Origin of the sequence: Luteimonas viscosa (assembly GCF_008244685.1) — a bacterium.
Lineage (GTDB): Bacteria > Pseudomonadota > Gammaproteobacteria > Xanthomonadales > Xanthomonadaceae > Luteimonas > Luteimonas viscosa.
The window spans coordinates 111,414-226,756 of the sequence record NZ_VTFT01000002.1 but is presented as its reverse complement, the minus strand read 5'-3'; the positions used below and the strand labels follow the sequence as shown (position 1 = coordinate 226,756).

Sequence of the window (115,343 nt, the reverse complement as noted above, 5' to 3'; positions counted from 1 at the left end):
AAGTTATCCCAGTACGAGTGCATCGGCTTGGCCGAATAGCCTTCATGGCTGATCGAGGCCGGCATCATTCCGTAGAAGGCACGATTGATCCGCCGGTTCGCGGCCGTGCGCTCCGACAGGCGCAGCTCCTCCATGTAGCGGTACGCGCCCTCGACGTGCGGCCACATCCGCTCCAGGAACGCGAGGTCGCCGGTATGGCGCCAGTATTCGGCGATGTTGAAGATCAGCTCGCCGTGGCTGTCGTTCTCCGGCACCGGATCGCTGCCGCGATCGTCCACGCAGCACGGCACCTTGCCGTTCTCGAACTGGTAGGGCGCGTACCACTCGACGTACTCGCGCACCACGTCGGGACGGTCCAGACGCAGCAACCCCTCGGAGATCATGGCGCCGTCGCGGATCCAGCTGCGCGCGTACGATCTTGTCCCCGGCTGCAGGCGCGGACCGATCCGCGAGATCAGCATGTGCGCCAGCGAGGTGCGCAATGTGTCGACCAGCGCCTGTCCCTGCGGCGGCACGATCAGCGTCACGCGGTCGAGCTTGCCGCGCCACATCGCTGCGGTCTCGGCCTGCAACGCCCCCGCATCCCACCAGCGGCGCGCGAGCGCGGCGGTGCCGGTCATCGGCACCATCAGCTCGATGGTGCGGGTTTCCCACGGCGCCAGGCGCATGCGGTACAGCAGGGCGCCGGAGGCGAGGCCGGTCGGGTCCACCACGCTCGTCGTCGCCGGCCTGCGCGACGCGGCGAGGTGCGATACCGCCATGCCCGCATCGAAAGCCGTGGCGAACGCACTGCCCGGCAACTGCTTGGCGAACACCCGCGGCCTGCCGTCGACGGACACGGTGCCGCCGTCGATCGACATCGACCCGACCGGACTGACCCCGCCACGCGTGTTGAGGAACTGGCTCGGCGGATTCACCTGGAACGGGCGCAGCGCCAGCGCCAGGGTGTAGTCGCGTGCCTTGCCGCCCGGGTTCGACAGCCGGTAGCGCGCGACCAGGCGCGATTCGCGCGGGGTGCCGTGCGCGAACGCGGTGATGTCGAGCGCCAGGTCGTCGCGCTTCCAGTGCACCGACGGGATCGGCAGGTAGCCGTCCTGCAGCGACTGCGTGGTCGCCACGTCGGCCCAGCTGGCCAGCGCGCCGTCCACCAGCACGAACGGCTCGATGCTGAAGCCGCCCTTGGCTACCTCCAGCGCGCCGTCCTCGCCGATCAGACCCTGCTGGGTGCCGCCATCGAGCCCGAGGATGGTCCAGTAGGGTTGCTCGCCGCTGAAGCCGCGCGGAAACCAACCCCTGGGCGCCTGCCCGGCCATCGACCGGACGAAGTCATTCGATGTCGCCGCGAAGGCCAGCGGTTCGATGACCGCCTCGAACAGGGCGAAGCGCCGCGTCGGTCCGTCCATCAGGTCGAAGGCGATGTAGCGCGCCTCGGATTCGGGCAGCGCGATCCAGTCGTCGCCGCCGTTGCCAAGGGTCACCGCACGCACCTCGCGCCATGCCGCGCCATCACCGGACACGCTGATCCGGTAGCGCGACGGATAATCCTTCCGGTCCCAGCGCAGGCGCAGGCCGCCGAACTCGCGCACCTTGCCCAGGTCGAGCACCAGCCGCTGCGGCAGCGTGGATTTCTCCACCCGCCACGCCGTGCCCATCCTGCCGTCGACCGCGAGCGTCGCGTCGCCGGCGGTGGCGATGGCGTCGGCGCGCAGCGGGCTGTCGTCGTCGGCCGGCAGCGGCTCGAGCTCCAGCGTGTCGAAGCACACGCTGCCGCGTCCACCGACATTGTTGTAGATGGTGAACTCGAGCTTCGCGCTCCGGCGCAACACCGGGTCCGGGTCCGGTCCCCAGGCCTTGTCGATGTGCCGGCGCTTGTAACGCACCGGGGTCCATTTTCGCGGATAGTCGTACTTCGGCCGGTTCACCCACCACACGTTGTCGCCGTTGGCGTCGACCAGCTTGAACTGCAGGTCGTTGTCCGGCGAGTCCCCGCGCAGGCGGAACGAGAAGGCGAAGTTGTCAGGATACTCGAGCGGCAGGTCGCGCTGGATGCCGACATGGCCGGAGACCCCGTTGAAGTCGTAGTCCAGGCACAGCGCGCCGCCATCGTCGCCTTCGACCAGGCGTACGCTGCCGCTGACCTGGTCAGAGGTGACGACGCTCCACGGCGCGGGATCGTCGAAGCCGTCGAGCAGGCGGGGCGGTTCGGGCGGGAGTTCGAGCGCGGGCAACGACGCCTGCGCGAATGCGGGTGCCGGCCCGAACAGCCAGGCGGCAACCAGTATCGCGAACGCGAAGGCGCGGGGGCAGGCGCGGCTGGAAACAGGCACGTTTCGCTGGGTGTCCATCATGTTCCTGGTCTGCATCTGGATCTCATGTGTTGTCGCTGCCCGCGCTGGCGGGACGCCATTGGCCGAGGCGCCGCCGGCCCGCCCCCGCGCAGCGCGCGGGGCGTTCCGCCATGGCGCGAGGCAATGCCTCGCAAGCGCGCGTTGCGCAATCATTTCCTTGTCGCCATCCATGGCGCGACATCACAGGCTCCGGAGCCGCCGGCCCGGCCGTTCTTGGCCGGGCGTTCGGGCGAGGCAGTGCCTCGCAAGCACGCGTTGCGCAATCGCTTTCTCGCGGCCATCCATGGCGGAACATCACAGGCTCCGGAGCCGCCGGCCCGGCCGTTCCGGCCCCGCGCAGCGCGCGGGGCGTTCCGCCATGGCGCGAGGCAATGCCTCGCAAGCGCCATGGCGTCACCCATGGCCGGGCGTTCGGGCGGGCGCGAGGCAGTGCCTCGCAAGCGCGCGTTGCGCAATCACTTTCTCGCGGCCATCCATGGCGGAACATCACAGGCTCCGGAGCCGCCGGCCCGGCCGTTCCGGCCCCGCGCAGCGCGCGGGGCGTTCCGCCATGGCGCGAGGCAATGCCTCGCAAGCGCCATGGCGTCACCCATGGCCGGGCGTTCGGGCGGGCGCGAGGCAGTGCCTCGCAAGCGCGCACCGCGCAATCGCTTTCTCGCGGCCATCCATGGCGGAACATCACAGGCTCCGGAGCCGCCGGCCCGGCCATCCCTGGCCGGGCGTTCGCGGGCGCGCGAGCCAGTGGCTCGCAGGCGCGCCCGCTCACCCTTTCACGCTCCCGAGCAGGAGGCCCTGGATGTAGTAGCGCTGCAGCACCAGGAACAGCAGCAGCACCGGCAACACGGTGACCATCGCGCCCGCCATCATCAGTTCCACGTCCATGATGTGCTCGCGCGAGAGTGCGGCCAGCGCCACCGGCAGGGTGTAGCGTTCCTGGTCGGTCAGCACGATCAGCGGCCACATGAAATCGTTCCATGCGGCCATGAAGGTGAAGGTGGCGAGCGTGACCAGCACCGGCTTGAGCATGGGCAGTACGACCTGGAAGAAGATCCGCAGCTCGCCGGCGCCGTCGATCCGCGCCGCTTCGATCAGGTCGTCGGGGATGCTGCGCGCGTACTGCCGCACCAGGAAGATGCCGAACACCGTCGCCATGCCGGGGACGATCACGCCCCAGTAGCTGTTCACCAGCCCCAGCTGCTTCATCATCAGGAACAGCGGCAGCATCGCCACCTGCGCCGGCACCACCAGCGCCGCCAGCAGCAGCTGGAAGATCCGTTCACGGCCGCGGAAGCGCAGCTTGGCGAACGCATAGCCGGCCATGGTGTTGACCAGCAGCGACACCAGCGTGATCGCGATCGAGACCAGCAGGCTGTTGCCGAAATTGCGGGCGACACCGGTGCGGGCGAACAGCTCGCGGTAATTGTCCAGGGTGAACGCGGACGGCAGGAACGGCGGCGGGAAGTGGCTGGCCTCGCCGCGCGGCATGAACGACACCGACGCCATCCACAACAGTGGCGCCAGGCTCAGCAACGCCAGTACCAGCAGCGCGCCGTTGACGCGCGTGGCATGCCCCCACGAATGGCCGACGCCGCTCATACCAGTTCCTTCCGGCGACCGCCGCGCAGCAGCAGTGCGGTCGCGGCGAGGATGATCAGGAACAGCAGGAACGCCACCGCCGACGCACGCCCGAGGTTCCACCACTTGAAGCCTTCCTCGAACATGTAGTACAGCACGCTCACCGTGCTCTGCAGCGGATCGCCGCGGGTCATCACGTAGGGTTCGGCGAACAGCTGGAAATAGCCCGAAACGGTGATCACGCCGACCACCAGCAGCACCGGTCCGAGCTGCGGCAGGGTGACGTGCAGGAACTGGCGCCAGCGCGATGCGCCATCGATGCGCGCGGCCTCGTACAGGTCCTGCGGGATCGCCTGCAGCCCGGCGAGCAGGATCACCATGTTGTAGCCGAAGTTCTTCCACACCGCGAACAGCATGATCGTGGGCATCGCCCAGCGCGGATCCCCCAGCCAGTCCACCGGCGCGACGCCGGCCTGGGCCAGCGCCCAGTTCACCATGCCGTAGCCGGTGTGGAACAGGTAGCGCCAGATCACCGCCACCGCCACCAGCGTGGTCACCACCGGCGCGAACAGCGCGGTGCGAAACAGCGCGCGCATCCGCGTGACCGGCGAATTCAGCAGCAGCGCCGCGCCCAGCGACACCGCGATCGACAGCGGCACGCCGACCACCACGAAGTACAGGGTGTTGCCCAGCGCCTTCCAGAACAGGGGCGTCCGCAGCAGGTCGATGTAGTTGCCGAGGGCGACGAAGCGCAGGTGGCCGGGGTCGGCGAGCGCGTACAGGTCGAAATCGGTCAGGCTCAGCAGCAGCGCCGCCAGCACGGGCAGGCCGAAGAACACCCCGAGCACGATCAGCGCCGGCGCGGCGAACATCCAGCCGGCGAGGCCGGTGCGCATCACCGCGCCTCCTGTTCGCGCACCCAGCGCCGCTTTTCCAGGATCGCATCCACCCGCGCATCCAGTTCGGCCACCGCCCGCTCCTGCGACTGTCCACCACGCACCACGCGTTCGGTCGCCAGCCGCATCTCCTGGCCGATGCGCTCCCATTCCAGCACCTGCGGCGTCGGCCGCACCCGCTCGAGCTGGTCCCGGAAGGCGCGCGCGAGTTCATCCTGCGCAAGCGCCGGATGCTCCCAGGTGCTGCGACGCGGCGGCAGGTTTCCGGTCTGCGCATGGAAGCGTTGCTGGTTGCCGGGCCGCGACAGGAACTCGACCAGCTTCCAGGCCGCCTGCTTGCGTTCGGACGTGCGGAACAGCACCAGGCTGGTGCCGCCCGCGATCCCCGCGCCCGGGCCATCGGGGCCGGGCAGCGGCATCGTGCCCCACGTCCCGGCCATCCCCTCCGGCTCGCGCCGGCGGAATTCGCGGATGTTCCAGGGCCCGGACAGGTAGAACGCGAACGATCCCCTGAAGAACTCGTCCCACACGTTCGAGATCTGCGTATCCGACATGCGCGGCGCCCAGCCTTGCTCGAAGGTGTTGGCATAGAACGCCAGCGCCTTGCGGAAGCCGGGGCCGCGAAAATTGCCGTAGCCGTCGTCTTCGCGCAGCAGCGGATCGCCGGTCTGCAACGCGAACGAGAGTTGCGGCTCGAATTCATTGACCGGCATCAGCACCGCGTGCCGGCCGGGGCCGGCGTCGCGCACGATCGCCGCCATCGCCCGCTCCCACTCGTCCCAGGTGGCGGGCGGCGCGTCGAAGCCCGCTTTCGCGAGCAGGTCCTTGCGGTAGAACAGCAGGCGCGTGTCGACGTACCACGGTACGCCGACCAGGGTGCCGTCGACCACGTTGGTGGCCCAGATGCCGGGGAAGTAGTCGTCGGCATCGACGACCCGCGAGGCGTCCACCCTGCCCTGCAACGGCTCGAGCGTGTCGAGCATCGCGAACTCCGCGATCCAGGTGTTGCCGAGCTGGCAGATGTCGGGAAGCCCATCGGCCGCGAACGCGGTGAGCAGCTTCTCGTGCGCGGCCGTCCACGGGATCTGCTGCAGCTCGACGCGGATGCCCGGGTGCTCGCGCTCGAACTCCGCGAGCAGTCCGGCCACCACCTCGGCCTCGCGTCCCATCGCCCAGAACCGGATCGTGGTGGCATCGTCTTCGCGGGCACAACCCGCGAGCGCGAGGCACAGCAGCAAGGGCAGCAGTATGGAAAGCCGGGGGGACATGCTGCGGATGTTAGAGGTTTCCTTCATTCCGGGCGCACGCACCGGCACGAGCTCGCGGTCCGCCGGCGTGCGCTCGCGGAACCCGCGCCAAACGGGGCCGGCATCCGCGACACGCTATTGCGGCGGATCCGATGCCCTCGGCTCAGCCGGCGGCTTGTCGTCCTCGCGCGACGACGAGCGCGACTGCGCCTTGCCGATGTCGCTGGCGTCGGCGGCTTCCGGATCGGGTTCGCCCGAGGTCTGCGGCCCGTCCGGCGGCGCCAGCCAGCCCCCGGTGAAGCCGGCGCGTTCGAGCCCCTTGCGGATGTAGGGGTTCTGGCGCATCACCTTCCACACGAACTCGCTGCGGTAGTTCGCGATCATGGTCAGGATCGGACCCTGGTCGATGCCGATGTAGTCGCTCGCCACCCAGCCCCGATCGGGGATCAGGCGTCCGGTCTTGAGCGGCACGTCGTACTTGAAGCTGGGATTGACCGCGTCGAGGAAGCCGTAGCTCGAGTACAGGTACTCGCCGTAGCGCTCGTAGAGTTCCTCGGTGGCGGGGATCGCGATTTCCGGCGCGAATGCGATCGAGGCGATCGCCGCGGTGGGCGCGATCGTACCGTCGTCGAACTCGTCCGACAGGCCCGCGCCACGCGCGCTGTAGTGGCGGAACTCGCGCTGTTCGCCCTTGAACTCCTGGGTCGTGCGCTGCGGCCCGTCGCTTGCGGTCAGGCCCCAGACGTTCTCGCCGTAGTCGTCCCACTTCATGGGATTCTCGATTGCGTAGGCCCGCTGGGCATAGGTCGCGCGCCGGCTGTTCTCGAAGTAGTCGATGCCGCGACTGCTCATGTACGCGTCGCGGATGCCGCGGAAATCGATCCACACGTGCGAGTACTGGTGGCCGAAGTGTGGTCCGAAACTGAGGTATTCCTGCCCCTGGAACACGCCCCAGTCGCGCTCGTAGGTTTCGGTCCAGACCTGCCACGCCTCCGGGTCCACCGGATGCGTCGGCGATCCCAGGGCGAGGATGTAGACCAGCATCGCCTCGTTGTAGCCTTTCCAGTCGTGGCTGATGAAGCCGCGCTCTGGATACCAGCCCATCGAGATCAGCGGCGGCCGCTGCTGCAGCCACGGCCACTCGACGCGGCGGTAGATCTCGTCGGCGAGTTCACGGATCTCGACCTCGCGCGGATCGTCGCCGGTGTAGTACGACTGCGCGAACAGCACCCCCATCAGCAGCAGGCCGGTATCGACGCTCGACAGCTCCACCCAGCTGTCGTAGCGCGCGCCGGTGCGCATGTCGAGGAAGTGGTAGAAGAAGCCCTTGTGGCCGCTGCGCCCCTCGGCCTGCGGCCCCATCCTCGCCTCGCGCAGGAACGTCAGCGTCGCCAGTGTGCGGTCGACCGCCTGGGTGCGGCTGACCCAGCCGTTCTCGATCCCGATCGGATACGCGGTCAGCGAGAACCCGACCGAGGCGATGCTCGCGAACGGCCGCGACGGGAAGCGGTCCGGCGTCAGGCCGTTGACTTCGTTGCTGGTATCCCAGAAGAACTGGAACGTACGCCGCTCGATGTCGCGGAACAGCGGCGGCAGCTCGGGAGGCCCCTCCGGCTCTTCCTGTTTCGGCTCCGGCTCCTCGTCCACGTCCGGCAGCACGATCTGCGGGATCGGACCGGGCCTGGGAGGCGCCACGGCCGGCTCGTCGGGCTGCGGGGTTTCACGTTGGCACGAGACGAGCAGACATGACAGCAGGAGCGGGAGCGCAAGCAGTCGGGCCAAGGTCGATGTCTTGCTCGAGGGGACGCGCATGCGATTTTCCTGTCGACAGCCTAGCGACCTCCCCCTAGACGGGACCTGGAAGCTCATAGCTGGCATGAACTCATGTAAACGATTACAACAGATTGTTAAACGGATGTGATCGTGCAGTGCAGCATGCTGCGGATGGGGTTCAGCCGGCTGGCGAGTCGCGCATGTTCAAGGGCGGACGGCGGCGCTACCGGCGGCGCCGGTTCGGGTCCGACTGTCGGCAGGTGCCAGGCAGAACCGGTCGATGAACTGCTGATGGGTGGGCATCACGTCCACACAGTTGGAGATCGTCTTGCCAACGCCTTCGACGAATCGGAACACATCCGCTTCCGGCACCAGATCGACCAACGGGTGATAGCCGGCCGGCATCACTCCCTGGCCCAGCATCACCTCGATCCAGCTAACGTCGCCGAACATCTCCTCGCCGTTGCGGTAGACCTGTCCGCTGTCCTGGAACAGTTCGAGTTTCTCACGCAGTTCCGGCGTGATCGCGATATGGCGGCACTCTTTCCAGAACGGTTCGTCGCGTCGGTTGGCGTAGTAGTGCAGTACCAGAAAATCACGGATCCTGTCGAACTCGAACGCCAGCCGCGCATTGTACTTGCGCGCCAGAACAGGGTTGAACCCTTCGCGGGGAAACATTTCCAGAAGTTTGGAGATGCCGGATTGGATCAGGTGGATGCTGGTTGACTCCAGCGGCTCCATGAACCCACTCGATAGCCCCAGCGCGATCACATTGCGTTGCCAGCAGGAAGATCTTCGACCGGTATTGAAGCGCAGTGGTCGCGGATCGCCCAGCGCCGGTCCATCAAGGTTGGCCAGCAGGGTCGCCGCCGCTTCGTCGTCGCTGACATGGCGGCTGCAATACACGTAGCCGTTGCCGGTGCGGTTCTGCAGCGGAATCCTCCACTGCCATCCGGCGGCACGCGCGGTGGATCGCGTGTAGGGCGTGGGCGACCCGACGTTCCCGCTCGGCACCGCCCACGCGCGATCGCACGGAAGCCAATGCGAGAAGTCTTCGTAAGACGTGCCCAGCGCTTCGCCGATGAGCAAACCCCGGAAGCCGGAGCAATCGATGAAGAGGTCTCCACCGATCTCCTCGCCGGACTCCAGTCGCAACGCCGTAACGTGCCCGCTTCCGGAATCGAGCAGGACCTCCCTTACCAGACCTTCTGTCCGCCGTGCGCCCCTTCGCTCGGCGTATGCGCGCAGGTAGCGCGCATACAGCGCCGCATCGAAGTGATACGCATAGGCGATGTTGGAAAGCGGCGACCCCGCCGGCGCGTCGTCGGCCGACACCATGAACCTGCCACGTTCCGCCGCGAGTGTGTTCAGCGAATAGCAGCCGATGCTCCGGGCCCGCCCCCGCTGGTACGCCTTCGTCCAGTAGTGATGGAAAGGCAGCAGTCCGAGGTTGCGGCCGATTTCCGTGCCGAAACCGTGGACATAAGTTGTCCCCTCCCGCAGCCAGTCTACGAACTGTATGCCGAGTTTGAACGTGCCCTGGGTGTTGCGGACGAAGTCGGCCTCGTCGATCTGCAGCAGGTTGTTGAAGGCCTTGATATGCGGAACCGTGGCCTCGCCGACCCCGACGGTGCCGATCGCCTCGGATTCCACGAGCCGCACGCTGCAAGACTCGCCCAGGACACGAACGAAGGCCGCGGCGGCCATCCAGCCCGCGGTGCCGCCCCCCACGACCACGATGTCGCGCACCGCGCTTGCGGACATCCGCATCCTCCCCGTAAACGCTGTCGAAGGCCGGGACGCGACAGCCGAAACTGCCGCGCCTCCACCGCATCGGCCGTGACGTCATCGATTCAGAAACGCATCCCGAATTCCAACTTCACCGTTCGCGGGAGCCCCGTGATGTTGCCGCCTTCGAGGTACTCTGCGGAAATGCTGCCGTCCCGATTATCGGTTACGACCACGCTCGTGTAGTTGGCCCAGTTGAATACGTTCAGCAGGTCGAGGCGGCCATAGAACCGCACGCCATCCACGTCGAACTCCTTGGTTGCCTGGAGGTCCAGGCTGCGATATCCCCACGTCCCCTCCGGTTCGGTGGCAGCCGGCCTGCAGCGCGGGCCGCCATCCGGCGTCGGCACTCCGTCTGCGAGGCATGTGCTGCTGTACACCGGCGTCGGCGTGGCGAGCACGAACTTGCCGCCGAACGTGATGCCCCAGAAGCCATCCAGCGTGCCAGTCGCGACGAACCGGTGCCTGGGTACCGAGTTCGACACGAGTACGGGGTAGTCGCTCAGATCCGCGAAATCGAATGAGTAATGCTCGTTGATGTCCCGGTTCTGCTCCGCGTCGGTATAGGTATACGCGAAGCTCGTGCCCCACCCGGAATTTCGGCTGTAGGGCTTCTGCGCCGACAGCAGCAGTTGCGTGGATGTGGTTTCGATACCGTTGTCCCCGATGATCAGCGCGCCGAAACCCGGCACCCCGTTGCCCCAGGGCTGGCTGCCGTTCTGAAAGAAATCGCCGCTGGGGTAGCGGTTGCCGAGCCTGAATGCGAACCCGTCGTGGCTTTCTATCCGGGTCACTGCCGCATCCGTCAGCCATTGCCCCAGCGTGTTGCGCATGCCGAGACTGAACTGGTCGGAATACGGCGTCTTCAGGTCGTTGTTCATCAGGTCGACCTCGACGCCCTGATTGGTCGCGGACACGAGCGCCTGGAGGTTCTCGATGCCGTCGAGGTAACTCGGATCCCAGTCGAAGCACGGGTCACGATCTCGATAGCACTCACCCGTCTCGGGGTCGCGGAAGTTGATCGTCAACTGCGGAAGCGCCGACTTCGTCACCTCCAGCTGCAGGAAATCGTACAGGTTGCGGTCGTAGGAGCGGCCGGCCCCGCCGTACAGCACATGCTTCTGGTCCGCGCCGAGATCGTACGAGAAGCCCAGGCGTGGCTGCCAAGCGTCCTTGAAGGCCTCGCGGTTGTCACCGGTGCTGATGTAGTCGTTGACGTCGACGCCACCGGCACGTAGCGAGTCCGCATAGGTCTGTCCTGCGGGCGCGTTCGGATCTTGCGCACTCAGGGCGTCGATCACGTTCGAGGGCGTCACGAAGTCGAGGTATGCCGGAACCTCTTCGTAGTCCCACCGCAGACCGATGTTGAGGATCAGGTGGTCGTTGACCTGCCAGTCGTCCTGGATGTACAGGCCATACTGCTTCGAAGTCGTCTCGACGCTGGGAGCGATGCTTCCGATTCCGGTGACGGGCTTGGCGAAGATCGCCTGGTAAGGCTGGTCGGTCGGAAAACCCGAGCCGAGGATATAGGCGAACTGCGGATTGGCATTGAGCGCGTCGGCCGCGTAAAGGTCGACGCTCTTGTAGCGGGCGCCCATCTTGATGGTGTGGTAGCCCGCCGCCTCGATGTCGATGAATGTGAGATTGTCCTCGATCGACCAGCCTTCCTGGCCCTTGATCTGCCCGGCGCGCGGGTCTCCGCCGCCGACCTGGATCACTGGCTGATCGTTGACACCATCCGGGGTGCGGTACAGGAAGCCGTTGCCGAACGTGATCGGCACCGGGTTGTTGAAGGACTTCTCGCTGGTCAGCAGCACCTCGTTGAACCAGCGGTCGGCGCTATGCTCCCACCGCAGGCTGTTGCGATGATCATAGTTGTCGGTATAGATGCCGTGGGAGTAGGCGTTCTGGTTGCCTACGTTGCCCACCGTCTCTTCGTCCCTGCGCTGGGCGGAGAATGCGATGCGATCGTTGTCGGTGACGTTCCAGTCGATCTTCGCGAACACCAGGAATTCATCGAACGGCTGCGTCGTGGGGCCGAACTCCCTTTGAACGTCGGCCGGCAGCTGCGCGATGATCTCCGGAGTCCCCACCACGCCCGGTACGACCGCGGTCGGGAGGGAGAACTCCTTTTTCTCGAGTGCGACGAAGAAGTGCAGCTTGTCCTCGATCAGCGGGCCTCCCACCGCGATGCCGGACTCGGTTTCCTTGCTTTTCTCCTTGTCCTCGCCACTCACTTCCTCCGCCGGCGTCCTCTCGCGCATGCCCTCGTCGGTGAAGCGGTAGAACACTTCTCCCTCGAGCTGATTGCTGCCGGATCGCGTAACCGCAGTCACTGCGGCACTTGAAATCTGGCCGTACTCGGCCTTGTAGTTGGAGGTGATGACCTTGTACTCGCCGATCGCCATCTGCGGAAACGGGTTGCCCGCGCTGTCGAACTGCCCGGCCACCCCACCCTTCTTGACGTAGCTCTTCTGGCCGACACCATCGATGTAAAGATTGGTCGAACTGGTGTTCTGAGCACCGCCCTTGAGCGATGTGCGCCCATTTCCATCGCGCTCGAAGATCATCCCGGGCACCGCATCGGCGAATTCGAGGAAGTTGCGCGAGGTCTGCGGCACGTTCTGGATCTCCCGCAGGGAGACGAACTTCCCGACCTCGGACGTATTCACCTCCTGCAGCGCCGGTGCCGTAACGACGACGGCGTCGAGGTCTGTCGCGTCACCCGCGACCGGCGTCTCCGCCACCCCGGTGTCAGCCGACAGGTTCAGGGTGGCTGTGGAAGCCACCTGCAACCGCACGGTCTGCGGAGACGCTCCTTCCGCTTCCACGGTGTAGGTGCCTGGCGCAAGGCCGACCAGGGTGTAGCTGCCGTCGGCGTTGGTCTGCGTGCGACGGACGCTACCGTCCGCCGTATTGACCGCCGTGACGGTGGTCCCTCCATCGGCACCGGCTACGCGGCCGCGCAACGTCGAACTTGCGCTCTGCGCGTTGGCCACCGTCGCTGTCAATACAAGGCAACTTGCGAGCGCGCCCGCCAAGATGCTGCGTTCGATCCTGCGGGGTGCGAAGGTCTTGCGGTTCATGTCGATGCCCCTCCCAGGGCGATACTCGAATTTGGGAAATTTCCGAAGTCCTGCATGTGCCTCACCTCTGCGGGCGATCGCGCTTCCTGCGACTTGGTGTTCGCTTTTTTCATGAGTCGGAGTCTCTGAGCGTCTATGTGGCACCGGCATTCACGCCACTGGACCTTCTTACGACGAGTTCCGGGGTCAGCAGTTCGTGTCGCCGAGCCCCCCCCGGAGCCCCGGCGTCCGGATCGAGCAGGGTTCCGATCGCGCGCGCCCCCAGTTCGGCAATCTCCACGCGCATGGTCGTGAGCGGCGGGTGTACGTACCGCGAAAGCGGAATGTCGTCGAAACCGGCGAGCGCGATGTCGTCGGGCACGCGCAGGCCCGCCTGGCTCAGCGCGAACAGGCATCCCAGGGCCATCATGTCGTTGGCGGCGAAGACCGCATCCGGTCGTTCTGCGGCCGCCAGCAGCGCCTGCCCGGCACGGTGCCCGGAGGCCTCGTCGAAGTCGCCCGCCAGCACCCGGGGCTCGATGCCGGGCGCGCCTTCCGCAAGCGCGTCGCGATAGCCGCGCAGGCGTTCGCGGGCATCGAAATTGTCGTCGGGGCCGCCGATGAAGGCGATGCGCCGGTGCCCGGCCTGCAGCAGGTGGCGCATCATCGCCATGGCGCCGCCGTGGTTGTCGATGCCGACCGAGGCATGCACGCCGGGCGTGAGCGCCGAGTTCATCAGCACCGCCGGCATGGTCGGCGGGAGGTCGCCGGCAAGCGCGTCCGCCCCCTCGGCGAATGGCGACATCAGCAGCAGCCCGTCGACCCGCCCGCGCATCGTGCGCAGCGCCACGCCCTGCTCGCGGGGATTGCCGTGGTAGCTCGACACCAGCAGATGCAGGCCGCGTTCGCGCGCGACCTGGTCGATGCCGCGCATCAGTTCGGAAAAGAATTCCCCGTACAGGTCCGGCAACACCACGCCGATGGTCTGGGTGCGCCGGCTGCTCAGGCTGCGGGCCGCGTGATGCGGGCTGTAGCGCAGCTCGTCGGCAATGCGCAGCACCCGCTCGCGCACCGCCTCGGCGACGTTCTGATGGCCGTTCAGGGCGCGCGAAACCGTTGCCACCGAGACATTCGCGCGTCGTGCAACGTCTTTGATGGTGACGCTCACCCCGCCCTCCAAGGTTCCCGGTCGCGCGGAATGTAATCGTTTCCAGCGCAGGCTGCAAAGAATGGCCGGTTTGCGCTGCATTGCAGCAATCCGGAACGCCGCATCCATGCCTTGCAGCGGTATCGCCGCGGGGGCCGCTCCGACGCCGGCAAGGCCCGACCGCGGCCCGCGCTCACGGCGCCTCCACCTCGAACCGCGCCGACTGCGAGGCCTGCGAGTCACCACCGGCGAACACGGTGAACGTGCCCGGCTCCACCACCCGCTTCATGTCGAGGTCGTACATGGCGAAATCGTCGTGGCCGAGTTCGAACGTGACCACGCGCGATTCGCCCGGCTGCAGTTCGACACGCCGGAATCCGCGCAGCTGGCGCACCGGCCGGGTGACGCTGGCGACGTCGTCGCGTACGTACAGCTGCACCACCTCGGTGCCGGCGCGCTTGCCTGTGTTGGTGACGCGCACACTGACCTGTTGCGCCAGGTCGTCGCCCGGAAGCGTGGCGCGCGCCACGGCCGGCGGGTCGTAGCGGAACGTGGTGTAGCTCAGCCCGTGGCCGAACGGATACAGCGGCGTCCACGGCACGTCGATGTACTTGCTCGTGTACTTGTTGTCCTTGTCCGGCGGGCGGCCGGTGTTGCGATGCGCGTAGTAGATCGGGACCTGGCCCACGTTGCGCGGCACCGTCACCGGCAGCTTGCCGGAGGGATTCACGTCGCCGAACAGCACGTCGACGATCGCGTTGCCGCCCTCGATGCCAGGGAACCAGGCTTCGAGGATCGCCGGCACCTCGCCCTGCAGCGCGCCGGTCGAGAGCGGCCGGCCGTTGAGCAGCACCACGACGACGGGCTTGCCGGTGGCGGCCACCGCCAGCGCCAGTTGCTCCTGCACGCCCGGCAGGTCGAGCGAGGTGCGGTTGTTGGCTTCCGCGCTCATTTCCGGGTGCTCGCCGAGGAACATCACCACCGCATCCGCCGAGCGGGCGGCGCGCACCGCCCGCTCGAACCCCGAAGTGTCGTCGCTGTCGATGTCGGCGCCCTTGGCGACCACCAGCTTCGTGCGATCACCGAGCGCCTGTTTCAGCGCCGCGAGCGGCGTCACCGCGTCCTGCGGACGGCCGATGCCCACCCAGTTGCCGAGCATGGCCCACGGCTCGTCGGCCAGCGGACCGATCACCGCGAGCGTGCCGAGCGACTTCGACAGCGGCAGCACCTCGCCTTCGTTCTCCAGCAGCACCATCGACTTCTGCGCCATCCGGCGCGCCGCGGCGCGATGTTCGGGGGTGAGCGTCATCGCCTGCTGGCGCGCGGGATCCTTGCAGTAGCGGTACGGATCCTCGAACAGGCCGAGGCGGAACTTGGCGTTGAGCACCCGCCGCACCGAGGCATCCACCTCCGCCATCGGCACGCGGCCGGCCTCGACCGCGGCGGGCAGGTCCTTCAGGTAGATGTTGCTGACCATGTCCACGTCCACGCCGGCGGCGAGGCCGAGGCGCCCGGCCGCTTCGCGGTCGGCGGCCACGCCGTGTTCCACCAGTTCCAGCACGCCGGTGTAGTCGCTGACCAGCACGCCGTCCCAGCCCCACTGCGCGCGCAGCAGGTCCTGTATCAGCGGCTTGTGCGCGTGCATCGGCACCCCGCCCACCTCGTTGAAGGCAGCCATGATCGACTGCGCGCCGGCGTCGACGGCGGCCTCGAACGGCGGCAGGTAGACCTCGCGCAGGGTGCGCTCGGGGATCTCGGCGATGTTGTAGTCGCGCCCGCCCTCGGCCGCGCCGTAGCCGACGAAGTGCTTGGCGGTGGCGAGCAGGGTGTCCGGCGCGGCGAGGTCGTCGCCCTGGAAGCCGCGCACGCGCGCGGCGGCGAACACGGCGCCGAGGTACGGGTCCTCGCCGGCGCCTTCCACCACGCGACCCCAGCGCGGGTCGCGGGCGATGTCGACCATCGGCGCATAGGTCCAGTGCACGCCGTGCGCGGTCGCTTCCACCGCGGCCACCCGCGCGGCGTTGCGCGCCTCGTCCGGATCGAAGCTCGAGGCTTCCCCCAGCGGCACCGGGAACGTGGTGCGCATGCCGTGGATCACGTCGTAGGCGTACAGCAACGGGATGCCGAGCCGCGACTCCTCTACCGCGATGCGCTGCAGGCGACAGGTCAGCTCTGCGCCGTGGGTGCCGAGCCAGGAGCCGATCGCGCCGCTGCGCACCTGGTCCTCGCTGCCGGCCATCGCCGCGGGACCGGTGTTGTTGCCCACGGCCGGCGGCTGGTTGAGCTGGCCGAGCTTTTCCGCCAGCGTCATCCGGGCCATCAGCGCGTCGACGAAGGCGCGTTCCGCGGCGAGGTCGCCGGCGGAGGTCCCCGGCGGCGGCGGGGCGGCCCATGCGATCGGCGCGGCCAGTGCGGCGGCGAGCAGTCCGGACAGGACGGGACGGGTGCGGAGACGGGAACTGGCGCGCTTCATGGTCCTTCCGGGGTGTCGGGCCGCGGAATGTAATCGTTTTCAGCGCCGGATGCATGGCACGACGCAACATGCGATGCGGCGGGCCTTTCACCTTGTCTCGAGACGCGGCTCGGCTTTGGGGGCTGGGCTCGACGTGATCCTGGTGGCGACGCGCTCCGACCCGGGTGCGCTTCGCTTACCCGGGCTACCCCGGGCTACGGGAGGACCTGACGGAACGGTCGCACCTCGACGCGCGTGTAGACGCCGGCCTCGACATACGGATCGGCATCGGCCCAGGCGCGCGCCTCCTCCAGCGATGCGAAGTCGGCGATCACGATGCTGCCGCTGAATCCGGCCGGGCCGGGATCCTCCGCATCGATCGCAGGGCATGGGCCGGCGACCAGCAGCCTGCCCAGATCGCGCAACGTCGCCAGGCGCTCGAGATGCCGCTCGCGCGTCGCCTTGCGCCGGTCGAGCGCATGCTCGCCGTCGTAGCCCTCGATCGCGTACCACATGCGTGCGTGCTCCCGCCTGGTCGAACCGCGATTCTAGCCACCTGCGGGCCCTCGCCCGGGTCGCTGGACAGGCTGCCGGCCAGCGCTTACCCTAGGAGCCAAGTTCCGCAGCCGAACGCCGCTCCCGTCGCAGCAGGACGCAAGAGTCGCGGCCCTTCGGCCAGACCCGACGATCCCTCCAGCAGTCTTCTGCCGGCATCCGGCATGGCCTGCCCGTGGCGCCCGGTCGCAAGACGCTTTGCCAGTGCGATGTAACGGACCCGTGCACGCCGGGGATGCACGCCCGTTCCTCTTCGCAGCCCGCGACCGCCCTCGGCCCCGCGACAAGACCGACAAGCCAGACGGCCCCGGAGGGGCCGCACCGCGAATGAACCAAGCCGCCCAGGACAACGCCGCGCAGGCGCCCTCCCATCCGCAGCAGCAGGAGATGCGGCTGGCGACGGTGCATGGCCAGCCGGTGCTGCAGATCCCGCAGGACCTGTACATCCCGCCGGATGCGCTGGAGGTGATCCTCGAGGCGTTCGAAGGCCCGCTCGACCTGCTGCTGTACCTGATCCGCCGCCAGAACCTCGACATCCTCGACATCCCGGTCGCCGAGATCACCCGCCAGTACGTCGAGTACATCGGCGTGATGCAGGACCTGCGCTTCGAACTCGCCGCCGAGTACCTGGTGATGGCCGCGATCCTGGCCGAGATCAAGTCGCGGATGCTGCTGCCGCGGCCGGCCAGCGAGGAAGGCGAGGAGGACGATCCGCGCGCCGACCTGGTGCGTCGCCTGCAGGAGTACGAGCGCTTCAAGCAGGCCGCCGAGGACATCGACACCCTGCCGCGCATGGAGCGCGACACCGCACCGGTCGCCGCCTTCCTGTCCGACCGCGCCTCGGTCAGGCTGCCGCCGCCGGTGGACCTGCGCGAGATGCTGCTGGCGCTGCACGACGTGCTCAAGCGCGCCGAGCTGCTCACCAGCCACGCGATCCGGCGCGATGCGCTGAGCGTGCGCCAGCGCATGGGCGAACTGCTCACCCGTCTCGAGGACGGCGCCTTCCACCGCTTCGAGGCGCTGTTCAATCCCGGCGAAGGCAAGCTGGGCGTGGTCGTGACCTTCCTCTCTCTCCTCGAGCTGGCCAAGGAACGCCTGCTCGACATCGTCCAGGAAGCACCGCTGGCGCCGATCTACCTCAAGTCGCTCGCCACCGGGCGCGCGGCCGACGAACCGCTGGAATTCGCCAGCGAGTTCGACGACGCCCCCGCGCCCGACGACGACGCCTGAACCCACCGCCGTGCCCGCGGCCGGTCCACCACCGGCGCGAACCCCGCACGCCATCCATCCCGCCACTCCCAAGACGCATGGATCAACAACTCATCAACCGCATCGTCGAGGCCGCACTGCTGGCCTCGAGCCAGCCGCTGACCGTGGTCCAGCTCAACGGCCTGTTCCCGCTCGACGAGCCGGCACCCGAGGGCAGCCTCCAGGCCGCGCTCGAAACGCTGCAGGCCGAAGCGGCCGGGCGCGGCATCGAGCTGGTCGAGGTCGCCTCCGGCTGGCGCTACCAGGTCCAGGCCGACGTCCACCCCTGGGTGGCGCGGCTGTGGACCGAGCGCCAGACCAAGTACACCCGCGCCACGCTCGAGACCCTGGCGCTGATCGCCTACCGCCAGCCGATCACCCGCGGCGAGATCGAGCAGGTCCGCGGCGTGGCGACCAACAGCAACATCATCAAGGCGCTGGAAGAGCGCGAGTGGATCCGCGTCGTCGGCCACCGCGACATGCCAGGCCGCCCGGAACTGCTCGGCACGACCAAGGGCTTCCTCGACTACTTCGGCCTCAAGCGGCTCGACGAGCTGCCGCCGCTGTCGGAACTCAAGGATTTCGGCGAACTGGAGCCGCAGTTCGAGTTCGACGGTCCGCGCGCGGTCGGTGGCATCGCCGCGGGCGGCGATGACGATGGCGATGCAGGCAGCGAAAGCCAGGCCGCCAACGATGCCGCGGAGGACGATCCGGACGACGATCGCGTGCCTGCCGCCGACCAGGTCGACCCGCTCGAACCCGCGGCCCACGACGAGGATCGCGACGGCCAGGACGAATCCGGAGACGACGCCCCCGACGAGGCCGCCTTCGATGAAGACCCGGCTGGCGAGACGCCCGCTGCCGAGACCAGCGATCCGCATGCACCCGATTCCGACGATGGGGTCGACGAAGACCTCCAGCGCGAAGTCGAAGCCGAAACCGACACCCACGACACCGTCCGCGAATCCGCGGCGGACCCAGACGCCCTCGCCGACGACGGCGACAGCACCGGAGCACGACATGACTGAGCAACACCCCGCCGCCAGCCGCAAGCTGTCGCTCAAGCGCGGCGAAGACAAGGCCGCCGAAGCGCCGCGGCTCGAGGAGCGCCTGCACAAGGTGCTGGCGCAGGCCGGCCTGGGCTCGCGCCGCGCGCTCGAGCAGCGCATCGCCGACGGCCTGGTGAAGGTCAACGGCGAGGTCGCGCAGACCGGCATGTCGGTCAAGGGCGGCGACCGCGTCGAGATCGACGGCCGCCAGTTCGTCGCCAGCGCGCTGGCCGAACCGGCGCGCGTGCTGATGTACAACAAGCCCGAGGGCGAAGTCACCACGCGCGAGGATCCCGAAGGCCGCCCGACCATCTTCGAATCGCTGCCCGCGCTCAAGGGCGCGCGCTGGATCGCGATCGGGCGCCTGGACATCAACACCACCGGGCTGCTGCTGCTCACCACCGACGGCGAGCTGGCCAACGCGATGATGCATCCCTCCTACGAGGTCGAGCGCGAGTACGTGTGCCGCGTGCGCGCACCCGAGGGCGAGGAGACGGTGTCGGACAAGATCGTGGAACGCCTGCAGCGCGGCGTCGCGCTCGAGGACGGTCCGGCGAAGTTCGACGAGATCAAGCGCATCGGCGGCACCGATTCCAACGAATGGTTCCAGGTGCTGCTCAAGGAAGGCCGCAACCGCGAGGTACGCCGGCTGTGGGAATCCCAAGGCTGCCAGGTCAGCCGGCTCAAGCGCATCCGCTACGGCAAGGTCTCGCTGCCGCAGACGCTGTTGCGTGGGCAGTCGCAGGAACTGCCCGACGCCCAGGTAGAGGAACTGCGCAAGGAACTCAGGCTCGAGGAAGGTCCGCCGCCGGCGCTGACGCTGCTGCCGGTGATCGGACAGCGCAAGGCGGCCAAGTCCACCTTGCACCTGACCGGCGATCGTCGTCCGCAGGGCTACGTCAACGGCCACAACACCGCCGACGAGGGCCGCGAACTGCGCCGCTTCGACCACGTGCGCGAGGATCGCCGCGGCCGCGGCGGCAAGAAGCCGCATGGCGGCCTGACGGTGAGCGGCGAACAGGCGGCGAAGCAGTCGCAGAAGCCGTTCAAGCAGCGCAAGCAGAAGGGCCCGCAGGCGCTGCCCGACGGCAATCCCGCCGCATTCCGCACCTGGTACGTGCCCGAGGGCGTGGACACCGGCCCGGCCGGCCACCGCAATGCCGATGGCCGCGGACCGAAGAAGCCGTTCAACAAGAACCGCCGCGGCCCCGGGCAGGGACAGGGTCCGGGCGCCGGCAAGGGTCCCCGCAACCAGGCGGCGCGCCCCTATGGCCATCCGGACAGCGCGCCGACGTTCCCCTCGGACCATGCCTCGCCGGATGCGTTCAATCCCTACGCGCGTCCACGCGGACCGCGTCCCGGCGGAGCGCGACCGGCCGGCGGCCAGAACCGTCCCAAGGGTCCCGGCAAGGGGCCGCGCCCCGGCGGCGGCAATCGCGGGCCGCGCGGCGGCAATCGCTGAGAACGGCGAGGTCGGGCTTCCGTCCAAGTTCCGGCCACCCGCCCGCGCCTTGCCTGCACCACGGCGCGGCTTGCTTGTGACGGGCACCGCACGTCCGTCGCAGCGCGCACGCGGCCAACTCCCAACGGGGAGTGGTCCCGGGTGACGCGATTGCGCGAACGCGATCGCCGCGTGCGCTATCGTGGCTTGCAGCGCATCGATGTCCGCCATCCGACACGGAAAACCCGATCCCCATGCCTCTTCGCCGCGACTTCCTGCGCCTGCTTGGCCTGACCGCCGCCTTCCCCGCGCTTCCAGCCATGTCGGCGTCCGACCCGGCGTCCGGCCCGGCGTCCGGCGAGCGACCGGTCGTGGTGTCGACCTGGAACTTCGGCGAAGCGGCGAATGCCGCGGCATGGCGCGTGCTGGAAGGTCGCGGCAGCGCGCTCGACGCGGTCGAGGCCGGGGCGAGAATCCCCGAAGCCGATCCCGACAACCACTCGGTCGGCCTGGGCGGCTATCCGGACCGCGACGGCCACGTGACGCTCGATGCCTGCGTGATGGACCACCTCGGCAACCTCGGTTCCGTGGCCTGCCTGGAGGACATCGTGCACGCGGTGTCGGTGGCGCGCCGGGTGATGGAGAAGACTCCGCACGTGCTGCTGGTGGGCGAAGGCGCCCTGCAGTTCGCGCTGGCGGAGGGGTTCGAGCGGCAGGACCTGCTGACGCCCGAGGCGGCAGCGGCGTGGCGGCAGTGGCGCGAGACCGCCGAGTACCGCCCGCAACCGAACATCGAACGCAGCAACCGCTACCGCATGCCCGGCGAACTGCCGGGCGGCGAGACCAACCACGACACCATCGGCATCCTCGCGCTCGACGGCGCCGGGCACCTGGCCGGCGCCTGCACCACCAGCGGCATGGCGTTCAAGATGCGCGGCCGCGTCGGCGATTCGCCGATCAGCGGCGCGGGCCTGTTCGTCGACGGCGAGGTCGGCGCCGCCACCGCCACCGGCGTGGGCGAGGAATGCCTGCGGATCTGCGGCTCGCACACGGTGGTGGAACTGATGCGCCATGGGCGCTCGCCCGAGCAGGCCTGCCGCGAAGCGGTGGAACGCATCGCGCGCAGGTATCCGTCGGGGCGCGACGATCTGCAGATGGCCTTCGTCGCCTTGCGCAACGACGGGGCGGTGGGCGGCTATTCGCTGCAGCCGGGTTTCAGCTTCGCGATCCGGACCGCCACCGGTTCGCGCGTGGTGGAGGCTCCCAGCCTGCGCTGAGGTCACTTGCTGCGGGGCCGGGAAAGCCTAGGTGGCGGACACAGTGCATGGACGGCCCGCGCGGCGTCCGGGCCGCGCCGCACCCAACGCGATTCCCGCGCACCCTTCGCCCAACACGCAGGCGGAAGATCCCGGGCGCGCTCACCAGCGCAGCGTCTCCGCGTCCGTGGCGCAGGCCGCGGGCGGAAGATCGTCGGCCCGCGCGCCCCAGGCCGCCGCGGAAGCATCGCCGGTGAGCGAGAACGCGAGTTCGCCGCCCTCGCGCAGCTGCTCCCAGTCCAGCCACACCCGCGACTGCGGCTGTCCATCGAAGCTCGCGGACGCGACGAACCGCAGCTGGCCGTCGCCGGCGCCGGGGGCCTGGATGCGCAGCGTGCGGCCTTCGCCCAGGTGCAGTTCCACCCGCTCGAACCGCGGCGCGTGCAGCACGAACTGCCCCGTGCCGGGCGTCACCGGATACAACCCGATCGCGCTGAACAGGTACCACGCCGACATCGTGCCCAGGTCGTCGTTTCCGGTCACGCCGTTGGGTGCGTTGGTGAACAGCGTCTGCGCCGCATGCAGCACGGTCGAGCTCTTCCACGGCTCGCCGAGCAGCGTGTAGATCCAGGGCGCATGCAGGTCGGGCTCGTTGTTGGGGTTGTAGCGGAACTGGTTGTAGTAGCTGTACGGGCCGACCACCCAGTCCTTGCGCGCGGCCGCGGCGGGATCGGCGCGCAGCGCGTCGAGCGCGAAGAAGGCATCGAGCCGGCGCAATGCCTGGTCGCGGCCGTGCATCGCCTTCGCCAGGCCCGGCACGTCCTGCTGCACCAGCCACTGGTACTGCCAGGCGGTGCCCTCGTGGAAGCCGTGGTGCGAGCGCGGGCTGTAGTGGTCGTCGGCCGGCTGGTACCAGCTGCCGTCGTCGATGCGCGGGCGCGGGAAACCGGTGAAGCCGGTGTCCTCGTCGCGCACATCCGGATCCCACACCTTGCGCCAGTTGCCGCCGCGCCGCAGCAGTTCCCTGGCGTCGTCACCTTCGCCCAGCGCCTGGGCCATCTGCGCCAGCGAGCAGTCGGCCAGGGCGTATTCGAGCGTGGCCGAGCCGCCGTGGTGCGGGTCGACGTCCATGCCCTTCGACGGCACCGTGCGGTCGTACTGCACGAAGCCGTCGGCGAGGTAGCGCGCATTGCCCGAGCGCCCGGCATGGCGCGAGTTCAGCGGCGGCTCGCCGAAGGCGTTCTCGCGCAGGGCCGCGTACGCCTGCGCCTCGCGCCTCTCGAGCGCGCCCATGCGCCACAGGTCGACGAGGAACGGCGTGACCGGATCGCCGGTCATGATGTTGGTCTCGAAGCTGGCGTAACCCCAGCGCGGCAGCCAGCCGCCCTGTTCGTGGACCGCGAGCACCGAACGTGCGATGTCGCGCGCCTGCCGCGGACGCAGCAGCGCGAGCAACTGGTTCTGGCTGCGGTAGGTGTCCCACAGCGACAGGTACTCGTGGTAGGTCCAGCCGTCGGCGCGATGGATGCGGTTGTCGTAGCCGCGGTAGCGGCCGTCGGCATCGCTGCCGGTCATCGGCTGCAGCAGCGCGTGGTAGAGCGCGGTGTAGAACACCGCGATGTCGTCGGCACCCGCGCCCTCGACGCGAACGCTGCGCAATTCCCGGTTCCACGCCTGCGTCGCATGCGCGCGCATGGCGTCGAATCCCAGCAGGCGGCCATCGGCCATGCCGTCGGCGCGCAGGTTGGTGCGCGCACCCTCGGCGTCGACATGCGAGATCGCCGAGACGATGGTGACCGCGCGGTCCTCGCCGGTGTCGAAGCTGAGCCACGCACCGTTCGGCTTCGCCTCGCCTTCCATGTTGTGTCGCGCACCGGGCAGTCCACCCGCTTCGCCCCAGACGCCATGGGCTTCGAATGGCCGATCGAACTCGAGCCGGAACCAGGTGGTGTACTGGTGCCCGCCGCAGAAGCTCTTCGTGGTGACGCGACCTTCCACCACCCGGTCGCCGACGATCTCGATCGCGCTGCCCGTGACCGCATGGCGCTCGTTCGCCTGGCCGAGATTCACCAGCACGTGGCCCTCGCCCGCGCGCGCCGGGAACGTATAGCGCTCGGCCGCGGCGCGCACCCGCGCCGTGGCCTCGGCGTCGATGCCGCCGTAGTCGGTCAGGCGGACGCGGTAATAGCCGGCCTGCCCCACTTCACCCTCGTGCGTGTAGCGGGCACCGTACTGGCGCTGGTCGAAGGCCTTGGCGTCCTTCGTGTCGAAATCGCCGCCCGGCGCGATCGTGCCGGTGACCGGCAGCACCGATACCTGCCCGCCCTGCTCCCAGCAGCCAGCGCCGGAGATGAAGGAATGGCCGAAGCCGCGGATCTGCGGATCGTCGTAGCGCCATCCCGAGTAATGCGAACCGATCGGGCTCACCTGGATCTTGCCGAACGGCGCCGACGCGCCGGGGAAGGTGTTGCCGTCGTCCTTGGTGCCGATGAAGGTGTTGACCACCTCGGCCGGCGGGGGCGTTTGCGCGGCGACCTGTGCGGCCGGCCAAATGCAGGCCAGCACGGTCGCGGCAATGCCGCCGAGGGCGCGACGCCTGGCGCGCGCCTCCGGGAAGAAAGAAGGCCCGGCGGGGACCGGACCAAGGACGTCGCGGCAGTCGGCTGCGATCGCCATGGGAGAAGTGGAGACGGGCGCGGGAAAAGGAATGCGGCGCTGGGCGGCGGCCATGAGAGGTCTCCCGTCAGTGGTTTGGATCGATCAAATCGAAATTCATTACGATTTGGAACGATCTAAATTGACCACACTCGGCGGCGATTTTCATGCTGCCCTGCAGCATCGCTTCGCGCTTGCAGCGTGCCGGGCGATGCCGCAGGATGCGGGCCTTGGATCGATCTAAACGCGGTAGGGGGCGGTTTGGAAAAGCGTCGCAGGATCACCTTGAACGATATCGCGCGCGCCTGCGGCGTCTCGCGCGCGACCGTGTCGCTGGTGCTGCGCGGCAGTCCGCTGGTGCATACGGATACCCGCGCCCTGGTCGAGGCGGAGATGCTGCGGCAGGGCTACGTCTACAACCGGGCCGCGGCCAACCTGCGCCAGCGCGTGTCCAGCGCGGTGGCGCTGGTGATCAACGACCTGTCCAACCCGTTCTTCGCCGAGTTCGCCGCCGGCGTGGACGAGGCGCTTGGCGCCAAGGGGTTCGTCACCCTGCTCGGCAGCAGCAACGAATCCCCGGCGCGACAGCGGCAGGTCCTGGGCTCGCTGATGGAGCACCACCCGGCGGGCATCATCCTCTCGCCCGCCGAATCGAGCAGCGTGTCCGACGTGGAGTTTTCCATCGGCCGCCAGACGCCGCTGCTGGTATTCAACCGGGCGCTGACCGGCCCGGCAAGCGCAGGTTTCGAATACGATTTCCTAGGCCTGGACAACCGTGCCGGCGCACGCGCCGCCACCGGACGCCTGCTCGCGCTGGGCCACCGCCGCATCGCGTTCTTCGGCGGCCATGCCAGTTCGAGTTCCTGCCGCGAGCGCCGGCTCGGCTACCAGGACGCGTTGCGCGACGCGGGGATCGAGCCGCAGGCGTCGTGGCTGATCGAGACCGCGCCGACCCGGCTCGAGGCCAACGCGCGGGCCGATGCCCTGCTCGTACTCGATCCTGCCCCGACCGCGGCGGTCTGCTACAACGACGCCGTCGCGCTCGGCCTGATGCTCGGCCTGGTGCGGCTGGGACGCAGGCCCGGCACGGATTTCGCGATCACCGGCTTCGACGACATCCCGGAGGCGGCGGTCGGCATCCCGCCGCTGACCACGGTGAGCGCCGCACCGCGCGAACGCGGCCGCCAGGCCGCCGAACTGCTGCTGCAACGCGCCGCCACGCCGTCGCTGCCGGGGCGCTGCGTGATCGCCCCCGTCCATCTCACCGAGCGGGAGAGCACGCCTGCCGTCGCCGGCTGACGGGCGCGCGAAGGACCGGACCACGCCAACAATGCACAGGGCACACTTTTGAGCAGGGACCACACCATCGTCTGCTTCGGCGAAGCGCTGATCGATTTCCTCGCCACCCCCGCGGACGCGGGCGAGGCGCGCGTGTTCCGGCAGTTCGCAGGTGGCGCGCCGGCGAATGCCGCGGTCGCCATCGCCAGGCTCGGCGGGCGCAGCGAATTCGTGGGCATGCTCGCCAGCGACATGTTCGGCGACTTCCTCCTCGAGAGCCTGCGCGAGGCCGGCGCGGGCATCCGCTTCGTCCGCAGGACCTCGCAGGCCAACACCGCGCTGGCCTTCGTCTCTCTCGACGAACAGGGCGAGCGCAGCTTCAGCTTCTACCGCCCGCCGGCGGCCGACCTGCTGTTCCGCGCCAGCGACTTCGATCCCGCCTGCATGGCGAGCGCCAGCATCTTCCACGCCTGCAGCAACAGCCTGACCGACTCCGACATCGCGACCGCCACGCTGTCGGGCATGGCCATGGCGCGCGCCGCGGGCGCGCTGCTGAGCGTCGACCTCAACCTGCGCCCGGCGTTGTGGCCGCAGGGCGAACCGTCGCTTCCCCTCTTGTGGCAGGCGCTCGAAGCCGCGGACCTGGTGAAGCTGTCGCGCGAGGAACTCGACCACCTCAGGCGCGATGGCCACCAGGACGAGGACGCCGTCATCGCACGGCTGCTGCGGCATGCGCGCGTGGTGGTGGTGACCGACGGATCGGCGCCGATGCGCTGGTTCACGCGCGACGCCCGTGGCGAGCTGCCGGCCCTGCCGGTGCGCCCGGTCGATACCACCGCCGCCGGCGACGCCTTCACCGGCGGCCTGCTGGTCCAGTTGCAGCGCGACGGCATCGACGCCGCGAGTTTCGACGCATTCCTCTTGGACCTGCCCGGGATCGAACGATGGTTGCGCTACGCCTCAGCCTGCGGTGCTCTCGCCGTCACGCGCCACGGCGCGTTCGCCGCGTTGCCCACGCACGAGGAAGCCAGCGCCCTGCTCGCCGACACCGGGACCGCCGCGTAGGCGGGGTCCGCGAACCGCGCACGCTCACCCGGCGCGACCGCGGCGTCGGCTCTCGCTACCGAAGGTCGGGAAAGTCGCGCGCGCTGCTCAGCCGCTCGCGTTGCGCTGCAGGAACCAGCTCGCCGCACCGATCACGCCGACGTCCGGATTCTCGATCAGACGCACCGGGATCCGTTCCAGCATCGGGCGCATGACGTCCTTGTCCACCATCCGCTGCGCGAAGGCGCCGTCGAGCAGCCACCGCCGGACCTTCGACGGCACGCCGCCAGCGACGAACACGCGCGTCGCCGAGGTCACCATCGCAAGGTCGCCGACCACGCTGCCGAGCATGCCGCAGAACATCGCGACCGCCTCCCCCGCCTGCGCGTCGGTGCCCGCGTCCGCCGCCGCGACGACCTCGTCCGACGACGTCCAGCGCGGGGCCAGGCCGTCGATCGCGCAAAGCGCGCGATAGAGGTTCGCCAGCCCCGGTCCGGAGACCGCGTGACCGACGCCGACGTGGCCCGCGCCCTCGCCCATCCAGTGGGCGAGCACTGCCAGTTCGCGCAGGTTTCCCGGCGCCAGCGAAACCTGCTGCGGTTCGCACGGCAGCACCAGCGCGCGGCCGCTGCGGGTCACGCGCAGGGCGCCACCGAGCCCGGTGCCCGGGCCCAGCAGCAGGCTCGTCCCCGGCTCCGCCGGCATGGCGACGCCGGGCGTGAGCAACAGCGTGTCGGCGTCGTCCATGCACTGCCAGGCGTGCGCGACCGCGACGAAATCGTTGACCGCCGCCACCTGCGCGATGCCCGACGCGCGCAGGTCGGCCAGGTCGATCGGCCAGGGCACGTTGCGGCTGACGACCGCGTCGCCATCGACGATCCCCGCGACCGCGAGCGCCAGCGCGTCCGGAGCGGCGGCGTCGCCCATGAAATCCGCCACGATCGCGCGCAACGAGGAGTGCGCCGCGCACAGGTAATGCCGCTGCCCGATCACCTCGATGCTGCCATCGGGGCGCGGGCGCACCCACGCCAGGCGAGCATTGGTTCCGCCGATGTCGGCCGAAACGAACGGCGCGCTCATTTCGGCGCGACCTCACGCAGGGCCGCGAGCAGCGCATGGATGCGGCCTGCGTCGGCGCGCGATTCGCCGCCATCCATTCCCAGCGCCGGATCGACCGGCACGCGCATGCGCGTGGGGAGAACCTGCCTGGCGGAGGCGTGGAACTCGCGCGCTCCCGTGCGCGTCGCCAGCCAGGCGATGTTGTCCGGAGTGATGCCGGCGCCGGGCATCACCACGATGCGATCGCCGGCCTGGTCGACCAGTTGCCGCAGCATGTCCGCACCGACGATGCTGCTGGCCGCGCCCCCGGACGTGAGCACCCGGCGGAAGCCAAGCGCGATGACCGCTTCCAGGGCCGCTGGCATGTCCGGGCACAGGTCGATCGCCCGATGGAACGTGGTGTCGAGCGCGCCGGCCGCTTCGAGCAGTTCGCTGCACCTCGCCACGTCGATCTCGCCGCTTGCGGTGAGCGCGCCGACGACCACGCCGTCGCAGCCGCTCGCGGCGCAATGGGCGATGTCGGCCAGCATCGTGTCGTGCTCATCGTCGGTGTAGACGAAGTCGCCGGCGCGGGGCCGGACCAGGACATGCAGCGGCAGGGACAGGCGTTCGCGCACGCGCGCGACGACGCCGACGGAGGGCGTCAGCCCGCCGAGTTCGAGCGCCGCGCAGAGTTCGACGCGGGAAGCTCCGGCGGCACCCGCGGCCAGGGCCGAGGCCGGGGAGTTCGCGGCGATTTCCAGCGCGCGGTTCACGGCGCGCGCAGCCGCGGCGCCTGAGGCCGCCCGACGGCAGCCGCAGGAGACGGACGTGGGATATGACGGAGGACCAATCGCAGGTACATGGGGCGTCCGGGATCGCGGCAGGGGACAGCGGCGGCCAAGATCCCCAGTGGCCTGTGCGTGGTCAAGACCGATGGCTTCCCCGTGCCTGCCGGGCATCCGCGCAATACCCTGGCTTCGCCCGCACTGTTGCTTTCCAATCAATGGTTTGCAGGGGATCGCGCCCGCCCGTCTCAGGGGCCTGGGGAACGCCAGACGGGCGCATTGCTGCGGGGCAGCATGCGTCCCGTGGCGGGGCATGTTACATCTTTGCACGCCGAATTAGATCGATCCAAACCACGAACGGCCGCGCCGGCCATGGGCGCCCGTGTCGCGGGTGCCCGGCAAGGAAGCTCGAAGCCCCATCGGCGGGACCTGTGATTGGATCGATCCAAACCATCAGGGCGCATCGTCCATCAGTTCTTTGGAGAGGGAGATTGTGATGAAGTTGATGCCACACACGCAGGGACGGACCACGCTGTCCGCCGCCATCGCGTTCGCGCTGACGGCGATGGCCAGCATGCCGACGCTGGTGTTCGCCCAGGACGCCGCCAGCACCCTTCCAGACGCGGAGGAGACGCCGGCGGCCAGCACCGACGCCGCCACCCTCGACGCCGTGCGCGTGACGGGCTACCGCTACGCGATCGAACAGAGCCTGGACCAGAAGCGCAACGCCAATGCGATCGTCGAGGTGGTCACCGCCGAGGACGTGGGCAAGTTCCCCGACAAGAACGTGGCCGATGCGCTGCAGCGTGTGCCGGGCGTGATCGTCACCCGCAGCGGCGGCGAGGGAAAGAACGTCAGCGTCCGCGGCCTGTCGTCGGAGCTGACGCTGACCCAGTTGAACGGCAACTACATCGCCACCGCCGAATCCAACGGCGACCCGACCCGCTCGTTCAACTACATGCTGCTGCCTTCGAACATGCTCTCCAAGGCGGAGCTGTTCAAGACACCCGAAGCGCGCATCGACGAGGGCGGCGTCGGCGGCACGGTCATCCTGCATACCCGTCGTCCGCTGGAGATGGAATCCAACACCGGCTTCGTCTCCGTCGAAGGCACGCGTGCCGATACGACCGGCCAGAACGACGGGCAGTTCTCGGGCTCGTACTCCTGGCAGGACGAGGAAGGCCGGTTCGGCGTTTTCGTCGGCTATTCCGACCAGACACGCACCACGCGAACCATGGGGACCAGCACCGAGAGCTGGCAGTGGTACGGCCGCGACGAAGGCGGGACCGCGGTCGACGTCAACGGCCGGCCGTCAGACTTCAACTCGAACTGGTGGGGCGGCACCGGTTTCTGGGACCAGAACGGCAATTACTACACCGGCTTCATGATGCCGACTTCGGTCAACTTCAACGTGCGCGAAGAGGAACGCGAGCGCAGGGGCGGCCAGGTGACGCTGCAGTTCAAGCCGACCGACAACCTGACGTTGACCGCGAACTACTTCCGCTTCGAGCTCTCGCAGGACTCGCAGACCAGTACCCTGAAAGTGCCGGAATGGAACATCGCCCGCTACTTCGGCGACGGCAACTGGCGCGGTGGCCGACTGCTCGACGGGCTCCACTTCGACCGCAGTGGCACCATCGTCACCGGCGCGGATTACAGCCTGCATCCGGGCAAGACCTACTACTGCAGCGAGGAAGAGGCGGCCGCCGGTGGCATGGCGCCAGGCGGCTGGGGTTCGGATGACTGCACCGTCCCGACGCCGCAGATCACCGGCAGCTACAACATCGAGGAGTCGCTGTCGCAGACCGCCGATTTCGCCGCCGAGTGGCGTGGCGAATGGATCGACCTGTCCTTCAAGGCAGGCCGTACCTGGGCGGAGGGCGGGCCGGACCTGCAGTTCTCGGTGCCGATCAAGCCTCGTCGCCAGAATGCGGACGGCAGCTGGAGCCTGGGCAACTACGCGAGTGCGTGGGACCTGACCGGCACGCCGTCGATGGCGTTCTCGCCGGAGCTGATGCAGAACCTCGCCGCCGGCATCCTCCAGGTCGACCTCGGTTCGACGGGTTCTTCCTGGACCCGAAACAGCACCGAGCAGAATTACGTCCAGCTCGATGGCACCTGGTATACCGAAGGCAATTTCGTGGAGTCGTTCCAGTTCGGCTTCAAGGCTCGCGACGGCGGCATCAGCCGCAGCACCGGCAACAGTTACTGGGTGTGCCCCGGTACCGACCCGGGCGACTACGACAACCGCTTCTGGAACGGCCGCTGCAACGATGTCGCCACCCAGTTCTCGCCGGATTTCCTGTATTCCCTGGGCAACCTGGCGGGCGGGATCAATGCCAGCGCGTACCCGGCGATCGACTACCCGGCCTACATCGCCTACCTCAACAGCACCTACGGTCCGGTGCAACGACGCGACGAGGACAACTTCGTCTACAACGTCGACGAACGGATCTATTCCCAGTACTTCCAGGCCAACTTCCGCACCGACCGCCTGCGCGGCAACCTCGGCCTGCGCATAGCGCAGACCAGGCAGCACGCGGATTCGACCGACAAGGTGACCAACTACAACGACTACTTCTTCGACGGCAGCGACGGTAACCCGCTCCCATGCCAGCAGGGCGCTTCCATGCCGGACGGCGCGCCCGCTGATACCTACTGCGGAAGCGAGGGGTACTGGAGGCTCTCGGACAGCGTGGCGCGACCCGAAACGTTCGAGGTCAGCGCGCTCGACCGTACCTATACCGACGTGCTGCCCAGCTTGAACCTGGCCTACGACCTGACCGACACCCTGGTGCTGCGCGGTGCGGCGTCGAAGGTCGTTGCGCGCCCGAGCTACAGCGATATCGCCGCGCCAGGCAGCCTCGAGTACTACAGCCCCGAGTACGTCGCCGACCGCCGCCTGACAGGTGGCGCCGGCCAGCAGGGCTGGTACGGATCCGGCAGCAACAAGGGACTCGAACCGTACAAGGCTACCCAGTTCGACGTGGGGCTCGAGTGGTACTTCCAGCCAGGTTCCGTACTCGGGGCGGGCCTGTTCCGCAAGAACGTGAGCAACTTCGCGGTGCCGGTGATCTCGGACGTGGAGGTCGACATCGACGGCGAGACGGTGACCGTGCAGAACTACTCGACCGATGCCGGCGGCCGCGACGCGGTGTCGCAGGGCGTCGAGCTGTACGCGCAGCACACGCTCGACTTCGGTCTCGGCTTCCAGTTCAACTACACCTACAACGACACCAACGAGGCGGCGATCACCCTGGAGGACGGAACCGAGCTGGGCGAGTCGCCGCTGGTCGGCAGCGCGAAGAACCAGACCAACTTCACGGTGTTCTACGAGGCGCACGACCTGTTGCTGCGCGCCTCGTACAACCGTCGCGGCGAAGTCGTGCAGGGCCTGGTCAGCGGCCTGAACGTCTACGAGGAGCCGTACCAGCAGATCGATCTCAATGCCGCCTACAACATCACGCCGGACCTGAGCATCAGCGCCTCGGTGCTGAACGTGACGGAGGAAGAAACGCGCTCGCACCTTGGCAACGACACGGAGGACCGCTTCTACTCCAACGGCTACGCCGGCCGTGTGACGTACCTTGGCCTGACCTACAAGTTCTAGCGTCAATGCCCTCGCGCATCCGCGCGGGGGCCTGGTTCCACGTCGCCGGCGATGGTGGAGCATCGCCGGTGGCGACACGCCGGGCGCCCTGCGCGCCGCGTCTTCCGCCGCCACCGCTGCTTGCGATGATGCATCCCGCCCCTGCACGCCCACGCACCTGCCCTCGGATTACCGGGTGACGGATCACGACGCCCGCATCCGCCGCATCGTCGTGGTCGGCGGCGGCAGCGCCGGCTGGATGGCCGCGGCGACGCTGGCGACCTACCTGGGCCGCGGTTCGTCGGTTCGGCTGGTGGAGTCGGAGGAGATCGGCATCGTCGGCGTGGGCGAGGCCAGCGTGCCGCACCTGAAGACCTTCAACGGCGAGGTCCTCGGCATCGAGGAAGCCGAATTCCTCAAGGCCAGCCAAGGCACGTTCAAGCTCGGGATCGAGTTCCGCGACTGGGGCCGCATCGGCGACACCTACCTGCACGGCTTCGGCCGGATCGGCCGCTCGATGGGACCGCTGCCGTTCCACCAGTTCTGGCTCAAGCGCTTTCTCGCGGGACACGCGCCGGACATCGGCGCATATACGCTGCAGACGGTCGCCGCGCCGCAGGGCAGGTTCATGGTTGGCGGATCCGATGCGCCCGCCGGCTCGCCGCTGGCCGACTTCGCCTACGCCTACCATTTCGATGCAGGACGCTACGCACGATTCCTGCGGGAACTGGCGGAGCGGCGTGGGGCAACCCGGACCGAAGGCCGCATCGTCGATGTGGTGCGGCGGGCCGGGGACGGCTTCGTCGAAGCCGTGGTGCTGGAATCGGGCGAGCGCATCGAGGGCGACCTGTTCATCGACTGCTCGGGCTTCCGGGCGCTGCTGATCGGACAGGCGCTGGAGGTCGACTACGTCGATTGGCGCCAGTGGCTGCCCTGCGATCGCGCGATGGCGGTGCCCAGCGCGAACGCCGGGCCGCCGACGCCGTATACGCGGGCCACCGCGCGTGCCGCGGGCTGGCAGTGGCGCATTCCGCTGCAGCACCGCACCGGCAACGGCTACGTCTACGCCAGCGAGCACCTGAGCGACGACGAAGCCGCCGCCACGCTGCTCGCCCATCTCGACGGAGTGGCGCTGGCGGAGCCTCGCGCCCTGCGCTTCACCACCGGCATGCGGCGCGAGTTCTGGCATGCGAACGTCGTGGCGCTGGGCCTGGCGAGCGGGTTCATGGAACCGCTGGAATCGACCAGCATCTACCTGGTGCAGTCGGGGCTGCAGCGCCTGCTCGGGCTGTTCCCCGACCTCGGCTTCGAGCCGCAGCTGGTCCGGCGCTACAACGCCGAGACCACGTTCGAGTACGAGCGCATCCGCGACTTCCTCGTGCTGCACTACCACGCCACCACGCGCGACGACAGTCCGTTCTGGACCCATTGCCGCACGATGCCGGTCCCCGACGCCCTGCGCGAGACGATCACGATGTTCCAGCGCGACGGGCGCTACTTCCGCCACGGCGACGACTTCTTCGCCCTGCCGAGCTGGGTGCAGGTCATGCTGGGTCAGGGCATCGTGCCGGCGGGCTACCATCCGGTCGTGGACGAGATGCCCGAGTCACACCTGGATGCGTTCCTGTCCCGTGTGCGCGAAGACATCGCCCGCGCGGCGGCGGCCATGCCCACGCACCAGCAGTTCATCGACCGCTACTGCAAGGCGCCGCCGGCATGAGCGCTGCGCCCACCCTGTCCGATACAAGCCCACCGACCCCATGACTTTGCAGACCTCCCCGACGCCCGACGCACCCGCGCATGCCGACTTCCGCAGCGAAGCCTTCCTGCGCGAGCACATCCGCCACACCATGGCCTTCTACCATCCGCGCTGCATCGATCCGGCCGGCGGCTTCTTCCACTACTTCAAGGACGACGGGCGCGTCTACGACGCCTCGCACCGGCACCTGGTCAGCAGCACCCGCTTCGTCTTCAACTACGCCACCGCCGCGCTCGAGTTCGGGGGCGAGGATCCGGCGCTGCGCGAGGCGTACATGGCCGCGGTACGCCACGGCCTGGCGTTCCTGCGCGAGCGCCATTTCGATCCCGCCAGCGGCGGCTACGCCTGGACCCTGCGCGACGGCGTGGCCGAGGACACCACCCAGCACTGCTACGGCGCGGCCTTCGTGCTGCTCGCGTACTCGATCGCGCTCAAGGCCGGCGTCGAAGAGTGCCGCGGCTGGATGGATGCGCACTGGGACCTGCTGGAGACGCGCTACTGGGAGCCGCAGCACGGCCTGTACCGCGACGAGGCCACGCGCGACTGGCAGTTCAGCGACTATCGCGGCCAGAACGCCAACATGCACATGTGCGAGGCGATGCTGGCGGCGTTCGAGGCCAGCCGCGAGCCGCGCTACCTGCAGCGCGCCCTCACCCTCGCCGACCACATGACCCGCCGCCAGGCGGCCCAGTGCGACGGCCTGGTGTGGGAACACTACGACGCCGACTGGCAGGTGGACACCGACTACCACCGCGACGATCCGAAGCACCTGTTCCGCCCCTGGGGTTTCCAGCCGGGGCACCAGACCGAGTGGTCCAAGCTGCTGCTGATCCTCGACGGCCACCTGCGCGATGCCGGCACGCCGCAGCCGTGGCTGCTCCCACGCGCACGCGAGCTGTTCGACCGCTCGGTGGAGGCGGCGTGGGATCCGGAGTTCGGCGGCCTGATGTACGGCTTCGCGCCGGAGTCGCTGCGCAGGGACGTGCCCGGGCCGTCGCTGCCCGACGGCCGCCACTTCATCTGCGACGACGACAAGTACTTCTGGGTGCAGGCCGAGTCGCTGGCCTGCGCGGCGCGTCTGGCGTCGGCGACCGGCGACGCACGCTACTGGGACTGGTACCACCGCCTCTGGGATTACGCATGGCGACACATGGTGGACCACCGGTACGGCGCCTGGTTCCGCATCCTCGATCGGGAGAACCGCAGGCATGACGACGACAAGAGCCCGGCCGGCAAGACCGACTACCACACGATGGGCGCCTGCCACGACGTGCTCGCGGTGCTGCGCGGCCGTGGCTGAGCGCATGCGCGATCTTCCCGCCCTCCTGGCGCTGCCGCTGCTGGCGCTCGCGACCGCCGCATCGATCGCAGGCGAGCCGGCCTTCTCCACGTCGTTCGAGCGCGACGATCCCGCGCCGGCCCAGCGCGGCGACGACGGGGCGCGGGTGCGGGTCGGCACCGGGCCCGAGGCGCCCTACGCCGCCCGAGCGGGCATGGGCTACAGCGGCCTGGCCGCGCTGCGCTTCGAGGGCACGGGAGGGCGCACGCGATTGTTCGAGGTCGACATCCCGGTGCAGGCCGACACCCGCCTGTCGTGGATGGTGCTGCCGGAGATCGTCGGCGAGGACACGGTCGCCTCCACCGGTGTCTCGCTCGATCTGGTCTTCGACGACGGCCACCGCCTGTCGGAGATCGGCGCACGCGACCACCACGGCGCCGCCATCGGCGCGCAGGCGCAGGCCGACTCGGAGACGCTCTACCCGCAGCAGTGGGCGCGCAAGGAGGTCCGGTTCGGCGACGTGGCCGGCCTGTCCGGCCGCCGCATCCGCGCGATCGAGATCGAACTGGCGCCGGGCGACGGCGCCGTGGCCCGCGGCTGGATCGACGACATCGCGATCGACGCGGCAACGCCCGCCGGCGAGCTTCGGCCCAGCGATCGCGTGCCCACCACCCGCGGCACCCAGTCCAACGGCACCTTTTCGCGCGGCAACAACATCCCGGCCACGGCGATGCCGCACGGCTTCAACTTCTGGGTGCCGGCGACCGACGCCGGCACCCTGTCCTGGCTGTACCGCTGGAACGAGCACAACGGCGACGACAACCGCCCGCGCCTGCAGGCCCTGTCGATCAGCCACCAGCCCAGCCCCTGGATGGGCGACCGGCAGACGTTCCAGGTGATGCCGTCCGCGGCCACCGGCGTGCCCGACGCCGATCGCGAGCGGCGTGCGCTGTCGTTCTCGCACGATCGCGAACTGGCCCGCCCCCACACCTACCGCGTCGACTTCGACAACGGCATCCGCGCCGAACTCGCGCCCAGCGAGCGCGCGGCGATCTTCCGTTTCCGCTTTCCGCAGGGCGCCGACGCCAACCTGCTGTTCGACAACGTCGACGACCGCGGCGGGCTGACGCTCGACGCGCAGGCACAGGCGCTGCATGGCTACACCGACACCCGCAGCGGCCTGTCCAACGGCGCCACCCGCATGTTCGTCTACGCGCGCTTCGACCAGCCCTGGCGCGACAGCGGCATGCTCGACACCGGCCGGCCCACCGGCTACGTGAAGTTCGCGCCCGGGGCGGACGGCGAGGTGCGCATGCGCATCGCCACGTCGCTGGTCTCGGTCGACCAGGCGCGGCGAAACCTCGAACTGGAGATCGGCGACGACGGCTTCGAGGCCGTGCGCGACCGGGCGCAGGACGCCTGGGACGCCCTGCTCGGCCGCGTGCAGGTGCAAGGCGCCAGCGACGACGAGCTGACGACCGTCTATTCCAACCTGTACCGGCTGTTCCTGTATCCGAACGTCGCGCACGAGAACCTCGGCACGAACGAGCGCCCGGACTGGCGGCACGCCGACCAGAACAGCTGGTCGGAGGACGCGCCAGGCGGCGATGCCACGCGCACGTCCGCGCGGATCCTGCCCGGCAAGGTCTACGTCAACAACGGGTTCTGGGACACCTTCCGCACCAGCTGGCCGGCCTACGCGCTGTTCGCGCCCACCCGCGCGGGCGAGATGGTCGACGGCTTCCTGCAGCAGTACCGCGACGGCGGCTGGGTGGCGCGCTGGTCGTCCCCCGGCTATGCGGACCTGATGGTGGGCACCAGCTCCGACGTCGCCTTCGCAGACGCCTGGCACAAGGGCGTGCGCGGATTCGACCCGCACGAGGCCTACGAGGCCGCGCTGCGCAACGCCACCGTCGTGCCGCCGGTGTCGAACGTCGGTCGCAAGGGGCTCGCGCAGTCGATGTACCGCGGCTACGCCGACGCCTCGGTGCACGAGGGCATGTCGTGGACGCTGGAGGGCGCGCTCAACGACTATGGCCTCGCCACGCTGGCTGAGGCGCTGGCCGCCGAAGACGGGGATGCCGGGCGCGCCAGGCGCTACCGCGAGGAAGCCGCGTACTTCCGCGCCCGCGCCACGGACTACGTGCACGTCTACGACGCCGGCACCGGCTTCTTCCGCGGCCGCGATGCCGACGGCGACTGGCGCGAGCCGGCGTCCCGCTTCGATCCGCGGGTCTGGGGCCACGACTACACCGAATCCAATGCCTGGACCTTCGCGTTCACCGCGCCGCACGACGCCGAAGGCCTGGCGGCCCTGATGGGCGGGCGCGCGGCGCTGGCGCAGCGGCTGGACGCGTTCTTCGCCACGCCGGAAACCGCGCACGCACGGTTCGCGGGCAGCTACGGCCGCGTGATCCACGAGATGACCGAGGCGCGCGACGTGCGCATGGGCATGTACGCGCACAGCAACCAGCCCTCGCACCACATCCCGTGGATGTACGTGGCCGCCGGGCAGCCGTGGAAGGCGCAGCGGATCTCGCGCGAGGTGATGCGGCGCCTGTACCTGGGCAGCGAGATCGGCCAGGGCTATCCCGGCGACGAGGACAACGGCGAGATGTCGGCCTGGTACCTGTTCTCGATGATGGGCCTCTACCCGCTACGCATGGGCGCACCGGAATACGTGATCGGCTCGCCCGCGTTCGATCGCGTCGACCTGCGGCTCGACAACGGCCGCACGCTCAGCGTGGTCGCGCGCAACAATGGGCCGGAGAACGTCTACGTGCAGTCGCTGACGCTGAATGGCCGGCCGTGGGACCAGGCCTGGTTGCGGCACGCGGACATCGCCCAAGGCGGTACGCTCGAGTTCACCATGGGTCCCGCGCCCTCCGCGTGGGGCAGCGCTCCCGAGGCGCTCCCGCCCTCGCTGACGGAGGCCGGCCGGAAGCCGATGCTGCGCGTCGACCGCAGCGCCGCCGCCAGCGTCTCCGTGGCCGGCGCCGGGGCGAATGCCGGTGTGCTGGTCGACGACGATGCCGCCACCTCGCTGCCGCTGCCGCAAGGCGCAGCGGTCGTCCTGCGCTTCGACGCGCCGACGGCGATCGCCCACTACACGCTGACCAGCGGCGCCGGGCCCGTCTCCGATAGCGGCTGGGTGCTGGAAGGCCGTGATGCCTCCGGTGCTTGGTCCGCGCTCGACGAGCGGCAGGGCGAGGCGTTCCGCTGGGTGCGGCAGTTGCGGCCGTTCGACATCGCGACGCCGCGCGAGTATGCCGAGTACCGGCTCCGCCTCACCGGCGGGACAGCGGTGGACCTTGCCGAGCTGGAGCTTCAGCAATCCGAACGCGCCGGGGAACAGGTGCCCGCCTCCGCGCCCTGAGGCGGATGCTGGGCGACCGCCGTGCACCGGCGCATGCCGTCCGGACGGCGGCGATACCCGGCATATGCTGCGCGTGTTCGACCATCGAGGCGGTGACGCCCTTGTGGACGCTGCGCGGGTCGCCGGCGCAAACGGCGCGATGCGCCAGTCGACCAGCGCCGCAGGAACGATCAGACCGCGTCGCGCGCGAGTTCCCGCAGCTTGCCCTCGTGCAGCTCCACGACGCGGTCCAGGCGGCGCGCGAGGCGACGGTCGTGGGTCACCAGCACCAGGCTGGTACGTTGCGCGCGGTTGAGGTCGAGCATCAACGTGAATACCGTTTCCGCGGTCTTCTCGTCGAGGTTGCCGGTCGGTTCGTCACCGAGCACGCAGGCCGGCCGGTTGACCAGCGCGCGGGCCACCGCGGCGCGCTGGCGCTCGCCGCCGGAGAGCTCGCCCGGCTTGTGCTCCAGCCGGTGGCCGAGCCCGACCGACTCGAGCAGCGCCCGCGCCCGCCCGGACGCATCCTTGACGTCGCTGCCGCCCAGCAGTACCGGCAGCATCACGTTCTCCAGCGCGGTGAATTCCGGCAGCAGGTGGTGGAACTGGTACACGAAGCCGAGCGCGCGGTTGCGCAGTTGGCCACGAGCCGCGTCCGACAACGCGCTCATCTTCTGCCCGGCCACGTAGACCTCGCCCGCGCTCGGCGTGTCGAGGCCGCCGAGCAGGTGCAGCAGCGTGCTCTTGCCCGCGCCGGACGCGCCCAGGATCGCGACCGTCTCGCCCGCCTCGACCTGGAAGTCCAGTCCGTCGAACACGGGCGTGCGCATGCTGCCTTCGGCGTAGGTCTTGCCCAGCGCTTCGGCGCGGATGACGTACTCTGGCATCGCGTCGTTCCTCTCAGCCATGACGTGTCGTCCCTGGCGTGACCACGCCGGCTTCGGAGCCGCTGGCCCGGCCGTTCCGGCCCCGCGCGGCGCGCGGTGCGTTCCGCCGCGGCGCGAGGCGGTGCCTCGCGAGCGCCGCGGCGTCACCCATGGCCGGGCGTTCGGACATGCGCGAGGCAGTGCCTCGCAAATGCATGACCTCACTCATACCGCAACGCCTCCGCCGGTGCGGTGCGCGCCGCGCGCCACGCCGGGTAGATCGTGGCGAGGAAGGCCATCGCCAGCGCCACCAGCCCGATCGTCACCACGTCGCCGGCCTGCAGGTCGATCGGCAGGCCGGTCACGTAGTACACGTCCTCGGGCATGAGCACGACGTCGAACGCGCGCTCGATCGCGCGCAGGATGTGTTCGAGGTTGTAGGTCAGCAGCAGACCACCGACCACGCCCAGCACCGTGCCGATCACGCCGATCAGCGTGCCCTGCACCACGAACACCCGCATCACCCCGCCCGGGGTGAGGCCCAGCGTGCGCAGGATGGCGATGTCGGCGAGCTTGTCGGTCACCAGCATCACCTGCGAGTTCAGCAGCGAGAACGCGCCCATCAGGATGATCAGTGACAGCAGGATGCCGATCATGGTTTTCTCCAGCTTCAGCGCGCGGAACATGTTCGCGTTCTCCATGCTCCAGTCGCTGACGCGGTAGTAGCTGCGGGTCTCGCGCGCCAGTGCCTCGGCGAGGTCGCGCGCAACGTCCGACGCCTGGTTCATGTCGTGTAGCTTCAGGCGCACGCCGGTGACACCCTCGCCCATGCGCATCACGCGCTGGGCGTCGCGCATGTTGACCACCGCCAGGCGGCGGTCGAAGTCCTGGTAGCCGGCTTCGAAGATGCCGCTGACGGTGAAGCGCTTGAGCTGCGGCACCGCGCCCATCGGCGTGACCTGGAAGTCCGTGGTCACGACCACCCTGTCGCCCACCCGCGCGCCCAGCCATTGCGCCAGCTCCTTGCCGAGCACGATGTTGAACTCGCCGGGCGCGAGGTCCGACAGCTGGCCCTGGACCATCCACGCGGCCAGCTCCGACACCTGGGACTCGTCCTCCGGCATGACGCCGCGGATCGCCGCGGGTTCCTGCCGGCTCGCACGCAGCAGCGCCTGGGTGTCGATGTAGGGCGCGGCGCCGGACACGCGCGGATCCCGCTTGGCGACCTCGATGGCGTGCTGCCAGCCCTGCATCGCCTCGCCGTCGGCGGTGACCGTGGCGTGCGCGACCATCCCCAGCATGCGGTCCTTGATCTCGCGCTGGAAGCCGCTCATCACCGCCAGCGTGGTGATCAGCACCATCACGCCGATGGCGATGCCCAGGATCGAGGCGAGCGAGACGAAGGAGATGAAGCCGTTGCGGCGCTTGGCCCGCAGGTAGCGCAGGCCGATGGCGACGGGGATGGGTCTGAACATGCGGGGACGCCGATGGAGCAGGCGCTATGGTGCCATCGAAGCCCCGCGGCGCGCAGCCCGCCCGGCGGGCGCGGCCAGTCGCAGTTCACGTCGACGCGCGGGCGGCAGGGTGTCGGGCCACCAGGCGCAGCGGCATCGGCGCCCCCGTGGCCCGCGCCAGCTGGCGAACGCGAGGGGTCCTCGCCATTGCAGTTCGAAGTCCGTTGCGGGCTCGCCATCGACCCGCACCGGCGCCGCATCGCCCCTGAACACGAACGAGCGCGCGGGTCGCCGGGCTTCGCGCCGGAACAACCAGACACCATACCCCAGCGCCGCGAGTGCGGCGGCCCACGCCGCCGCGCGCGGCATTTCCGAAGCGAGGAGCGAGCACGCGGCCAGCACGCCGAGCGCGAGGATCGCGGTGAGCAGCCATCGCGAGGGTCGCCATTCGATCCGCGCCTCGGGAACGCTACCCGGGCGGGAGTGCGCGGATGCGGCGGACGAGCGCGTCGAGTTCGGCATCGCTGGCGGCCTCATGGCCCATGAACCAGTGCCAGAGCTTATCGTCCTCGCAATCCAGCAGCCGTAGGAAAACACCGCGCTCGGCGTCGGAAACAGCCGCCCATTCGCGATCGAGCCAGCGCTCGAACAACTGGTCCAGTTCGCGCATCCCGCGTCGGCAGCGCCAGCGCACGCGGCGGAGTTCGGAGGCGTCGGAAGATGTCGTCATCATGCGCGGCCTCTGCGGATCACGAACCGCACCCACCCTGTCGTTTCGAGCGCAGCGAGAAATCTTTTTCGGGTCGCGGAGCGCCCTGTGGAAAGCAGATTTCTCGCTGCGCTCGAAATGACAAGTAAGGGGATTCCGGAACGGCCGACGATCGCGCCCGAAAGCGCTCCTACCCGTGCCGCGCCAGCATCAGCTGCTTGATCGAACCGATCGCCTTTGCCGGGTTCAGGCCCTTGGGGCAGGTGCGCGCGCAGTTCATGATGGTGTGGCAGCGGTAGAGCTTGAACGGATCCTCGAGGTCGTCCAGGCGCGCGCCGGTGTCCTCATCGCGACTGTCGGCGATCCATCGATACGCCTGCAGCAGCACCGCCGGGCCGAGGTAGCGTTCGCCGTTCCACCAGTAGCTCGGGCAACTGGTGGTGCAGCAGGCGCACAGGATGCATTCGTACAGGCCGTCGAGCCGGTCGCGGTCGGCCGGCGACTGCAGCCGCTCGCGGTCGGGCGGTGGTGCGGTCTGGGTGCGGATCCACGGCTGGATCGAGGCGTACTGCGCGTAGAAGTGGGTCAGGTCCGGCACCAGGTCCTTGACCACGCTCATGTGCGGCAGCGGATACACCGGCACTTCGGCCTTGGCGCAGTCGTCGATCGCGCGGGTGCAGGCAAGGGTGTTGGTGCCGTCGATGTTCATCGCGCACGAGCCGCAGATGCCCTCGCGGCAGGAGCGGCGGAAGGCGAGCGTCGGGTCGACCTCGTTCTTGATCTTGATCAGCGCGTCCAGGACCATCGGCCCGCACTTGTCGAGGTCGACTTCGTAGGTATCGGTGCTCGGGGTCTGGCCGTCGTCCGGGTTCCAGCGATAGACCTTGAACGTGCGCACGCGCGTCGACCCGGCGGGCGCCTTGAAGTGGCGTCCCTTCCTGATCTTGGAGTTCCTGGGGAGGGTGAATTCGGCCATTTTGGGATCCGGGATTCGGAATTGGGGATTCGGGATTCGGGAGGACGGCGATCGCGGCAACCAACTGTTGCGAATCCCCAATCCCCAATCCCGGCTCCCGGCTGTCAGTACACCCGCGCCTTCGGCGGCACCACCTCGACCTCGTCGTCGAGCGTGTACATGTGCACCGGCCGGAAATCGATCCGGGTGTTGCCGGCATCGTCCAGCCAGCACAGGGTGTGCTTGTGCCAGTTGGCGTCGTCGCGGTCGGGGAAGTCCTCGCGCGCGTGCGCGCCGCGCGATTCCTTGCGGTTCTCGGCCGAGACGATGGTCACCATCGCCTGGGCCAGCAGGTTCTGCAGTTCGAGCGTCTCGACCAGGTCGGAGTTCCACACCATCGAGCGGTCGCTCACGCGCACGTCCGCGAACGATTCGCCGATCTCGCGCACCTGCTTCACGCCCTCGGCCAGGGTTTCCTGGGTGCGGAACACCGCCGCGTGGGCCTGCATCGAGCGCTGCATGCGGTCGCGGATCACCGCGGTCGGGGTGTCGCCACTCGCGTTTCGCAGGCGGTCGAGGTTGGCGACCGCCTTGTCGGTGGCGTCGCCGGCCAGGCGCTTGTGCGACTGGCCGGGGCTGATGGTCTCGGCGCAGCGGTTGGCGACCGCGCGCCCGAACACCACCAGGTCGAGCAGCGAGTTCGACCCGAGCCGGTTGGCGCCATGCACCGACACGCACGCCGCCTCGCCGATCGCGTACAGGCCCGGCACCACGGCATCCGGATTGCCGTCCTTGAGCTGCACCACCTCGCCCAGGTAGTTGGTCGGGATGCCGCCCATGTTGTAGTGCACGGTCGGGATCACCGGAATCGGCTGCTTCTCCACGTCGACGCCGGCGAAGATCCTCGCGCTCTCGGCGATGCCGGGGAGCTTCTTGTGGATGTCGGCCGGGTCGAGGTGGGTCAGGTCGAGGTGGATGTGGTCCTTGTGCTCGCCCACGCCGCGGCCTTCGCGGATCTCGATGGTCATCGATCGCGAGACCACGTCGCGCGACGCCAGGTCCTTCGCGTTCGGTGCGTAGCGCTCCATGAAGCGCTCGCCGTTGCTGTTGCGCAGGATCCCGCCCTCGCCGCGCACGCCTTCGGTGATCAGGCAGCCGGCGCCGTAGATGCCGGTGGGGTGGAACTGCACGAACTCCATGTCCTGCAGGCCCAGGCCGGCGCGCAGTGCCATGCCGCCACCGTCGCCGGTGCAGGTATGCGCCGACGTCGCCGAGAAGTACGCGCGGCCGTAGCCGCCGGTCGCCAGCACCACGCCATGGGCACGGAACAGGTGCAGGGTGCCCTCGGCCATGTCGAGCGCGAGCACGCCCTTGCAGGCGCCCTCCTCGTCCATGATCAGGTCGAGCGCGAAGTATTCGACGAAGAAGCGCGCGTCGTGCGCCAGCGACTGCTGGTACAGCGTGTGCAGGATCGCGTGGCCGGTGCGGTCGGCGGCGGCGCAGGTACGCTGGGCGATGCCCTTGCCGTAATGCGTGGTCATGCCGCCGAACGGGCGCTGGTAGATCTTGCCTTCCTCGGTGCGCGAGAACGGCACGCCCTGGTGCTCGAGTTCGATGATCGCCGGGATCGCCTCGCGGCACATGTACTGGATCGCGTCCTGGTCGCCCAGCCAGTCGGAGCCCTTGATGGTGTCGTAGAAGTGGAAGCGCCAGTCGTCCTCGCCCATGTTGCCGAGCGCGGCGGAGATGCCGCCCTGCGCCGCCACCGTGTGCGAACGGGTCGGGAACACTTTCGTCAGGCACGCGGTCTGCAGCCCCTTCTGCGCGAGCCCGAAGGTCGCGCGCAGGCCGGCGCCGCCGGCGCCGACGACGATCATGTCGTACTTGTGTTCGGTAATCGGATACGCGGACGTCATTGCGGGCTCATGCGGTGAAGGCGATGCGGGCGATCGCGTACAGCGAGGCGATGGCGCCCAGCCCGCACAGGAAGGCGACGAAAAGTTGCAGGGCCAGTTCCAGCGCGCGTGTGTGCACGTAGTCCTCGATCACCACCTGCAGGCCGAGCCGCGCATGCCAGAACATCGCCACCAGGAAGATCGCGAACAGGATCGCGTTCCACGGCCGCGCGATGGTCGCGCGCGCGGTCTCGAGGTCCGCGCCGACCAGCGACAGCAGCACCAGGATGAACCACACCACCAGCGGCACCAGGATGATCGCGGTGAGCCGCTGCACCCAGAAATGGTGGGTGCCCGACTTGCCCGAACCGATGCCGCGCGCACGCTCGAGCGGCGTGCGGTAGGGCACGGCGCGCGAGGTCTCGCCGCCGCCGCCGGGAAAGCCGCCGCTCATGCGCCACCCCGCAAGCCGAAGAACCAGATCAGGCCGGTCACCAGGAAGCCCACCACGAACACCGCGTAACCGGACTTGTAGACGGTCGGGATGTCATAGCCCCACCCGGAATCCCACAGCAGGTGGCGGATGCCGTTGAGCAGGTGGTAGACCAGCGCCAGGGTGAAACCGAACAGGAACACCAGCCCCAGCGGCGACGACCACTGCCGCGAGGCGAACGCGAAGGCTTCGCCGCCGATGGCGATCGACATCAGCCACCAGACCAGGGAGATGCCGCCCAGCGACAGCGAGATGCCGGTGATGCGGTGGAGGATGGACATCGTCGACGTGATCTGCGGCTTGTAGACCTGCAGATGCGGCGACAGGGGGCGTTCCGGATGTGCCATCGCTGGCTGGTCTCCTCGCTGGCGGCGGTGCCGCGTGGCTGGATCGTGGCCGCCGACGCGGCCCGGCCCTCGTTCAAAAGTCGATGCAGCGGCCGTTCTTTTCCCAGTCTCCGTACCGGGTGGGATCGAGGCGTTCCTCGCCGGCGGTGGGGTCCATCTTCGACGATCCGGGCCGCGTTCCGGGCACCACGACCGCAACAGGGCTTTCCATCCCCGCCGGATCCGGTCCGGCGCCCTGTTCGCCTAAGATGTCATGGTGTTTCACGAGCGAAAGTTTAGTTCCCGCGCCCATGTCCGACAAGCCAAATCCGCCACATGGCGATTTCTTCACCATTCCGGGATGGTCGGTCGTGGTGTTGCGCGGCCCGGACGCGGTGCGCTTCGCGCAGGCGCAGTTCATGAGCGACGTGGCCGCGCTGCAGGCCGGCCACTGGCAGTGGAGCGGCTGGCTGACGCCGAAAGGCCGCCTGGTCGCGCTGTTCGCGCTGGTCAGGCTCGACGACACCTCGCTGCTGCTGTTGCTGGCCGACGCGGAGCCGCAGGCCTTCGCCGCCGCGCTGTCGCGCTTCGTGTTCCGCAGCAAGGTAGTGATCGAAATCGATGACGGCTCACGCATCAGCGGGGCGTTCGGGGCGCCGGCGATCGCGCGTGGAGCCGCCGTGAACGGCGGGCAAGAAGGCGGACTGGAACTGGATTTCGGTACCGCGGAAGACGGGCGGACACTGCGGATCGGCACCGATGCCGCACTGCTGGATCCCGGGCTCGCGGCCCGCTGGCTGGCCTGGGACCTCGCCCACGGCCTGCCACGCCTGGAGGCCGACCAGGCCGGACAATGGACGCCGCAACAGCTCTCGCTCGACCGCCTTCGCGCCTACAGCGTCCGCAAGGGCTGCTATCCCGGACAGGAAATCGTCGCCCGCACCCATTTCCTCGGGCAGGCCAAGCGTGGACTGGTGCGCCTTGGCGCCGATGTCGCGATACCGGCCGGAGACGTGGTCGCGATGGATGCTCCCGATCGCGCCATCGGGCAGGTGGTGAGTACCGCAGGCCGCGAGGCACTGGCTGTGATGCCACTGGAATCCGGAGCAGGGCTGCTTGCCGTCGCCGGAGTGCCCTGCAATGCGATGCCGCTGCTGGACGGCTTGACGCGCTGAACTGCCGTCCGCGGCCTCAGTCCGCGGCCAGGGCGTCCGCCGCGGCGACGATCGCCTCGTCCGACGGGATCACCAGGAACGCGGCGCCCGCCAGTGGCGTGAAGGTGTCCGCGCCGACCACGCGCCGGAACGGTCGCGCGCGATAGCCGGCTTCCGCGATCGCGGTGACGATGCCCTCGCCGACCCCGGCGCTGCGCCTGCCCTCGTCGACCACCAGGATGCGGTCGCATTCGCCGGCATGGCGCGCGATCGCGGTTTCGTTGAGCGGCACCAGCCAGCGCAGGTCGACCACGCGCACCTTCCAGCCTTGCTTCGCCTCGATCGACCGCGCCGCACGCAGGCTCATCGGCACGCCGTTGCCGAAGGTGAAGACCACCAGGTCCTTCGCGTCCGGGTGGTATACGCGTTCCTCGCCCAGCAGCATCGCCTGGTCGGGCGGCGGATAGCCGGTCAGCCAGCCACCGTCGCCCGGCGCGTGCAGGTCCTTGGCCATGTACAGCGCGATCGGCTCCAGGAACGCGCAGACGCGGCCGTCGACCTTCGCAAGCGCCATCATCGTGCGCAGCATGGTCGCCGCATCGTCGCCGCGCGACGGACAGCCCACCACCAGCCCGGGGATGTCGCGCAGCGCGGTGATCGAATTGTCGTTGTGGAAATGCCCGCCGAATCCCCGCTGGTATCCGAGCGACGCGATCCGCATGACCATCGGGTTGCGGTACTGGCCGTTGCTGAAGAACTGCAGGCTCGCCGCCTCGCCGCGGATCTGGTCGCAGGCGTTGTGGAAGTACGCCAGGTACTGGATCTCCGGCAGCGGCAGCATGCCCATGTTGGCGTAGCCCTGGGCGAGGCCGAGGATGATGGTCTCGTCGAGCAGGGTGTTGAACACGCGGCGCGCGCCGTAGGCCTTCTGCAGCCCCTTGGTCACGGTGTAGACGCCGCCCTTCTGCGCGACGTCCTCGCCGAACAGCAGCGCCTCGGGGTACTTGGCGAACAGATCGTGCAGCGCCTGGTTGATCTGGATCGCGAGGTGCCGGGGCGGCTGGTGCTCGGGCAGTTTCGCCTCGCCGCCGAATGCCTGCATGCGGCGATCGGCGTAGTCGGCGCGCGACGCCTCTTCCCGGACGGCTGCGGGCGAGTACGGCGCCAGTGGCGCCATCACCTCGTCCAGCGTCTGCAGGCGCGGCCGGCGGTCGGCATCCTCGGCGGCGGCGAAACACTTCGCACGCGTGGCTTCGTACAGGCCGAGGATCTCCTCCTTCGACATCAGCCCCGATTCCAGCGCGATCGCGGCCGAACGCAGCAGCGGATCGCCTGCCTCCACCGCGCACAGCTCCTCGACGCTGCGCCACTCGATCTCGAAGTCGGTGCCGGCGTGACCCATGATCCGGGTGGTGCGCAGGTGCAGGAAGGTCGGGCGGCGCGTGCGCCTGCAGTGTTCGACCGCACGCTGCACGTCGCCGTAGCCCGCGGCCAGGTCGAGGCCGTCGGCATGGAAGTAATCCAGGTCCGGACGCTGGCCGAAGTTGCGCGCCACCCAGCCGCCCGGCGTCTTCACCGAGATGCCGATGCCATTGTCCTCGCACACGAACAGCACCGGCGCGGGCAGCTTCTGGTAGGCGGTCCAGGCCGCGGCATTGAACGCGGTCTGCGCGGTGGCGTGGTTGCTGGATGCATCGCCGAACGAACACACCACGATGCTGTCGTCCGGCACCGGCAGGGCATGGCCGATGCGACGCGCCTGTTCGATCGCGACCGCCGTGCCGAAGGCCTTCGGCAGGTGCGAGGCGATCGTCGAGGTCTGCGGCAGCACCCACAACGGCTTGCTGCCCCACACCTTGTGGCGACCACCGCTGGCGGGATCGTCCTTGGATGCGGCGAACGACAGTGCCGAATCCATCACCGGATCCATTCCGGGCAGCTTGCGGAAGCGCTCGGCCATGAAGCCGCCGCTGCGGTAGTGCAGGAATGCCGGATCGGTGTGGCGCGTGAGCCGCGCGACCATCGCATTGCCTTCGTGGCCGCTGGAGCCGATGGTGTAGAACACCTTGTTCTGCACGCGCAGCACGCGCGCCATCAGGTCGAGGTGGCGGCTGATGAGCTGCGACTCGAACAGCTCGCGGAAGCCGCGGGCATCGAGCGCACTGCCTTCGAGGATCGTCTCGTCGGCCGCAGGTGTCGCATCGATCTTGCCGCTCCACGACCTGACGTACTCGATGAAGTTGACGTCGCAGATCTCGGCGCGGTTGAGGCCCTTCATGCGGGCCGGGATCGGATTCGGGACGGTGGCGAACATGCAGGGTCTTCGTGTGTGGTCGTCGGATCGCGTGACCGGCGGATCACGCATTGGCGGGCGGCGCCCGGGCGGAAGCGGCGGGCTGGAGGCCGGCCTACGGGGATTGGTGGAGCAGTGCCTGTGCCTCGCTGGGTGGCGCCGGCATCGGGACGAAGCCGGGCGTCGCGCGCACGCGCGCCAGCCAGGCGCGCACTGCGGGGTACGCGGCGAGGTCGAAGCCGCCGTCGCCGGCGACGTCGGTGTAGGCGAACAGGGCGATGTCGGCAACGCCGTATTCGGGGCCGGTGAACCATGCATGGCCGCCCAGGTGCCGCTCCATCACCGCGAACGCCTCGTGGCCGCGTTCGCGCAGCCGCGGCAGGTCCGCGCGGCGGGGGGAATCGGGCGGCGTCCACCCGCGGATGAAGCGCGCCACCGCGACGTAGGGCTCGTGGCTGTACTGCTCGAAGAACATCCAGCTCAGCGCCTGCGCACGCTGCCAGGGGTCCGGCGGCAGGAACGACGTCTCCTCGGCCAGCCAGCACAGGATCGCGTTCGATTCGACCAGCACGCGGCCGTCGTCGAGCTCCAGCATCGGCACCTTGCCGTTGGGATTCTTCGCCAGGTATTCCGGCGTGCGGGTTTCGCCCCTGGAACTGTCCACCTCGACCCAGCGGTAGGGTCGGTCGAGCTGTTCCAGCAACAGGCGCAGCTTGTGGCAGTTGCCCGACGTGGAGTAGCCGTGCACCGTGGTCATGCGAAGCGCGTCCGGTTGTGCTGCCACTGCGCGCGCGTCTGCCCCCAGATGTCGACCCGTGCTTCGTCGAAAGGCGCCGGCAGCTTGCCGGGGCCGCGCAGCGTGGACCCCAACCGCCGTGCGACCTGTTGCGAGGCGAGGTTGTCCGGATCGATGCAATGGATGATTTCGTCCCACCCGAGCTGCGCGAACGCCCAGTCGATCGCCGCGACCGCCGATTCGGTCGCATAGCCCCTGCCCCAGGCATCGCGATGGAAGGCGTAGCCGATCTCCGTCCCCGGCCAGCCGAACGGCTGCCACGGCCCCATCTGCCCGACCCAGCGACCACTGTCCTTCTCGATCACGGAGAACATCGCGAAGCCCTGCAGCGCCCATGCCCCCGGCATCTGCAGGAAGCGCCGCCAGGCGCCGCCGGCGGGCTGGTGCCCGCCGATGTAGCGGCAGGCCTCCTCGTCCGCCAGCAGCTCGGCGTAGCGCGGGAAATCCCCGATCCGCGGCAGCCGCAGGATCAGGCGTTCGGTTTCCAGAACGGGACCGTGATCGGTCATGTCGAGCCCCCGGCCCTGCCCCGCCGCGCGGGGCGGGCGACAACGTTGATCAGAACGCGTTGATGCCGGTCAGTTCCCGGCCCACCACCAGCTGGTGCACGGTCTCCGTGCCCTCGTAGGTGATCACCGATTCCAGGTTCAGTGCGTGGCGGATCGGGCAGTGCTCGGTGGTGATGCCTGCGCCGCCGAGCAGGTCGCGTGCCTCGCGCGCGATGTCGATCGCCATGCGGCAGTTGTTCCACTTCGCCAGCGACACCTGGGTCGGCTGCATCCTGCCGGCGTCCTTGAGCCGGCCGAGCTGCAGCGACAGCAACTGGGCGCCGGTGATGCGCCGCGCCCAGTCGGCCATCTTGATCTGCGCGCTCTGGGTGGCCGCGACCGGGCGGTCGAACAGGATGCGTTCCTTCGAATAGTTCAGCGCCTCGTCGAGGCAGGCGACGGCGGCGCCGATCGGGCCCCAGGTGATGCCGTAGCGCGCCTGCGTGAGGCAGCCCAGCGGGCCCTTCAGGCCCTTCACGTTCGGCAGCCGGCTGGCGTCGGGTACGCGCACGTTGTCGAGGTACAGCGCGCTGGTGACCGACGCGCGCAGGCTCATCTTGTGCTTGATTTCCTGCGCACTGAAGCCGGCGAAATCCTTCTCGACCACGAACCCCTGGATACCGTCGTCGGTCTGCGCCCAGACGATGGCGATGTGGGCCAGGTTGCCGTTCGTGATCCACATCTTCGAGCCGTTGAGCACCCAGTCGTCGCCGTCGCGTTTCGCATGGGTCTTCATGTTCGCCGGATCCGAACCGCCTTGCGGCTCGGTCAGGCCGAAGCAGCCGATGACCTTGCCCGCGGCCATGTCCGGCAGCCAGCGGCGCTTCTGCTCCTCGCTGCCGTAAGCGAAGATCGGGTACATGCACAGCGAGGACTGCACGCTGGCGAAGCTGCGCAGCCCGGAGTCGCCGCGCTCGAGTTCCTGGCAGATCAGGCCATAGCTGACGGCGTTGAGGCCGGCGCAGCCGTACTCCTCGGGCAGGGTCGCACCGAGCAGGCCGAGCCCGGCCATTTCCGGGACCAGCTCGGCCGGGAAGCGACCCTCGTCGAAACAGTCGCCGATGATCGGCAACACCCGTTCGTCGGTGAAACGGGCGACGGCGTCCTGCACCGCGCGCTCCTCCTCGCTGAGCAGGGAACGGACGTCGTAGAGGTCGTAGGGATGCAGGGCCATGGGGCGGCGTCGGACGGAAAGGTTTCATATTGTACGTTCCGCCGGCCCGGTTGCCGGAGCCCGGAACGCCGACGGGCCGGCAGATGCCGGCCCGTCGGGGGAACGCCTTGCCGTTGGAGCCGGGATCAGCCGCGGTCGGGAGTCTCCGTGGCCGCCATCCGGGTCATGATCTCGCCGTCGACGACCGGCAGCCGCTCGCCCGGATCCTCGTCCATCCGCACCGTCTTCTCCACGCCTTCGTATTCATAGGTGACGTCGTAGCCGATGGTCCGATCCTCGCTGCCCAGCGCGATCCGCTCGCCAGGCTTGTCCCCGGTGCGCATCGTGCCGGTGGTGCCGTCGGGGTTGCGGTACGTCACGTTGTAGGCCACCACCCGCGAGGACTGCGAACTGTCGTGGACCGTGCGGCACTGGCGGTCGACACGTTCGACCACGCGGCCGCCCACGTGGCGCCGGTCGACCTCGCGGCCGGCGAAGCCGCCGCCTACCGCGCCGGCCACCGTCGCCAGCTTGCGGCCATTGCCGCTGCCGACCTGGTTGCCGACCAGACCGCCGATGACGGCGCCGGCCACCGCGCCACCGACGTTGCCGTCGCGCTCGGGCAGTCGCTCCTGCACCACCACGTCCTCGCAGACCTGGCGCGGGCTGGTGGACGTGGTGGTCTCGCGCACCGGTTCGGCGCCGATCACGGTGGCATACAGTTCCGCCTTCTCGGTCACCGGCGTCACCGCAAGGACGGGTGCGTAGTCGAGGCGGGCCGCGGCGTCCTCCGCGATCGTCTCCTCAGCACCGAGCGGGCCCTTGTCGCGGCTGTTGTGGTAGGCACCGACCGCCACGCCGCCCACCAGCAACGACGCCAGGGCAATGGCCAGAGTATTGCTCTTCATTACTTCCTCCTAGGGGTCTCGTGCCCACATCGAACGTGCGGAACAGATTGCAGCATTGCCAAGCTGAACGAGACCCCGAGAAGTTCCCCGCAAGCTGACGGTCGAATGAATCGCCAGCGCCCGTGGGCCGTGCTAGCGTCGCGGCATCGCCTTCCCAGGAGCCACCCGCATGGCCAACCCGCTGCTGTTGCCCCTGCTCGGCTGGGCGCGCGGACTGCGTTTCCCCACCCTGTTCAAGCTCACCGCGGTCGCGTTCGCGATCAGCATCCTGTGGCCGTTCGACCCGATCCCGTTCATCGACGAGATCGTGCTCGGGCTCGGCACCCTGCTGCTGGCGAACTGGAAGGACCGCAAGCCGCCGCCGGCATCCCCGCTCGAGGGCGAGGCCACGCGTCGATCCTGACCAGCCGCGCGCCCCGTGCCCGACATGCTGCTGATCGACAGCCATTGCCATCTCGATGCGGCGGAATTCGACCTCGACCGCAATGAAGTGGTTGCGCGGGCACGCGAGGCCGGCGTACGCGCCCAGGTCGTTCCCGCCGTGCAGGCCGATGCGTGGCCGAAGCTGCGCGACGTATGCGGGGGATCGCCGGGCCTCTACCCCGCCTACGGACTGCACCCGATGTACCTGGAGGCGCATCGATCCGTGCACCTGCAGGACCTGCGCGGGTGGATCGAGCGCGAGCGGCCGGTCGCCGTGGGCGAGTGCGGACTGGACTACTTCGTCGACGGCCTCGACCGCGAGGCGCAGCAGGCGTATTTCGAAGGCCAGCTGCGGCTCGCCCGCGAGTTCGACCTGCCGGTGATCGTGCACGCCCGCCGCGCGGTCGATGCGGTGATCGCGAGCCTGCGCCGGATCGGCGGGCTGCGGGGGGTGGTCCACAGCTGGTCCGGCAGCGAGGAGCAGGCGCGACAGCTGTGGCGGCTCGACTTCCTGCTCGGCATCGGCGGCCCGGTCACCTTCGACCGTGCCAGACGACTGCGCAGGCTGGTGGCGGACATGCCGCTCCAGCACCTGCTGCTGGAAACCGACGCGCCCGACCAGCCCGATGCCGGGATCCGCGGGCAGCGCAACGAACCCGGGCGCCTGGCGACCGTATTGCAGGCGGTCGCGGCCCTGCGCGACGCCGACCCGGACGAAATCGCCCGGACAACCAGCGCGAATGCAGCGCACCTGTTCGGCCTGCCGCTGCCGCCTGCCCGGCTCGCCGCCGGCACGCCTACGGGCGCTGCGGCCTGAGCAGGATCTCGAGCGCCTTGCCCGCGGCGGCGAAGGCGAACGCGCCGGTGATGTGGGTGGCGGCGCCCAGCCCCGTGCCGCAGTCGAGCTTCAGCGCCGCATCCGGCCCGACCTGCGGCCGCGTTCCGCACACCGAGCCATCGGCCTGCGGGTATTTCACGTTCTCGAGCGAGTACACCGCCGGCACGCCGAAGTAGCGGTCGCGGTTCTTGGGGAAGTTGAATTCGCCGCGCAGCTTCCTGCGGATCAGGGCCAGCATCGCGTCGTGTTCGGTGCGCGAGAGGTCGCGCACGCGCACCAGGGTGGGATCGGTGCGCCCGCCTGCGGCGCCGACGGTCAGCACCGGCAGCTTGCGCCGCCGGCACCACGCGATCAGTTCGACCTTGCTGCGGAAGCTGTCGCAGGCGTCGACCACGAGGTCGAAGCCGCGATCGAGCAGCTCGCCCAGGTTGCCGGAGGTGAGGAATGCCGGCACCACGTCGAGCGAGAGCGCGGGATTGATCGCGCGGCAGCGCTCGGCCATCGCCTCGGCCTTGTTGCGGCCGAACTGGCCGTCCAGCGCGGGCAACTGGCGGTTGGTGTTGGACAGGCACAGGTCGTCGGCATCGATCAGCGACAGGTGTCCGACCGCACTGCGCGCCAGCGCCTCGGCCAGCCACGACCCCACCCCGCCGAGACCGACCACCGCCACGCGCCTGCCACGCAGGCGCTCGACCGCGCCACGGCCGTACAGCCGGTCGATGCCGGAAAACCGCTCGCTCCACACCTGTTCCATCGTGCAAGTCTAGCCGGCGGCGACCGCGTGCTATCGTCGCGATGCCCTTCACGGAGCCTGCCATGTCGACCACGCCACCCCCAGCATCCGGCTCCAGCCCCGTTCGCAAACCGCCATCGGCCGCGTCGAAATACCTCTTCGTCTTCCTGCTGGGGCTGGTCATCGGCATCGTGGCGGTGGTGATGCTGCTGCGCTCGCTGGAAGCGCGCAAGACCTGGCGCGACCATTATCCCGACGCGCTGATGCACCTGCTGTCGGCCCAGGCCGCGCAGATGCGCGACAACGCGACCGCCAACCGCTGCAGCCCGACCGACACCCTGCCCCACCTGCAGGCACTGCGCAGCCTCGGCAACGATTTCGAGCGTGCGTTTCCCGACCTGCGTGACGACCAGCGCTTCGTCAACCATGCGGCACAGTTCCGCGGCGAGCTCGACGCGGCGCTGTCCTCGCCGCCCGTGGGCTGCGAAGGCGTCACCCGCGCCGCCGACCAGGTCGGAGAGGCGTGCAAGGCCTGCCACCAGGATTTCCGCTGAGCCAGGACCCTCGACGCGCGCGAAGCGGCTGAACCGCAACTGCATCGATTCGCCTGCGGTCGGCGGGTCGGGGGGAGGATTGCCGCGACGTTCACCGGGAGCCGCCTAGTGTTCGACCCGTGCCGCGCCCCGCGGCCCGTCGTCCACGAAGCCGAGGAGTTCCCGATGAGCATCCGCATGCGCATGACCTGTGTCGCCACGATCGCCACGCTGGCCGTTGCCGGCTGCGCCAGTACCTCCCCCGGCTACGGTCCGGGCTACGGCAGTGCGGGGACCGCGCCGGCATCGGGCCGCTGCTTCGACTGCGGCACGGTGGTCGCGATCGAAACGTCGGCTGCCGGCGGTGGCACCAACGTCGCCGGGCCGGTGCTCGGCGGCATCGTCGGCGCGGTCGCGGCCAAGGAGCTCGCGCGTCGCAACACGGACAGCGAGGGGCGTCGCAACGTGGCCATCGCCGCAGGCGCCGCCGGCGGCGCCGTCGCGGGCAATGCGATCCAGAACCGCGTGGAAGCGAACCGCAGCGGCTACACCGTCCACGTGCGCATGGACGATGGACGCACCACCGCGGTCCATCAGGCCGACCTGGGCGGCATCCGCGAAGGCTCGTACGTGCGCGTGCAGAACGGTCGCGCCTGGGTCTACTGAGCCCGGCCTTTCCGCATCGCCCTGGATGCCGCCGGTCGTGTACGACCGGCGGCATCCTCGTTTCCGTCCCTGGCGTCCGCCAGCCCCGGGTTCGCCGGCGCATGGATCGCCTGCGTGACGCCACCGGGTCTCCGGAGCGCCCAGGACCTGCCGGCCGCCGATCGCGTACGCCGTCCCGGCACTCCGCCTGCGGTCAGGCGTGGCTGCCGCCCCCGCCACCGTCGGACTCGTGCCACGCCGCGTCCAGGTGGACGCTGTCCGGATCCCCGGCGTCGACGAGGAAGCTGATCCGCTGGCCGACGAAGGGCGAGGGCCCGCCCAGGGCGGCGAAGTCCGCGCCGGTGAAAGCGATGTCGCCGCCGCCTCCGCTCCTGCCCACCAGCACTTGCCCTGCGCCGGCGCTGATGCTCTTGACGGTACCTGTCTGACGCTCGGATGACATGATGGTTCTCCTCCCGGACGGTCGCTTGCGTCGGACGCCCCGCGCGCCCGTATGCGCAACACACAACGCGTCCACCGGGCGCGGGCGGTCATGATCGCGCGAAGACGCAGGAAGACGGGCGCGGCCCGGACGCTTTTGCCAGAATGAGCGGGCAGACGGCTTCCGCCGTCCACGGAGTTCCCATGGAAGCGCAATCGGTCTACTACGCCATCGCGGTCCTGCTGGTGCTGGTCGGCCTGGCCGGGATCATCCTGCCGGCGCTGCCCGGTCTGCCGCTGGTATTCGCCGGCATGCTGCTGGCGGCGTGGGCGGGCGGGTTCGAGCACATCGGCGGCTGGACGCTGCTGCTGCTCGCGGTCCTGACCCTGATCTCGATCGGGGTCGACTTCCTCGCGTCCGCGGCCGGCGCCAAGCGCGTCGGCGCCAGCCGGCTGGCGGTGGTCGGTGCGCTGGTGGGCACCGTGGTCGGGCTGTTCTTCGGACTGGTGGGCGTGTTCGTCGGACCGTTCGTGGGCGCGGTGCTGGGTGAACTGGTCGCGCGCCGGGGCATCGGCCACCGCGACCTCGGGCAGGCCACCAGGGTCGGCGTCGGCACCTGGTTCGGCATCTTCGTCGGCACCGTGCTCAAGATCACCATCGCATTCGCGATGGTCGGCATCTTCGCGCTGGCCTGGTGGACCGACTGAGACGCCATCGCCAGCGGGGCGATAGACTGCCGCTTCCCCCGCCCCATCCCCGCATGCCTGTGCTCGTTCGCTTCGCCCCTGGTTCCATGGCCCGCGTGATCCTGCTGGCGTTGCTGCTCGTGTCCGGCCTGCTGGCGACGCTGCCGGTCGAGGCGATGCAGGCCGCGGATGCCGTCGCGCCCGCACAGGCGCCGACGGCGACCGAACCCGCCACCGACGCGCCACCTCCCGATGACATCCGCGGACGCTTCGACTTCACCTTCGGCCGCGTTGCCGCGCGCCTGGCCGAACTGGCGGCGAAGCTGCCCCTGCTGCTCGTCGCCCTGCTGATCGTCGCATTCGCGGCATGGCTGGGCGGCTTCGTCTCGCGGCGCCTGCACCTGCTGCGACTGCGGACCGACAATCCGTACATGGACGCGTTGATCCGCAACGTCCTGCGCGCGCTGCTGGTCCTGTCCGGCGTGCTGATCGCTCTCGAGCTGCTCCAGGCCACCGCCCTGGTCAGCGCCGTGCTGGGCTCGGCCGGCGTCATCGGCCTGGTGCTCGGCTTCGCCTTCAAGGACATCGCCGAGAACTACGTCGCCGGGGTGCTGCTCAGCCTGCGCCAGCCGTTCGCACCGGGCGACCACGTGGTGATCGACGGCAACGAGGGCAAGGTGGTCGCGCTGCACTCGCGTTCGACCCTGCTGATGACGCTCGACGGCAACGAGTTGCGGCTGCCGAACGCGCTGGTGTTCAAGGCGATCATCCTCAACTACAGCCGCAATCCGAAGCGGCGTTTCGATTTCGCCGTCACCATCGACGTCGGCCAGTCGATCCACAGGGCGCAGTCGCTGGGGCTCGAACAGGTGTGCCGGATCGAGGGCCTGCTGTCCGACCCGGGCCCGTCGTGGAGCGTGCAGGAATTCGCGCCGACCGGCATCGTGCTGCGCTTCTTCGGCTGGATCGACCAGCGCCACAGCGACCTGGGCAAGGTCCGCAGCGAGGCGATCCGCATGGTCAAGGCTGCTTACGCGCGCGCCGGCATCGAGGGGCCCCGCACCACATACCACCTGCTGACCGCGCGCGACGAAAGCCGTGGCGCCGAAGTCCGCGGCGATGCCGAACCCGTTCTCGGGACCGATGCCGATACCTCGGTGAACCGCGACATCGATGCGCAACTGGCCGAGGCGCAACAGGCTGCCGACGGCGGCGCCAACCTCCTCGAACGGGGACCCGACGCTAGATGAGCACGTTCAAGACTCCGCTTCCCCTGGCCCTGATGGCGCTCGCGTCGGCACCCCTGCTTGCGCAGCCGGCGACGGAGCCATCGCTGGCGACCTGCCTGGCCATCGAGACCGACGCCGCGCGGCTCGCCTGCTACGACGCGCTCGCCCGGCGCGATTCCGCCGGACCGATCGAGGCGGACCTTGCCGCGGCACGCGCGCGCCAGGCGCTGGAAGCCGAAGCCCTTGACCAGGCCGCGCCAGGCACCCGCACTCCGCAGGCGAACGACCTGTTCCGCCACGACGACGAGATCGGCCAGGCCCTGGCCAATGCCGGGCGTGGCTCGCTGCTCGACAGCCGCTGGGAGCTGGCCCGCGATTCCAAGCTGGGCCTGTTCAACTTCCGGGTCTACAAGCCGGTGTACCTGATGCCGGCGTTCTGGACCTCGCGGACCAACGACACGCCCTCCTCGGCGAATCCGGACAATACCGTGACCGACCCGATCGGACAGGATTCGGTCGAAACCAAGTTCCAGCTGAGCTTCAAGACCAAGGCGGTGGAGAACCTGTTCGGCGACAACGGCGACGTCTGGATGGGCTACACGCAGTCCTCCCGCTGGCAGGTCTACAACAGCGAGCAGTCGCGGCCGTTCCGCGAAACCAACTACGAACCGGAAATCCTGCTGGTGTTCCGCAACGCCTACAGTCTCGGCGACTGGAAGGGGCGCATGGCCGCGGTGGGCATCAACCACCAGTCCAACGGCCGCGGCGACCCGCTCTCGCGCAGCTGGAACCGGATCATGTTCAACATCGGCCTGGACCGCGACGACTGGGCGCTGATGCTGCGTCCCTGGATCCGCGTCTCCGACGGCGGCGACGACGACAACCCAGGCATCGAGGATTACATCGGCCGCGGCGACGTCACCCTGACCCACGTCCGCGGCCGCAACGAGTTCTCGCTGATGGCGCGGCATTCGCTGCGCGGCGGCGATCGCTCGCATGGCGCGGTGCAGTTCGACTGGGGATTTCCGATCCATCCTTCGCTGCCGATGCGCGGCCGCCTGCAGCTGTTCCATGGCTACGGCGAGAGCCTGATCGACTACAACCACAAGGCCACCTACATCGGCCTGGGCGTTTCCCTGCAGGAGTGGTTCGCGCCGCATGGCGACTGAGCCAGCGGACGTTTCGCCTTCACGTCGCCATGGCGAGGCGGCCGGCACAGTGCCGGCCCGCGCCAGCGCGTCCCACCCGCCCGCGCCACCCAGACCCGCCGCCGGAGCCATCGCCGCATGACCTGGACCATCGTGTCGACGATCGTGCTGACCATCCTGGCGGTGTTCCTGGCTCTGAACTTCGCCAGGCCCGAGAAGAAGATCGAGAAGAAGGTCGAGCACCGCCACGCTGTGTCGGATCCGCAGTTCCGGCGCGAGATGTCCGTGCTGCTCGGCCCGACGGTACTCCCGGGCAACCTCGTCGAGGATTTCCAGAACGGCGACGAGATCTTCCCGGCGATGCTCGCGGCGATCGCCGGCGCGCGCCACACCGTCACCATGGAGACCTACATCTACTGGTCGGGCGAGATCGGCAGGCAGGTCGCGCATGCCCTGGCGGCGAGCGCGCGCCGGGGCGTGACGGTGCACCTGATGCTCGACTGGGCCGGCAGCGTCAAGATGGACGCAGAACTGCTGGCGCTGATCGAGGACGCCGGTGTGCGGGTCGAGCGCTACCGGCCGCTGCGCTGGTACAACCTGCGGCGCCTGAACAACCGCACCCACCGCAAGCTGCTGGTGGTCGACGGCCGCATCGGCTTCACCGGCGGCGTCGGCATCGCCGACCAGTGGACCGGCCACGCGCAGGATCCCGACCACTGGCGCGAGACCCACTTCCGGATCGAAGGGCCGGTGGTGGCGCAGCTGCAGGCGGCCTTCAACGACAACTGGATCAAGACCACCGGCGAACTGCTCAACGGTGAGGGCTATTTCCCCGAACTCGAGCGCGCCGGCGACATGGACGCGCACCTGTTCATCGCCTCGCCGGCAGGCGGCAGCGAGAGCATGCACCTGATGTATCTCACCGCCATCGCCGCCGCGACCATCAGCATCGACCTGTGCGCGGCCTACTTCGTGCCCGACGAACTCATCAGCGATGCGCTGCTGGCCGCGCGTGGGCGCGGCGTGCGCGTGCGCGTGCTGCTGCCGGGCGAGCACATCGATTCGGAAACGGTGCGGTTCTCGTCGAAGGCTTCGTGGGGGCCCCTGCTGCAAGGCGGCGTCGAGATCCACGAGTACCGCCCCACCATGACCCACGTGAAGCTGCTGGTGGTGGACGGCGAGCTGGTCTCTGTGGGCTCGACCAACTTCGACATGCGTTCGTTCCGGCTCAACGACGAGGCCAGCCTCAACGTCTACGACCGCGGTTTCGCGGCGAAGATGACCGCGGTGTTCGAGCGCGACCTGGAGCAGGCGAAGCAGTACGACTACGCGATGTGGTCGCGCCGGCCGCTCCGGGACAGGTTCATCGAAACCGTGATGCGGCCGATCCGATCGCAGATCTGACCCGGCGGCATCACGTCCAGTCGGTGATGCCTTCGCGGCGATAGACCTCGGCGAAGGACGGCAATGCCTTCATCCGCGCCGCGTGCACGGCGAGCGGCGCCCAGTCGTCGCTGGGACGCGGCATGTTGCGCGACCAGCGCATCAGCATGGTCAGCAGGAAGTCGGCGGCGCTGCGCCGCTCGCCGAGCAGGTACGGACCGCCCGCGGCGAGGTGGTCGGCCAGCTGCTGCCAGGCCTCCTCCAGTACCGCGCGCGCCGATGCGCGCACGCGTTCCGCGTTCTGCGGGCCGGCAGGCTCGTCCGGATAGAACCAGTCGCGGTAGGCCGGCATCAGCGTGTAGGCGCAGAACAGCATCCAGCGGTAGTAGTCGCCCCGCGCGGGCGCGCCGACGCCCGGCGCCAGCCCGGCCTGCGGATGGAGGTCGGCGAGCTGCATGACGATCGCCGCCGACTCGGTCAGCACCTGCCCGTCCATCATCAGCGCGGGCACCCGCCCCTGCGGATTGATCGCGAGATAGTCCGGCGACTTCTGCTCGCGCCGGTCGAAGTCGAGCATGCGCAGTTCGTGTTCGACGCCGAGCTCGATCAGCAACCAGTGGACGACGAGGGACGCGGTGCTGGGAGAACCGTAGAGGACGATCGACATGGACTTCACGCGCATCGGGGATGCCGCGATTATCGCCTGCGCCTGCGTCGTCGAACACCGGGCGATTCCCGTGCGTTCCGGCGCGCCGGCCGGACGCGGCCAGCCTGCGATTGCCCCCGCGCCAGGAAAGTGCGCAGTGCGGGATTCCTCACCCGCTGCGCGAGTTCGGAATGACAGGCCTTTTTGCAGTCGAAATGACAGCCCTTACCAGTTGAAATGACAGCCCTTCTCAGTCGGAACGACAGGCATTTTCTTCCAGTTGGAGCGACGGGCCCTATTCGGTCGTTCTGCAGGACACCTGTCATTTCGATCGAAGGAAGAAATCCACCTACCGGCCGCGCGATGCTCAGGCGATCTCGACCACCGGGATCCTCCCGATCCTGGCCTGCCATTCCCGCGGCCCGGTGACGTGCACCGACGTGCCGTTCGAATCGACCGCTACCGTCACCGGCATGTCGCGCACCTCGAACTCGTAGACCGCCTCCATGCCCAGGTCCTCGAACGCGACCACCCGCGCCGCGCGGATCGCCTTCGACACCAGATAGGCCGAGCCGCCGACCGCCATCAGGTACACCGAGCGGTGCTTCCTGATCGCCTCCAGCGCCGCGGGGCCACGTTCTGCCTTGCCGATCATGCCCAGCAGGCCGGTCTGGGCCAGGACCTGCTCGGTGAACTTGTCCATGCGCGTGGCCGTGGTCGGGCCGGCCGGGCCGACGACTTCGCCCTGCACCGGATCGACCGGGCCGACGTAATAGATGAAGCGGCCCTTGAGGTCGACCGGCAGCGGTTCGCCCCGGTCGAGCATGTCGACCATGCGCTTGTGGGCGGCGTCGCGGCCGGTGAGCATTTTCCCGTTGAGCAGCAGCACCTCGCCGGGTTTCAAGGTGGCGATCTCCTCACGGGTGATGGTGTCGAGGTTCACCCGGCGCGCGTTCTGCGGGTTGTAGGTCAGCTTCGGCCAGTCCTCCAGCGAGGGCGGGTCGAGCGCGACCGGGCCACTGCCGTCGAGGGTGAAGTGCGCATGGCGCGTGGCCGCGCAGTTCGGGATCATCGCCACCGGGAGGTTGGCCGCGTGGGTCGGGTAGTCCCTGACCTTGATGTCCAGCACCGTGGTCAGGCCGCCCAGGCCCTGGGCGCCGATGCCCAGCGCGTTGACCTTCTCGTACAGCTCCAGGCGCAGTTCCTCGGCGCGGCTGGACGGGCCGCGCGCGATCAGGTCCTGGATGTCGATCGGCTCCATCAGCGCTTCCTTGGCCAGCAGCATCGCCTTCTCGGCGGTGCCGCCGATGCCGATGCCGAGCATGCCCGGCGGACACCAGCCCGCGCCCATGGTCGGCACCGTCCTCAGTACCCAGTCGACGATCGAGTCGGACGGGTTGAGCATCGCGAACTTCGACTTCGCCTCGGAACCGCCGCCCTTGGCCGCGACGATCACGTCGACGGTGTTGCCGGGGACGATCTTCATGTTGACCACGGCCGGCGTATTGTCCTTCGTGTTCTGGCGCCTGCCGGCCGGATCGGCCAGCACCGAGGCGCGCAGCTTGTTGTCAGGGTGGTTGTAGGCACGGCGCACGCCCTCGTTGACGGCGTCCTCGAGCGAGCCGGTGAAACCTTGCCAGCGCACGTCCATGCCGACTTCGAGGAACACTGTGACGATGCCGGTGTCCTGGCAGATCGGTCGGTGCCCTTCGGCGCACATGCGCGAGTTGATCAGGATCTGCGCCATCGCGTCCTTGGCCGCGGGCGACTCCTCGCGCTCGTACGCGGCGGCGAGGTTCCGGATGTAGTCGACCGGGTGGTAGTAGCTGATGTACTGGAGGGCGTCGGCGATCGACTGGATCAGGTCGTCCTGCTTGATCGTGCTGGTAGAAGCGAGGGTCACGGCTGGCTCGGCGGCTTGCGGGAACGCCCATTTTAGCTGCCCGGAGCGCGCTCGCCCCGTTCCTGCGGGTTCAAGGGCGCATCAATTTTTTCCGCCGGCCGGAAGGGCACGGCATCGGGCGCGCCCGCTGCTCGCCCCCGCGCTGCGGGAAAATTCTGGTTCTTCTCCCAACCGAGGGGAGCTGGATGCAATAGGGAAGAAGCGCCACGTCCGGGCTTCGGACTGACGCCACGCCCTGTCGCCCGGGGATCGCTTTTCGCTCGGTCAGGGCCGCTGCGCGGTCCGGCCCGGCACAGCGCGCCGGGCGCTCGCGTGGATGCGCGGCATGCCGCGCAAGCCATCCACGCTCTCCCTGCCCTGACTCGCGCGCAAAACATCCATGTTTTGCTTGTCGCGATCCCCAGCCGCCAGGACGCGGCTCACTGCGACTGATGCTGCGATGGCTCGATGGCGCGCATTTTTCGAAACCACGCCAGTGACTGGCCGATGGTCGTTCCGGGGCGGGGGTTGCGGAGAGCAGCGCATGGATGCGCTGCGGCGGCGAGTCAGCCATGGGTGAGCACGGACGTCTGCGCGGCACTGCCGCGCGGCCGTGCGAACGCCCGGCGCGCTGCGCCGGGCCGGACCGCGGAGCGGACTGACCGAGCCGAAGAGTAACCCCCGGCCCGGGACGACTCCCCGCCGCAGGCCTGATCCAGATCGCTTGCAACCCAGCTGAACTCCCTCGAATGGGAGAAGAAGCAAAATTCTGAGGGGCTCCGCCCGCGCCTCGCGGCCACCCTCGCACCCTCACCCTGCGTCAGACGCGCCCACGTGGCGGCGCGGCGGTGGACCCACGCAGCATCAGGCGGAAGTCCAGGGTCTGCTGGTGCGGCACCTCCACCCCCTCGATGATGGCCAGCAGGAGCCTGGCCGCGCGGACGCCGATCTCCCGCATGGGCTGGCTGATCGTGGTCAGCGGCGGGCTCAGGTAGCGCGAGGACGCCAGGTCGTCGAAACCGACCACGGAAAAATCCTGCGGCACGCGGACGTCCAGGTCCCGGCACGCCGCGAGCACGCCCAACGCCATCTGGTCGCTGAAACAGAACGCGGCGGTGGGCGCAGGCGCCTGGGCCAGGAACTTCGTCGCAGCCGCGTGGCCGGACTCCACCGAGAAGTCGCCGGGGACCGTCGTCAGCAGGTCCAGGCGGCCGTGCGCCCTGGCCGCGGCCATGGCTCCTTCCAGGCGCTGCCGGTGCAGCGGGTTGTCGGGAGGGCCACCCACCACGGCGACCCGCGCGTGCCCCAGCGCATACAGGTGCTCCATCGCCGTGCGCGCCGCGGCCGCGTTGTCGATGTGGACGCTGGGAATCCCCAGCGTCGGTTCGAACTCGCATCCGTTGACCACCGGCGCCTTCGCGCCGAGCTGCCGGACGATCTCCCGTGCGGTCGGCGGCAGCCGGTGGCCGAGGACGATCATGCCGTCGGCCTGGTTGCGCGGCAGCATCTGCGCGTAGCGCTCCTCGCGCTCCGCCTGGTGTTCGGTATCGCCGAGCAGGACCGCGTAGCCGGCCGCCTGCGCGGCCTCCTCCGCACCCTTGAGGATCTGCGCGAAGAACGGGTTGCCGATGTCCGGGACCGTGATCAGGATCTTGCCGCTGCGCTGGGTCTTGAGCGTCCGGGCCGACGCGTTGGGGACATAGCCCAGCGCGGCGGCGGCCTGCTCGATGCGCCTTCGCGTGTCCGGCAGGACCTTTTCGGGCCGCGAGAGCGCGCGGGACACGGTGCCCGCCGAGACGCCCACGTGCCTGGCGATGTCGTAGATGGTGGCCATGTCCCCGTCCCCGGATGCGCGCGATGCAGTGCACAACGCGTGCCCCGATCATCGCATGCTAGGATCGGATGCAATCGATTGCATCAGGTCATTCGGCATGCGGACACTGCAGGGCCCGGCGCTGTTCCTGGCCCAGTTCATCGGCGGCGAGCCTCCGTTCGACCGCCTGGACACCCTGGCCCAATGGGCCGCCGGACTGGGCTATCGCGGCGTGCAGGTGCCGACCAGCGCGCCGCACATCTTCGATCTCGCCCGGGCCGCGGAGAGCCAGGTCTACTGCGACGACCTCGCCGGCATGCTGGCCGGCCACGGGATCCGGATCACCGAACTGTCCACCCACCTGCAGGGCCAGCTGGTGGCCGTGCACCCGGCCTATGACGCGCTGTTCGACGGCTTCGCCCCGGAAGACCGGCGCGGCAACCCGGCCGCGCGGCAGGCCTGGGCGGTGGAACAGCTGAAGCTGGCGGCGCAGGCCAGCCAGCGCCTGGGCCTCACCGCGCACGCCACCTTCTCCGGCGCACTGGCCTGGCCGTACTTCTATCCCTGGCCGCAGCGTCCGTCCGGCCTGGTCGACGAGGCCTTCGCCGAACTCGGCCGCCGCTGGCGCCCGATCCTCGACGCCTTCGACGACTGCGGGGTGGACCTGTGCTACGAGATCCATCCGGGCGAGGACCTGCACGACGGCGCGACCTTCGAGCGGTTCCTGGACGCGGTCGACCACCATCCGCGCGCCAAGATCCTCTACGACCCCAGCCACCTGCTGCTGCAGCAGATGGACTACCTGGGCTTCATCGACCGCTACCACGCGCGCATCGGCATGTTCCACGCCAAGGACGCCGAGTACCGCGCCGACGCGCGCAGCGGCGTCTATGGCGGTTACCAGGGCTGGATCGACCGCCCGGGCCGGTTCCGCTCGCTCGGAGACGGGCAGGTCGACTTCAAGGCGATCTTCTCGAAGCTGGCCCAGTACGATTTCCCGGGCTGGGCGGTCGTGGAGTGGGAGTGCTGCCTGAAGCACCCGGAGGACGGCGCGCGCGAGGGCGCGGCCTTCGTGCGCGAGCACCTGATCCGCGTGACCGAACGCGCCTTCGACGACTTTGCCGATGGCGGCGCCGACCCGAAGGCGCTGCGCGGCATGCTGGGGCTTTGAATCCATACCGCGTGATGCGGGCAACACCCTGGGAGGGGATGCAATGACGGCCACGATGTCGCGCCTTGGCGTGATGATGTTCCTGCAGTTCTTCATCTGGGGCGCCTGGTTCGTGACCCTGGGCACGTACCTGGTCAATGGCCCCCTGCAGGCCAGCGCCAGCCAGGTGGCGACCGCGTTCCTCAGCCAGTCGGTCGGCGCGATCGTCGCGCCGTTCCTGGTCGGGCTGATCGCCGACCGCTACTTCGCCGCGCAGCGCATCCTCGCCCTGCTGCACCTGGCCGGCGCGGCGCTGATGTGGGGCGCGTCGACGGCCACCAGCTTCAACGCGTTCTCCGGGTTCGTGTTCGGCTACATGCTGCTGTTCATGCCGACCCTGGCGCTGGCCACCAGCATCGCGATGCGGCACATGCAGTCGCCGGAGAAGCAGTTCCCGCCGGTGCGCGTGGCCGGCAGCATCGGCTGGATCGTCGCCGGCGTGCTCATCGGCTGGCTGGGCTGGGAGCAGACCCAGCGCCTGGACTTCACCTTCAGGATGGCCGCGATCGCTTCGGCGGTGCTGGGCCTGTACGCGCTGACCCTGCCGCACACGCCGCCGCTGGCGCGCGAGCGGGGTGCGAAGCTGGGCGAGATCCTCGGGCTGGATGCGGCGCTGCACCTGCTCAAGTCGCGCGCCTACCTGGTGTTCTTCCTCGCCTCGATCGCGATCTGCATCCCGCTGTCGTTCTACTACAACTTCACCAACCCCTTCCTCAACGACGTCGGCGTGCGCGGCGCGGCCGGGCTGCAGTCATTGGGCCAGGTGTCCGAAGTGCTGCTGATGCTGGCCATGCCGTTCCTGTTCGTGCGCCTGGGAGTGAAGGTGATGCTGGCGGTGGGCATGGGCGCGTGGGTGCTGCGCTACGTGATGTTCGCCTTCGGCGACGCGGACGCGGGCTTCGCGCTGCTGGTGATCGGCATCGTGCTGCACGGCATCTGCTACGACTTCTTCTTCGTCACCGGTCAGATCTACACCGATGCGCACGCCGGGCAGAAATTCCGCAGCAGCGCGCAGGGTTTCATCACCCTGGCCACCTACGGCGTGGGCATGCTGATCGGCACCTTCCTGTCGGGCGCGGTCGTGGAGCACTACACCACCGACGCCGGCCCGGATTGGGAGCGGATCTGGCTGTTCCCGGCCGGGGTCGCGTTCGTGGTGCTGGTGGCCTTCCTGTTCCTGTTCCGCGAAGGGCGGACGGCGGCGCCTGCCGCTTCGCCCGCGCACTGAGGGCCGCGCCATGGGTACGCTGGGAGTCGCCATCGTCGGCACCGGCATGATCGGTGCGGTGCACCGCCGCGCGGCGGTGCTGGCCGGCGCCACCGTGCGCGGCGTGGCCGCGTCCTCGCCCGCGCGTGCGCAGGAAGTGGCGCAGGCCTGGGGCGTGGCCCGGGGCTATGGCGGAATCGAGGACGTGATCGCCGACCCGCAGGTGCAGGTCGTGCATGTGTGCACGCCCAACCACCTGCACCGGTCGATGGCGCAGGCGGCGCTGGAGGCCGGCAAGCACGTGGTCTGCGAGAAGCCGCTGGCCACCACCCTGGAAGACGCGCGCGCCCTGGCCGCGCTGGCCGCGTCCACCGGGCAGGTGGCCACGGTGCCCTTCGTCTACCGTTACCACCCGGTGGTGCGCGAGGCGCGTGCGCGCATCGCCGCGGGCGATCTGGGACCGCTGCGCCTGATCCACGGCAGCTACCTGCAGGACTGGCTGCTGGATCCGGCCAGCAACAACTGGCGCGTGGATCCGGCGCTGGGCGGCGCATCGCGCGTGTTCGCCGACATCGGCTCGCACTGGTGCGACCTGGTGGAGTGGGTGGGCGGCGAGCGCTTCGCCGAAGTCAGCGCGGTGTTCGAAACGGTGATCGCCGAGCGCGGCGTGGCGACCGGCAAGAGCTTCACCACGCCGGCCGCCGGCGGCGACACCCAGGCCGTGTCCAGCGAGGACGTGGCCGCGGCCATGTTCAGGACCGGCAACGGCACGCTGGCGACCGTCACCGTCAGCCAGGTCTCGGCCGGGCGCCGCAACCGCCTGTGGTTCGAGATCGACGGGGCGAAGGCCAGCGTGGCGTTCGACCAGGAGGACTGCGAGCGGCTGTGGATGGGCTATCCCGACCAGCGCGAGGAAGTGTTCGTGCGCGGGCCGGGCGCCGGCAGCGCTGAGCAACGGCGGCTGTCGGTGCTGCCCGCCGGCCATGCGCAGGGCTATGCCAACTGTTTCGAGGCCTTCGTCGCCGACACCTACCGGGCGATCGCGGACGAACGCCCGGAGGGCCTGCCGACTTTCGAGGACGGCCTGCGTTCGGCGCTGATCGTCGATCGCGTCATCGCTTCGTCGAGGTCGCGCGCATGGATGCCGATCGCCTGAATTCCTGCGGCGCGCCGGGACCCCTCCCTGGCCGCGCCGGTATCCTTTGCCTGCAGCGCGTCAAGGCAATGCTTAAAAGTCCGGTTTGTCGTTCCGAACGCAGTGAGAAGAGCTTCACAACGGCCAAGCCGGTCAACGTCGGAAGTGAACGGCATGGATTTCTCGCTACGCTCGAAATGACAATTTTTCAGTGTTGCCTTAAGCGCGGGGCGGATTCCATTCGCCGTTACCGCAATCTCCGGAGGACACCATGACAACCCGTACCCTGCGCACGATCGCGATCGCCGCACTCGCGCTCTGCACCGCCCTGCCCGCCTGGGCGCAACCGGGCGATGCCACCGCCAAGCCCATCGCCGTGCAGATGTACACGCTGCGCAACGCCGGCTCGCTCGAAGACCAGCTGAAGATCGTCCACGACGCCGGCGTCCGCGCGGTGGAGACGGTCGGCACGCAGAACGTCCCCGCCGCGGAGCTGAAACGGCTGCTGGACAAGTACGGGATCGAACCGATCGCGGCCCACGTGGCGCTGTCCGACCTGCGCGGCGACCTCGACGCGATGGCGGCGTCCCACCGCGCCATCGGCAACAGCATGCTGGTGGTGCCCTGGCTGCAGGAAGAGCAGCGGCCGACCGACGCGGAAGGCTGGCGCGCCCTGGGCAGGGAACTGGGCGCCCTGGCCGGACGCCTGCAGCCGCTGGGCATGCGGCTGGCGTACCACAACCACGAGTTCGAGCTGGTCGAATACGACGGCACGACGGGGCTCGAGCTGCTGTTCGAAGCCGCGGGGCCGGCGCTCGCGGTCGAACTGGACCTGGCCTGGGTGGCGCGCGCCGGCCACGACCCGGCTGAGTTCCTCGGCAGGTTCCCCGGGCGCGTGTACGCGGTCCACGCCAAGGACAACGCGCCGGAGGGCCAGGCGCAGGACGAACAGGGCTTCACCGCCCTGGGCCGGGGCGTGCTCGACTGGAATGCGATCCTTCCCGCCGCGGCCGACGCCGGCGTGCAGTGGTACATCATCGAGCACGACCTTCCGCGCGACGCCGCCGCCGTCGTGCGGACGGGCGCGGCCTTCCTCGCCGAACACCTGCCATCCGATAACCAGCTGAGCAGGCAGGAACAGGCCGACGGCTGGCAACTCCTGTTCGATGGCAAGGACCTGTCGCAGTGGCGCAACTTCAAGCAGGACGGGCTGGGCGACAAGTGGATCATCGAGGATGGCGCCATCAAGCTGACCGGCGCAGACGGCGGCGACATCCTGACCAAAGCCCGTTACCAGGATTTCGACCTCCGGCTGGACTGGAAGATCTCGGAAGTCGGCAACAGCGGCATCTTCATCCTGGCGGATGAAACCGGCGAGCACATCTACTCGCACGCGCCGGAAATCCAGATCCTTGACAACGAGCGCCATCCGGACAACAAGCTCGACACCCACCTGTCCGGCTCCCTGTACGACATGATCGCCTCGCCCAAGGCCTCGCACCGGCTCGCCGGCGAGTGGAACCGGGTGCGCATCCTGCTCGACCAGGGCCAGCTGACCATCTGGCAGAACGGCGTGCAGACCGCATCGGTGGAGATCGGCAGCGCGGAGTGGAAGCGGCTGGTGGCGGCCAGCAAGTTCGCCGACTGGGCGGGGTTCGCCGCCAACAGCAGCGGCCATATCGGCCTGCAGGACCACGGCGACGTGGTGTGGTTCAAGAACCTCAAGATCAAAGAACTGAAGCGATGAACGATTTCGCCCACACCGTGCTGGTCGTCGGCTCCGGCGCCGGCGGCGCCATGGCCGCGTACGAGTTGACCCGCCAGGGCCACAAGGTGCTGCTGCTCGAAGCCGGCCGCCACTACGATCCGACCACGGAAACGCCGATGTTCCGGCCCAATGGCGACGCACCGCTGATGGGCGCGTCCACGCCGGACAAGGACTTCGGCTTCTACGATTCCACGGTGGGCGGCGGCTGGGAGGTGCCGGACGAGCCCTACACCACCGCCGAAGGCACCGAGTTCCTGTGGTGGCGTGCACGCATGCTGGGCGGCCGCACCAACCACTGGGGCCGGTACGCGCTGCGTTTCAGCGAACACGACTTCAAGGCAAAGAGCCGGGACGGCCTCGGCGCCGACTGGCCGTTCGAGTACGACGAGATCGCGCCCTGGTACGACAAGACCGAAGCGCTGGTGGGCGTGTGCGGCACCAATACCGGCCTGGACGACATGCCGCCGTCGTCGGACGGGGTCCTGCAGCCGGCCCCCACGCCACGGATACCGGAACTGCTGATCGCCGCCGCGGCGAAGAAGCACGGCATCGAGGCAGCGCCGATGCACCGGGCCATCCTGACCCGGGCGCTGGACCAGCGCGCGCCCTGCTTCTGGGCCACTCCGTGCGGCTACGGCTGCTCGATCGGCGCCGCGTTCCAGACCACCACCTCGCTGCTGCCGATGGCGCAGGCGACCGGCCACCTGCGGGTCATCACCGATGCCATGGTCAAGACCGTGACCACCGATGCCGGCGGACAAGTCACGGGCGTGACGTATATCGACAAGAAGAGCGGCAGCGAACGGCAGGTGGACGCGAAGGTGGTGGTCCTGGCCGCCAGCGCCTGCGAGACGGCGCGCATCCTGCTCAACTCGAAAACCGAACGCCACCCGGCCGGACTCGCCAATTCCAGCGGCCAGGTCGGCCGGAACCTGATGGACTCCACCGGCGCGGGCCTGTCGGCGCTGGTGCCGGCCCTGATGGACCGGCCGCGTTACAACGAGGACGGCCACACCGCCAACCACCTGTTCATTCCCTGGTGGGGCCACCAGGCGCATGCCGACAAGGAACTGGATTTCCCGCGCGGCTACCACTTCGAACTGGGCGGACGCTTCGCCGAGCCGGGCGCCTACGTGAGCGGCGACCTGCAAGGCTACGGCACCGCGCTGAAACAGCAGGTGCGCGCGCACTACGGCGCCTACGTGCACTTCGCGCTCCGTGGCGAGATGCTGCCGAACGACGACTGCTACATGGACATCGACCCGAGCGTCACGGACAAATGGGGCATCCCGGTGCCGCGTTTCCACTGGAAATGGTCCGAGCACGAACTCAAGCAGGTCGAGCACGGCCTCAAGACCGCGAAGGCCATCCTGGAAACCATGGGCGCGACCGTCGGCGAGTTGCCTGCCGCGGAAGAGGCGATCAAGAAGGGCGGCGAGATCATCCACGAGGTCGGCACCACCCGGATGGGCGACTCGCCCGAGGACTCGGTGACCAACCAGTGGGGCCAGACCTGGGACTGTCCGAACCTGTTCGTGATGGACGGCGGCGTGTTCGCCTCCAACCCGCACAAGAACTGCACCCTGACCATCATGACGCTGGCGATGCGCAACAGCGCCTGGCTGGCCGACCAACTCAAGGCGGGGGCGCTGTGATGCGGAACCCAGACGACCAGGGCATTGCCGCCCGAACCGACAGCGACGCACCTGCGTACGCGAACAAGCTGAGCCGGCGCGATTCGCTCAAGCTGCTGGCCGCGCTGGCGGCAAGCGCCATGCTGCCTGCATTGTCCGCCTGCGGGTCGCCATCGACGGGAGATGCCCCCGACGGCCTCGCGGATGCGGGACATTGGCCCGAGCTGGACCTGCAGCCGGTGACGGCCAGCGGTTACGGCAAGGATCCGGACCTGATCACGCCGCCTGAAGCGCCCTGGCCGCTGACGTTGACGCCGGACCAGCTGTCGCTGCTGGCATTGCTGTCGGACATCATCGTCCCGGCGGAAGGCAAGTCGCCGTCGGCGTCCGCCGTGCAGGTGCCGACGGTGATCGACGAATGGGTGAGTGCGCCCTACCCCGACCAGCAGCAGGACCGGCTGACCGTGCTGTCGGCCCTCGCCTGGCTCGACGACGAAGCCGCCCTGCGCTTCTCGCAGCCGTTCGCGACGCTGGCCACGGCGCAGCAGCTGGCGATCATCGACGACATCGCCTATCGCAACGACCAGACTCCGCGGCAGTTCCAGCGCATGGCCGAGGCCTTCGCCCGGCTGCGCAACCTGGTCCTGGCCGCCTACTTTTGCACGCCGGACGGCATGGAAGACATCGGCTACATGGGCAACGTGGCGATCGCCGGGGACTACCCCGGGCCGACGCCGGAGGCCTACCGTCATCTGGAGACGGTGCTGGCGGACCTCGGGCTGAGCGAGTTCGCGTATCCCGTGGGCTGACCGTCGTGCCCGGCACCCGGGCAGCGCGCGACCGTGCCCGGGTCGCGCATGCTGCCCGGATCGTACCCGGCGCCCGCGCGCCGCTAGAGTTCCCGCACCCAGATGTTGCGGAAGCTGACCTCGGAGTCGTGGTCCTGCAGATAGATCGGGGCGCAGCCGTGCGGGGCGTAGCTGGGCGGACCGCGGTATTCGGTGGTGCCGGCGATGACGGTGTCGTCCTGCACCAGCACGCCGTTGTGCAGCACGGTGATGCGCGCGGGTGCCAGCAGGCCGCCGCCATCGGAGAAGCGCGGGGCCTTCCAGATCACTTCGTAGGACTGCCACTCGCCCGGCGGGCGCGAGGCGTTCACCAGCGGGATGGCCTGCTTGTAGATCGAGGCCGCCTGGCCGTTGGGATAGGTGGGATTGTCGTGGCTGTCGAGCACCTGCAGCTCGTACATCTCCTGCAGGAAGACGCCGCTGTTGCCGCGGTTCTGGCCGTCGACGCCGCGGGTCTGCGCCGGGCTGCGCCACTCGATGTGCAGCTGGATGTCGCAGAAGCGCTGGCGGGTGCGGATGCCCCTACTGCCGGGCACCACGGTGACGGCGCCATCGGCCACCTTCCACGGCGCATCGCCGCCCTGCTCCGACTCCCACGCCGCCAGGCCGCTGCCGTCGAACAGCACCACCGCATCCGATGGCGCCGCGCCCACGGGCGTGGCCACCACCGGCGGTACCGGGGTCCAGGCTTCGGTCTTCGCCGGATCGGCCGAGGGATCGTGGGCAAGCGCAGCGGCACTGGCCAACATGCCACCGGTGAGCAGGAGCGCGCGTGCGGCCACGCGGTCGCGCCGCGAGCGGGGGCAGCGGCCGCGCATCATCGTGTCGCCCATGCCGGCGTGCCGGGTTCGTAGGGCAGGTCGCCGTCGTAGCCCCCGGGCACCGGGTCGTAGCGCAGCACCTCGGTGGCGCCCACCTTCGAGGTGAAGAAGCTGAAGAGCACCAGCTGCTTGATCATCGTGAAGGCGTGCACCCCGCTCCCGCTGCCGGATCCGTCGGCGGCCACCCATGCCCGACGCGCCTGTTCCACCGCCTCTCGGTCCAGGGCGGTGAGCATTTCCAGGCGGGCCGCGGGCGGCAAGGCCATGAAGCTTCCGTCGGCACGACGGTCCAGGTCGGCCAGCCCAGCGCGGAAGGCGGCCTGGTCCTCGGGGGTGTAGCAGTCGGTGACGAAGCGCGCCATGAACGCCCCCACCTCCGCGTCCTTCGCGCCGGGCGTATCGGTGCGCGGGATGATCGATTCGGCGATCTCGTCCAGCAACGCGATGTCTTCGGCGGTAAAGTCCGCGCCCGCCTGCGGAACCGGCGCCTGCCCGAGCACGAAGGCCGGCATGCCGACCATCGCCACGCCGGTGGCGGACGCGATCATCTTCAGCAGTCCGCGACGATCCATCACAGGTTCCCCGCCTTGAGTTCGCGCACCGCATGGTCGGCGGCGCGCGCGGTCAGCGCCATGTAGGTCAGCGACGGATTGACGCAGCTGGCCGAGGTCATGCAGGCGCCGTCGGTCACGTACACGTTGGGCGCATCCCACACCTGGTTGTGCCCGTTGAGCACCGAACTCTTCGGGTCGCGCCCCATGCGCGCGGTGCCCATCTCGTGGATCGCCCGGCCGGGGGCGGGTTCGGCTTCGTAGGTCCGCACGTCGCGAACGCCCGCCGCCTCCAGCATCTCGGCAGCATCGGCAGCCATGTCCTTGCGCATGGCGCGTTCGTTGTCGCGGATCGACACGTCCATCGCCAGCACCGGCAGGCCCCACTTGTCCTTGGTGTCGTGGTCCAGGCGGATGGTGTTGTCGTGGTAGGGCAGCATCTCGCCGAACGCAGTCATGCCGATGCTCCAGTCGCCAGGCACGCTCGCGGCCTGCTTCAGGCCCGCGCCGATGCCCATTTCGGCGACGCTGCGCGACCAGTCCTGGCGGCTCGCGCCGCCCTGGTAGCCGAAGCCCCGCAGATAGTCGCGGCGGTCGCTGCCGACGTTGCGGAAGCGCGGGATGTAGAAGCCGCAGGGACGGCGCCCGGAGTAGTACCTGTCCTCGAAGCCGTCGACGACGCCCTGGGCGCCGGCCTCGAAATGATGGTCCATGACGTTGTGGCCCAGCTCGCCGGACGAAGACCCCAGCCCGCCCTCCCACACGTCGGTGGCCGAGTTCATCAGCACCCAGGTCGAGTTGAAGCTCGATGCGTTGAGGAAGATGACATTGGCCGTGTACCCGTAGGTCTGGCCGTTCTCCGCATCGACGACCTCCACGCCGCGTGCGCGCTTGCGATCCTTGTCGTACAGCACCTGCCGGACGATCGAAAACGGGCGCAGGGTGAGGTTGCCGGTCTGCATCGCCGCCGGCAGGGTGGCCGACTGGGTCGAGAAGTAGGCGCCATAGGGGCAGCCCAGGATGCACTTGTTGCGGTACTGGCAGTTGGCCCGGCCCTGTTCGGGTCGCGGTTCGGTGATGTTGGCGGTGCGGGAGTGGATCATGTGGCGGCTGCCGCCGAAGGCCTTGCGGATGCGCGCGGCCACGTCCTTCTCGACCACGTTCAGCGGCACCGGCGGCAGGAACTTGCCATCGGGCAGCACGTCCAGGCCCTCGACCGTGCCGGCGATGCCGGCGAACGTCTCGACGTGGTCGTACCAGGGCGCGAGGTCCTCGTAGCGGATCGGCCAGTCGATGGCGATGCCCTCGCGCGCGTTGGCCTCGAAGTCGAGCTGCGAGAGGCGGTAGCTCTGCCGGCCCCACATCAGCGAGCGCCCGCCGACGTGGTAGCCGCGGAACCAGTCGAAGCGCTTGGTTTCGGTGTACGGGCAGTCCTTCTCGTCGGCCCACATCCCGTAGGTACTCTCGGACAGCGGGTAGTCACGGCGCAGCACCGGGTGCGCCTGCTTCATCGCCTGCGTGGGCACGTTGCGATGCGGGTAGTCCCAGGCCTCCTTGTGCGCGTTGACGTAGTCCTTGATGTGCTCGATGTTGCGCCCGCGCTCGAGCATCAGCACCTTGAGTCCCTTCTCGGCCAGTTCCTTGGCGGCCCAGCCGCCGCTGATGCCCGAGCCGACGACGATCGCGTCGTAATGATTGTTCGCCATTTGAGACTGCGTTCCTGGTTGAGGCGGTGGTTACACGTCGCAGAGGCGGACCGCCTCGCGCAGCGAGGCGACCGGGTCCGGCGCCGACGGCATGAATTCCTGTGCGATGAATCCGTCGAATCCGGTGTCGCGGATCGCGCGGCAGATCGCCGGGTAGTTCAGCTCCTGATCCTCGCCGATCTCGTGCCGCCCGGGCACGCCGGCGGTGTGGTAGTGCACGAACCAGCGATGGTTGCGGCGGATGGTGGCGATGATGTCGCCTTCCATGATCTGCATGTGGTAGATGTCGTAAAGCAGGCCGAAGTGGTCCGAACCGAGCGTCTCGCACAGTTCGACGCCCCAGGCGGAGCGGTCGCACAGATAGTCGGGGTGGTCGACCCGCGAGTTCAGCAGTTCCATCACCAGCCTGACGCCCCGCTTCTCCGCATGGCCGAGGATGCGCTTGAGGCCGGCGGCCGAATTGGCCAGGCCTTCGGCCGGATCCATGCCGCCGCGGTTGCCGGAAAAGCAGATCAGGTTGCGGTAGCCGGCATCGGCCACCAGGTCGATGTGGCGGGTGTAGCGCGCCACCAGCGCGTCGTGGAAGCGGGTGTCGGCGAACCCCTGCTCCAGCCCGAGTTCGGCGCCGTTGCACATCGAGCTGTGCACGTCGTGCGCCTTCAGGGCGGGCCAGTCGTCCGGGCCGACGAGGTCGATGGCGGAAAAGCCGATCTGCTTCACGGTCCGGCACAGCTCGGCGATCGGCGTCTGCCCGAACGTCCAGCGCGCCACCGAATGTTTCAGGTTGGATTTCAGTGGCTGCGCAAGCGAATCGCCTGCGGGCACGAGTCCCGACGCCGCCAGCCCCATCCCGCCCACCATCGTGGCGCGCAGCGCGTCGCGCCGGGTGAATGTGTGCTTCAAGTCCAGCCTCCCCGGGCTTGCCCATGCGGCGGTTCCGGCAATGCGCCGGACCCGGCCAACCATCCGCCGGCCTGGCGATCCTGTCGGCGAGGCATGGAAGATACGTCGCGCGGCCGCCGGGGCAACCGCCGGCAGACAGGTTCATGAATCTTGGTGGCCGGGGCGCGCGCGCGAGGCGCGCCAGCCGCATGCGGCCTGGTCGACGAAATGCCCATGCTCCACCGGCCTCCCAACCGGTACAGACACGCGAATCCGCTCGGATGCAATCGATTGCACGATAACAACAGCGCGCCGGATTGCAAGTTCCCCGGGGGAACCGTCGCCCGTCAGCCAGCGGATCCGGCCTTGAAGCAACCGGCGTGGATGACCCGCGCCCTCGACCCTTCGAAGGGGTCCGCAGCGCTTCCGGGTCCGGCAGCCCGATCGGCACGCGGCACGGTGCTTGCCGCCGCCCGGCGTGCAACGAGCCGGCTTTAAACCCTGGGCCGCGCACCCGCATCGGACTCGATATGCTGATGGCGACGATGAGTGCATCCCCGGAAGAGAGCGGACTCCGCGACCGACCTGGACCACGCGCTGGCGCGGGCATCGGCCGGCGGCGACACGGCGGCGTTCGAGGCGCTGTACCGGCGGCATGCCGGTCGCGTCCACGGCGTGATCCTGCGGCTGGTGGGCCACCAGCACAGTCGCGCCGAGGACCTGACCCAGGAAGCCTTCGTCCGTGCCTGGCAGGCATTGCCGACATTCCGCTTCGAGAGCGCCTTCGGCACCTGGCTGCACCGGCTGGCGGCCAACACCGCGCTGATGGAACTGCGCAGCCGCCGCGCCGCGCCCGGCATGGACAACGACGAGGACGCGATCGACGGCATCGGCACGGCCGATTCCGCCGGCCATGGCACCGCGCTGTCGATGGACCTGGAGCAGGCCGTCGCCAGCCTGCCGCCGCGGGCCCGCGCGGTGCTGGTGCTGTACGACGTCGAGGGCTGGAAACACGAGGAAATCGCCGACACGCTGGAGATGGCGGTCGGCAGTTCCAAGGCACAACTGCACCGCGCGCGCAGGCTGCTGCGCGCGAAGCTGGGAGACCCCGCATGAACCACGACCCCTCCGGTTCCGACCTGCCCGCCGCACTGCGCCTGCGACTGCGCGGCCTGCGGACGGACGCGCCGCCGGCGCTGGCCACGGCTGCAGTCCTGGCGATGGCGATCGGCCTGGGCTGGCAGTTGCGGCCGGATACGCCGGAGTTCGTGCCGGCACCGGCGGATGCCGTGCCGGACGCCTTGCCGGAAGCCTTGCCCGCGCCGCTCGTGGTCGAAGCCGACGCCATGGCCCGCGAATACGAGGGCGCGTTGCTGGAACTGTCCGCCGCGCGACCGCCCACGGCCGAGCCGGCAGCCCTGCTCCACCTCGACGCCAGCGCCGAGGCGGTGCGCGACGCGCTGGCGCAGGATCCCGACGCCCTGTTCCTGCTGCAGCGCCTGCAGCGCATCTACGCCCAGCGCCTGTCGCTGACTCAACGCCTTGCCCGGGCCTGAGCACGGCCCCGTCGCCCCACGTTCCCGAGGAACCCTCCGATGAAATTCCCGATCCCGACCGCAGCCCTGCTGGCCGGAATGGCCATCGCCCCCGCCTTCGCCGCCACTCCGATCGACGAGACCCGTCCGCTCGATCCACGCGGCAACCTGGAAGTCTCCAACGTCAAGGGCCGGATCGAAGTGCGCGCCTGGGACCGGCCCGAGGTGCACATCACCGGCAGCCTCGGCGATGGCGTCGAACGGCTGCAGATCGAGGGCGACCGCAACAGCCTCGAAGTCCGGGTGCGCTACCCGCGCAACGGCCGCAATGCCGAACCGACCACCCTGCTGCTCAGCGTGCCACGGCAGGTGGACCTGGAGATCGAGGGCGTCGCCGTGGACATCGACGTGGCCGGCGTCGCCGGCGGCGAACTGGACATCAGCAGCGTCAGCGGCGAGGTGGTCGCGGTCGGTGCCCCGCGCGAGGCCGACATCGGCAGCGTCAGCGGCAACCTGCAGCTCAACCTCAACAGCCACAAGCTGGACCTGGAGAGCGTGAGCGGCAACGTCTCGCTGCGCGGGCGCATCGACGGCGAGATCTCCGCCGAAACGGTCTCGGGCGACATCCGCATCGAGACCCGCGGCGAGGCCGCCCGCCGGCTCAGCACCAGCAGCGTCTCCGGAAACGCCAGCTACACCGGCGGCCTGGCCGAAGGCGGCCGCATCAGCGCGGAGTCGGTGAGCGGCGACATCCGCCTGGCGCTGCCGGAATCGCTCTCCGCTCGCGTCCACGCGGAAAGCTTCAGCGGCGACCTGCGCGCGCCCGGTGCGCGGATCGACAAGCCGAAGTACGGTCCCGGCTCGAGTTTCGAGCACACCTACGGCAGCGGTTCGGGCGAGATCCACGTAGAGACGTTCTCGGGCAGCGCCGAACTGGTCCTCGAGTAGCGCTCCGCAGGCGGACGCTGCGACCGGGCGAGAATCCGGGGCATGCGATCGCACCCGCGTCCGCGGGCATGATGATGGCTCCACCCGCTTCCGCGCCGCCATGCCCGAACTCGTCGTCAGACCTGCCACCGCCGCGCGCTGGCTCGACCTGCAGGCCGTCCTGGGCAGCCGTGGCGCGGCCGCGAAGTGCCAGTGCCAGCGCGCCATCCTGCCGCTGCGCGAATACTGGTACATGCCCAGGGAAATGCGCGAGGCGTTCCTGCGCAAGGAGGTTGGGCGTCGACGGGCGCCGGCCCCCGGGCTGATCGGTTATTCGGGCGAGGAAGCCGTGGGATGGTGCCGACTGGGGCCCCGCAACAGCTTCGCCCCGCTGCGCAATTCGCCGGTTCCCTGGTCGGGCCGCGACGAGGACAGGGACGACGCCGGCGTCTGGGCGGTGGTGTGTTTCGCGGTGCGCGCGGGCCATCGCCGGCAGGGCGTGAGCGGCGACCTGGCGGCCGCGGCGGTCGATTATGCGCGGGCGCGCGGTGCGCGTGCACTCGAGGGTTACCCGATGGCCACCGGTGACGGCGACATCGCGTGGGGCGAACTGCACGTCGGCGGTCGCGGCGCATTCCAGCGCGCGGGATTCCGCGAGGTCTCGCATCCGACGCCACGCCGCTACGTGATGCGGATCGACTTCTGACAGGTCTGGCGGTCATCGCCGCAACGCCGGAGCCGCGATTTTGATGTTTGAAGCATCATGATTGCCATATCAGAATTGCATGGCGAGGGCGGAACCGGCATCATCGAGGTCTTCCTCCCGGACCCGCCATGATCACAGCGCCACAGATGCGCGCCGCCCGCGCCCTGCTCGGCATCGACCAGCGCAGGCTGGCCGAACTGGCCGGCGTGTCGCTGCCGACGATCCAGCGCATGGAAGCCAGCGACGGCACCGTGCGCGGCGTGGTGGGCACGCTGATGAAGGTGGTCGAGGCGCTGGACGCCGCCGGCATCGAGCTGATCGGCAACGAGCAGCCCAGCCGGGGTCGCGGCCGTGGCGTACGCCTGAAGGAACCACCGGAAGGGTGAGCCGATGGCGCGTTTCGACCACCGCGAGTTCCTGCGCCTGTTCGAACCGAAGCTGGTCAGCGTGCTTCGCGAGGGCTATGGCCTGCAGGCGCTCAGGGCCGACGCGATCGCCGGCCTCACCGTGGCGATCGTGGCGCTGCCGCTGGCGATGGCGCTGGCGATCGCGTCCGGCAGCACGCCCGAGACAGGACTGCACACGGCGATCGTCGCCGGGTTCCTGATCTCCGCGCTCGGCGGTTCGCGGGTGCAGATCGGCGGGCCGACGGCGGCGTTCATCCCGGTCGTGTTCGTCGTGATCCAGCAGCACGGCACCGGCGGGCTGATCCTGTGCACGCTGCTGGCCGGCCTGATCCTGGTCGCGGCCGGACTGCTGCGCCTGGGCACGCTGATGCGGTACATGCCGCAGCCGGTGATCACCGGCTTCACCGCCGGGATCGCGGTGAGCATCTTCTCCAGCCAGGTCAAGGATGCGCTGGGCCTGGAGATGGACCAGGTGCCCGCGGAATTCCTCGAACGCTGGAGCGCCTACGGCGAGCGCGCGGCCACGCTGCAGCCGGCGGCGCTGGCGATGACCGTGCTCGGCCTGGCGGTGATCGTCGGCCTGCGCCGCTGGCGGCCGAAATGGCCTGGCTTCCTGATCGCACTGGCGGCGTGCACCCTCGCCACCACGCTGCTGGCGCTGCCGGCCGACACCATCGGCACGCGCTTCGGCGAACTGCCGGCCACGCTGCCGCGTTTCGAGTTTCCGCGCATCCCGTTCGAGCGAACCCTCGAACTGCTGCCGAGCGCGCTCACCATCGCCTTCCTCGCCGGCGTCGAATCGCTGCTCTCGGCAGTGGTCGCCGACGGCATGACCGGCGGTCGCCACCGCTCCAACGGCGAACTGGTCGCGCAGGGGGTGGCCAACGTGGGTTCCGCGCTGTTCGGCGGGCTGCCGGCGACCGGCGCGCTGGCGCGCACCGCCACCAACGTCCGCGCCGGCGGGCGCACGCCGGTCGCCGGCATGCTGCACGCGGTCTTCCTGCTGGCGTTCATGCTGCTGCTGGCGCCGCTGATGCGTTACGTACCGCTGGCGGCGCTCGCGGCGGTGCTGCTGGTGGTGGCGTGGAACATGAGCGAGGTGGAGAACTTCCGCACCACCCTGTCGGCGCCCTGGGGCGACCGGCTGGTGCTGCTGCTGACCTTCTTCCTGACCGTGCTGCTGGACCTGACCATCGCCATCCAGGCCGGCGTGGTCCTCGCCGCCTTCGTCTTCATGTTCCGCATGGCCGAGTCGGTCGAAGTGAGCGCGGGCGCAGGCACCGCCGTGGGCGAAGGCGGCGACCGGGAGCGCGACGCCGACGACGACCTCGGGCAACGCGCGCAGTTGCCCGACGGCGTGGAGGCCTACCGGATCGGCGGCCCCCTGTTCTTCGGTGCCGCCAACCGCCTCGACAACCTGCTCGACCAGTTCTTCGAGCCGCCGAAGGTACTCATCCTGCGCATGCGCCTGGTGCCGGTGATCGACGCCAGCGGGGTGCACGCGCTCAGGGCGCTGGCCGGGCGCTGCCACCGCAAGGGCATCGCGCTGATCATCTCCGGCCTGCAGGACCAGCCGAACCGCGTGGTGGCGAAGATGCGCCTGGAGCAGGCGCCGGGCGAACTGCATTTCGCTTCGGACTTCTCACGCGCGGTGAAGCTGGCGGCATCGATCGTGGGGCGGCACGCGAAGCCGCCCGCATCCGGCGACTGATCGGCGGTCGCCGTTCCACCCGTCCGCCGGGCAGTCGCGGCACAATGCACGAATGGCTTCCGATTCCTCCGCGACCTGCGTCTCCGCCCTGACCATCGCCGGCTCCGATTCCGGCGGCGGCGCCGGCATCCAGGCCGACCTGCGGACCTTCGCCGCCCACCGCGTGCACGGCCTGTCGGCGATCGCCGCGCTGACCGCGCAGCACACGCGCGGCGTCACCGCGGTGCACGTGCCGCCGCTCGCGTTCCTGCGCGCGCAGATCGATGCCTGCTTCGAGGATTTCAGGATCGGCGCGGTCAAGCTCGGCATGCTGGCGAACGCCGGGGTGATCCACGCCGTGGCCGACGCGCTGGAGGCGCATCCGCCGCCCTTCCTCGTGCTCGATCCGGTCATGGTCGCGACCTCCGGCGCCAGGCTGCTGGAACAGGACGCGCTGGACGCACTGCGTACGCGGCTGGTCCCGCGCGCGGACCTGCTGACGCCGAACACCCCCGAAGCCGACCTGCTGACCGGCATGCGCATCACGGACGCGGCCACCGCCGAGCGCGCGCTCGATGCGCTGCTGGCGATGGGCGCGAAGGCAGTGCTGCTCAAGGGGGGACACCTCGACGAAGGCGCGCAGGTGGTCGACCGCTACCGGGATGCCGCCGGCGACGCCGGCTTCATCCACGAACGCCTGCCGTTCGAGGGCCACGGCACCGGCTGCACGCTCGCCTCGGCGGTCGCCGCGCAGCTGTGCCTGGGGCTGCCGATGGCGCAGGCCGTGGCGACGGCCGTGGCGTATGTCGGGCGTGCGCTGCGCCAGGGGTATCGCCCCGGTCGCGGACAGGTACGCGTGCTCGACCATTTCGGCGCGGCGCCGACGGCATGAATCCGGCTATCGCGGAATCCGAACTCGACGCGACCGCCGCCGATGGCCACGTCTGGCGCCTGCACGCGCGGCTGCCGACGGCGCCGACGCGGACCTTGTTGTGGCTGCCGGCGCTGGGCGTGGCCGCGCGCCACTACATGCCGTTCGCCGATGCGCTGGCGCGTCGCGGCGTGGCGGTGTTCCTGCACGAATGGCGCGGGAACGATACCAGCAGCCTGCGCGCGGGCCGCGGCCGGGACTGGGGCTACCGCGAACTGCTGGAACTGGACATCGCGGCCAGCCAGGCGGTGATCGATCGGGCGTGCCCGGGCGGCATGCCGCGCGTGCTGGGTGGGCACAGCCTCGGTGGGCAACTCGCCTGCTGCCGGCTCGCGCTGGCCCCGGAATCGGCGGACGCACTGTGGCTGGTGGCCAGCGGCGCGCCCTACTGGCGGGCCTTCCCGATGCCGCTCAAGGCGGGCCTGCCGCTCGCCTACCGGTTCCTGCCGTGGCTGGCGGACATGCGCGGCTTCCTGCCGGGGCGCCGCATCGGCTTCGGTGGCAACGAAGCCGCGCGCCTGATCCGCGACTGGGCGCGCACCGCGTTGAGCGGTCGCTACACGGCCGATGGCGTAGCGCAGGATCTCGAGGCCGGCATGGCCCGGCTGACGCAGCCGGTACGCGCACTGGTGCTGTCTCAGGACTGGATGGCGCCGCGCTCCTCGCTCGACTTCCTGCTCGACAAGCTGGCCGCCGCCGACGTGCGGGCCGCCTGCTTCGACGAACGTGCCGCGCGCACCCGCGCCGACCACTACGCCTGGATGAAGGCACCCGACGCGGTCGCCGACTGGCTGCTCGCTCAGTCCGGATCGGCGTAGCCGGTGGGGTTCATCGACTGCCAGCGCCAGGCATCTCGGCACATCGCGTCGACGTCCAGCTGCGCGCGCCAGCCCAGCAGCGCCTGCGCCTGCGCCGGATCGGCGTAGACCTCGGCCACGTCGCCGGCGCGGCGGTCGACGATCTCGTAGGGCACCGGCCGCCCAGAGGCACGCTCGAAGGCCTGCACCAGCTGCAGCACGCTTACCCCGGTACCGGTACCGAGGTTCACGGTGAAGCCCGCGCCGGTGCGTTCGAGGGTGTCCAGCGCATCGGCATGCGCGCGCGCCAGGTCGAGCACGTGGATGTAGTCGCGCACGCCGGTGCCATCCACCGTCGGCCAGTCGCCCCCGAACACGCTCAACTTCGCGCGCCGGCCCACCGCCACCTGGCAGATGTATGGCATGAGGTTGTTGGGGATGCCGGCCGGATCCTCGCCGATCAGGCCCGAGGCATGCGCCCCGGCCGGATTGAAGTAACGCAGGATGCCGGCCTGGAAGCCGGGATCGGCGGTGCACAGGTCGCCGATCAACTGCTCCATCACCAGCTTGGTGCGGCCATAGGGATTGGTCACGCGCAGCGGCGCGTCCTCGGTGACGGGCACCCTGTCGGGATCGCCGTAGACCGTGGCCGACGAACTGAACACCAGCCGCCGCACGCCGGCGCTGCGCATCGCCTGCAGCAGGTTCAGGGTGCCGCTGATGTTGTTGTCGAAGTAGTCGAGCGGCCGTTCGCAGGACTCCCCGACCGACTTGAGCGCGGCGAAATGCACGACCGCATCGAAGCCGTCGCCCGACAGCAGCCCTTCCGTCGCCGCGCGGTCGCGCAGGTCGACGTTGCGGAACGCGACCGGCGCGCCCGTGATGGCCTGCAGCCGTTCCAGCACGCGCGGCGAGCTGTTGCACAGGTTGTCGGCGACCACCAGGTCGTGGCCGCGCGCCGCCAGTTCCACGCAGGTGTGGCTGCCGATGTAGCCGGTGCCGCCGAAAACGAGGATGCGCATGCCGGAAGATCCGCTGGTCGGTGGCGCCGATTATCCAACAGCGCGGCTTCGGGCGCGCATTGGCCTGTCCCGGCGGCTTCCCGCGTTCTGCCATGTCGCACGCGCACGATCCGCCGTCCGCCCCGGACGATCGCCCGAGCGCGGTCCGCTAGAATCCAACCCGACCACCCAACCGACAATGGCCCGGATGACCGCTCCCCTGCCCGACCGCAACGACATCCGCATCGCCATCATCGGCCTCGGCTACGTGGGACTGCCGCTGGCGGCCGCGTTCGGCCGCAGCTACCGGACCGTCGGCTTCGACATCGACACGGCCCGCATCGAAGAACTGCGCCAGCACCGCGACCACACCCTGGAGATGACGGAAGAGGAACTGAAGGCCTCGAGCCGGCTGGGCTTCTCGTCCGATCCGGCCGAGCTGGCGGCATGCAACGTCTTCATCGTCACCGTGCCCACCCCGATCGACGAGTACAAGCGGCCCGACCTGCGCCCGCTCGAGTCGGCCAGCCGCACGGTGGGCCGCGCGATCTCGCGCGGTGGCGTTGCGATCTTCGAGTCCACGGTCTATCCCGGCGCGACCGAGGAGGTCTGCGTGCCGATCATCGAGCGCGAGTCGGGTCTCGTGTTCAACCAGGACTTCCATGCCGGCTACAGCCCCGAACGCATCAACCCGGGCGACAAGGAGCACCGGCTGGAGACCATCCTGAAGGTGACTTCCGGCTCCACGCCCGAGGCCGCCGACTTCGTCGACGCGCTGTACGCCAGCATCATCACCGCCGGCACCCACAAGGCCTCGAGCATCCGCGTCGCCGAGGCGGCGAAGGTGATCGAGAACACCCAGCGCGACGTCAACATCGCCCTGATCAACGAACTGGCACTGATCTTCGGCCGGATGGGCATCGACACCCACGAGGTGCTCGAGGCCGCCGGCACCAAGTGGAACTTCCTGCCGTTCCGCCCCGGCCTGGTCGGCGGGCACTGCATCGGCGTGGACCCGTACTACCTGACCCACAAGGCGCAGCAGATCGGCTACCACCCCGAGGTGATCCTCGCCGGGCGCCGGATCAACGACAGCATGGGCAGCCACGTCGCCCAGCGCCTGGTCAAGCTGATGCAGCAGCGCGGCCTGCGGACCGCGAACGCGAAAGTGCTGATCCTGGGCCTGGCGTTCAAGGAGAACTGCCCGGACCTGCGCAACACCCGCGTCACCGACATCATCGACGAGCTGCGCACCTACAACGTCGACATCGACGTGCACGACCCCTGGGTGTCGGCGGCGCAGGCCAGGCACGAGTACGACATCGCGATGGTCGCCGAGCCGCAGGCCGGGCATTACGACGCGGTGATCCTCGCGGTCGCGCATCGCGAGTTCACCGCGCTGGGCGCCGATGGCGTGCGCGCGTTCGGCAAGCCCGACGCGGTCCTGTTCGACGTCAAGCGCGCGCTGCCGCGCGACCGCGTCGACGGCTGCCTCTGAGACCGGGCGGGAACCGCGAATGCGCATCCTCGTCACCGGCGCCGCCGGCTTCATCGGCTCCCATCTCAGCCACCGCCTGATCGAGCGCGGCGACGAGGTCCTGGGCTACGACGACCTCAATCCCTACTACGACCCGACCCTCAAGCAGGCACGCCTCGAGCGCCTGCTGCCGCGGCCGGGGTTCTCCTTCGTCAAGGGCGGGCTGGAGGAACGCGGCACGCTGGACCGCGCGTTCGCCAACTTCCGGCCCCAGCGCGTGGTCAACCTCGCCGCGCAGGCCGGCGTGCGCTATTCGCTGGAGAACCCGCAGGCCTACATCGACAGCAACATCGTCGGCTTCACCAACGTCCTCGAGGCCTGCCGCCACGGCGGCGTCGGACACCTGGTGTACGCCTCGTCGAGCTCGGTCTACGGCGCCAACCGCAAGCTGCCGTTCGCGGTCGAGGACAGCGTCGACCATCCGGTGAGCCTGTATGCGGCGACCAAGAAGGCCAACGAACTGATGGCGCACACCTACAGCCACCTGTTCGACCTGCCGACCACCGGCCTGCGCTTCTTCACCGTGTACGGCCCCTGGGGCCGGCCGGACATGGCGCTGTTCCTGTTCACGAGGAACATCCTCGAAGGCAGGCCGATCGACGTGTTCAACCATGGCCGCCACACGCGCGACTTCACCTACGTCGACGACATCGTCGAGGGCGTGATCCGCACCCTCGACCGCGTGCCCGGCCCCGACCCGGACTACGACCCGCTGCTGCCCAACCCGGGTTCGTCCAGCGCGCCGTACCGGGTCTACAACATAGGCAACCACAGCCCGGTGCAGCTGCTGCGCTACATCGAGGTGCTCGAGGAGTGCCTGGGCCGGAAGGCCGAGCGCAACCTGCTGCCCATGCAGCCTGGCGACGTGGCCGATACCTGCGCCGACGTGTCCGGCCTGCAGCGCGACACCGGCTATTCGCCATCGACGCCGATCGAGACCGGCGTGGCCCGATTCGTGGAGTGGTACCGGACCTACTACCGGGTCTGAACCGGGCGACCACGCCGTGACCGATGTTGCGGCCATTCCACGTTATTCATGGCATCGGAAACGAACGGGGATTCCCAAGATGCGCATGTTCAGGCAATTGATTGCAGTGTTGCTGGTCGTCACGCTGGCGGCCTGCGCCAGCGGCGGCGGGCTGGCGGAGGCACCACCGGCCCCGCAGCAGGGTCCCGTGGACGACTACGCCATCGGCGTCGACGACGTCGTCCAGGTGACCGTCTGGCGCAACCCGGAGCTCGGCATCACCGTGCCCGTGCGTCCGGACGGCAGGATCTCGGTGCCGCTGGTCGGCGACGTGATGGCCGGGGGTCTCACGCCAAGCCAGGTGGCGGCCGACATCCAGGAAAAGCTCTCGACCTACGTGCGCGACCCGCAGGTCGCCGTGATCCTGACCGACCTGCGCAGCCACGAGTACCTCTCGCGCGTGCGCGTGACCGGCGCCGTGCGGCAGCCGGTCTCGATCCCGTACCGTCAGGGCATGACCGTGCTCGATGCGGTGCTGGCCGCCGGTGGCGTCAACGAGTTCGCCGCGCCGGACCGTTCCAGCCTCTACCGCAAGACCGAGGGAGAGACCCTCAGCTACGCGATCCGCCTGGACAAGATCATCAACCGCGGCGACCTGTCGACCAACTTCACGGTCGCGCCGGGTGACGTCATCACCGTGCCGGAGCGGGCGTTCTGATGCAGTCGAGCAGCCTCCCCGTTCCGCAGCGCCCTGCATCGACCGCGGCCGCGAAACCTGAAACGTCACCGATCGAATACGTCAAGCTGGTCCTCAAGGAGGGCCGGCGGCGCATCGTGGTGCTGACGTCCATCTTCGCGGTGATCGCGCTGCTGACCTTCCTGATCGGCCAGTTCGTGGTCGGCAGGAGCTACCAGGTCTCGGTGACCATCCTCGCGCAGGAAAGCGACATCATCCAGCCGCTGCTCGAAGGCCGGGCCGTCCCGACCGGCGTCACCGACCGCGCCGGCATGGCCCGCCAGATCATCTACGGCCGCAAGGTCCTGACCCAGATCGTGGAGACCGGCGGCTTCGACGCCGAAGGCCTCAGCCCGCTGCAGAAGGACCGCCTGATGGAGGAGATCCAGGGACGCACCCTGGTCACCAGCCCGCGCGCGGACATCGTCCAGATCACCTACAGCGACAGCGACCCCGAGCGGGCCTACCGCGTCACCGACGCGATGGGCGCGATGTTCATCAACGAAACGCTGGCCACCAAGAGCCGCGAGAGCCGGGAAGCCTACGAATTCATCGACAAGCAGGTGCAGGAATACCACCGCAAGCTGATCGACGCCGAGAACAACCTGCAGGCGTACCGCTCGCGCAATGCGGATGCGCAGCCCGGCAGCGCGACCGACGTGCACTCGCGGATCTCGGCGCTGCGCTCGCAGGTGGAACAAACGCGCATGTCGCTGCTCGAACAGCAGTCGCGCGAAAGTTCGATCGCATCGCAGCTGTCCGGCGAGTCCGCCGTCACCTCGGTGCAGACCCGCGAGACGATGTACCGTACCCAGCAGATCGAACTGCAGGCCGAGCTCGACCGGCTGCTGCTGAACTTCACCGACCGGCACCCGGACGTGCAGCGCGTGCGCCACCAGATGGAGGACATCCAGCGGCAGCTGGACCAGGAGCGCGCCCGCGCCGCGTCCGGCCAGTCGGACACCGGCTCCGAGGACTCGCGGCTCAACCCGCTGTACCAGGAGCTGCGCAGCCAGCTGTCGCAGGCCCGGCGCGAGGTGGCGGCGACGCGCTCGCGGATGAGCGTCGCCGAAAGCCTGCTCAACGGCGAACTCGACCGCAGCCGCCGCATCGCCGCATCGGAAAGCGTGCTCGCCGAGCTCACCCGCGACTACGAGGTCAACCGCGAGATCTACCAGGACCTGCTGCGCCGGCGCGAGAACGCCCGCGTGTCGATGGGCCTGGACCAGGAGAACCGCGGCCTGACCCTGCGCGTGCAGGATCCGGCGACGATGCCGCTGCGCCCCACCGGCCTGCGCTTCATGCACATCGCGGCCGTCGGCCTGCTGGCGGCGATCGCGATCCCGCTGGGCCTGCTCTGGTTGCTGGTGCGCGTCGACCCGCGCGTTCGCAGCCCGCAGCTGATCGAGGTCAAGAGCCGCTATCCGCTGCTGGCGACGATCCCCGCCTACCATTCGCCTCGCGAGCGCCGCAGGCAGTACATGAACATGGCCATCGGCACCTCGCTGGTCGTCGCCGTGCTGCTGCTGTACGCGCTGACGTACGCCTACAACCTGTCCAACGGCTGAGCCAGAAGCCGGCCACCCAGAATCGATGCCATGGAGCAGATAGTGAATGTACGTCGTGATGCGCTGAATCCTCCCGCCGCGGGCGGAACGGGTTCCCGTTCGATCACCCGCGCCGACGGAGCCCTGCATCCGTTGACCCCGCGCGCACTCGAAGAGCGCAAGCTGATCCATCGCAACGACTCGGTGCGTGCGCAGGCCGACGCCTTCCGCGGCCTGCGGACCAAGCTGCTGGCGCTGGGACAGGAACGCAACTTCATCACCCTGGTCGCGCCCGTGCAGCAGGGGTGCGGCGGCAGCTTCGTCGCGCGCAACCTCGCCGCCGCATTCGCGTTCGACGAGACCAAGACCGCGCTGCTCGTCGACTGCGACGCCCTGCATCCCGCGCAGGACGCGGCGCTCGCCGTCGATGTCGCCGACGGCGGGATCATGGACTACCTCGACGGCAGCGTCACCGACCTGTCCGCCATCCAGTACGACACCGGGCTGCCGCGGCTGAAGCTGATCCCGAGCGGCACCTCGCGCGAAACCACGGGCGAGTACTTCAGCTCCAGCCGCATGCGCATGATGATCGACTCGCTGCGCGGCACCCATGCCAACCGCTACCTGATCCTGGACAGTCCGCCGGTACTCAACTCGCCGGACGCCCGGATCCTGTCCGACCTGGCCGACCTGATCGTCGTCGTCGCCGGCTACGGGCAGGCCACGGTCGAGCGCATCGACGAGGCCGCCGCGAGTTTCGACCCGGACAAGCTCGCCGGCGTCGTGTTCAACAACATCTACTGACCGGCCGGCACCACTGAGGGCACCACCCATGAGAAACCGCAGGAAGGGCCTCCCGGCCGCGTGCGTCGCGGTTCTGGCCGTGGCGCCGCTGCATGCGCATGCGGTCCGCGTCGACTATGCGGTGGACGCGGGCGTGGAGCGCAACGACAACGTGCTGATGTCGTCCACCGACCCCACCGAGTCCAGCGCGCTGCGCGCCGGGGTGGGCTTCGTGGTGGCGGAGGAAACCTCGACGGTGCAGGCCAACATCGGCGGCCGCTTCGACTACTGGAACTACGTCGACGGCCCGCAATCGAACACCTTCGAGACCAGTCTGTCGGGCAGGCTGAACTGGTTCTTCGTCCCCGAGACGCTGAGCTTCACGATCGAGGACAGCCTGGAAATGCGGCCGATCGACCGGTTCGCGCCCGACTCGGTCGACAACCGCCAGCGGGTGAACGTGCTGTCGCTGGGGCCGAACCTGCATTTCAACTGGAGCCAGGCCGTACGCGGCCGGGCCGAGGTGCGCTGGATCGACAGCAGCGCCGAGGAAGAGGACGAGTTCGAGTCGCAGCGGGTCAGTGCGGCATTGCACGCGATCCGCGCGCTCGACCAGACCAGCAGCGTGACGCTGAGCCTGCGCGGCCAGGACGTGGACTTCGACAACGACCTGACCGCCCGCGACTACCGCCGCTACGACGGCTACGTGCGCTACCAGAAGCAGCTCGTCCGCCTCGGGTTCGCTTTCGACGCCGGCTACACCTGGGTCGATTACGCCGACGGCAGTTCCGCCTCGCACCCGATGCTCCGCGGCCAGCTCGACTGGCAGTTCAGCCCGCGCAACGCGCTGTCGCTGGGGCTCGCGCACCAGCTGACGGACTCCTCTGACTCGGCGCTCCAGGGCATCGGTGCGGTGACCGAGGTGCCCGACAGCCTGTCCTCGGCGACCTCGGCAGTCGACGCATCGGTGTACGAGGAGGACCGGATCGACCTCACCTACGCCTACCGTCACGAACGGGTCGACTTCACCATCGGTCCCTACTACGAGCGGGTCGACTACGTCGATCCGACGGGCTTCGACGAAACCCGGCGTGGCGTGGTGCTTCAGCTGTCCTACCGGCTGTCCCAGACCTGGGACCTGCGCACCTTCGCCGACGTGGCGCGCTCGAACTTCACCGACCTGGGCCTGCGCACCGAGGACAAGCGCTTCGGCCTGGGGCTGTCCAGGACCTGGTCGCGTCACTGGAGCAGCGCCCTGGACTACCTCCACTACCGGCGCGACGACGAGGGCCCGTTCGGCGACAGCCGCCAGAACGTCTGGTACCTCACCGTGACCTACCGCAACCGGTAGCCGGCGCACGAGGCGGAACCGCGTCGCACCCGGAATGTGACCCATCCGGCGGGATCCGCCGGATTTCCCGCCCGCCCAGCGGTTTGCCGCCGATTCCTTGACCCTGATCCGCGTTCAGCGTTTATTTCGCTGAACGGCGGTCCGGGCGCCTATGATCGCTCGTCTTCTCAGGGGGGAAGACGAGATCGATCGGGGGCCTGCGGCCACGTCGTTGACGTGGGTCGGGGGCGGGGTTGCGTGTGACTGGCGGGCAGGGAAGCCGCCGACAGACCTCCGTTCGAGCGGCCCGACACCTCTTCCGGCAGGTCACCTTCCCCCATGAGACACATTTTCCGGGCTTCCCTCCTCACGATGCTGGCCGCGCTCGGGGCGGTCCTGGCCGGCTGTTCGACCGAGCAGGCGGCGGAGGCCTCCTCCGAGGACAAGGCCACGACCGCGGAGACCCTGGCCGGCATGGTGGCGGTCCAGCCCGGCCGCCAGACCGCTGCGGCGCGCGGAACCGCCAAGGCGATCTCGAACCCGATCCTGTTCGTCACCCAGGTGCCCACGCCCGGGGGCGACCGGTTCGCCACGCGGCTGTCCAGTTTCGCGAACCACCAGCCGGGCATGGGCTCGTCGCTGCGCGGCGGCGACCTGATGATCCGCTACGCCGACGGCACCCTGCGCAACCTCACCCGGGAAGCCGGTTACGGCATGGACGGCCTGCAGGGCGCCAACGCCATCGCCGTGCGCGAGCCGACCGTCCACTGGAACGGGACCCGGGCGATCTTCAGCATGGTCGTCGGCGCGCCGCTGCAGCGCTATGCCGCCACCAGCGGGAAGTGGCAGTTGTACGAAGTCACCGGCCTCGCCCGCGGCGAGACCGCACGCATCACCCGGGTGGCCGGCCAGCCGGCGAACTACAACAACGTCTCGCCGCTTTATGCCAGCGACGGCGCCATCCTGTTCACGTCCGACCGTCCCCGCAAGGGCGAAGCACACCTCTACCCGAACCTGGACGAGTACGAAAGCACGCCGACCGTCACCGGCATCTTCCGCCTCGACCCCGCCACCGGCAGCGTCACCATCCTCAACCACGTGCCCAGCGGCGCGTTCAGTCCGACCATCGACAGCTACGGCCGGGTCATCTTCACCCGCTGGGACCACCTGCAGCACGACCAGCAGCAGGACGGCTCGATCTACCTGGGCTATACCTTCGATCCTTTCAACTACTCGAGCGAATCGGCCAACGCGACCAGCGTCGGCCTGGTCCGCGACACCTTCCCCGAACGCCGGCAGGACACCGACACCCCCTACGGACGGGTGGGCGCGCACACCTACAACCTGTTCGCGCCCTGGCAGATGAACCAGGACGGCACAGACGAACTCACCCTCAACCACATCGGCCGCCAGGAACTGGTGGGCGACTACGGTTACCTGCCACGCGCGTTCATGGACGACGACGCGCTGTCGGACAACGTGAACCAGTCGAACTTCGCCAACCGCAAGCACATCCGGATGGACGGCGGCATCTTCCACATCCGCGAGAACCCGGTGGCGCGCGGCACCTACTACGGGATCTACGCGCGCGAGTTCGGCGAAGGCACGACCAACCAGATCGTGCGCATCACCGGCGCGCCGACGCTCAATGCCGAGCAGATGCTGATCACCGATGCCAGCCCCGCCGCCGGCAGCAACGGCCTGCCGGGAGGGCGTTTCCGCAATCCGCTGCCGCTGACCTCGGGCGACATGGTGGCGAGCTATACAGCCGACGCCGAGTTCGGCGCCTCGTCCCGACTGCGGCTGCACCAGCTGAACACGAATGCCTCCGGCATGTTCGTCGCGGGCACTGCGCTCACGCCCGGCATCCGCAAGACCGTTTCGTGGTGGACGGACGAGGCGACCCCGCGCGAATACAGCGGGGAGCTGTGGGAACTCGAGCCGGTCGAAGTCGTGGCGCGCACGCCCCCGCCGGCGACCTCGCATCCGGCCATTCCCTCCCCCGAGCGCGCGGTCCTCAGCGACGAAGGCGTCAACGAGGCGGCGTTGCGCAACTGGTTGCAGAGCAACGACCTGGCGCTGATAGTCACCCGCAACCAGACCAGCCGCGACCGCGGCGACACCCAGCAGCCGTTCAACCTGCAGGTGCCCGGCGGCGTGCGCAAGACCCGCGGCAGCGGCCGCGTCTACGACATCGCGCACTACCAGATCGTGCAGGCGAACCTGGTGCGTGCCTACGGCAACAACATCCGCGGCCGCCGTCCGGTGGCGCAGCCGATGGACGTTGCGCAGAACCCCGCCAACGCCGCCGGTCCGGACGGCAGCGTGAGGATCGCCGCCGACGGTTCGACCGCCGCATTCGTGCCCGCGCGGCGCGCACTGAGCTGGCAGACGGTCGATCCGTCCGGTGAACCGGTGGTGCGCGAGCGCGTCTGGGTCACCCTGCAGCCCGGCGAGATCCGCACCTGCGCCGGTTGCCACGGCGAGAACAGCCGCAACCAGGCCGGCGAGGCGACCCCGACCAACCAGCCGCAGGCACTGCGCGAGCTGATGCGCCACTGGAAGCAGACGTATGGCGGCGAGGCCGGTCGCCGCCGCAACGGGTCGGCCCCGCTGTTGCCCCCGAACGGCTGACCAGGCGCCGGATCGCGGCGAACTGCCCGCTCCGGCATGTGCCGGAGCCGGGCTCCCGGCCAACGGAGGGCGAGGAAGGGCCTGGCTGCAGGCGGGTGCGGATCGGGTCCGCACCCCCGTGGCCGGCCACTGGGCGTGCCGGCCCGGACGCCTCAATCCCGGTGTCTCGCGTACTCCGGGCGCGGGTGCCCGGTCCGGAATCCGGCGGGCATCGGTATGCCGTGTCCACATCGCGGCCGCGATTGCGTACTCATAGGTCAGGACACGCCGAAGGGAACCCGGACCGCGAAGGCAAGCCTTTTCGCGGCCCGCCGGAGCCCCGGCCACCGCAACGGAACCACACACGTCGCAGGCGGGTACCGTGCCACGACAAGGCGCACGACACCCGCACGCGGGCGCTGCCAGGGGGCGAAGCGCATGAACAAGGCTGAATTCGACGATGCCGTGCCGACAACGGCTGCCAGCAGGGGCAGCAGCCTGATGCCGCGCTTCATGCGCCGCACCGCATCGCGCTGGCGCGCCGCCATGATCCTGCTGGAGGTGCTGCTACTGATGGGCGCCGCATTCCTGGCGGTCTACGTGCGCTTCATCAGCGATCCCGAACCGCTGAGCGCCTACACCTCGCTGTGGCTGCAGGGCGTGCGCGCGCTGCTGTTCGCCACCATGATGGTGCTGGGCATGACCACGATGGGGCTGTACCAGACCCACCTGCGCGAGACCTGGGCAGGGGCGCTGTCGCGCCAGGCGGTGGGCTTCATGCTCGGCACGCTCGTGCTGCTCACGGTGTTCTACCTGTTTCCGCCGCTGGAGTTCGGTCGCGGCATCCTGGCGCTGGCGCTGGCGTTCGGCTTCGTCTTCGTCGCCGGCCTGCGCGTCGCGTCGCAGCGCCTGATCGACGTCGAAGCGCTGAAGCAGCGGGTGCTCGTGCTCGGCTCGGGCGAGCGCGCCTCGCTGATCGAGCAGCGCCTGCGTCGCAACTCCGACCGGCGCCGGTTCCGCGTGGTCGGCTACGTCCCCTGCGGCAACGAGACGCCACGCGTGGGCGACGACAAGCTGGTGTCGATCGACACGCCGCTGGCGGAATGGGCGCTGTTCAACCGCATCGACGAGATCGTGTTCGGACCCGACGACCGCCGCGGCGGACCGCCGATGCACGACCTGCTGCAATGCAAGCAGATCGGCATCCAGGTCACCGACCTGGCCTCGTTCTTCGAACGCGAGTCGGGCAAGATCAAGCTCTCGCTCACCGATCCGTCCTGGCTGGTGTTCTCCGGCGGCTTCGACAGTTCCCTGGGCCGCGTGCTCAGCAAGCGGGCGATGGACGTGGTCGCCTCGCTCGCGGTCCTGGCGCTGACCTGGCCGCTGCTGCTGCTGGTCGCGCTCGCGATCCGCATCGAATCGGGCAAGGGCCAGCCGATCCTGTACCGGCAGGAGCGCGTGGGCCTGCTCGGCTCGGTGTTCCCACTGATCAAGTTCCGCAGCATGCGCACGGACGCCGAGCAGGACGGCGTCGCCCGCTGGGCCGGCAAGGACGACGACCGTATCACCCGCGTGGGCCGCATCATCCGCCGCACCCGCCTGGACGAGCTGCCACAGCTGTGGAACATCCTCAGGGGCGACATGAGCATCGTCGGTCCGCGCCCGGAGCGTCCGGAGTTCGTCTCCGAACTCGATGCGGACCTGCGCTACTACAACCTGCGCCACTGCGTGCGCCCCGGCCTCGCGGGCTGGGCGCAACTGCGCTACGCCTACGGCGCCTCGAAGCAGGATGCGGAAGAGAAGCTCAAGTACGACCTGTTCTACGTCAAGAACCACAACCTGCTGTTCGACATCCTGATCCTCATCCAGACCTTCGAGGTGGTGGTGTTCGGACGCGGGGTGCGCTGACCGCGCGACCGGAGCAGCCGCGCCGGCACGTCGTCACCGACGCATTCCGCGGGCTCTGGAAGCCGCTCGCGCGCACCCGCCGGCGCATCGTTCCGGAGATGCCCTGCGCCTGGAACGGAGCCGCCGCATCGCCGCCGCTAACGCGGTGTGGCCCGCTTGCCCGGCCACCGGCACCCGGCACCCGCGACAGAGCATCCGCCCGGGCCCTCAAGGCTGGCCGTGAACGTCCGACGCCGATGCCGCCGGCCGCACGCCCGGCGGCCGCGATCCCTGGCTTTGCCCTGCCCGCCATTCCCGCCCCACCGCCGCTCGCGCCGGTTTCCGGCCCGCGGCGGCATTGGCGGCCGCCCGGCCCGTTGGCTTCTGGCAAGATAGCGCGCCCACCCGGACCCCGTTCGCGCCGGGCAATACGACGCGCCACTGGAGCACCCCGATCCGTATGGACGACATCGAGTCCCGCATCCGCTCGTTCATCCACGAGCAGTTCCCGGTCCCGGAACGGTTGCCGGCCGGGGAAAGCCTGCTGGAGAGCGGCATCATCGATTCGATCGGCGTGCTCACGCTCGTGACATGGCTGGAACAGGAATTCGGCTTCCTCGTCGAGGACGACGAGGTGCTGCCCGAGAACCTCGATAGCGTCGCCAGCCTGGTCGCCTACGTCGGCACCAAGCTCGACGCCGCCCCGGGCTGATGCGCTACGAGGCGCACCTGCGCGCCCGCGCCGCCGAGCGCCCGCAGCACACCGCTCTGGTCTGCGCCGGCCGCCGCGTGTCCTACGCGCAGCTGGCCGACACCGCCGAACGCTTCGCGTCGGCGCTCGTCGCCGAGGGCTTCGGCAACGGCGAGCGCTGCGTGCTGTTCCTCGACAACCGCATGGAAACCGCCGCCGCCATCTTCGGCACGCTGCGCGCCGGCGGAATCTTCAGCGTGATCAATCCCACCACCAAGGCCGACAAGCTGGCCTATGTGCTCGGCGACTGCGAGGCCGCGGTGCTGCTCACCCAGGCCAGCCTGCTGCCGGTGGCACGCGCGGCGCTGGCGCGGTCGCCCTCGGTGCGGCGCGTGGTGGTGGTCGATGCCACCGACGACATGGCCGCCAACGAGAGGGGCTGGGAGGCGTTCGTCGCGCCATCCCCGACGCTGCCGGAGGCGCCGCGCGGCATCGACATCGACCTGGCGATGCTGGTCTATACCTCGGGCTCCACCGGCGAGCCCAAGGGCGTGATGATGACGCACCGGAACATCGGGCACGCCGCCGCTTCGATCACCGGCTACCTGCGCATGGCGCCGGACGACGTGGTGCTGAGCGTGCTGCCGCTGGCCTTCGACTACGGCCTGTACCAGTTGCTGATGTGCGTGAAGCTCGGCGCCACCCTGGTGCTGGAGAAATCCTTCGCCTTCCCGCAGAAGATCCTGCCACTGCTGGAAAGCGAACGCGTCACCGGCTTCCCGCTGGTGCCGACCATGGCCGCGCTGATCGTGCAGCTGCGCAACTTCAAGCCCGGGTGGGCGGCGTCGGTGCGCTTCGTCACCAATACCGCGGCCGCGCTGCCGCCGGCGCACATCGCGCGGCTGCGCGCGCTGTTTCCGCAGGCGCGGGTGTACTCGATGTACGGCATGACCGAATCCAAACGCTGCACCTGGCTGCCGCCGGAGGAACTCGACCGCCGTCCCGACAGCGTCGGCATCGCCATCCCCGACACCGAGGTGTGGGTGGCCGGCGACGACGGCCGGCCGCTGCCGCCGGACACCGTCGGCGAACTGGTGGTGCGAGGCGGCCACGTCATGCAGGGCTACTGGCGCAACGCGGAAGCCACCGACAGGGCGCTCAGGCCCGGCCGCTATCCGTGGGAGAAGGTGCTGCACACCGGCGACCTGTTCCGCATGGACGCCGAGGGCTTCCTGTACTTCGTCGGCCGCAAGGACGACATCATCAAGTCTCGCGGCGAGAAGGTCAGCCCCAAGGAAGTGGAGAACGTGCTCTACGCCCTGCCCGGGGTGCGCGAGGCCGCGGTGGTGGGCGTGCCCGACGAGGTGCTGGGCCGCGCCCTCAAGGCGCTGCTGGTGGTCGGGGGCGGCGTGGAACTGGCCGCGCGCGATGTCATCGCCCATTGCGCCGCGCGGCTGGAAGACTTCATGGTCCCGCGTCTGATCGAGTTCCGCGATTCCCTGCCGAAGACCGGCACCGGCAAGATCCGCCGCGCCGCCCTGCAGGCCGAAGCCGAAGGCCGCGAACTCCCCGGCGAGGACGCCTGACGCATCGCCTGCCCCTTTTGTCAGTTCGATCGCTCTTTGTCAGTTCGCGCCCTCATCGTCATTTCGAGCCCCCTTGTCATTTCGAGCCCTCCTTGTCATTTCGAGCGCAGCGAGAAATCCCCCTCCGCAGCCCCAACACGCGCCGACCTGCCCTCACCCGGCCCGCCGCAACATCGACCGCAGCACCCGCTTCCCCGCCATCACCGGCAGTCGCCGCAACCGCCGCCGCAGTTCCGGCTCGGGCCCCAGGGCCCAGGCCTTCCGCGCCAGCCCCCAGGCTTGCCCATAGCGCTGGCGCCACACGCAGCCCTCCGCATTCTTGACATAGGCCGTCGCCAGCGCCTGCCGCCGCGCATCCTCCGGCACCGCACCCTTCGCCGATTCGGCCGCCCGTTCCATCACCGCGATGTAGTCGTTCTCGGTCGAGGCCAGCGCCGACAACCCGTCGTGCCCGCGCAGCGCCCGCGCCAGCGGCTCGGACACCACGCCGATGCCCCAGCGCGCCGCCACCCGCAGGTGGAAATCCAGGTCCTCCGCCGTGCGCAACGATTCGTCGAAGCCGCCCACGTCCTCGTAGACCTCGCGTCGCATCAGCACCGACAGCGGTGCCAGCGCCGGATCGCGCAGCACCCACTGCAGCGCCGGGCCGTCGGCGGGGATCTGCCGTCGCCGGTCGAACACGTCGATCGTCTCGCCGTCCACGCCCACGCGGATCACGTCGCACAGCACCAGCCCGATGCCGGGGTTCGCTTCGAGGAACGCCGCCTGCCGCGCGGTCTTCTCCGGCAGCCACACGTCGTCGCTGTCCAGCAGAGCCAGGTAGCGACCCTGCGCCATCGCCAGGCCGCGGTTGCGTGCCGCCGACACCCCGGCGTTGGCCTGAGCCACGTACGTGATGCGTTTACCGTAGCGTTGGGCAAGCACCTCGCCCGTGCCGTCGGTGGAACCGTCGTCGACGACGATGATCTCCCCGACCTCGCGCGTCTGCGCCAGCACCGAATCGATCGCCCGCGCGACCAGGTCGCGCCGGTTCCACGTGGGTATGATGACGGAGGTTTCAGGGCGCATGTCGGGCATGGCAGGGGATCTGGTCAAGCGCGCACTCTATCGCAGCGGACTGCTGGGCCTGTACCACCGCCTGCGCAACCGCCGCGCGCTGACGGTGATCATGTTCCATCGCGTGCTGACGCAGGAGGACCCCCGCTGGGCCTCCTGCGACCCGGACTACACCCTGGAAGCCGGCCTGTTCGAACGCTGCCTGGACTTCTTCCGCCGCCACTACAACGTGGTGTCCGTGGACCAGGTGATGGCCGCCCGCCGCGACGGCACGCCCCTGCCCGACCGTCCGCTGCTGATCACCTTCGACGACGGCTGGGCCGACAACCACGCCCACGCCCTGCCCCGCCTGCGCGCCGCCGGCCTGCCCGCGCTGCTGTTCACCGTCGCCGACGTGGTGGACCGCGACGAACCCTTCTTCCAGGAAAGGCTGATCTCCGCCTTCCGCCGCAATGCGCTGCGCTTGCCCGCGCTCGCGCAGGCACTGGCCAATGCCGGGCACCCGGTCGAGCCGGTACCGCCCGACAACATCGATGGTCTGCGCAAGCTCATCGCCGCGCTCGAAGCGCTCGATGCCACGCAACGCAACCAGGTCCTCGCTCCCTTCGCGGCGGCGATGGACGATGGCGTGCGCCAGATGGTCACCCGCAACGAACTGCGAGAACTGGCCGCGGGCGGCATCGCGATCGGCGTGCACGGCAAGACCCACACGCCGATGACGCGGGCCGGGGACCTGGACGCCGAACTTGCCGCCGCGCGCGCCATCGTCGGCGGCCACCTCGACGCGCAGCCGCCGCCTACGATGTCGTATCCGCATGGCCGCTACGACGACCATGTGCTCGAGCGCACCCGGGCCGCAGGTTACGAATTCGCCTTCACCAGCAATCCGGTGATCAATCCCGTGGACGGTCGGCCCGGGTGGCTGCTGGGGCGGCTGGGGTTCGAGCAGGCCGGGATCGTGGATCCGGAGGGACGGTTCCGGCCGGACTGGCTGGGGCTGTATCTGTTTCGGGCGCCGGTCAGGCGCTTGGCGGGCTGATGCCCCGCTCCGCCATCGCCCAGGCGGGCATGGGGCAACTCCGGAATCGAGCTGCGCCACGAAGCCGCTTCGGTGTGAACGGATGGCCGGACCCGTTCGCTGAGCGAACTCGACGGAGACGATGCCGAGGAGCCGGATGTCCGGATCAGGGACGCATGCGCCTCGTCCCTGGTGGGCCGAAGAGCGGCCAGCCTCATCGACTTTGCGCGAACTCCGGGAAGGTCTCCGCTATCGGCGCCGCATCCGGCAGGATGTAGAACACCCCGCCGCGCTCGAACGTCGGACGGATGATCCGCTCGTAGAACTCGGGCGAGACGTTGATGCAGCCATGGGTGACGCGGTTGTCGTCCGGCGAAGGCGAGGCAAGGCGTTCGGCGCGCTTCTCTGCCGGGACGCCGGTGGCGGTAGGGTGGATGGAGACCGCGGAATCGTAGTCCACCCACAGCACGCGGCCGGCGTCGATCGACGGGCCGAAACCGCCCACGAAACGACCGGCAGGCGTCGTGCGATCCCGACCCGGAATCTCGCGAAGCGCGAGGCCGGCGATGCCGGGGGCCGTATGATCGCCGATCGCCGAACCGAACAGCCCGGGTGCCGCGCCGCGGAGGCGGCCGTCGCCGCCGAACACCAGGATCTGTGCGGCGGCCTTGTCCATGACCGCGAACGGATAGCCCTGGCTGTCCCTGGTCGCGACCACCCAGCCCGCGAGCTCGATCACCGTGCCCGACACGTCCTGGCCTCGTGGAAGCTGGTCGACGGAGGCGACCGGTTGCGCAGCGGCATCCCCGGCGCTGGCCGCGCCGAAGCTCACGAACGCCAGCGCCAGCGCCAGCGCACGACAAACGGCCCGGATCGCAGGGTCGGTGCAGGTACGGATGGGTCGGTTCCTAGAAGACGACTGGATCAAGGCGAAGACACCGGTGACCAAAGGTCACCGGGTCCTCAGGCCGTGCGTCGTGAATGGTGCGAGCGATTAACCCCGCGGTACGCGGCGCGGCGCCGTCTCGAGCTGCTGGACGCGGCTTTCCATCTGATCGAGCCGCTGGTTGGCCTGCTGCGCGGACTGATTGGCGGATTCTGCGCTCTGGGCCGCGCTCTGCACCCTCGTGTCGAGTTGATCGAGACGCGAGTTGATCCCTGCGAACTCGTCGTCGTAGGTAGCGCAGGCGGAAAGGCCCAAGGTGGCGACGATCGCCACACCGAACATACGCGCCATCGACAGATGTTGCCTGGTCAGAAACATGCCAATCCTCCTCGTCTGGGGAGTCGCGAATATAGCGGGCTTTTTGCCGGAGGTCCGACCCGCCTTCAGCTGACGTTGGAATACGTGGATGGATTGTGAAGCTGTCCGCATCGGGCCGTGAGGGCTCCCTTACCTCACCCGATAAACCCCACCATTGAGGTGATTGACGAACCACACTTCGTTGTCCTCGTCCTCGCCGAAGGACGCGATGGTGCCGTAGCCGGGGGCTACGCCGCTCGGGAGTGAGGCGACTTCAAGTTTGCCTGTGCTGGAGAGGCGGCCGACCAGCAGTTCGCTGGAGCACGAGTCGGAGAATACGTAGGCGCCCCTGAGCGCGACGTTGGCGCCGCGATAGACGAGCCCCCCGGTGACGGCGCAGCGGCCGCGTTCGCGGCCCGGATATTCGAACACGGGGCCGGTGGTGCCGGTGCGGGTGGGGCAGTCGGTGGCGCCGGTGGACGGGTAGTCGTGACTGCCCTGGCAGCCGGGGAAGCCGAGGTCGCGCGGGGCGCCGGAGCGCCACACGCTCACTTCCTCGCGGTCCTTGCCGACGTCGCCGATCCACAGCGCGCCATCGGCGTGATCGATGCCGAAGCGCCAGGGGTTGCGCAGGCCGTGCAGCCAGATCTCGCCGCACTCTCCGCGCTTGCCGGCGAAGGGGTTGTCGGCCGGGATGGCGTAGACGGCGCGGCCCTTCTCGCCGCAGGTGTTCTTCGCGCCGCTGGCGCCGTCGCGCACGTCGATGCGAAGGATCTTGCCGAGCAGGTTGTCGGTGGCCGCGGCGTGGGCGTGGTCGCGCGGCTCGCCGGTGCCGGCGCCGACGGCCCAGTACAGCATGCCGTCGGGCCCGAAGGCGATATGGCCGCCGTTGTGGTTGGCGACCAGGCCTTTCACGCGCAGCACCTGTTCGTCCTTGCCGTCGAAGCGGTTGGCGGCCGGGTCGCCGGCCTGGAGGCGACGCAGCACCAGGCCGTGGCGCTCGCCCTGCGTGGCGCCGCTGTAGGCGATGTAGAGCCTGCCGTTGTCGCGGAAGGCGGGGTCGAACGCCAGGCCCAGCAGGCCCTGCTCGACGTCGCCGGTGGCGACCTCGCGCGTGTAGTACGGCTCGGGCAGGAGCTTGCCGTCGCGGCCCAGCACGCGGATGCGGCCTTCCCGTTCGAGCACGAACATGCGCCCGCTGCCATCGCGCGGGCTGGCGATGGCGGTCGGGGCGTTGAGGCCCTGCGCGAGTACCTGTTCGACACGGATGCCACCGCTTGCGGAGGAGGCCGCGCCATCTGCCGGATCCGCGCCGGGCGGCTGCGCCGATTCGGCGCAGCCGGGCAACAGCAGCAGGAACAGGAGTATCGCCGCCAGCTTCGTGTCCATGGATCCTCCACGCGCCCATGCGGGCGCCCGCTCCCGGGTTGCCCGTGCGCATGGCGCGCGGGCGCTCATTCGTCCTCGTCGGCGGCGGTCAGCCACAGGTCGGCCGGAGCCACCGCTTCCAGGGTCGCGCCGCACGGACGCCAGAACACCGGACGCGGCTCGCGCGCGAGGAATCCGTTGTCGAGCCAGCCGTTGCCCGCCGCGGCGGCACCGAGTTCGATCGACATCGCGCTGTGTCCCGCGGCGCGGGCGCAGCGCAACAGCGTGGCGATTTCCGTCGCGGACGGACCCTGCACGCCGCGCCGCGACCAGAAGTCGTGCACGTACAGCACGCTCCCGCGCGTCTCGCAGGCGAACCAGGCGAGCGTCGTGCCGTCGTCGCCGCGCACCAGCAGGTAGCGCACGTCCACCAGCGGCGACTGGTCGAAACGCCATCGCAGGAACGTCAGGTCGCGGATCGACACCGGCCCCGCGCCGGCCGACGCCGGCGACCAGAGGTCGGACAGCGTCGCGTCCGCCTGGTCCTGCCATTGCCCATGGGTGCCCGCACTGCGCAACCGCAGCTTCACCCGGTCGAAAGCATCCAGGACCCATCCGGCCGGACCCGCCAGCAGCGCCGGCAGTCGACGGCGCACGTAGCCGGCGTGGCGCAGCACGCGCGCATGGCGCACGAGCCTGCACAACGGGATGTAGCCGACGCGCTTGAATACCGCGGCCGCCTTGGGATTGGGGAATCCGTACAGCAGCTCGAACCGCTTCGCGCCCGCCTCCATCAGCGCCATCTGCAGCGACAGCGCAGGCCACAGCGAGCGGTGCGCGGGCAGCACGGCCAGGTCCACCAGCACGCCCGCCTGCACCAGGCGCCCCCCCAGCATCATCTGCCGCGGACCGGCACTTGCCACGCCCACCCATGCCCCGCTTTCCTCGTGGCGCAGCAGCAGCGTGAGCGGCGCGCCGTACGGACAATCGCGATAGAACCAGTCGTACTTGCGCGCCATGCGCGCTTCGTCGCCGAGGTTGCCGCGCCAGAGGCCGAGGATCAGCTCACGGTCGCGCTCCACGTCGGCTTCGTGGACGGTATAGGCCGGATTGGCGACCATCGTTCAGTGCCCGTGCGCTTCGGTCACCGGCTCGACCAGCACCGGCGGGCGGTGCAGGTAGGCGGTGGTACGGCGCTTGGCGGCGATGTCGTCGTAGACCGCCTGCGCCTGCGCCTGGGTGACGCCCAGCGCTTCGGCCAGTTCGCTTGCCGGGCGGTCGTGGTTGAGCGCCCACAGCGCCAGGTCCATCTGCGCGTACGGCAGCGCGAAGTAGAACTCGTCCTGCCCCTGCGCCAGCGAATAGGTGTCGGTGGTCGGCGTGGCCGAGGTCACGCGCTCGGGCACGCCGAGGTGGCGGGCCATCGCGTAGACCTGGCTCTTGTACAGGTGCGCGATCGGCTTGACGTCGGCCGAGCCGTCTCCGTTCTTGACGAAGAAGCCCTGGTCGTACTCCAGCCGGTTGGGCGTACCGGTCACCGCGTAGTTGAGCCGGTCGGCGTGGAAGTACTCGAGCGTCTTGCGGATGCGCTGCTTGAAGTTGGTGGCCGCGACGATGGTCAGGTAGGCATCCAGCGGCAGGTCCTGCTCGTGACGCGCGCCCGACGGTTCCTCGGCGACGATGCGGAAGCGGTTGATCAGCCCCTGCGCGCCGCCGGCGATCACGATCTTGAACTTCCAGCCGTCGCCGTAGCCGGGCAGCACGCTGCGCACGGCGTTGTCGCGCGCCTCGTAGCAGCCGATCGCTTCCAGCGCGGGCGCGATGTCGTGGGTGTGCACGCGCACGCCCAGGTGTTCGGCGAGGATGTTGGCGCGCACGGCGCTGTCGTCGCTGGAGTCGCGCTCGGGCAGGATCAGGCAGAACACGCGTTCGGCGCCCAGCGCGCGCACGGCGAGCGCGGCGCACGTGGTGCTGTCGATGCCGCCGGAGATCGCGACCACGAGGCCGCGCCGGTGCAGGTCGCGCGCGACGATCTGTCGCAGGCGCGCGGCGATGCGGTCGGCCTCGGCGGCGTAGTCGAGGTCGAGTACGGACGGATCGAGATGGCTCATGGGTTCCCCTGGGTCAATGCGGCGCGCCGGATCTTGCCCGACGCGGTCTTGGGCAGCTCGCTCACGAACGCGACCCGCTTCGGAATCTTGTAGCCTGCCAGCCGCTGCCGGCAGTGTGCCTTGACGGCCATCTCGTTCGGCGCATCGTCGCCGGGCACGAGAAAGGCGGCCACCACCTGGCCGAGCAGCGCGTCGTCGATGCCGGTCACGGCCACCTCGCGCACGCCCGGCAGTTCGGCGATCACTTCCTCCACGTCCTGCGGATGCACGCGGTGGGCGCCGGTCTTGATCATGTCGCTGCGGCGCCCGGCCAGCCACAGGTAGCCCTCGGGGTCGAGATGGCCCTGGTCGCCGGTCCGCAGCCAGCCGTCGACCAGGGTGGCGGCGGTGGCCTCGGGCGCCTGCCAGTAGCCGGACATGACGTTGTCGCCGCGCGCCCAGACTTCGCCAGTCTCCCCGGGCGCGGCCCGGCTGCCGTCCTCGCGCCGCACCTGGATCTCGACGCCGGCGATCGGGGTGCCGACCGAGCCGGCCTTGTCCTCGAACCGCCCGGGCGCCAGGCAGGTGAGGCGTGCGCTGGCCTCGGTCTGGCCGTACATCACGAACAGCTTCGCCTGCGGGAACGCGGCGCGCACGCGCCGGGCGAGGGCCGGTGCCATCGCGCCGCCGGCCTGGGTGAGGTAGCGCAGCGACGAGAGGTCGTGGCGTTCGAGCTGGCCGCGGTCGAGCAGCAGCGCGAACGTGGACGGCACGCCGGAGAAGCCGGTCGCGCGTTCGCGCGCCAGCGCTTCGGTGACCAGGTGCGGGAACACGAGGTTGTCTTCGAGCACGATCCGCGCGCCGACGGCGAGGTGGGTGTGCAGCACTGAAGCGCCGTAGGCGTAGTAGAACGGCAGCGTGCTCACGGTGCTGTCGTCGGCGCGGAGTCCGAGCGAGTCGAGGATCGACGCGGTGTTGGCGGCCAGGTTGCGATGGCTCAGGGCCACGCCCTTGGGCGCGCCGGTGGTGCCGGAGGTATAGAGGATGGCGGCCAGGGCGTCGGGATCCGGCGGCGGCAGGTCCGTGGCGGCGGTCTCGCCCGCCGCCTGGTCGTGCACCGCCCCGCCCTCGCCCCCCAGGCAGTGTCCGGCCGGCAACACTGGCACCGCCGCGGCGGCGGCCGCGCGCGTGCCGTCCTCATGTCCGTCCTGCTGCACCAGCAGGCGCGCGCCGCTGTGCAGCAGCCAGGGGTAGTAGTCGCGCTCGCGCGCCTGGGCATTGAGCGGCACCACCACCGCGCCCGCTCGCCAGCAGCCGTACCAGGCCACCACCGCCTCGATGCAGTTGGGCAGGGCCAGCGCCACCCGCTCGCCGGGCGCGACCCCGCGCGCGCGCAACATCCGCGCGAATTCCAGCGCCGCTTCGTGCAGCCCTCGGTAGTCCAGCCGACGCGCGCCCTGCTGCAGCGCGGCGCGCTCCGGCATCGCCGCGGCGGTGCGTTCCAGCCGCGCGACCAGGGTCTCCATCGTGCCGGCCCGGTCAGGCCGCCAGCCGGCCGTCGAGATAGCGGTCGATCGATGCGAGGCTGTCGAAATTGGCCGGGGTCATGTCCTCCGGCGGCACGTTGACCGGCCAGGTTTCCTCGATGAAGCCGATCAGCTCGAGGATCCCGGTGGAGTCGACGATGCCCTGGCGGATCAGCGACGTATCATCGGCAATGGCGGACTCGTCGTCGGTGAACAGGAAATTGCCGAGGATGAACTGCCTGATCTGCTGTCTCCGGCTCATGTCGCTCCGATGCCCCAGGGTAGGAAGATGATGTTGACCACTAGATCGCGCGCTTCGCGCCATCGCGAGGGTATCCGGAATGCCATTCTGGCGGGTGGATACCTGTGCGTCGCGATCGCACTGTCTGCCTGTGGAATCGAACGTGATCCGGACAGCGGGCAGGACATCGTCTCCACCCCGCGCAGCCTCGTGGACGCGCCGGTCGAGGTCCTGCAGGGCGAGCACGGCGGGTACGCGGTGCGCGTGCTGGCCGAAGGCTTCGTCCACCCCTGGTCGCTGGCGTTGCTGCCGGACGGTTCGATGCTGGTGACCGAACGCCCCGGACGGCTGCGCCGGATCGGCGCCGACGGCACGATCTCGGCCCCGCTGGACGGCGTGCCGCCGGTCTTCGTGCAGGGCCAGAGCGGACTGCTGGACGTGGTGCCCTCTCCCTCCTTCGCCGACGACCGGCTGGTGTACCTGTCCTACGGCGAACCGAACTGGCGCGGCAACAAGGCCGGCACCGCGGTGGCGCGCGGACGGCTGGGAGAGCACGGGCTGGAAGACGTGGAGGTGTTGTTCCGGCAGGAGCCGAAACTGTCGCACGGCACCCACATCGGCTCGCGGATCGCGTTCGACGCGCACGGCATGCTGTTCGTCAGTGCGGGCGACAACCGCGTCGCGGACAAGGCGCAGCTGCTCGACCACCTGCAGGGCAAGCTGGTGCGGCTGCATCCCGACGGCGGCATCCCCGCGGACAATCCGTTCGTCGCACGCGAAGGCGCGCGGCCGGAGATCTGGAGCTACGGCCACCGCAACATCCAGGGCCTGGCCCTGCATCCGGAGACGGGCGCACTCTGGAGCCACGAGCACGGCCCGATGGGCGGCGACGAGATCAACCTGCCGCAGGCCGGGGCCAACTACGGCTGGCCGCTGGCCACCCACGGCCTGGACTACTCGGGGCAGCCGGTGCCCGGCGCGCTCGGCAGCGCGGCGGAGGGGACGCAGGCGCCCGCGCACTACTGGCCGAAGTCGCCTGCGGTCAGCGGCATGGCGTTCTACGCCGGCGATGCATTCCCGCAGTGGCAGGGAAACCTGCTGGCGGGCGCGCTGGTGGGCAAGGCGCTGATCCGGCTGCAGCTCGACGGCGAACGCGTGGTGCACGAGGAACGCCTGCTGCCGGGGCGCGAACGCATCCGCGACGTGCGCGTCGGGCCCGATGGCCTGGTGTACCTGCTCACCGACAGCACCGACGGCAGACTGCTGCGGCTGGAGCCGGTGGCGGAAGACTAGCCGGCCTTGCGGGCGGGCCGCGCCCACGCGGTCGGACGACCCGGTCAGGCCGCCAGCGCGTGGTTGCGCAGCAGCAGCAGGGTCGACAGCACGCCGACGAAGGCCTGGTTGTCGGCGAACCCGATCGCCCGCCCCGCGCGCGCCTTGGCGAACAGCCGCGTCGTCGCCTCGACGTCGAACATCCCGCTGGCGCGCAGGTTGTCGGCCGCGAACAGGTCGCCCACGTAGTCCAGCGGCTGGCCGGCTTCGAAGAAGCTGGCGCTGTCGGGCGCGCGGTAGGGCTGCTTGGTGCGCCTGGCGATGTCGGCCGGCAGCAGGTCGCCCAGCGCCAGGCGCAGGATGTGTTTCTCGGTCAGGCCGCGGATCTTCCACGAAGGCGGCAGGGTGTTCGCCCACTCGATCAGGGTGTGGTCGAGGTACGGGTAGCGACCCTCGATCGAGCCGGCCATGGCGACGCGGTCGCCCTGCGTGGCCAGCAGGTAGCCGGCCAGCAGGGTCTTGGCCTCGACGTACTGGTCGCGCGAGAGCGGCGCCCAGTCGAGTATGTTCGCCGGCAGCCGCGATTCGGCGAATGCCAGCGCGTCCCATTGCGCGGCCTGCGCGCGCAGTTCGGGCGCGAGGAAGGCGAACGCGCGCTGCGAGGTGGTCCAGCGCGGTACGTGCGCGAAGATCGCGCGGTCGAGGTGTTCCCGGCCCTGGCCGAAGAACGACGCGGCGAAGGCCGGGTTGGCGGCCGGCGAGTTCTCGAGGTAGCCGTACAGCCGCGACAGCAGCTTCGGCCGCATCTTGGAATCTGGCTGGCGCGCCCAGAAGCGCCGGACCTTGGCTTCCTTGAACAGGTCGTAGCCGCCGAACACCTCGTCGGCGCCCTCCCCGGTCAGCACCACGGTGTAGCCGTGTGCGCGTACCGAATCGGCCAGCAGCATCAGCGGCACCGCGGCGGTGCGCAGCACCGGGGTTTCGGCATGGGCGACCAGGCGCGGGAACGCGCGGCCGATCTCGCGCGGCGAGATGCGCAGGGTGGAATGGTCGGTGCCCAGGTGCCGGACCATCGCCTGCTGGTGTGCGCTCTCGTCGAACTCGGGCTGGTCGAACGCGACCGAGAAGGTGCGCACCGGGGTGTCGGTGAAGCCGCGGATCAGGGCGACGATGCCCGAGGAGTCGAGCCCGCCGCTGAGATAGGCGCCAACCGGCACGTCGGCACGCAACTGCAGGCGCACCGCGTCCACCAGCCGTTCGCGCAACTCGCCGGCGGCCTGTTCGATGCTGGCGAACCGGGTGGAGCGCGACTGCGCCGCGACCGGAAAGGTCCAGTCCCAGTAGCGCGTCAGCGTCTGCGTGCCGTCGTCCTCCACGGCCAGCACGTGTCCGGGCGGCAGGGTGTGCACGTCCTCCCAGGCGGTGTCGGGATCGAGCGGCGCCCAGTAGCTGAAGGCCTGCATCACGCCGGCCACCGACAGCCGCGCGCGCTCGGGCAGGGCCGCGAACAGCGCCTTGGTCTCCGAGGCGAACCACAACGTGCCACGCGCGCGGGTCCAGTACAGCGGGCGGATCCCGGCGCGATCGCGCGCCAGCACCAGCCGCCGGCGCGCGCCGTCCCACAGCGCGATCGCGAACTGCCCGTTGAGATGCTCGACGAAACGGTCGCCGTAGCGGTCGTAGAGGTGGACGATCACCTCGGTGTCGGAGCGGGTGTAGAACACGTGCCCCTGCGCCTCGAGCCGGGCGCGCAACTCGACGAAGTTGAAGATCTCGCCGTTGAAGACGGTCCAGACGCTGCGTGCGGGGTTGTGGATCGGCTGGTCGCCGGTGGCCAGGTCGATGATCGACAGCCGCGCGTGCGCCAGTCCGACGCCCGGTTCGACATGGAAGCCGTAGCCGTCCGGCCCGCGGTGCGCGAGGGTGTGGATCATCCGCTGCAGCACGTCGAGGCCGCCGCCGTCCGCGGACGGGTGGCCCAGGTATCCCGCCAGGCCGCACATGGTTCAGTTCCCCCTGCGCGCGCCGCACGCGCGATCCGGCCGATGGCTCATTGGTTGCGCCACCAGCACGCCAGCCAGGTTTCGCCGCCGTGGTGCAGCCAGTCCTTCTGCAGCCCCGCGATGCCCTCCAGGTGCGGCCCCACGCGCACCAGGGCGGGCACGAAGAAGGTGACCAGGCAGGCGCTGCCGAGGTGGCTCATGCGCGACAGCGTCGCCGGGATGTCCTTGATGTAGTACAGCACCTCGCAGGCCACCACCAGGTCGAATCGCGCGCGCTGGTCGCCCCAGGGCTGATGCTCGATGTCGGTGGCGGCGAACTGCGCCCCGGGCACGCGCTGGCGGGCGCGCTCGATCGCCGTGGGACTGACATCGATGCCGTAGACCTCTCCGGCAAGCTGTTGCAGGGCCAGCGTCTGGTGGCCCTCGCCACAGCCGACTTCCAGCAGGCTGCCCACCCGGCCGAAGGTGCGCGCCACCAGTGCGTTGGTGGCGGCGAAGCGCGCCTGTTCGAGACCCGACTCCATGTTCCAGGGGTCGCCCAGCCGGTAAGCCAGGTCCAGCCGCCCGTAGTCGTCGGCGCCACCCACGCCGCGCATGGCGTATTTCATCCATGTGCGGCGGACGGCCTTCCTCAGTTTCGCGTTGAAACGGTCCATGGCCTACCAGGTGCGTCCCGATGCCGCTGCCACCGGCGGGCAGCGGCGGGCATCGGCACGTGCCAGCACCGCGGCCTCCTCTCCGTCGGGACGCGAACGCGAGGCGCGCAGCGGCTGCAGCGGCGAACTGTACCAGTCGATCACCTGCGAGCATTCGAAGCGCACCCACGACGGGCCGTACACCCATTGCGTGCCGCCGAGCTCGCGGCTGACCGGTTCCCCGAGCATCGCGACGACGTCCGGCACCGGCATGCCCAGACGCAGCGCAATGGCCGCGGATGGCGCCGTTCCACGTTCGTTTCCGGCAATACCACCACTGGATCCGGGCGATGGGCCGTCGGTGCGCGAAAGCCACCACACCAGCAGCGCCGACAGCAGCAAGATGCCATACACGATCATCCGCGAGGGACGGCGCGCCTGCGGTGCTTCCGCCTCCTCCTCGACGTTCGCTACCGCTTGCGCGGAACGGCGCGATCCGCCCGGCACCTGCCGGCGCCGCGTGGCGGGCGCCGCTGCACCGGGCAGGCGGCCGTAATGACGGTGGAATTCCAGGGCCGCGGCGTACTGCAGGTTCAGGGCCTTGAGTTCGTCCTCGCCCGAATCTCCGGCGCGGTCCGGATGCAGGTCGGCGACGCGGCGCCGATAGGCCATCCGCAGCCCGTCCAGCGAGCAGTCCGGCTCGATGCCGAGTTCACTGTACAGGGCGATGAAGTCGGTCTGGTCGGACATCCGTCGGTTCAACAGGCGGTCGATTCGAGACAGCGTACGCGAAACCGGGCCCGCGCCGGCCAGCGGATGCGCGTGCATCGGGGTGCGATGACAACCCCCGTGGCGAACGCCTATGCTTGCAGGCAGGGGTCGCGCACTGCCGGTCGGGAAGCCATCGCACGCGCGATGTCCGGCGACATGTCCGCCGCCGTATTTGCCACCAGGGGGAACCAGACGCACCGTCCGGGGCGCGGACCATCGTCCGCGCACACGCGCGGTCGCCCGCCGATCCATGCCGCTTGATCCCGCCATCGTCGCAGCGTACGGGCCCCGACCGGCCGCCGTCAGCCGGCGCCAGCGCCTGGCCGAGCGTGCGTACGCCTGGCGCATGCTGCCGCTGCTGCGGACGGTGCGCGGGCTGTTCCGCCGCGACCTGCGGGTGCTCGCCTACCACCGTGTGCGCGAAGTCGCGCGGGAGTTCGCGTTCGATCGCGCCCTGGTCAGCGCCTCGCCGGCCGATTTCCGCGGCCAGATGCGGCACCTCCGCGAGTGCTACCACCCGGTTTCCTGCCGCGAGGTGGTGGCGGCGCTCGACGGCGGCCCGGCCCTGCCGCGCGATGCCGTACTGGTCACGTTCGACGACGGCTACGACGACAATTACGCCGTCGCCTTCCCGATCCTGCGCGAGCTCGGCGTGCCGGCGACCTTCTTCGTGGCCACCGGCCACATCGACAACGGCATGCCCTACGCGTACGACTGGGTGGCGCACCTCGTGGTGACCATGAACGACGGGCGCCTGTGCCTGCCCGACCTGGGGATCGACCTTCCCCTGCCGGCGGACCGCGATGCGCGGCACGCCCTCACCGGCGTCGTGCTCGACCGGCTCAAGTACCTCGACGACACCGGCCAGCAGGCCGTGATCGACGACCTGCAGGCACGCTGCGGTCGCCCGCGCACGGCTGCGGCGCACGCCGACTGCCGGCCGATGACCTGGGACCAGCTGCGCGAGATGCGCGACGGCGGAATGGAGATCGGTGGACACGGGGTGCATCACCGGATGCTGGCCAAACTGTCCGACGGGGCGCTGCAGGCGGAGATCTCCGAGTGCCAGGCACGCCTGACCGCCGAGCTCGGGGCGCCGGCCATCGCGCTGTCCTACCCGGTCGGCGGGCCGGACGCGTACGACGCGCGGGTGATCGAGGCCGTCCACGCGCAGGGGTTCCGGATCGGATTCAGCTACATCAACGGTGTCAGCGTGCCCGATGAAACGAATCGCTACCGCCTGCTGCGCGTCGCGGTGGAAGCGGACGTCGACGACGGCTGGTTCCAGGGGATCCTCGCCGCGCCGGAACTGTTCTCGCACGCCTCGAAACTGAGGGTGTATCCATCGTGATGTTGTTCCTGCTTGTCTGGCTGGCGCTCGTACTGATCCGCCCCCAGGAATACCCCGCCCTCGTCGACCTGGGCATCCCGATCCTGCCGATCGCGATGCTGGGCGCGCTTGGCGCCTGGGCGCTCGGCTCCGGACGGCGGCCGTTCCGGCAGCCGACCTACCTGCTGCTGGTCGTGTTCATCGTCATCGGCATGTTCACGATGGTCGTGAACGGCTGGGCCGGCGGCGCGATCTCGCGCTTCATGCATTTCCTGCCCGCACTGATCGCGCTGGTGCTGATCGCGCAGGCCGGCCACTCGCCGAAGAACATGCTGCGGATGATGTGGGTCATCGCGTTGTGCGCGCTGGTGCTGACCATCCACGGCATCGAGCAGGTCAAGCTCGGCCAGGGCTGGACCGGCATGCCGACGGTGCAGGACGGGCGCATCCAGTACGTGGGCATCTTCAGCGATCCCAACGACCTGGCGATGCTGTTCATCATCGCGATCCCGATGACCCTGCTGATGGGCGGGCGCGGCGGGGCGATGGGGTTGCGCCGCCTGTTCTGGTGGTCGGTGGCGGTCGCCCTGCTCTACGGCGTGTACCTCACCGATTCACGCGGCTCCTTCCTCGCGGTGATGGCCATGGCGGGCGTGTGGCTGTGGCTGCGGCGCGGGCTGCTGGTGGCCGGCACGCTCGGCGCGGCGGGCATGGCGGTGCTGATGGCCCTGCCCACGCGCATGCAGGAACTCGACGCCGGCGAGTCGTCCGCCTACGGCCGGATCGAGACCTGGTACGACGGCATCCAGATGTTCCTGGCCAACCCGGTGTTCGGGGTCGGCGTCGGCAACTTCACCGAGCACACCTTCCTCACCGCACACAACTCGTTCGTGCTCGTGCTCGCGGAGACCGGCATCGTCGGCTACACGGTCTGGCTGGCGATGGTCGGCTACTGCGTGCTCATGCCGGTGATGGTGCTGCGCCTGCCGGCGGAGATGGAGGATCCGGAACACCAGGTCGCGTGGGCGGAGGAGCGCCGCATGGCGATGACCCTGCTGATCTCGATGGTCGGCTTCTTCGCCTGCGCGTTCTTCCTCAGCCGCAGCTACGTGATCCTGCTCTACATCCTGCTCGGCCTGGTCACCGGCTGGTATGGCGGTGCCCAGGAGCGCTGGGCGGGCCTGCCGGCATTCAGCGTGCAGCGCGACTGGTTCAAGTGGTGCGTGGCGTCGCTGGGCAGCGCGATCGCGCTGTGGCTGGTGGTCAAGGTGCTGTTCGTGATGGCGGCATCATGAGCACGCGCGGCACGGTCATCCGCAACACCCTGTTCTCGTCGGTCGGCATCTACACCGAGTACCTCCTCGGGATGCTGACGTCGATCATCATCGCCCGGCACCTGGGTCCGGCGGACTTCGGCGCGTACAGCCTCGTGATCTGGCTGGTGGCGACCGGCGTGGTGATCACCAATGCCGGCGTCGCCAGCGCGGTCATCAAGTTCGTGGCCGAACTGCGCGGCTCGGGCCGCGAGGCACAGATCCGTTCGCTGCTGGGATGGGCGTGGCGCGTGCAGGCGGGCTTCCTCGCGGTCGTGCTGCTGGGCGGCACCGCGCTGTTCCTGCTCCAGGGGCAGCGACTCATGCCCGGGTTCAACCACGGCCTGCTGCTGGTGATCCTGCTGGTGACGACCACGCTGCGCGCGTCGTACATGCTCAACATCGGTATCGCGAAGGGGTACGAGAACTTCCGCGCCACCGCGGCCATCGCCATCATCGTCGCGCCGCTCAACCTGCTGCTGATCCTCGTGGTGTGGTGGTTCGACGGCCCGATGGAGTGGTTCCTGGGCAGTTTCACCGTCTCGAGTTTCGTGTTCTGGTGGATCTCGCGCCGCCAGATCGCGCCGCTGCTGCCACCGCGGGCCATGCGCGAGCCGCTCGACGAGGACACGCGCAGGCGCCTGCGCAGCTACACCGCGCTGGTCGCGGTGACGGTGGCGGTCAGCTTCGTCACCGCGAGCGAGGTCGAGGTGCTGTTCCTGACCCTGTTCGACTCCTCCGCCTCGGCCGGCCAGTTCAAGGTCGCCTTCCAGCTCGCGAGCGGTGCGCTGCTGCTGGTGCCCGGCGTGTTCGGCGCGCTGCTGTTGCCGATGATGGCGAACGCACTGGCCCAGGGCCGGGAGGTGGCGAACCGGCGGCTGGCGATGTCCACCACCTACCTGGCCGGCCTGGCGGCGCCGCTGGTGGCGTTCGGCATGGTCTTCGCCCAGGAGATCATCGGCCTGCTCTACGGCGCCGCGTTCTCCCCCGCCGCACTGGTGTTCGCGTGCTGCCTCGCCGCCGGATCGATCCCCATGCTGTCGCAGGCGGCATCGGGCTACCTGCTCGGATCCGACCGGCAGCGCGCATTGATGTTCGCGGTGCTGGCCTGTTCGCTGGTCAAGGTGGGGCTGGACGTCGCGCTGATCCGCATCTACGGGCTGGGCGGCGCGGTCGTTGCGTACGCCGCCACCAGCGTGCTGACGGGATCGCTCGTGATCGGCCTGGCGCTGCACTACAGCGGGGCGCGCATGGAGTGGTCCCGCATCGCGCGGGTGCTGCTGTCCGCGACCCTCGCGGCGGCTGCCGCATGGCTGGTCCGCGGCCATCTTCCGCCGGTGCCGACGCTGGCGATCGGCGGGATGCTGCTCGCGACCCTCTACGCCGCCGGGACCGTGCTGCTGGGTTTCTGGAGCGCGGCCGACCTGCAGCATTTCCAGCAGTTGCATGCGCGCCTGGGCAAGGGGCG

General features: G+C 69.4%; 95 protein-coding genes and 1 pseudogene (2 of these 96 cut by a window edge). 49 read left to right on the top strand and 47 right to left on the bottom strand.

Going from position 1 to position 115,343, the window contains the following annotated elements:
- The 10 genes from FZO89_RS15685 to FZO89_RS15640 all read right to left on the bottom strand — a co-directional run.
- Positions 1 to 2,363: the 5' portion of a discoidin domain-containing protein gene (locus FZO89_RS15685; protein WP_262378741.1), read on the bottom strand. 886 nt of this gene lie to the left of the window's left edge; only the first 2,363 of its 3,249 coding nucleotides appear in the window; the start codon lies at positions 2,361 to 2,363; the stop codon falls past the left edge of the window.
- Positions 2,364 to 3,110: 747 nt separating this feature from the next.
- The gene (locus tag FZO89_RS15680) at positions 3,111 to 3,944 is read right to left on the bottom strand and encodes a carbohydrate ABC transporter permease (RefSeq protein ID WP_149104367.1); all 834 of its coding nucleotides are present in this window, start codon (positions 3,942 to 3,944) and stop codon (positions 3,111 to 3,113) included.
- Positions 3,941 to 4,819, bottom strand: a complete 879-nt coding sequence (locus tag FZO89_RS15675) for a carbohydrate ABC transporter permease (protein ID WP_149104366.1) — start codon at positions 4,817 to 4,819, stop codon at positions 3,941 to 3,943. Before FZO89_RS15675 ends, FZO89_RS15680 begins: the two co-directional genes overlap by 4 nt.
- A complete protein-coding gene (locus FZO89_RS15670) occupies positions 4,819 to 6,087 on the bottom strand; it encodes a sugar ABC transporter substrate-binding protein (RefSeq protein WP_149104365.1) in 1,269 nt (422 codons plus the stop codon). Before FZO89_RS15670 ends, FZO89_RS15675 begins: the two co-directional genes overlap by 1 nt.
- 114 nt (positions 6,088 to 6,201) lie before the next feature.
- Complete coding sequence (locus FZO89_RS15665) at positions 6,202 to 7,878, bottom strand: glucoamylase family protein (RefSeq protein WP_149104364.1); 1,677 nt, start codon at positions 7,876 to 7,878, stop codon at positions 6,202 to 6,204.
- Positions 7,879 to 8,043: 165 nt separating this feature from the next.
- Complete coding sequence (locus FZO89_RS15660) at positions 8,044 to 9,603, bottom strand: tryptophan halogenase family protein (RefSeq protein WP_149104363.1); 1,560 nt, start codon at positions 9,601 to 9,603, stop codon at positions 8,044 to 8,046.
- 89 nt (positions 9,604 to 9,692) lie between these two features.
- The gene (locus FZO89_RS15655) at positions 9,693 to 12,713 is read right to left on the bottom strand and encodes a TonB-dependent receptor (protein ID WP_149104362.1); all 3,021 of its coding nucleotides are present in this window, start codon (positions 12,711 to 12,713) and stop codon (positions 9,693 to 9,695) included.
- Positions 12,714 to 12,846: 133 nt separating this feature from the next.
- Entirely contained in the window at positions 12,847 to 13,872 is a 1,026-nt protein-coding gene (locus tag FZO89_RS15650; protein ID WP_425480486.1) for a LacI family DNA-binding transcriptional regulator, read from the bottom strand.
- A 160-nt stretch (positions 13,873 to 14,032) separates the two neighbouring features.
- Positions 14,033 to 16,312 carry a glycoside hydrolase family 3 N-terminal domain-containing protein gene (locus FZO89_RS15645; protein WP_149104361.1) on the bottom strand — a complete coding sequence of 760 codons (2,280 nt, stop codon included), beginning with the start codon at positions 16,310 to 16,312 and terminating at the stop codon, positions 14,033 to 14,035.
- A 194-nt stretch (positions 16,313 to 16,506) separates the two neighbouring features.
- The gene (locus tag FZO89_RS15640) at positions 16,507 to 16,806 is read right to left on the bottom strand and encodes a YciI family protein (protein WP_149104360.1); all 300 of its coding nucleotides are present in this window, start codon (positions 16,804 to 16,806) and stop codon (positions 16,507 to 16,509) included.
- Positions 16,807 to 17,173: 367 nt separating this feature from the next.
- Between FZO89_RS15640 and FZO89_RS15635 the strand changes: the two genes are divergently transcribed.
- The 4 genes from FZO89_RS15635 (at position 17,174) to FZO89_RS15620 (ending at position 21,861) form a co-directional block, all read left to right on the top strand.
- On the top strand, positions 17,174 to 18,076 hold the full coding sequence (locus FZO89_RS15635; protein WP_149104359.1) for a segregation and condensation protein A: 903 nt from the start codon (positions 17,174 to 17,176) through the stop codon (positions 18,074 to 18,076).
- 77 nt (positions 18,077 to 18,153) lie between these two features.
- Positions 18,154 to 19,122, top strand: coding sequence for an SMC-Scp complex subunit ScpB (gene scpB / locus FZO89_RS15630; protein WP_149104358.1), 969 nt, complete (start codon positions 18,154 to 18,156; stop codon positions 19,120 to 19,122).
- A complete protein-coding gene (locus FZO89_RS15625) occupies positions 19,115 to 20,605 on the top strand; it encodes a pseudouridine synthase (protein ID WP_149104357.1) in 1,491 nt (496 codons plus the stop codon). Before scpB ends, FZO89_RS15625 begins: the two co-directional genes overlap by 8 nt.
- Positions 20,606 to 20,838: 233 nt before the next feature.
- Positions 20,839 to 21,861 (top strand): glycosylasparaginase, encoded by a 1,023-nt coding sequence (locus tag FZO89_RS15620; protein WP_149104356.1) that lies wholly within the window; start codon positions 20,839 to 20,841, stop codon positions 21,859 to 21,861.
- A gap of 141 nt (positions 21,862 to 22,002) precedes the next feature.
- Here the strand turns inward: FZO89_RS15620 and FZO89_RS15615 are convergent, their stop codons facing one another.
- Positions 22,003 to 24,516: a GH92 family glycosyl hydrolase gene (locus FZO89_RS15615; RefSeq protein WP_149104355.1), complete on the bottom strand. Its 2,514-nt coding sequence runs from the start codon at positions 24,514 to 24,516 to the stop codon at positions 22,003 to 22,005.
- Positions 24,517 to 24,774: 258 nt separating this feature from the next.
- Between FZO89_RS15615 and FZO89_RS15610 the strand changes: the two genes are divergently transcribed.
- Both FZO89_RS15610 and FZO89_RS15605 read left to right on the top strand, forming a co-directional pair.
- Complete coding sequence (locus FZO89_RS15610) at positions 24,775 to 25,794, top strand: LacI family DNA-binding transcriptional regulator (protein WP_149104652.1); 1,020 nt, start codon at positions 24,775 to 24,777, stop codon at positions 25,792 to 25,794.
- A gap of 48 nt (positions 25,795 to 25,842) precedes the next feature.
- Positions 25,843 to 26,838 (top strand): carbohydrate kinase family protein, encoded by a 996-nt coding sequence (locus tag FZO89_RS15605; protein ID WP_149104354.1) that lies wholly within the window; start codon positions 25,843 to 25,845, stop codon positions 26,836 to 26,838.
- 87 nt (positions 26,839 to 26,925) lie between these two features.
- Here the strand turns inward: FZO89_RS15605 and FZO89_RS15600 are convergent, their stop codons facing one another.
- Complete coding sequence (locus tag FZO89_RS15600) at positions 26,926 to 27,897, bottom strand: glucokinase (protein WP_149104353.1); 972 nt, start codon at positions 27,895 to 27,897, stop codon at positions 26,926 to 26,928.
- Positions 27,894 to 28,631 (bottom strand): copper homeostasis protein CutC, encoded by a 738-nt coding sequence (locus FZO89_RS15595; protein ID WP_262378738.1) that lies wholly within the window; start codon positions 28,629 to 28,631, stop codon positions 27,894 to 27,896. The genes FZO89_RS15600 and FZO89_RS15595 overlap by 4 nt, the downstream gene beginning before the upstream one ends.
- A 508-nt stretch (positions 28,632 to 29,139) precedes the next feature.
- On the opposite strand from FZO89_RS15595, the gene FZO89_RS15590 reads away from it, so the two are divergent.
- From FZO89_RS15590 to FZO89_RS15575, 4 genes are all read left to right on the top strand, one after another.
- Positions 29,140 to 32,253 carry a TonB-dependent receptor gene (locus FZO89_RS15590; protein WP_187471221.1) on the top strand — a complete coding sequence of 1,038 codons (3,114 nt, stop codon included), beginning with the start codon at positions 29,140 to 29,142 and terminating at the stop codon, positions 32,251 to 32,253.
- A gap of 175 nt (positions 32,254 to 32,428) precedes the next feature.
- On the top strand, positions 32,429 to 33,952 hold the full coding sequence (locus FZO89_RS15585) for a tryptophan halogenase family protein (RefSeq protein WP_149104352.1): 1,524 nt from the start codon (positions 32,429 to 32,431) through the stop codon (positions 33,950 to 33,952).
- 40 nt (positions 33,953 to 33,992) lie between these two features.
- Positions 33,993 to 35,291 carry an AGE family epimerase/isomerase gene (locus FZO89_RS15580; protein WP_149104351.1) on the top strand — a complete coding sequence of 433 codons (1,299 nt, stop codon included), beginning with the start codon at positions 33,993 to 33,995 and terminating at the stop codon, positions 35,289 to 35,291.
- 4 nt (positions 35,292 to 35,295) lie between these two features.
- Positions 35,296 to 38,646 carry a GH92 family glycosyl hydrolase gene (locus FZO89_RS15575; RefSeq protein ID WP_149104350.1) on the top strand — a complete coding sequence of 1,117 codons (3,351 nt, stop codon included), beginning with the start codon at positions 35,296 to 35,298 and terminating at the stop codon, positions 38,644 to 38,646.
- Positions 38,647 to 38,816: 170 nt separating this feature from the next.
- Here FZO89_RS15575 and lolD read toward each other — a convergent pair whose 3' ends face one another.
- The 8 genes from lolD to FZO89_RS18905 all read right to left on the bottom strand — a co-directional run bounded on the left by lolD (position 38,817) and on the right by FZO89_RS18905 (position 45,636).
- Positions 38,817 to 39,533 carry a lipoprotein-releasing ABC transporter ATP-binding protein LolD gene (lolD, locus tag FZO89_RS15570; protein WP_187471220.1) on the bottom strand — a complete coding sequence of 239 codons (717 nt, stop codon included), beginning with the start codon at positions 39,531 to 39,533 and terminating at the stop codon, positions 38,817 to 38,819.
- 179 nt (positions 39,534 to 39,712) lie between these two features.
- Positions 39,713 to 40,966: a lipoprotein-releasing ABC transporter permease subunit gene (locus FZO89_RS15565; RefSeq protein WP_149104348.1), complete on the bottom strand. Its 1,254-nt coding sequence runs from the start codon at positions 40,964 to 40,966 to the stop codon at positions 39,713 to 39,715.
- 448 nt (positions 40,967 to 41,414) lie between these two features.
- Positions 41,415 to 41,675, bottom strand: coding sequence for an FAD assembly factor SdhE (locus FZO89_RS15555; RefSeq protein WP_222928161.1), 261 nt, complete (start codon positions 41,673 to 41,675; stop codon positions 41,415 to 41,417).
- A gap of 169 nt (positions 41,676 to 41,844) precedes the next feature.
- Positions 41,845 to 42,630, bottom strand: coding sequence for a succinate dehydrogenase iron-sulfur subunit (locus FZO89_RS15550; RefSeq protein ID WP_149104347.1), 786 nt, complete (start codon positions 42,628 to 42,630; stop codon positions 41,845 to 41,847).
- A gap of 104 nt (positions 42,631 to 42,734) precedes the next feature.
- Positions 42,735 to 44,525: a succinate dehydrogenase flavoprotein subunit gene (gene sdhA / locus FZO89_RS15545; protein WP_149104346.1), complete on the bottom strand. Its 1,791-nt coding sequence runs from the start codon at positions 44,523 to 44,525 to the stop codon at positions 42,735 to 42,737.
- Between the two features lie 7 nt (positions 44,526 to 44,532).
- Positions 44,533 to 44,958 (bottom strand): succinate dehydrogenase, hydrophobic membrane anchor protein, encoded by a 426-nt coding sequence (gene sdhD, locus FZO89_RS15540; RefSeq protein ID WP_149104345.1) that lies wholly within the window; start codon positions 44,956 to 44,958, stop codon positions 44,533 to 44,535.
- Positions 44,955 to 45,344: a succinate dehydrogenase, cytochrome b556 subunit gene (gene sdhC, locus FZO89_RS15535; protein ID WP_149104344.1), complete on the bottom strand. Its 390-nt coding sequence runs from the start codon at positions 45,342 to 45,344 to the stop codon at positions 44,955 to 44,957. The genes sdhD and sdhC overlap by 4 nt, the downstream gene beginning before the upstream one ends.
- A gap of 73 nt (positions 45,345 to 45,417) precedes the next feature.
- Positions 45,418 to 45,636: a DUF1674 domain-containing protein gene (locus tag FZO89_RS18905; protein ID WP_262378760.1), complete on the bottom strand. Its 219-nt coding sequence runs from the start codon at positions 45,634 to 45,636 to the stop codon at positions 45,418 to 45,420.
- Here FZO89_RS18905 and ygfZ point away from each other — a divergent pair.
- The gene (ygfZ, locus tag FZO89_RS15525; RefSeq protein ID WP_149104343.1) at positions 45,635 to 46,498 is read left to right on the top strand and encodes a CAF17-like 4Fe-4S cluster assembly/insertion protein YgfZ; all 864 of its coding nucleotides are present in this window, start codon (positions 45,635 to 45,637) and stop codon (positions 46,496 to 46,498) included. The two genes, FZO89_RS18905 and ygfZ, sit on opposite strands and share 2 nt — an antisense overlap.
- A 16-nt stretch (positions 46,499 to 46,514) precedes the next feature.
- On the opposite strand, the gene FZO89_RS15520 is transcribed toward ygfZ, so the two are convergent.
- From FZO89_RS15520 to FZO89_RS15505, 5 genes are all read right to left on the bottom strand, one after another.
- Positions 46,515 to 48,791 carry a thiamine pyrophosphate-dependent enzyme gene (locus tag FZO89_RS15520; RefSeq protein ID WP_149104342.1) on the bottom strand — a complete coding sequence of 759 codons (2,277 nt, stop codon included), beginning with the start codon at positions 48,789 to 48,791 and terminating at the stop codon, positions 46,515 to 46,517.
- Between the two features lie 94 nt (positions 48,792 to 48,885).
- Positions 48,886 to 49,527 carry a glutathione S-transferase family protein gene (locus FZO89_RS18590; RefSeq protein ID WP_187471219.1) on the bottom strand — a complete coding sequence of 214 codons (642 nt, stop codon included), beginning with the start codon at positions 49,525 to 49,527 and terminating at the stop codon, positions 48,886 to 48,888.
- Positions 49,524 to 50,075 carry a GNAT family N-acetyltransferase gene (locus tag FZO89_RS18585; RefSeq protein ID WP_187471218.1) on the bottom strand — a complete coding sequence of 184 codons (552 nt, stop codon included), beginning with the start codon at positions 50,073 to 50,075 and terminating at the stop codon, positions 49,524 to 49,526. Before FZO89_RS18585 ends, FZO89_RS18590 begins: the two co-directional genes overlap by 4 nt.
- 49 nt (positions 50,076 to 50,124) lie before the next feature.
- On the bottom strand, positions 50,125 to 51,288 hold the full coding sequence (locus FZO89_RS15510) for an acyl-CoA dehydrogenase family protein (RefSeq protein ID WP_149104340.1): 1,164 nt from the start codon (positions 51,286 to 51,288) through the stop codon (positions 50,125 to 50,127).
- Positions 51,289 to 51,413: 125 nt separating this feature from the next.
- Complete coding sequence (locus FZO89_RS15505) at positions 51,414 to 52,175, bottom strand: glycine zipper 2TM domain-containing protein (RefSeq protein ID WP_149104339.1); 762 nt, start codon at positions 52,173 to 52,175, stop codon at positions 51,414 to 51,416.
- 169 nt (positions 52,176 to 52,344) lie between these two features.
- Here FZO89_RS15505 and FZO89_RS15500 point away from each other — a divergent pair, with 169 nt between their 5' ends.
- The gene (locus FZO89_RS15500) at positions 52,345 to 52,578 is read left to right on the top strand and encodes a DUF6116 family protein (RefSeq protein ID WP_149104338.1); all 234 of its coding nucleotides are present in this window, start codon (positions 52,345 to 52,347) and stop codon (positions 52,576 to 52,578) included.
- Positions 52,579 to 52,602: 24 nt separating this feature from the next.
- Complete coding sequence (locus tag FZO89_RS15495; RefSeq protein WP_149104647.1) at positions 52,603 to 53,415, top strand: TatD family hydrolase; 813 nt, start codon at positions 52,603 to 52,605, stop codon at positions 53,413 to 53,415.
- Here the strand turns inward: FZO89_RS15495 and FZO89_RS15490 are convergent.
- Positions 53,396 to 54,190: a tRNA threonylcarbamoyladenosine dehydratase gene (locus FZO89_RS15490; protein ID WP_149104337.1), complete on the bottom strand. Its 795-nt coding sequence runs from the start codon at positions 54,188 to 54,190 to the stop codon at positions 53,396 to 53,398. The genes FZO89_RS15495 and FZO89_RS15490 overlap by 20 nt on opposite strands.
- Positions 54,191 to 54,252: 62 nt before the next feature.
- Between FZO89_RS15490 and FZO89_RS15485 the strand changes: the two genes are divergently transcribed.
- The gene (locus FZO89_RS15485) at positions 54,253 to 54,723 is read left to right on the top strand and encodes a hypothetical protein (protein WP_149104336.1); all 471 of its coding nucleotides are present in this window, start codon (positions 54,253 to 54,255) and stop codon (positions 54,721 to 54,723) included.
- Positions 54,724 to 54,894: 171 nt separating this feature from the next.
- Complete coding sequence (locus FZO89_RS15480; protein ID WP_149104646.1) at positions 54,895 to 55,368, top strand: peptidoglycan-associated outer membrane lipoprotein precursor; 474 nt, start codon at positions 54,895 to 54,897, stop codon at positions 55,366 to 55,368.
- 193 nt (positions 55,369 to 55,561) lie between these two features.
- Here FZO89_RS15480 and FZO89_RS15475 read toward each other — a convergent pair whose 3' ends face one another.
- Positions 55,562 to 55,810: a hypothetical protein gene (locus FZO89_RS15475; protein ID WP_149104335.1), complete on the bottom strand. Its 249-nt coding sequence runs from the start codon at positions 55,808 to 55,810 to the stop codon at positions 55,562 to 55,564.
- A 182-nt stretch (positions 55,811 to 55,992) separates the two neighbouring features.
- Between FZO89_RS15475 and FZO89_RS15470 the strand changes: the two genes are divergently transcribed.
- From FZO89_RS15470 to FZO89_RS15455, 4 genes are all read left to right on the top strand, one after another.
- The gene (locus tag FZO89_RS15470) at positions 55,993 to 56,496 is read left to right on the top strand and encodes a DUF456 domain-containing protein (protein ID WP_149104334.1); all 504 of its coding nucleotides are present in this window, start codon (positions 55,993 to 55,995) and stop codon (positions 56,494 to 56,496) included.
- Between the two features lie 86 nt (positions 56,497 to 56,582).
- Entirely contained in the window at positions 56,583 to 57,725 is a 1,143-nt protein-coding gene (locus FZO89_RS15465) for a mechanosensitive ion channel family protein (RefSeq protein ID WP_187471217.1), read from the top strand.
- Positions 57,722 to 58,873 carry a phospholipase A gene (locus FZO89_RS15460; RefSeq protein ID WP_149104332.1) on the top strand — a complete coding sequence of 384 codons (1,152 nt, stop codon included), beginning with the start codon at positions 57,722 to 57,724 and terminating at the stop codon, positions 58,871 to 58,873. The genes FZO89_RS15465 and FZO89_RS15460 overlap by 4 nt, the downstream gene beginning before the upstream one ends.
- Positions 58,874 to 58,990: 117 nt before the next feature.
- Positions 58,991 to 60,256, top strand: coding sequence for a phospholipase D-like domain-containing protein (locus FZO89_RS15455; protein ID WP_149104331.1), 1,266 nt, complete (start codon positions 58,991 to 58,993; stop codon positions 60,254 to 60,256).
- A 10-nt stretch (positions 60,257 to 60,266) separates the two neighbouring features.
- Here the strand turns inward: FZO89_RS15455 and FZO89_RS15450 are convergent, their stop codons facing one another.
- The 3 genes from FZO89_RS15450 to FZO89_RS15440 form a co-directional block, all read right to left on the bottom strand.
- Positions 60,267 to 60,902 (bottom strand): glutathione S-transferase family protein, encoded by a 636-nt coding sequence (locus tag FZO89_RS15450; RefSeq protein WP_149104645.1) that lies wholly within the window; start codon positions 60,900 to 60,902, stop codon positions 60,267 to 60,269.
- A gap of 346 nt (positions 60,903 to 61,248) precedes the next feature.
- Complete coding sequence (locus tag FZO89_RS15445; RefSeq protein WP_149104330.1) at positions 61,249 to 62,784, bottom strand: fumarate hydratase; 1,536 nt, start codon at positions 62,782 to 62,784, stop codon at positions 61,249 to 61,251.
- 799 nt (positions 62,785 to 63,583) lie between these two features.
- The gene (locus tag FZO89_RS15440) at positions 63,584 to 64,597 is read right to left on the bottom strand and encodes a LacI family DNA-binding transcriptional regulator (RefSeq protein ID WP_149104329.1); all 1,014 of its coding nucleotides are present in this window, start codon (positions 64,595 to 64,597) and stop codon (positions 63,584 to 63,586) included.
- A 97-nt stretch (positions 64,598 to 64,694) separates the two neighbouring features.
- Between FZO89_RS15440 and FZO89_RS15435 the strand changes: the two genes are divergently transcribed.
- The 7 genes and pseudogenes from FZO89_RS15435 to FZO89_RS15410 all read left to right on the top strand — a co-directional run bounded on the left by FZO89_RS15435 (position 64,695) and on the right by FZO89_RS15410 (position 72,339).
- Positions 64,695 to 65,747, top strand: a complete 1,053-nt coding sequence (locus FZO89_RS15435) for a sugar phosphate isomerase/epimerase family protein (RefSeq protein WP_149104328.1) — start codon at positions 64,695 to 64,697, stop codon at positions 65,745 to 65,747.
- 43 nt (positions 65,748 to 65,790) lie between these two features.
- The gene (locus FZO89_RS15430) at positions 65,791 to 67,014 is read left to right on the top strand and encodes an MFS transporter (protein WP_149104327.1); all 1,224 of its coding nucleotides are present in this window, start codon (positions 65,791 to 65,793) and stop codon (positions 67,012 to 67,014) included.
- Between the two features lie 10 nt (positions 67,015 to 67,024).
- Positions 67,025 to 68,149 (top strand): Gfo/Idh/MocA family protein, encoded by a 1,125-nt coding sequence (locus FZO89_RS15425; RefSeq protein WP_149104326.1) that lies wholly within the window; start codon positions 67,025 to 67,027, stop codon positions 68,147 to 68,149.
- 250 nt (positions 68,150 to 68,399) lie between these two features.
- A pseudogene (locus FZO89_RS18900) lies at positions 68,400 to 69,245 on the top strand (sugar phosphate isomerase/epimerase family protein); the annotation flags it as partial.
- Complete coding sequence (locus tag FZO89_RS18895; protein WP_425480485.1) at positions 69,234 to 69,875, top strand: 3-keto-disaccharide hydrolase; 642 nt, start codon at positions 69,234 to 69,236, stop codon at positions 69,873 to 69,875. The pseudogene FZO89_RS18900 and the gene FZO89_RS18895, both read left to right, overlap by 12 nt.
- Positions 69,872 to 71,551, top strand: a complete 1,680-nt coding sequence (locus tag FZO89_RS15415; RefSeq protein ID WP_149104324.1) for a GMC family oxidoreductase — start codon at positions 69,872 to 69,874, stop codon at positions 71,549 to 71,551. Before FZO89_RS18895 ends, FZO89_RS15415 begins: the two co-directional genes overlap by 4 nt.
- Positions 71,551 to 72,339 (top strand): gluconate 2-dehydrogenase subunit 3 family protein, encoded by a 789-nt coding sequence (locus tag FZO89_RS15410; RefSeq protein WP_149104323.1) that lies wholly within the window; start codon positions 71,551 to 71,553, stop codon positions 72,337 to 72,339. The genes FZO89_RS15415 and FZO89_RS15410 overlap by 1 nt, the downstream gene beginning before the upstream one ends.
- 83 nt (positions 72,340 to 72,422) lie before the next feature.
- Here the strand turns inward: FZO89_RS15410 and FZO89_RS15405 are convergent, their stop codons facing one another.
- The 4 genes from FZO89_RS15405 to FZO89_RS15390 are packed head-to-tail and all read right to left on the bottom strand — an operon-like array spanning position 72,423 to position 76,305.
- A complete protein-coding gene (locus FZO89_RS15405) occupies positions 72,423 to 73,211 on the bottom strand; it encodes a 3-keto-disaccharide hydrolase (protein WP_425480476.1) in 789 nt (262 codons plus the stop codon).
- Positions 73,196 to 73,771 (bottom strand): gluconate 2-dehydrogenase subunit 3 family protein, encoded by a 576-nt coding sequence (locus FZO89_RS15400; protein WP_149104322.1) that lies wholly within the window; start codon positions 73,769 to 73,771, stop codon positions 73,196 to 73,198. Before FZO89_RS15400 ends, FZO89_RS15405 begins: the two co-directional genes overlap by 16 nt.
- The gene (locus FZO89_RS15395; protein WP_149104321.1) at positions 73,771 to 75,456 is read right to left on the bottom strand and encodes a GMC oxidoreductase; all 1,686 of its coding nucleotides are present in this window, start codon (positions 75,454 to 75,456) and stop codon (positions 73,771 to 73,773) included. The genes FZO89_RS15400 and FZO89_RS15395 overlap by 1 nt, the downstream gene beginning before the upstream one ends.
- A gap of 30 nt (positions 75,457 to 75,486) precedes the next feature.
- The gene (locus tag FZO89_RS15390; protein WP_149104643.1) at positions 75,487 to 76,305 is read right to left on the bottom strand and encodes a hydroxypyruvate isomerase family protein; all 819 of its coding nucleotides are present in this window, start codon (positions 76,303 to 76,305) and stop codon (positions 75,487 to 75,489) included.
- A 582-nt stretch (positions 76,306 to 76,887) separates the two neighbouring features.
- On the opposite strand from FZO89_RS15390, the gene FZO89_RS15385 reads away from it, so the two are divergent.
- The 8 genes from FZO89_RS15385 to FZO89_RS15350 all read left to right on the top strand — a co-directional run bounded on the left by FZO89_RS15385 (position 76,888) and on the right by FZO89_RS15350 (position 83,352).
- Complete coding sequence (locus FZO89_RS15385) at positions 76,888 to 77,454, top strand: RNA polymerase sigma factor (protein WP_149104320.1); 567 nt, start codon at positions 76,888 to 76,890, stop codon at positions 77,452 to 77,454.
- Positions 77,451 to 77,894 carry a hypothetical protein gene (locus FZO89_RS15380; protein WP_149104319.1) on the top strand — a complete coding sequence of 148 codons (444 nt, stop codon included), beginning with the start codon at positions 77,451 to 77,453 and terminating at the stop codon, positions 77,892 to 77,894. Before FZO89_RS15385 ends, FZO89_RS15380 begins: the two co-directional genes overlap by 4 nt.
- A 39-nt stretch (positions 77,895 to 77,933) precedes the next feature.
- Entirely contained in the window at positions 77,934 to 78,821 is an 888-nt protein-coding gene (locus FZO89_RS15375) for a DUF4097 family beta strand repeat-containing protein (protein WP_149104318.1), read from the top strand.
- 100 nt (positions 78,822 to 78,921) lie between these two features.
- Positions 78,922 to 79,506, top strand: coding sequence for a GNAT family N-acetyltransferase (locus tag FZO89_RS15370; protein ID WP_149104317.1), 585 nt, complete (start codon positions 78,922 to 78,924; stop codon positions 79,504 to 79,506).
- Positions 79,507 to 79,634: 128 nt separating this feature from the next.
- A complete protein-coding gene (locus tag FZO89_RS15365; protein WP_149104316.1) occupies positions 79,635 to 79,892 on the top strand; it encodes a helix-turn-helix domain-containing protein in 258 nt (85 codons plus the stop codon).
- 4 nt (positions 79,893 to 79,896) lie between these two features.
- Positions 79,897 to 81,624: a SulP family inorganic anion transporter gene (locus FZO89_RS15360; protein WP_149104315.1), complete on the top strand. Its 1,728-nt coding sequence runs from the start codon at positions 79,897 to 79,899 to the stop codon at positions 81,622 to 81,624.
- 52 nt (positions 81,625 to 81,676) lie between these two features.
- The gene (gene thiD / locus FZO89_RS15355) at positions 81,677 to 82,495 is read left to right on the top strand and encodes a bifunctional hydroxymethylpyrimidine kinase/phosphomethylpyrimidine kinase (RefSeq protein WP_149104314.1); all 819 of its coding nucleotides are present in this window, start codon (positions 81,677 to 81,679) and stop codon (positions 82,493 to 82,495) included.
- On the top strand, positions 82,492 to 83,352 hold the full coding sequence (locus FZO89_RS15350) for an alpha/beta hydrolase family protein (RefSeq protein WP_149104313.1): 861 nt from the start codon (positions 82,492 to 82,494) through the stop codon (positions 83,350 to 83,352). Before thiD ends, FZO89_RS15350 begins: the two co-directional genes overlap by 4 nt.
- Here the strand turns inward: FZO89_RS15350 and galE are convergent.
- Complete coding sequence (gene galE / locus FZO89_RS15345) at positions 83,334 to 84,353, bottom strand: UDP-glucose 4-epimerase GalE (RefSeq protein WP_149104312.1); 1,020 nt, start codon at positions 84,351 to 84,353, stop codon at positions 83,334 to 83,336. The genes FZO89_RS15350 and galE overlap by 19 nt on opposite strands.
- 187 nt (positions 84,354 to 84,540) lie before the next feature.
- Here galE and tviB point away from each other — a divergent pair, with 187 nt between their 5' ends.
- The 10 genes from tviB to FZO89_RS15295 all read left to right on the top strand — a co-directional run bounded on the left by tviB (position 84,541) and on the right by FZO89_RS15295 (position 98,009).
- Positions 84,541 to 85,830, top strand: a complete 1,290-nt coding sequence (gene tviB / locus FZO89_RS15340) for a Vi polysaccharide biosynthesis UDP-N-acetylglucosamine C-6 dehydrogenase TviB (RefSeq protein WP_149104311.1) — start codon at positions 84,541 to 84,543, stop codon at positions 85,828 to 85,830.
- A gap of 19 nt (positions 85,831 to 85,849) precedes the next feature.
- Positions 85,850 to 86,857, top strand: a complete 1,008-nt coding sequence (locus tag FZO89_RS15335; RefSeq protein WP_149104310.1) for an NAD-dependent epimerase — start codon at positions 85,850 to 85,852, stop codon at positions 86,855 to 86,857.
- A gap of 79 nt (positions 86,858 to 86,936) precedes the next feature.
- Positions 86,937 to 87,554 carry an XrtA/PEP-CTERM system exopolysaccharide export protein gene (locus tag FZO89_RS15330; RefSeq protein ID WP_149104309.1) on the top strand — a complete coding sequence of 206 codons (618 nt, stop codon included), beginning with the start codon at positions 86,937 to 86,939 and terminating at the stop codon, positions 87,552 to 87,554.
- A complete protein-coding gene (locus FZO89_RS15325; protein WP_149104308.1) occupies positions 87,554 to 89,140 on the top strand; it encodes an XrtA system polysaccharide chain length determinant in 1,587 nt (528 codons plus the stop codon). The genes FZO89_RS15330 and FZO89_RS15325 overlap by 1 nt, the downstream gene beginning before the upstream one ends.
- A 132-nt stretch (positions 89,141 to 89,272) precedes the next feature.
- Positions 89,273 to 89,923, top strand: a complete 651-nt coding sequence (locus FZO89_RS15320) for a P-loop NTPase family protein (protein ID WP_149104307.1) — start codon at positions 89,273 to 89,275, stop codon at positions 89,921 to 89,923.
- Positions 89,924 to 89,951: 28 nt separating this feature from the next.
- Entirely contained in the window at positions 89,952 to 91,253 is a 1,302-nt protein-coding gene (locus FZO89_RS15315) for a porin family protein (protein WP_149104306.1), read from the top strand.
- A 318-nt stretch (positions 91,254 to 91,571) separates the two neighbouring features.
- On the top strand, positions 91,572 to 93,866 hold the full coding sequence (locus tag FZO89_RS15310; protein ID WP_149104305.1) for an HzsA-related protein: 2,295 nt from the start codon (positions 91,572 to 91,574) through the stop codon (positions 93,864 to 93,866).
- A 417-nt stretch (positions 93,867 to 94,283) separates the two neighbouring features.
- Complete coding sequence (locus tag FZO89_RS15305) at positions 94,284 to 95,753, top strand: TIGR03013 family XrtA/PEP-CTERM system glycosyltransferase (RefSeq protein ID WP_316247557.1); 1,470 nt, start codon at positions 94,284 to 94,286, stop codon at positions 95,751 to 95,753.
- Positions 95,754 to 96,192: 439 nt separating this feature from the next.
- Positions 96,193 to 96,444 carry an acyl carrier protein gene (locus FZO89_RS15300; protein ID WP_149104304.1) on the top strand — a complete coding sequence of 84 codons (252 nt, stop codon included), beginning with the start codon at positions 96,193 to 96,195 and terminating at the stop codon, positions 96,442 to 96,444.
- Positions 96,444 to 98,009 (top strand): class I adenylate-forming enzyme family protein, encoded by a 1,566-nt coding sequence (locus FZO89_RS15295; RefSeq protein ID WP_149104303.1) that lies wholly within the window; start codon positions 96,444 to 96,446, stop codon positions 98,007 to 98,009. Before FZO89_RS15300 ends, FZO89_RS15295 begins: the two co-directional genes overlap by 1 nt.
- A gap of 153 nt (positions 98,010 to 98,162) precedes the next feature.
- Here the strand turns inward: FZO89_RS15295 and FZO89_RS15290 are convergent, their stop codons facing one another.
- The gene (locus tag FZO89_RS15290; RefSeq protein WP_149104302.1) at positions 98,163 to 99,086 is read right to left on the bottom strand and encodes a glycosyltransferase; all 924 of its coding nucleotides are present in this window, start codon (positions 99,084 to 99,086) and stop codon (positions 98,163 to 98,165) included.
- Between FZO89_RS15290 and FZO89_RS15285 the strand changes: the two genes are divergently transcribed.
- Complete coding sequence (locus FZO89_RS15285; RefSeq protein ID WP_187471216.1) at positions 99,085 to 100,104, top strand: polysaccharide deacetylase family protein; 1,020 nt, start codon at positions 99,085 to 99,087, stop codon at positions 100,102 to 100,104. The genes FZO89_RS15290 and FZO89_RS15285 overlap by 2 nt on opposite strands.
- A 193-nt stretch (positions 100,105 to 100,297) precedes the next feature.
- Here FZO89_RS15285 and FZO89_RS15280 read toward each other — a convergent pair whose 3' ends face one another.
- The 7 genes from FZO89_RS15280 to FZO89_RS15255 form a co-directional block, all read right to left on the bottom strand.
- Complete coding sequence (locus tag FZO89_RS15280; protein WP_149104641.1) at positions 100,298 to 100,930, bottom strand: L,D-transpeptidase; 633 nt, start codon at positions 100,928 to 100,930, stop codon at positions 100,298 to 100,300.
- 147 nt (positions 100,931 to 101,077) lie between these two features.
- Entirely contained in the window at positions 101,078 to 101,347 is a 270-nt protein-coding gene (locus FZO89_RS15275; protein WP_149104300.1) for a hypothetical protein, read from the bottom strand.
- A gap of 129 nt (positions 101,348 to 101,476) precedes the next feature.
- Positions 101,477 to 102,715 carry a PQQ-dependent sugar dehydrogenase gene (locus FZO89_RS18580; protein WP_187471215.1) on the bottom strand — a complete coding sequence of 413 codons (1,239 nt, stop codon included), beginning with the start codon at positions 102,713 to 102,715 and terminating at the stop codon, positions 101,477 to 101,479.
- A gap of 65 nt (positions 102,716 to 102,780) precedes the next feature.
- A complete protein-coding gene (locus tag FZO89_RS18575; protein ID WP_187471214.1) occupies positions 102,781 to 103,815 on the bottom strand; it encodes a hypothetical protein in 1,035 nt (344 codons plus the stop codon).
- 3 nt (positions 103,816 to 103,818) lie between these two features.
- Positions 103,819 to 104,805: an NAD(+) synthase gene (gene nadE / locus FZO89_RS15265; RefSeq protein WP_149104298.1), complete on the bottom strand. Its 987-nt coding sequence runs from the start codon at positions 104,803 to 104,805 to the stop codon at positions 103,819 to 103,821.
- Positions 104,802 to 106,310 carry a class I adenylate-forming enzyme family protein gene (locus FZO89_RS15260; protein ID WP_149104297.1) on the bottom strand — a complete coding sequence of 503 codons (1,509 nt, stop codon included), beginning with the start codon at positions 106,308 to 106,310 and terminating at the stop codon, positions 104,802 to 104,804. Before FZO89_RS15260 ends, nadE begins: the two co-directional genes overlap by 4 nt.
- 13 nt (positions 106,311 to 106,323) lie before the next feature.
- Positions 106,324 to 106,572, bottom strand: coding sequence for an acyl carrier protein (locus FZO89_RS15255; protein WP_149104296.1), 249 nt, complete (start codon positions 106,570 to 106,572; stop codon positions 106,324 to 106,326).
- Between the two features lie 33 nt (positions 106,573 to 106,605).
- On the opposite strand from FZO89_RS15255, the gene FZO89_RS15250 reads away from it, so the two are divergent.
- A complete protein-coding gene (locus FZO89_RS15250) occupies positions 106,606 to 107,844 on the top strand; it encodes a PQQ-dependent sugar dehydrogenase (RefSeq protein WP_262378736.1) in 1,239 nt (412 codons plus the stop codon).
- A gap of 44 nt (positions 107,845 to 107,888) precedes the next feature.
- Here the strand turns inward: FZO89_RS15250 and asnB are convergent, their stop codons facing one another.
- The 3 genes from asnB to FZO89_RS15235 are packed head-to-tail and all read right to left on the bottom strand — an operon-like array spanning position 107,889 to position 111,211.
- Positions 107,889 to 109,826, bottom strand: coding sequence for an asparagine synthase (glutamine-hydrolyzing) (gene asnB, locus FZO89_RS15245; RefSeq protein ID WP_149104295.1), 1,938 nt, complete (start codon positions 109,824 to 109,826; stop codon positions 107,889 to 107,891).
- Positions 109,827 to 109,873: 47 nt separating this feature from the next.
- The gene (locus tag FZO89_RS15240) at positions 109,874 to 110,434 is read right to left on the bottom strand and encodes a class I SAM-dependent methyltransferase (protein ID WP_187471213.1); all 561 of its coding nucleotides are present in this window, start codon (positions 110,432 to 110,434) and stop codon (positions 109,874 to 109,876) included.
- Positions 110,435 to 110,485: 51 nt separating this feature from the next.
- The gene (locus tag FZO89_RS15235; RefSeq protein ID WP_149104293.1) at positions 110,486 to 111,211 is read right to left on the bottom strand and encodes a J domain-containing protein; all 726 of its coding nucleotides are present in this window, start codon (positions 111,209 to 111,211) and stop codon (positions 110,486 to 110,488) included.
- A 271-nt stretch (positions 111,212 to 111,482) separates the two neighbouring features.
- Here FZO89_RS15235 and FZO89_RS15230 point away from each other — a divergent pair, with 271 nt between their 5' ends.
- The 3 genes in view from FZO89_RS15230 to FZO89_RS15220 are tightly spaced (each overlapping or abutting the next) and all read left to right on the top strand, a layout consistent with a single transcriptional unit that may run on beyond the window.
- Entirely contained in the window at positions 111,483 to 112,583 is a 1,101-nt protein-coding gene (locus tag FZO89_RS15230) for a polysaccharide deacetylase family protein (RefSeq protein WP_262378735.1), read from the top strand.
- Entirely contained in the window at positions 112,583 to 113,857 is a 1,275-nt protein-coding gene (locus FZO89_RS15225; RefSeq protein ID WP_262378734.1) for an O-antigen ligase family protein, read from the top strand. The genes FZO89_RS15230 and FZO89_RS15225 overlap by 1 nt, the downstream gene beginning before the upstream one ends.
- On the top strand, positions 113,854 to 115,343 hold the 5' portion of the coding sequence (locus FZO89_RS15220; protein WP_149104291.1) for an oligosaccharide flippase family protein. Its footprint extends 61 nt past the window's final position; the window shows 1,490 of its 1,551 coding nt (coding positions 1–1,490); the start codon lies at positions 113,854 to 113,856; its stop codon lies off the right edge, out of view. The genes FZO89_RS15225 and FZO89_RS15220 overlap by 4 nt, the downstream gene beginning before the upstream one ends.

Coding starts and splice junctions, on each gene's coding strand:
- FZO89_RS15395 (WP_149104321.1), bottom strand. CDS start 75,456: ATGGCGAACAATCATTACGACGCGATCGTCGTCGGCTCGGGCATCAGC.
- FZO89_RS15510 (WP_149104340.1), bottom strand. CDS start 51,288: ATGGCCCTGCATCCCTACGACCTCTACGACGTCCGTTCCCTGCTCAGC.
- FZO89_RS15635 (WP_149104359.1), top strand. CDS start 17,174: ATGAACCAAGCCGCCCAGGACAACGCCGCGCAGGCGCCCTCCCATCCG.
- asnB (WP_149104295.1), bottom strand. CDS start 109,826: ATGTGCGGCCTGGCGGGATACCTGGGCCACCCGTCCGCGGACGGCGGC.
- FZO89_RS15620 (WP_149104356.1), top strand. CDS start 20,839: ATGCCTCTTCGCCGCGACTTCCTGCGCCTGCTTGGCCTGACCGCCGCC.
- FZO89_RS15310 (WP_149104305.1), top strand. CDS start 91,572: ATGAGACACATTTTCCGGGCTTCCCTCCTCACGATGCTGGCCGCGCTC.
- FZO89_RS15625 (WP_149104357.1), top strand. CDS start 19,115: ATGACTGAGCAACACCCCGCCGCCAGCCGCAAGCTGTCGCTCAAGCGC.
- FZO89_RS15300 (WP_149104304.1), top strand. CDS start 96,193: ATGGACGACATCGAGTCCCGCATCCGCTCGTTCATCCACGAGCAGTTC.
- FZO89_RS15290 (WP_149104302.1), bottom strand. CDS start 99,086: ATGCCCGACATGCGCCCTGAAACCTCCGTCATCATACCCACGTGGAAC.
- FZO89_RS15495 (WP_149104647.1), top strand. CDS start 52,603: ATGCTGCTGATCGACAGCCATTGCCATCTCGATGCGGCGGAATTCGAC.
- galE (WP_149104312.1), bottom strand. CDS start 84,353: ATGCGCATCCTCGTTTTCGGCGGCACCGGCTACATCGGCAGCCACACC.
- FZO89_RS15260 (WP_149104297.1), bottom strand. CDS start 106,310: ATGGAGACCCTGGTCGCGCGGCTGGAACGCACCGCCGCGGCGATGCCG.
- FZO89_RS15490 (WP_149104337.1), bottom strand. CDS start 54,190: ATGGAACAGGTGTGGAGCGAGCGGTTTTCCGGCATCGACCGGCTGTAC.
- FZO89_RS18580 (WP_187471215.1), bottom strand. CDS start 102,715: ATGGACACGAAGCTGGCGGCGATACTCCTGTTCCTGCTGCTGTTGCCC.
- FZO89_RS18585 (WP_187471218.1), bottom strand. CDS start 50,075: ATGACCGATCACGGTCCCGTTCTGGAAACCGAACGCCTGATCCTGCGG.
- FZO89_RS15350 (WP_149104313.1), top strand. CDS start 82,492: ATGAATCCGGCTATCGCGGAATCCGAACTCGACGCGACCGCCGCCGAT.
- FZO89_RS15435 (WP_149104328.1), top strand. CDS start 64,695: ATGCGGACACTGCAGGGCCCGGCGCTGTTCCTGGCCCAGTTCATCGGC.
- FZO89_RS15335 (WP_149104310.1), top strand. CDS start 85,850: ATGCGCATCCTCGTCACCGGCGCCGCCGGCTTCATCGGCTCCCATCTC.
- FZO89_RS15655 (WP_149104362.1), bottom strand. CDS start 12,713: ATGAACCGCAAGACCTTCGCACCCCGCAGGATCGAACGCAGCATCTTG.
- FZO89_RS15400 (WP_149104322.1), bottom strand. CDS start 73,771: ATGGATCGTCGCGGACTGCTGAAGATGATCGCGTCCGCCACCGGCGTG.
- FZO89_RS15360 (WP_149104315.1), top strand. CDS start 79,897: ATGGCGCGTTTCGACCACCGCGAGTTCCTGCGCCTGTTCGAACCGAAG.
- FZO89_RS18575 (WP_187471214.1), bottom strand. CDS start 103,815: ATGGTCGCCAATCCGGCCTATACCGTCCACGAAGCCGACGTGGAGCGC.
- FZO89_RS15565 (WP_149104348.1), bottom strand. CDS start 40,966: ATGTTCAGACCCATCCCCGTCGCCATCGGCCTGCGCTACCTGCGGGCC.
- FZO89_RS15225 (WP_262378734.1), top strand. CDS start 112,583: ATGTTGTTCCTGCTTGTCTGGCTGGCGCTCGTACTGATCCGCCCCCAG.
- FZO89_RS15410 (WP_149104323.1), top strand. CDS start 71,551: ATGCGGAACCCAGACGACCAGGGCATTGCCGCCCGAACCGACAGCGAC.
- nadE (WP_149104298.1), bottom strand. CDS start 104,805: ATGAGCCATCTCGATCCGTCCGTACTCGACCTCGACTACGCCGCCGAG.
- FZO89_RS15405 (WP_425480476.1), bottom strand. CDS start 73,211: ATGGGCGACACGATGATGCGCGGCCGCTGCCCCCGCTCGCGGCGCGAC.
- FZO89_RS15390 (WP_149104643.1), bottom strand. CDS start 76,305: ATGGGGCTGGCGGCGTCGGGACTCGTGCCCGCAGGCGATTCGCTTGCG.
- FZO89_RS15640 (WP_149104360.1), bottom strand. CDS start 16,806: ATGTGGTACGCGATCGAGGGCTACGACGGCGAGCATGCGCTCGACCGG.
- FZO89_RS15315 (WP_149104306.1), top strand. CDS start 89,952: ATGAGAAACCGCAGGAAGGGCCTCCCGGCCGCGTGCGTCGCGGTTCTG.
- FZO89_RS15505 (WP_149104339.1), bottom strand. CDS start 52,175: ATGAAGAGCAATACTCTGGCCATTGCCCTGGCGTCGTTGCTGGTGGGC.
- FZO89_RS15675 (WP_149104366.1), bottom strand. CDS start 4,819: ATGCGCACCGGCCTCGCCGGCTGGATGTTCGCCGCGCCGGCGCTGATC.
- FZO89_RS18905 (WP_262378760.1), bottom strand. CDS start 45,636: ATGGGCGCGGGAACTAAACTTTCGCTCGTGAAACACCATGACATCTTA.
- FZO89_RS15325 (WP_149104308.1), top strand. CDS start 87,554: ATGCAGTCGAGCAGCCTCCCCGTTCCGCAGCGCCCTGCATCGACCGCG.
- tviB (WP_149104311.1), top strand. CDS start 84,541: ATGACCGCTCCCCTGCCCGACCGCAACGACATCCGCATCGCCATCATC.
- FZO89_RS15665 (WP_149104364.1), bottom strand. CDS start 7,878: ATGCGCGTCCCCTCGAGCAAGACATCGACCTTGGCCCGACTGCTTGCG.
- FZO89_RS15680 (WP_149104367.1), bottom strand. CDS start 3,944: ATGAGCGGCGTCGGCCATTCGTGGGGGCATGCCACGCGCGTCAACGGC.
- ygfZ (WP_149104343.1), top strand. CDS start 45,635: ATGTCCGACAAGCCAAATCCGCCACATGGCGATTTCTTCACCATTCCG.
- FZO89_RS15460 (WP_149104332.1), top strand. CDS start 57,722: ATGAGCACGTTCAAGACTCCGCTTCCCCTGGCCCTGATGGCGCTCGCG.
- FZO89_RS15670 (WP_149104365.1), bottom strand. CDS start 6,087: ATGTCCCCCCGGCTTTCCATACTGCTGCCCTTGCTGCTGTGCCTCGCG.
- FZO89_RS15365 (WP_149104316.1), top strand. CDS start 79,635: ATGATCACAGCGCCACAGATGCGCGCCGCCCGCGCCCTGCTCGGCATC.
- FZO89_RS18590 (WP_187471219.1), bottom strand. CDS start 49,527: ATGACCACGGTGCACGGCTACTCCACGTCGGGCAACTGCCACAAGCTG.
- FZO89_RS15415 (WP_149104324.1), top strand. CDS start 69,872: ATGAACGATTTCGCCCACACCGTGCTGGTCGTCGGCTCCGGCGCCGGC.
- FZO89_RS15580 (WP_149104351.1), top strand. CDS start 33,993: ATGACTTTGCAGACCTCCCCGACGCCCGACGCACCCGCGCATGCCGAC.
- FZO89_RS15295 (WP_149104303.1), top strand. CDS start 96,444: ATGCGCTACGAGGCGCACCTGCGCGCCCGCGCCGCCGAGCGCCCGCAG.
- lolD (WP_187471220.1), bottom strand. CDS start 39,533: ATGGCTGAGAGGAACGACGCGATGCCAGAGTACGTCATCCGCGCCGAA.
- FZO89_RS15440 (WP_149104329.1), bottom strand. CDS start 64,597: ATGGCCACCATCTACGACATCGCCAGGCACGTGGGCGTCTCGGCGGGC.
- FZO89_RS15470 (WP_149104334.1), top strand. CDS start 55,993: ATGGAAGCGCAATCGGTCTACTACGCCATCGCGGTCCTGCTGGTGCTG.
- FZO89_RS15305 (WP_316247557.1), top strand. CDS start 94,284: ATGAACAAGGCTGAATTCGACGATGCCGTGCCGACAACGGCTGCCAGC.
- thiD (WP_149104314.1), top strand. CDS start 81,677: ATGGCTTCCGATTCCTCCGCGACCTGCGTCTCCGCCCTGACCATCGCC.
- FZO89_RS15575 (WP_149104350.1), top strand. CDS start 35,296: ATGCGCGATCTTCCCGCCCTCCTGGCGCTGCCGCTGCTGGCGCTCGCG.
- FZO89_RS15555 (WP_222928161.1), bottom strand. CDS start 41,675: ATGACGACATCTTCCGACGCCTCCGAACTCCGCCGCGTGCGCTGGCGC.
- FZO89_RS15500 (WP_149104338.1), top strand. CDS start 52,345: ATGGCCAACCCGCTGCTGTTGCCCCTGCTCGGCTGGGCGCGCGGACTG.
- sdhC (WP_149104344.1), bottom strand. CDS start 45,344: ATGGCACATCCGGAACGCCCCCTGTCGCCGCATCTGCAGGTCTACAAG.
- FZO89_RS15615 (WP_149104355.1), bottom strand. CDS start 24,516: ATGGCGATCGCAGCCGACTGCCGCGACGTCCTTGGTCCGGTCCCCGCC.
- FZO89_RS15330 (WP_149104309.1), top strand. CDS start 86,937: ATGCGCATGTTCAGGCAATTGATTGCAGTGTTGCTGGTCGTCACGCTG.
- FZO89_RS15590 (WP_187471221.1), top strand. CDS start 29,140: ATGAAGTTGATGCCACACACGCAGGGACGGACCACGCTGTCCGCCGCC.
- FZO89_RS15645 (WP_149104361.1), bottom strand. CDS start 16,312: ATGAAGCGCGCCAGTTCCCGTCTCCGCACCCGTCCCGTCCTGTCCGGA.
- FZO89_RS15370 (WP_149104317.1), top strand. CDS start 78,922: ATGCCCGAACTCGTCGTCAGACCTGCCACCGCCGCGCGCTGGCTCGAC.
- FZO89_RS15255 (WP_149104296.1), bottom strand. CDS start 106,572: ATGAGCCGGAGACAGCAGATCAGGCAGTTCATCCTCGGCAATTTCCTG.
- FZO89_RS15485 (WP_149104336.1), top strand. CDS start 54,253: ATGTCGACCACGCCACCCCCAGCATCCGGCTCCAGCCCCGTTCGCAAA.
- FZO89_RS15475 (WP_149104335.1), bottom strand. CDS start 55,810: ATGTCATCCGAGCGTCAGACAGGTACCGTCAAGAGCATCAGCGCCGGC.
- FZO89_RS15275 (WP_149104300.1), bottom strand. CDS start 101,347: ATGTTTCTGACCAGGCAACATCTGTCGATGGCGCGTATGTTCGGTGTG.
- FZO89_RS15235 (WP_149104293.1), bottom strand. CDS start 111,211: ATGTCCGACCAGACCGACTTCATCGCCCTGTACAGTGAACTCGGCATC.
- FZO89_RS15425 (WP_149104326.1), top strand. CDS start 67,025: ATGGGTACGCTGGGAGTCGCCATCGTCGGCACCGGCATGATCGGTGCG.
- FZO89_RS15520 (WP_149104342.1), bottom strand. CDS start 48,791: ATGTTCGCCACCGTCCCGAATCCGATCCCGGCCCGCATGAAGGGCCTC.
- FZO89_RS15230 (WP_262378735.1), top strand. CDS start 111,483: ATGCCGCTTGATCCCGCCATCGTCGCAGCGTACGGGCCCCGACCGGCC.
- FZO89_RS15240 (WP_187471213.1), bottom strand. CDS start 110,434: ATGAAATACGCCATGCGCGGCGTGGGTGGCGCCGACGACTACGGGCGG.
- scpB (WP_149104358.1), top strand. CDS start 18,154: ATGGATCAACAACTCATCAACCGCATCGTCGAGGCCGCACTGCTGGCC.
- sdhD (WP_149104345.1), bottom strand. CDS start 44,958: ATGAGCGGCGGCTTTCCCGGCGGCGGCGGCGAGACCTCGCGCGCCGTG.
- FZO89_RS15600 (WP_149104353.1), bottom strand. CDS start 27,897: ATGAGCGCGCCGTTCGTTTCGGCCGACATCGGCGGAACCAATGCTCGC.
- FZO89_RS15550 (WP_149104347.1), bottom strand. CDS start 42,630: ATGGCCGAATTCACCCTCCCCAGGAACTCCAAGATCAGGAAGGGACGC.
- sdhA (WP_149104346.1), bottom strand. CDS start 44,525: ATGACGTCCGCGTATCCGATTACCGAACACAAGTACGACATGATCGTC.
- FZO89_RS15450 (WP_149104645.1), bottom strand. CDS start 60,902: ATGTCGATCGTCCTCTACGGTTCTCCCAGCACCGCGTCCCTCGTCGTC.
- FZO89_RS15380 (WP_149104319.1), top strand. CDS start 77,451: ATGAACCACGACCCCTCCGGTTCCGACCTGCCCGCCGCACTGCGCCTG.
- FZO89_RS15660 (WP_149104363.1), bottom strand. CDS start 9,603: ATGTCCGCAAGCGCGGTGCGCGACATCGTGGTCGTGGGGGGCGGCACC.
- FZO89_RS15455 (WP_149104331.1), top strand. CDS start 58,991: ATGACCTGGACCATCGTGTCGACGATCGTGCTGACCATCCTGGCGGTG.
- FZO89_RS15430 (WP_149104327.1), top strand. CDS start 65,791: ATGACGGCCACGATGTCGCGCCTTGGCGTGATGATGTTCCTGCAGTTC.
- FZO89_RS15465 (WP_187471217.1), top strand. CDS start 56,583: ATGGCCCGCGTGATCCTGCTGGCGTTGCTGCTCGTGTCCGGCCTGCTG.
- FZO89_RS15285 (WP_187471216.1), top strand. CDS start 99,085: ATGGCAGGGGATCTGGTCAAGCGCGCACTCTATCGCAGCGGACTGCTG.
- FZO89_RS15375 (WP_149104318.1), top strand. CDS start 77,934: ATGAAATTCCCGATCCCGACCGCAGCCCTGCTGGCCGGAATGGCCATC.